Raw genomic sequence first — 113,025 nt, 5'->3', positions numbered from 1 at the left:
TGATCCGCCGCCAGCGCCAGCGCAGACAGCAGGAGCCCGTGCGCCCCGGTCAGGACCTTTTCGTCGCGCGGCAGACCGCGCTCCTCGCGAGCCTGGATCAGGGCCTCGCGGCCTCTGTCCACCTGCTCCTGCACCACCTCCTCGTCGAGCTCGAAGCGCTCGGCCAGTTGCGTGATGGAATCGCCTCCACGCGGCAGGTATCCGAGGTCGAACACCGAGGCGCCTTCCATCCCGAAATAGGCCCGCACCAGTTCCGGGTTCTCGTGATCCGCCAGCGCCGCGTCGAGATCCTCCTCCGGCCACAGGTATGCGCCGCCCTCGCGCCCCTGCTCGTCGATAGCCGAAAGACTGGCGGCGAACCCACGAAAGCCATCGGGACCGACGTCGGCCTGTTCGCCCAGGTCATCCTCGCGCAGGGCCATGTCGCGCTTCACGAAATCGAGATTCTCCAGGCCGATATCGATCCAGTCGTCACGATCGAAATGCGTACCCGCCTTGAGGTAAAGCCAGGCCAGCTGGGCCTGGTCCTCCAGCATCACCTCGAAATGTGGCTCGTCCCAGTCCGGCGACTCGGAATAACGAAAGAACCCGCCACCCAGTACGTCACGCAATCCGGACCCGCCCATCTCGTCCAGGGTGATCTCGAGAAACTCCGGGACCCAGTTCGGCGCCTTGCCGGCCTGCTCGGCTTCGAGCATCGCGCGCAGCCACGGCGAGTGCGGAAACTTGGTTGAACTCCCGAACCCACCCTGGAGGTCATCGGCCTCGCGTTCCATCGCGTTCCAGAGGACCTGCGGCAGACGCGCCGCCCGGCTGTCGGACATGGGCTCTTCGCCCTTGCGCAGCTGCTCGGAGAGCTCGTCACTGCCGCGTCGGGCGAGATCCAGAAGCCGGTCATAGTCGGCCTCGAGGCGGTCGGCAATGCCATCCAGGAACTCCGCGAACTGATCACGCGGGGCATACACCACACCGGTCAGCGCGTACCCCTCGGGCGTGACCACCACGTTCAGGGGCCAGCCAGTCGCCCCGGCGGTGGCGCGCTGAAACTCGAGCAGATAGGTATCGAGCGCACCGTTCACCTCGCGATCGACCTTGACCGGGATGAAATGCTCGTTCAGGCGCTCGGCGATGCCTTCGTCCTGGAAGCTCTCCTCCTGCATGACGTGGCAGTAATAGCAGGAGTAATACCCACTCGAGATCAATAACGGGCGCTGTTCCTCGCGGGCTTTCTCCAGCAGCGCAGGATCCCAGGCACGCCACTTTACCGGGTCGTCGACATGCAATCTGAGGTACGGGGAAATACTTTCTGCCATTTCGGGATTGGCCTGCACCGGCATGGCCACAGCCCAGGACAGGGCTGTAATCACGGCCAGCATAGAACCTCCCCGAATGACCGGATGTCGCGCTCTGTGTCCGTCCTGCGGCATTGTTCGCCTCCGTATGGGATCCTTTGCCCTATTAGGGGACTAAACCCCGTTCGGGTTCATTCCAACAGAACCCCCCATGAAGGCCTGGTGGCCAATCGCGGGGGGAGCGGTCGAGGCCGGGGTTGACGGCAACCATCAGTACGGCCGATGCTCGGCCCGAATACGCAGTACATGATCCGTACAGATGCTGTACAATTAACCTATGGCCAGCGCGACACAATTGGGCACATCCGAACAGGAAGGTCTTTATCCCATCCGCCACGTGTGCGCGGAGACCGGGATCAATGACGTCACTCTGCGCGCCTGGGAGCGTCGCTACGGGCTGATTCGCCCGATGCGCACCCCCAAGGGTCATCGGCTATACAGCGCAGACGACATTGCCCGCATCAAGCGCATCCTGGAGCTGCTCGATCAGGGGATTCCGGTCTCCCAGGTCCATCGTGTCCTGGCCAGCGAAAGCGCAACGGTGGAACCGCCCCCCTCGTCGCATACCCAATCCGAAGCATCCGCCAGCCGCAATCGCACGGGCACCAGCAAACCCGGTATCGCCCCTCACACGCTCGACCCACTGGCCGAGGCGCTCTATTCCTCTGCCGCGGAACTGGACACGGCTCAGCTGGAGAGGACCTACGCGCGCCTGGTTATGCGCCACGGCTGGAACGGCGTGCATGAAAGCGCCTTTCTCGAGGTCTATCGGCGCCTGCGGGAAGAATCGCGGCACTCGCCCGAAGGCGAGGTTCGCCTGGCGGTTTTCGCGGCCTGGGCCACCGCGGCCTTTGCCGATCAGCTGCGCGCAGCGATCCGGGCCTGCGAAGGTCCCGCCATTCCTTGCCTGGTCCTGGGCGGCGGGCACCAGCAGGTTGGCGGCATGCTCCTGCAACTGGCCTGCGCCCGGCGAGGCCTCAAAACACTGCCCCTGTTTGACGCGACCAGCCCCGAGGCCCTTGAGGCGCTGGTGAAACGCCAGTCCGCGCCTGCCGTGATAATCCACGGCTCCTCGCAGCTGATGCGCTCCCCCGAACTGCCGCGCATCGAGGCTATCCTGAATCGCCCCGGGCCTCGCTGCTATCTGGCGGGTTCCGCGGCGCTCGAACTCTCCCAGGTGAATCACCAGCGCGAAATCGAAGTGTTGCCCGGCGCGCCGCTCGAAGCGGCCGAACTCCTCAGCCGACAACTGCCTCACTGAGCCGGTCCACCACGGCTCGTGGACTCCGGCCAACCTCCGAGCGCGAACGACCACCCGACGAAATTGCTGGTGGTACTCGGCGACCAGCTCGCCCAGCCGCACCCCGTGCAGGAAACCCTGCACCCCTCCCGCGACGCCCTTTGGATGGCCGAGGTGCCGGGCGAATCGCTGCATGTCCCGTCGCACGCCGCCCGTACCGTAATGTTTCTCTCGGCGATGCGCCACTTCGCCCGGCGCCAGCGCGAGGACGGATGGGCGCTGCACTACCATGCCCTGGGCGACCACGGGCATCACACGCTCGAGTCCGCCCTGGAGGCCGATCTGCGCCGCCTGCGTCCGCGCGAAGTTCAGGTCCTGCAACCCGGCGAAGTTCGCGTACAGCGCGAGCTGGAGACGGCCTGCCGCAGAGCCGGGGTCACGCTCACCATCCTGCCCGACCCGCTGTTCCTGGTATCGCTCGAGGCATTTTCCGAGTGGGCCGGGACCCGCAAGCAACTGCGCATGGAGTATTTCTACCGCGACCAGCGCCGCCGTCTTGATGTGCTGATGGATGACGGCGAGCCCGCCGGCGGCCAGTGGAACTTCGACGCCGAGAACCGGGGGCATTTCGGCCGCGAAGGTCCCGGCCTACTGCCCGCACCGAGACGCTTCCCGCCCGACGCCGTCACGCGCGAGGTCATCCAGATCGTCGCCGAGCAGTTGCCCGACCTCCCCGGCCGCTGCGAGGACTTCGACTGGCCAGTCACACCCGCGCATGCGCGCGAGGCGCTGGACGATTTCATCGCCCACCGGCTGCCACACTTCGGTCAGTACCAGGACGCGATGTGGAGCAGCGAGCCCTGGCTGTACCACGCCCGCCTGTCCGCCGCCCTGAATCTGCACCTGCTCAGCCCGCGCGAGGTGATCGCTGCAGCGGAGGACGCCTGGCGCCGTGGCCATGCCCCGCTGGCCGCAGTGGAAGGCTTTGTCCGCCAGATCCTGGGCTGGCGCGAATACGTGCGCGGCCTGTATTTCCATTTCGGCGAGCGCTGGCACGATTGGAACGCGCTCGAAGCCGGGGAACCCCTGCCGGCGCTGTACTGGGATGCCGACACCGAGATGCGCTGCCTGCGCGAAGCCGTCGGACAGACCCTGCGTCTTGGCTATGCCCACCATATCCAGCGCCTGATGGTCACCGGCCTGTTCGCGCAGCTGCTGGGGGTACAACCGACCGCCATTCACGGGTGGTATCTGGGCATCTACGTCGATGCGGTGGAATGGGTGGAGATGCCGAACGTAATCGGCATGTCGCAATACGCCGATGACGGCCGCATGGCCTCCAAGCCCTATGTCGCCACCGGGCGCTACATCCAGCGCATGAGCAACTACTGCACACAGTGTCGCTACCGCCCGACCGAGGCGCTCGGCGACGACGCCTGCCCGTTCACAACCCTCTACTGGGACTTCCTCGATCGCCACCGCGAACGCTTCGCGAATCATCCGCGCACCGCGCTGCAGTGGAAGCACATCGAGAAGATGGACACCGAACGCCTTCAGGCCATTCGCACACAGGCCGCCGCGATCCGCGAACGGCTGCAGCAGGGGGAGCGACTCTGATGCCCGGACCCACCCTCGTCTGGCTGCGCCAGGACCTGCGCCTGGCCGACCAGCCCGCACTGCAAGCCGCCGCCGAACGTGGCGGGCCCGTGATCCCGGTCTTCATTCATGCCCCGGACGAGGACCTGCAGTGGGCCCCCGGGGCCGCCTCCAACTGGTGGCTGCACCACAGCCTGCAGTCGCTCAACGAGGCGCTGAACAAGGCCGGCAGCCCTCTGGTCGTTCGCGCCGGCCCGAGCCTCGACACCCTGCGCGAGCTGGTCGTCGAGACGGGCGCCGAGGCCGTGTACTGGAACCGCGTATACGAACCGGCCCGCGTCCTGCGCGATCAGGGGATCAAGGCCGGGCTGCGTGCCGACGGCCTGGAGGTTCGCAGCTTCAACGCGGCCTTGCTGATCGAGCCCTGGGACGTCGAGACCGGCCAGGGCGGCCCGTACAGGGTCTTCACCCCGTTCTGGCGCGCCTGCCTGCAGCGCGGGATTGAACAGGACCCGCTCCCCGCCCCTTCTCGCCTGCCGGGGCCCGAAAAACCACCGGCCTCCCTGACGCTCGACGACTTGGCACTGCTGCCCCGAATCGACTGGGCCGCCGGCCTGCGCGCCACCTGGGCACCCGGCGAACGCGGCGCCCAGGCACGCCTGGAGCGGTTCCTCGGGCAGTCGATCACAGGCTATGCCGACAGCCGCGACCGCCCCGACCAGGACGGCACCTCCGGGCTGTCACCGCATCTGCATTTTGGCGAGGTTTCGCCGCGGCAAGTGTTGCGCGCCCTGCGCGATGCCGACATCAGCCTGGAGCACAAGGGGCCCGAGTCTTTCGTGCGCGAACTCGGCTGGCGCGACTTTGCGCACCATGTGCTCTATCACTTCCCGCACACGCCGGAACAGCCCCTGAACCCGCGCTTCGAGGATTTCCCGTGGCGCGAATCGGAGGCCGACCTCGCCGCCTGGCAACAGGGCCGCACCGGAATCCCGATCGTGGACGCGGCGATGCGCCAGCTGTGGGAAACCGGCTGGATGCACAACCGCCTGCGCATGGTCGTAGGATCCTTCCTGACCAAGAACCTGCGCCTGCACTGGGTGCACGGCGCCCGCTGGTTCTGGGACACCCTGGTCGACGCCGATCTTGCCTCCAACACTCTGGGCTGGCAGTGGGCCGGTGGCTGCGGCGCCGATGCCGCACCGTATTTCCGGATCTTCAACCCACAACGCCAGGGGGAACAATACGACCCGGACGGCCGATTCGTGCGACGCTTTTTGCCGGTGCTCAAGAAGACCGAAACACGGTATATTCACGCCCCGGGCGCCGGCGGCACCCTGGGCTATCCCGACCCGATCGTCGACCTGAAAGCCAGCCGCCAGGCCGCATTGGAGGCCTTCGAGGCCATCAAGAACACATCAACCAGTCAAACCAAGTCATCCAGCAAGGCCCAGACATGACCTTTTCCGAACGCAACCTGAACTACCCCAAAGGCGTTAGCTACAACTTCAGCCGCCACGACAAGACGACCCCGGTACGCGTGACCCACGAGGGCAAGCAATACGTCGGGCAGGTCCTGAATTCGAAAGCCCCGTACCGCATCCGAGTGACCGAGGAGATCGTCGGGCCCGGCACTGCACGCTTCATCCCGGTGCGCGAGATCCAGGTGCAAAACCTCGAGGGTGTCGAGTACCTGCACAAGGGCTACCACGGGCACTAAATCGCCCGCGCGGGGGCCATCCAACCGCCCCCCCGAAGCAGGCTGGGCATGGGAACTCGTGTGCACACGGGTCCCCATGCCCTAAACTCGAGGCATAGTCACCGCAGAAACCGGCTCTGGGTCGGCAAGGAGCTCGCCATGAAATACCGGCTGATCGGCATGATCGGAACTGTCCTGCTGGCCTTCCTGCTCACGGGTCCGGTGGCGGCGGAAAAGCCCTCCGACGAGCGTGCACTCGCAGGCATCGAACACGGCCAGATCCTCTGGGACATCACCATTGGCGATCCCGAACGCCTGATTGCCCGGCTGAGCGTTATCGAGGAGACCCACGAGGACATGGTGCGCCAGGGTCTGGAACCGAACATGGTGTTCGCGTTTCGCGGTGGTGCCGCCGCGCTGATTGCACGCGACACCGACCACCTGGAGATCGAGGACGTATCGGCGGTACGCCACATCCATGACCGCCTGGCCGACATCCAGGAGCTGGATGGTGTCCACATGGAGGCCTGCTACATCGCCACCCGTCGCTTCGATCTCGGCCAGGACGACCTGATCCCGGGCGTCAATCTGGTGGGCAACACCTTCCTGTCCATCATGGGCTACGAGCAGCAGGGATACACCACTATCCGGATCGACTGACCCAGCACCTCAAATCCCGGTACAATCCGGGTGATTTCGTCTCGCGGCCAGACAGCGCGGGCAAGACACGCAATAACCACCCGGGCACCGGCAACAGCGGCGACGACGCCCGTTGGCATGCGCCCGGCGTTTGCGACAGGGGGGATGGTTGGCTCATCTGGAGATCACGACCTTCGGCACAGTCGGCGTGCGGGTCGAGGGCCGTGATGTGCCCGCCCTGTCCGGCACCAAGCTGGGGCTGTTGCTGACCTACCTGGCGGCCGAATGCCCACGGCGCGTGCCACGCCAGGAACTGGCGCACCTGTTCTGGCCCGAGCTGGACAGCGACAGCGCACGTGTCAACCTGCGCCAGGGGCTATTTCAACTGCGGCGGCAACTGCCGGATCCGCCCGCCGCCCTGCTCGAGGCCACACCGCGCTACGTCCACTTCCAGCTTCAGCCCGGCACCGAGATCGATTTCCTCGCCCTGCACCGCCTGCGGGCCGACCGCAGCCACCTGAGCTGCAACGAACTGGCCGCACAAACTCTCGCGAGTATCCGCCACTACCATGGCCCCTTTCTTGATCCCGTGCGCGCACTCCAGGATCTCCCCGAGCTCGCCGCCTGGGCACAGACACAGCGCGACCACTACTGGTCCCAGCTGCTCCTCCTGATCGAGGAAAATCTCGACGATCTCTGCCACTCCGCAGACGCCGAAGCCCTGCTCACCGAACTCCAGCGACTGCTGGCGATGGAGCCCCATGAAGAGGCCCTGCACCGCCTGGTCATGCTGACCTTGGCCGGCATGGGTAACCGCGAGCGGGCGCTGGAACACTTTGGCCGCCTGGAGCGCCAGGCGGTCGATGGCCCTGGCCACCTGCTGGTGCGAACCCGCGACGAAATCCTGGCCCCAACACCAAAGACACCGGCAACGGTGTCTTCTACTGCCACACCCGAAACAGCCTCTCTGCGTGCCGAGCGCCGCCGGGTCACCGTTGTGGCCTGCCTGGTCCAGGCGGACGCCGAGCTTGACGTCGAGCTGCAGAATGAACGCATGCAACACACCCTGGAGCAACTGGACCTGGTCCTGTTGAACCATCGGGGGCATGTGGTTCGGGCCCCTGGCAGCGGCCTCCTCGCCTATTTTGGCTATCCTGCAGGTCGCGAGCAGGCGACCGTCGATGCCGTCCACGCCGCCTGGCAAGTCCTGCAAACAGCCCCGAGCGACTGCGAGCTGCGCATAAGCGTCGATACCGACCTCATCGTAACCGGGGTCGACCCGGACACCCCCGACCCCGCTGGCCTGCTCAGCCAGCGCGCACAGGCTCTGGCACGTTCGACCGACACGGGGACGCTCGTGGTCTCGCCATCCGTGCACCAGCGCGTCTCGGGGTATTTTCTGTTCAGCCCTCACGCAGGCACGGGAGTACTCGAAGGAAGCCAGCGCGTCACCGGCGACCCCGGCCCCCTGGATCGCGTCGATGCCCAGCACGCCCGAGGTGGCCTCACTCCTCTGGCAGGACGCACAGAGGAGCTTGAGCGCCTGCACATGATCTGGCGCCAGACACTCGAACATCACAAACCACACTATGTACTGATTCAGGGTGAAGCCGGCCTGGGCAAGAGCCGTCTCGCACGACACCTCGACGAGCGCATCCGCGGCCAGGCGCGCTCGCGCTTCCTGCTGAAGTGCCGCGAGGACCGCGCGCGGCACTTGTTGACGCCCGTGCGTCAAGCGTTCGCCACCTGGCTTGGGCTCGGCAGCATGAATGCCAGCCGCCAGCGCCGACTGGCACGTGCCCTCGGCACCGCTCGGTCACTCGATGCGGACATCGCCGACGCCCTGGCGCACTGGCTCACACACCCGGACAGCAACGGCCTCGAAGCACTGGCCGCGCAGGGTCTCGACCGGGATCACATCATTGACGTCCTCGTCGAACTCGCCCGGCGCCGAGCCCAACGAGGCCCCATCCTGCTGATCTGCGACGACCTGCACTGGATGGATTCCGGCACGGCCGAATTCCTCCGACGCCTGTATCAGCGCCTGCATGACCGCCCGTTGCTGACCCTGCTCACGGCCCGCATGAGTTTTCGCTCCAACTGGCGCGATATCCCGCTCGAGCACCTGCGACTGCACGCCCTGCCCGACCAGGCTGCACATGAACTCATCGAGCGCTGCGACACCCAGCATCGCCTGACGACACACCTGCGCGAACAACTCATCGAGCGCGGCGAGGGCGTCCCGCTTTTTCTCGAGGAGCTGACGCGCTACACCCTCGAAGCGGCGCGCACCGGGACCCTGCCCGACACCTTGCCGCCCGGACTGGCTAATCTGCTGGTGGCACGTCTGGAACAAACCGGGACCGCGCGTGACCTGGCCCACGCCGCGGCCGTAATCGGACGCGATTTTGATACGCGCATCCTGAGTCACCTCCTGGAGCAGCCGGCCGACGTGATCCGCCGCCAGCTCAGCCGCCTCACCGGCCGCGGATTCATCGAGCCGGTCGGCGTCCTGGACGGTGTGCGCTACCGGTTCCGTCACGCGCTGTTTCAGCAGGCCACCTACGAATCCATGCTGGTGGCCGAACGAACGCGTCTTCACGGCCGCCTGGCCGATCTCCTGCGTGACGATGGAGGCACAAGCAGTATCGACTGGGGCCAGGTGGCCAGCCATCTCTATCACGCCGGGCGTGTGGAGGAGGCGGTGCCCGCCTGGCTCGAGGCGGGAGAGGCGGCGTTCGCCCGGGGCATGCTGCTGGAGGCCTCGCACTACTTCGAAGACGCGCTCAGCTGCCTCGATCGCGAGCTGGGTGAGCGGGAACCGTCGGAAGAACGCGATGCGCAGACCCAGCGAGCCCTGGGCGGACTGGGTGCCTCAAACCTCGCCTTGCTGGGATACGGCTCGCGCACAGTGCACGCGATCTTTGAGCGTACGCTGGGCATCACCGCGCCCCAGCGAGACGCGGTGCAGTACTTCCGTGTGCTCTGGGGACTTTGGCACGGTGCCGGATCCTGGCATGGCTTTGATGAAGCCCACCGCCTGGCCAACGACATGGAACAGGTCGCAGAGCAGTCGAACGACCGCCTGCTACGGATCGCCGCTCACTATGTACAAGGCAACACGCACTTCTGGAGTGGCCAGCTGCCGCTGGCGCTGGAACACCAGACCCAGGCGCTCGCCCTGTACCGCGAAGACGACCACCCACACCTGGTCGCGCGCCACACCGAAAACCCTGCGATCAGCTCACGCGGCTTCATGGCCTGGACGCTCCTCTTCTTCGGCAACCACGCTCGCGCGTGGGATGAAATGGATGCGGCCTGCGCCGAGGCCACAGCGCTGGAACACCGCCCCACCGAGGCCTTTGTCTACGCCTTCCGGGCAGCGCTTGGCTTCTTCGCCGACGACCCTGACGAAGCCCTGACCTCCGCCCGCCGCGCGCTCGCGATTGCCGAGGACTATGACTATCCCCTCTGGCGGGCCTCAGGCCTGGCACTACAGCACTGGGCTCTCGCGCGCCAGGGCGACCCCTCGGCTGTGGCTCCACTCCGGGAACAGGCAGATGCATTGCGCCACATCATGGATGGCGTCAGCACCATCTTTCAGCTCTTCCTGCTCGACGCCCTGCATGCAACCGGCGCCAAGCCCTCGGAACGCCTGCAGATCGCCACCGATACACTGACCAACTGCCTGAAACGAGGGGATCACGGCTTCGAACCCGCCATCCGGCGACTGCGGGCGCATGCGCTACTGGAACGCAGCGACGGCACCGACAACGAGGGCTGGCAGGAGCTGGAGCGGGCACGACGTCTGGCCCACGACCACGGCAACCCGAATATCGAACGATTAACCCTGCTCGACTATGCCCGCTTTGCTCGCGATGACGTCTGGCGCCAGTGGAGCGAACGCGAACTCCTGCGCATCAACCACTGCATCATCCCCCGACGACACCCATCCGAGCAGGCGCTGCAGCAAAACCCGCAGCTCGCCTGAACCGGTCCCGCGCCAGCACGGGTACCGGCGCGCACAAAAGAAAAGGCCCGAACCTTTCGATTCGGGCCTTCTCGGAATAATGGCGTCCCCACGGGGATTCGAACCCCGGTCGCCGCCGTGAAAGGGCGGTGTCCTAGGCCTCTAGACGATGGGGACGCAGAGGCAACGTCTTGTTGCTAGTTTGGCGGGCCCTGGGGCCGGCCGCTTCTGTGACCTCCGGCGGTCTCACGATAAATGATCGTGGTTACAACACCGGTAAACACCAGAAGAAATCCGATCGGAACCGCCGCAATCAGGGGCTTGGACCAGGTTTGCTCCCCGGTGAACATCAGCCCGAAACCGCCGAACAGCCCAACCACTGCAATCACCAGACCCACCCAGATGGATATAACCCCAAAACGATGCATCGGTGAACTCGCTTACACCCGAATTTGGTGGAGCCAGGCGGGATCGAACCGCCGACCTCCTGCATGCCATGCAGGCGCTCTCCCAGCTGAGCTATGGCCCCGTGTCAGGCGAGCGCGTACTGTAGCCAGCACCCCCTGGAGTGTCAACCCGCTTCCGCCGAAATTTTCTTCAGCGCCCGCTCGATCCGAGCCAGTGATCGCTCACGCCCAATCAGCACCAGGGTGTCGTCGATCGGCGGCGATACTGTGCCGCCGGTCAGGGCCACACGCAGCGGCTGCGCGACCTTGCCCAGCTTGAGATCCAGCCGCTCGCCGGTGTGCACCACGACCTCGTGCAGAGGCTCCTTCTCCCAGGCTCCCAGCGCACTGAAACCGTCATGCAGCGTCTGCAGCACCGGGAGTGCTTCGGCGGTGAGCTGCTTGCGCGCGGCCTTCTCGTCGTAGTCCTCGAACTCGCGGTAGAAGTACACGCTGTTCTCGGCCATCTCGCGAAGGGTACGCGCCCGCTCGCGCTGAGCGATCACCACGTCGCGCATCGCCGGGCCGCTGGACGGATCGATACCCAACTGACCCAGGTGCCAGCCGAACTCCAACGCCACATGGTCCGGGTCCAGGGTCTTGATGTAGTGCTGGTTGAGCCAGAGGAGCTTGTCCGGGTTGATCGCCGAGGCGGACTGGTTGACGTCCTCGATATCGAACAGGCGCACCAGTTCGTCCACCGAGAAGATCTCCTGGTCGCCGTGGGCCCAGCCCAGGCGCACCAGATAATTCAGCAGGGCCTCCGGCAGATAGCCCTCGTCGCGGTACTGCATCACCGAGACCGCCCCGTGGCGCTTGGACAGCTTGGCACCGTCCGGGCCCATGATCATCGGCAGGTGGCCGTAGCGCGGCGGTTCCACGTCCAGCGCCTTCAGGATGTTGATCTGGCGCGGGGTGTTGTTCAAGTGGTCATCGCCACGGACCACATGGGTGATCCCCATATCCATGTCGTCGACCACCACCGTCAGGTTGTAGGTTGGCGAGCCGTCGGAGCGGGCGATGATCAAGTCGTCCAGCTCGCTGTTCTGGAACGCGACCTTGCCGCGCACCATGTCGTCGACGATGGTTACCCCCTCGTCCGGCGTGCGAAAACGGATTACCGGCTCCACGCCCTCGCGCGGCTCGGTGCGCGCGCGGCAGCGACCGTCGTAGCGCGGCTTTTCCTTGCGCGCCTTCTGCTCCTCGCGCATCGCATCCAACTCTTCCTTCGTGCAGTAGCAGCGATAGGCGTGACCTGCGGCCATCAGCTGGTCGATTACCTCCTTGTACCGATCAAAACGCTCCGTCTGATAGAACGGCCCGTGATCGTAAGTCAGCCCCAGCCAGTTCATCCCCTCAAGGATCGCGTTGACCGATTCCGCATTGCTGCGCTCCAGATCGGTGTCTTCGATGCGCAGCACGAACTCGCCACCGTGGTGACGCGCATACAGCCAGGAGAACAGCGCGGTGCGGGCACCGCCAATATGGAGATAGCCGGTCGGACTGGGGGCAAAACGGGTACGAAAAGTCATGCGAAGCACTCGTTCCTGAGGAAGGTGGAATTTGAAGGCGCCTAGGGTAGCAGAACGCCGCGGGGCTGCCGCAGGGACCGCGGTCTATACTGGAGTTGGGACCACACGGATGCCCGAACGCGGGCCAAAGGAGCCTTCATGAATCCCACGCTCACCCGACTTTCCACGTTACTGGCACTGACCGGCGGCCTGGCGCTGGCCGGGAATGCCATGGCGACCGACCGCATTGCGCCACCGGACGGGGCCGAGGTTTATTTCATCAGTCCACAGGATGGCGAAACGCTCGAAAGTCCAGTGCGTGTCCAGATGGGCCTGCGCGGCATGGGTGTCGCGCCGGCCGGCGTGGAGATGGACAACACCGGCCACCACCACCTGCTGGTGAACAAGCCACTCGACGAGGTGGACCTGGATGCCTCGCTGCCCTTCTCCGACCACAAGCGTCATTTCGGTGGTGGACAGACCGAGGGCGAGCTGGAACTGGAACCCGGCGAGTACACCCTGCAGTTGCTGTTCATGGACTACCGCCACATTAGCTTCGACCCACCGGTTGTGTCCGAAAAGATCACTATCACGGTCGAATAAACGCACCCACGAAAAAGCCCCCTCCGTCTCCGGAGGGGGCTTGTAACACCCGATCCCGGTGCGGCCAGTTACGGCAGCGCGGGGATATCGAAGCGCGGCATCTCGCCGGTCAGTGCGTGCATGAAGGCCTCGATGTCCGCGACCTCGTCATCGCTGAACTCCATGCCCAGCATCTCCTGCCCCATGATGCGGATCGCCTCGTCCAGCGTCGCGGTCTCGCCGTTGTTCATGTAGGGGTAGGTCAGCGCCACATTGCGCAGCGTCGGGGTCTTGAACGCGAACTTGTCGGCCTCATCGCCCGTGACCAGATAGCGGCCCTTGTCTTCCGAGCCCGGCACCTGGATGCGATGGAAGTTGCTGTCGGTCAACGCCGGTCCGCTGTGGCAGGCCACGCAGCCGTTATCGGCGAACAGCTTCATCCCGCGCATCTGCTGCTCGCTCATCGCACCCTCGTCCCCGACCAGCCAGCGATCCAGCGGCGAATTCGGGGTGTTCAGCGTGCGCTGGAACGTCGCCAGGGCCTTGGCCACGTGGTCGGTATTGATCACGTTGTCGCCGTCATAATCGGGATAGGCGGCCTCGAACTTCTCCTGGTACTCGTTGAACTCCTCCAGGCGCGCGATCGCCTCCTCCAGCGGCATCGCCATCTCGATCGCGTCCTGGATCGGGCCCAGGGCCTGGCCTTCCAGATCGTCCTCGCGGCCATCCCAGAACTGGGCCGTGAAGAAGCCGGAATTCAGCACGGTCGGGGTATTGCGCTCGCCAACCTGGCCGTCATGGCCCACCGCGCGCGGGATGCGGTCCGCCCAGCCCAGCGCCGGGTTGTGGCAGGTGGCGCAGGAGATCACGCCGGAGCTGGAGATGCGCGGCTCGAAGAACAGCATCTTGCCCAGCTCGATCTTCTCCTTGGTCATCGAGTTGTCCGCCGGGATCGGCGGCAGCGCCGGCAGCGGCTCGAACACGTCGCGGTACTCGGAATAGTCGGTATCGGCCACGGCCGGGGCTGCGGCCCCGAACGCGACGGCTGCACAAGCCGCCAGCGCCGTCATGCGGAATCCGGAAAGCGTTTTCATACAGGTCTCCCTTGAGTAACAGATGAGTAACAGACATCTGAGAAGCGGATATCGGCGCGAACCGAAATAGACTCGGTCCAAACCACTTAAAACCCACCCTACAGACGCGGAAACCTGGTCGCGATCAAAATCCGCCCCGGAGATGATCTGCATCAATTATCAGCCTCCAGGGGAGCCGGGTTCGCCCCCACTACACCGTTTCCCGGGATACCCGGACAAACTTGACCCCCCCTTTTCCCTCCATTACGGTTCGCCCCACTCTAGGTGCCCCGGCGCTCAGCCGCCGGGGATAATCGGGAAGCCGGTGCGCGAATCGACATTCGCAAGGCCGGCACTGCCCCCGCAACGGTAGGCGGAGACGGGCGGATCCAATGCCACTGCGGCGCATCCCCGGGATGCCCGCGGGAAGGCGATCCGCCCTGGATGCATCGCGCATCCACTTCGCGAGTCCGGAGACCGGCCTGGACGACACCCGACGCCGCGGTGGGCGGCCGAGCGGGCCAGTCCGGCGTGCTCGCATCGCCCGGCCTCCCCTGCTCCCTGTCCAGCTTCCGGCGTCGTTTCATCCACGGCGTGCGGGGTCGCGCGTCCAAGGGAGCAACCCAACAATGAACCATACCCATCTCCGACCGGGACAGCATGCCGTCCCGGCCCTGGCCACCCTGTGCCTGATGACGGCCGCGGGCATCGCGCCGGCACAAGCCGGCTTCGAATTCGGCGACGCGGAAGACGGCCTGCAGGTCACCCTGGATCCGCTGATCCAGGGCCGCTACAGCTACGAACGAGACCCGGATGGCTCCAGCAGCGAATTCGACTTCCGTCGTGCCTGGCTGGACACCTCGGGCACCCTGTTCCACCCCGATCTGAGCTTCCGCCTGCAGCCGGATTTCAGCAGCGGCGAGCTGTCCATGCGCGACATCTGGTTGCAGTACGCACTGGGTGAACACCTGGGCCTGCGGGCTGGCCAGTTTACGGTCCCCTTCGGCCTGTCGCGGGATATCGGCGGACCCAACCGCCTGTTCACCGAACTGAGCATCGCCGGCAACCAGTTCGAGGTTCCGGCCGGCCGCGACACCGGTATCGCCCTGCTGGGCGGCGCCGGCGACAACCGGGCATGGGCCATCGGCGTGTTTGACGGTCGCGGACGTCTGGATCAGCGCGACGATCGCCCCTCCACATCCGGCCACCTGTTCAGCGCGCGCGGCGCGTGGGCCCCGGTCGGCGCAGTCCCACGTGACAACACCACGTTAGGCCAGGCCGTGGAGCGCACCGTCGCCCTGGGCGCCGGCGTACAGGCCGCCAGCCGCAACCACCTGCGCGACTGGAGCCGCGGCATCGAAGACACGGTGGCCAACCAACGCGCCGACTGGATCACCGCCACCGCCGACGCGGTGGTCAAGTTCGCCCATACCTCGCTGTCGCTGGCGGCCTTCCGCCGCGATGTCTCCCCCGACCGCACCGCGAGCTACCACGACCTGGGGGCCGAACTGGAACTGGCGCAGTCGCTGCCGGTGGAGGGACTGGAGTTCGCCGCGCGCCACGCCGTATTGCGCCACGACGCAGGCGACGATCTTGGCACTGACGAGCGCTGGCAGCGTGAATGGGGTGCCGGCCTCAACTGGTATCACCGTGGCCAGCGGCACAAGACCCAACTGATGTGGCTGGACCGCGACACCGACACCTCGGACTGGGAGCTGCACCTGCAGCACCAGTTCCGCTTCTGAGAAATGACCGGGAGAATCGACATGAACTGGATGCAACCGATCCACCACCCGTTGAGAACCACCCTCTTTGCGATCCTGTTGCTGGCTGCCACCGGCAGCCCGGCCACCGCGGAGGTCACTGTCACAATGCCGGGCCCCTGGGGCGACTATGACGAGACCCTGGACGATCCGGCCAAAGTGGATGCGACCGAGGCCTTCCAGCGCTTCCGTCAGCAGAGCATGCAGGGCACCTCGGCCACCTACCGCAGCATCGAGCAGATCCTGCGTTATGACGCACCATTCGCCGAACGTCTGCCCGGTCTGGCCGAGGAACTGGCGCGCCGCGCCGACGACATCGAAACCTGGTTCGCACGCGAGACACCGGCGCGGGACGGCGAACCCGGGGCCCTGCCCGCGGCCTGGGAGGACCCGGAGTTCTCCGAGTACAAGGCAGCCTACCGCGAGGCCGCCGAACGACTGCAGCGCAAGGTGGAGTCGGCCGACGACCTGGAGAACGAAGACTTCCAGCTTCGCGCCACCGAGGCCCTGAACGGCGTGCGCCACCATTGTCTGGCCTGCCACGACAACTACCGCCGCCGCTAAACCGGCCGGGAACCAAGGGGCCGCCGCATGGCGGCCCCTTGCCGTGACCCTGATCGGGAAGAAACCGCCTTCGCCTGCAAGCAGACTCCTACAGGTTCCTGGCGATGTGGGAGCCTGCTTGCAGGCGAAAAGCCCCGTGTCCCACAACACCCACCGGCGTTATCCCTGCCTGCGGAAGATCAGGGGCGCCACCGCTTAGTCCCCGTCCATGCCGCGGTAACGGCGCACATGCGCCGGGTCGTACAGCGCGCTGTCGCGGAAATCGCCCGGGTCCAGCGCCGGGCCCACCAGGATCAGCGCCGAGCGCCGTGTGGTCAGGGCCTGCGCCCGTTCCGCGATATTCCCCAGCGTACCGCGCACCACGCTCTCGTCCGGCCAGCTGGCGCGAAACACGATCGCCACCGGGCAGTCGCAGCCATAGTGCGGCCGCAGGTCCTCGACCACGGTCTCGATATTGTGCAGCGACAGGTGGATCGCGAGGGTCGCCCCGGTGGCGGCAAAGCTCGCCAGCCGTTCGCGCTCCGGCATGGAGGACGCCCGTCCCGGCGTGCGCGTCAGCACCACCGACTGCGCCACCTCCGGCACCGTCAGTTCCCGCCCCAGGGTCGCGGCGGCGGCGGAGAATGCCGGCACGCCGGGCGTGATGCTGTAATCGATCCCGGCCGCCTCCAGCCGACGGATCTGCTCGCCCAGCGCGCTGTAGACCGAAAGATCGCCGGAGTGCAGGCGCGCCACGTCCTGGCCCGCCGCGTGGGCGCGTTCGATCTCCTCCATGATTGCGTCCAGCGTCAGCGGCGCGGTGTTGACCACGCGCGCCCCCTCCGGGGCATGCTCCAGCACCGCCTCCGGCACCAGCGAACCGGCATACAGGCATACCGGGCAGGCCGCGATACGATCGCGCCCGCGCAAAGTCAGCAGATCGGCCGCACCCGGCCCCGCTCCGACAAAATGAACCGTCATCAAAACTCCTCGAAATTCCCGTCTGTCCCGTTCACCGTCCGCACGGCCACCGCGCAGCTCGCCCGTGCCGAGAGCCGCCGCGGCAGCAGCAGGCGCGCCCCGTCGCCGGCCACCGCCAGCGCCGCCGCCTCCGCCACCGAACCGACCCCGGCGACGGCACGCGAGCGCGCCGAGTCCGTGGACAAGGCAGCGTCGCGCGCGGCCAGCGCGGCCGCCGACGCGAACACCGGCTCCAGCTCCAGGTCGCGCGCGGCCGTCCACAGCACCGGGCTGTCGCCCTTGTGCCCCGGGGCCGCCAGCTGCCGGATCTCGATCGCCTCGCCGCCCCCCGCCCGCAACACGGCGTGCGCCTCGGCCAGCACCTCGCGGACCAATGCCTCCAGCTCGCCGGCCGTGCAGGCCGAGGCGAAGCCGACCCCGGGGGTCACCCGGACACGCGCCCCGCTCGGCGTTTCCCTCAGCTCCGGCGCAGCGACCACAGGGTCACCGGCCGCAGCGGCTTCCAGCCGGCCATGCCGCCCAGCGGCTCCGCGCGGCTGACGTTGATCCGCGTGAGCTCGCCGCCGTGGCGCTCGTGCGCCGCCGCCAGCACCGCGTCCCCTTCCACGGTCACGCTGCTGGCGACCAGCCGCCCGCCCGGGCGCAGTTGGCCGATGCAGTGCTCCACCAGCCCCGGCGTGGTCAGCCCGCCACCGATGAAGATCGCATCGGGTGGCGGCAGGTCTCCCAGTGCCCCCGGCGCCCGCCCGTGGATGCACCGCAGCGTCGGCACCCCCAGCGTGCTCGCGTTGCGCGCGATGCGTTCCAGGCGCTCCGCGCGCGGCTCGATGGCCACGGCGGTGTTGGCCGGATCCGCCAGCATCCACTCGATGCCGATGGCACCGGAGCCCGCGCCCACGTCCCACAGCCGCTCGCCGCGTCCGGGCGCCAGCAGGGCCAGCGCCACCGCCCGCACCTCGCGCTTGGTGATCTGTCCGTCCTGCTCGAACTGCGCCTCCGGCCGGCCGGCACTGGCCGCCAGCACCTGCGCCGCCGGATCGGCCCGGCACTCCAGCGCCACGGTGTTCAGCGCCTCGATCGCGACCTCCGGCCAGGCCCCGGCGCGCTCGCGGACCGCCGCCTCGCGGTCCGCACCCAGGGACTGCAGTACGGTCAGGGTGGAATCGCCGAAGCCGAGCCCGGTCAGCCAGTGCGCCAGTTCCGCCGGGGTATCCCCGTCGCGGCTCAGGATCAGCAGCCGCGCGCCGTCATGCAGCCAGGGCCGCAGCGCCTCCATCGGCCGGCCGTGCACCGACAGGCAGCGGGTCTGCTGCAGCGGCCAGCCCATGCGCGCGGCGGCCAGACTGAACGCCGAGGGCGCCGGCCAGACGCAGGTCTGCGCGGCCGGAAAACGCCGCATCAGGGTCGCGCCCACCCCGAACCAGAAGGGGTCGCCGCTGGCGAGCACGCACAGCGGCTGCCCGGCGCGCGCCTCGATCCAGTCCAGCGCGGTCTCCAGCGGCGACGGCCACACCAGGCGCTCCTGCCCCGGCCGCTCCGGCAGCATCTCCAGATGCCGTGCGCCGCCGATCACCGTCGCCGCCGTGTCCAGCGCCATGCGGGCATCCGGGGCCAGCCCGGCGAGCCCCTCCGCGCCCACGCCGACGATATTCAGCCATGGCGCTCGCTCCTCGTTCGTGGCTAGACTGGTCATCCTCATGAGCTCCCGTTCATCTCCTGACTCCAGCCCCCGGGCGGCGCGCCCGCGGCAGATCCTGCTGCTGGGCGGCACCACCGAGGCCGCGGCGCTGGAACCGCTGCTGGACGGCCACCCGCGGCTGCACGCCACCGTGTCGCTGGCCGGACGCACGCGCAGGCCCGCGCCCTCGCGACTGCCGCGGCGCACCGGCGGGTTCGGCGGCGCCGAGGGCCTTGCCGCCTGGCTGCACGAACACGCGGTCGACGCCCTGGTGGACGCGACCCACCCGTTCGCGCGGCAGATCTCGGCCAATGCCGTCGCCGCCACGCGCCAGACCGGCATCCCGCTGGCCCGCCTGACCCGACCGTCGTGGGAGGCCGGACCGGAGGACCGCTGGATCCGCGTGCCCGACCTCGCAGCCGCCGCCCGCGCCCTTCCGGAACTCGGCCGACGCGTGCTGCTGACCACCGGCCGCCAGCACCTGGAGGCCTTCGAGGCCGCGCCCGAACTGGACTACGTGATCCGCACCATCGACCCGCCCGAACCGCCGCCGGCGCTGCCGCGGGTCACCTGGCTGCGGGCCCGCGGCCCGTTCAGCCTGGCCGACGAGCACCGGCTGCTGGAGACCCACGCTATCGACGTGCTGGTGACCAAGGACAGCGGTGGCGATGCCACAGCCGCCAAGCTGCAGGCCGCGCGCGAACGCGGCATCCCGGTGGTAATGGTGGACCGGCCGCCGGACGCCCCCGGGGTGCCCCGCTTCCACGCCCCGCAGGCGGCCCTGGAGTGGCTGGAAGACCTCGCGCGCTTTCACCGCGACTCCGCGGACTCGACATAACGCGGGGTGTACACGTGGCGCCGGCCGGAGGGGCGCTCCAGCACCCGGGTGGAGGCGGCGCCAACGATCACCAGCGTGCTCATGTTCGCCATCGTCGGGTCCACCTCGCCGAGAGTGGAGATCTGCACGTCTTCGCGTTCGCCGCGTCCCACCGCGGTGGCCAGCATGACCAGGGTGTCCGGACCCTGGGCCTCGCGCACGATGCCCAGGGCCTCCCCAAGCTGCCATGGTCGCGCGCGCGAGATCGGGTTATAGAACGCCATGGCGAAGTCGGCCTCGGCCGCCAGCCGCACCCGGCGCTGGATCAGCGACCAGGGCTTGAGGTTGTCCGACAGCGAAATCACGCAGAAATCGTTGCCCAGCGGCGCACCCAGCCGCGCGGCGGCGGCCTGCATAGCCGAGACCCCGGGAGTCACGTCCACCTCGACTCCCGCCCAGCGTTGTGCCTGCGCCCCTTCCAGCGCCTCGAAGATCGCCGCCGCCATGGCGAATACACCCGGGTCGCCCCCCGAGACCACGACCACGTCCCGCCCCTCCGCGGCCATGTCCAAGGCGTGCATCGCACGCGCCAGTTCCTCGCGGTTATCCGAGGCGTGAACACGGTGATGAGGGCCCGCAATCCGCTCCAGGTACGGCCCGTACCCCACCAGATCGGTGGCCGCTTCGAGACGGGCAGCGACCTCCGGTGTGATCCATTCCGGCCCCGCCGGACCCACCCCGACCACACTCAACCGACCGACCACCGGACCGCCACCCCCGCTCATCGCCGAACCCCGCGCCCGGGGATCACGATCATCGAGAAATAGGGCACCCGCTCCGGGATCTCGGACACTGGCAGGACCCGCTCCTCGGCGGTGCTGGCGCGTTCCACGTACCAGGCGCGCTCACTCAGCCCCAGCTCCTGAAGGACACCGACCACCGCATCGCGATGGGTTCCGACCTTCATGATGACCGCCGCATCGGTCCCCTGCAGGGCCTGGCGCAGATCGTCGATCGGCATCGTGCCCGGGATCACCGTCAGCAGGTCATCGCGCATGGTCAGCGGCGTCGACAACTGCGCAGCCGAGGCCATCATCGAGGTCACGCCAGGGACCACGTGGGTGGGAAACCGGTCCTTCAGCCGCAGGTATACGTGCATGAAGGAGCCGTAGAAGAACGGGTCGCCCTCGTTCAGCACCACGACCGAGCGCCCGGCTTCCAGTTCGGCCGCCAGCTGCTCGGCACAGGCGTCGAAGAACTGTTCGATCCGGCGGCGGTATTCCTCGGAGCCGTGCGGAATCTCGTTGGTCACCGGGTACTCCAGCGGCATCTCGCACTGGCCGGTACCCAGGTGGGCATCCACGATCGCACGCGCCTGACCGCGCCCGCCACGGCGGCAGAAGTAGGCCACTACCGGACTCTGTGCGATCAGACGCGCGGCCTTCAACGTCAGCAGCTCGGGATCGCCAGGCCCGGTGCCGACTCCATACAGGCAGCCCGCCTCCGGGGATCCATTCACAGGGGGAGAAGTCGTCATATCCGGTCACTCGCAAAGGCATTGATGGCCGCCGCGGCCATGGCGCTGCCACCGCGGCGTCCGAAGATGGTCAGGTACTCGAGGTACAGCGGGCTGGCGGCCAGCGCCTCCTTGCTCTCCACCGCACCGACAAAGCCCACCGGGATACCGAGTACCGCGGCCGGACGTGGCGCGCCCTGGTGCAGCATCTCCAGCAGGTGAAAAAGGGCCGTGGGTGCATTCCCGATCGCCACGACCGCACCCTCCAGATGCGGTCGCCACCATTCCAGGGCAGCCGCCGATCGCGTGGTACCCAGGCGTTCGGCGGCCGCCGCCACACCCTCCTCCCGCAGGCTGCAGATCACCGGGTTGTCCGCCGGTAGCCGGGTCCGAGTGATCCCGTGCGCCACCATGTTGCTGTCGCACAGGATCGGCGCGCCGGCGGCCAGCGCATCAGTGGCCGCCCGGGCCACGCCGGCCGAAAACCCGACGTCCCGTGGCAGGTCGGTCATGCCGCAGGCGTGGATCATGCGCACCACCGCGGGCAACAGCTCCTGCGGAAAGCGGTCCAGTTCCGCCTCGGATCGGATAATCGCAAACGACTCCCGATAGATGGCCGCCCCGTCGCGGATATAGTCGGGTACGGCCCCGGCCGTATCGCTCTGCGTCATGCTGGATCTCCGTTGTTCATCATCGCGTTCATACGTCTCGTCAGCGCTGTTCCCTCCAACCGTTGCAGGGCCTCGAGCCCCGACTCATGCCGGCCACCCTCTTCGCGGGCGATGGCATCGAGGGCTGCCAGGGCCGGCTCGACCTGCCCCGGCGCCAGCCTCGTCAGCACGGTCTCCCATCGCGCGGGGGCGCGTTGCAGCGAGAGCTCATAGCGGCCTTCCCACGCCGTGAGCAGGACCTGCGCATTCGCGGGACGCCCACAGTGCTTGTCGCAGCCACTCACATGCACTTGCCCGCCCCCCGCAAGCAACCCGCAGGCAGCGACCCCGGCCCTCTCGGCATCCGCCCGCGTGGCGGTACTGCCCGCGGAGCAACCCGTCTGCCCGATACAGGCACTCACCGCCAGGCGTGGGTCGTCCGGATCGGTCACGCCACCCCACTCGGCGACACGGTCCGGCCCCACAGGAGGTACCCCGGTCAGAAGCAGGCTGCGCCACGGTGTCAGGCGCAGGCGTCCGTCGTGCGCCCGAATATGCTCGGCCAGCCCCTGCAGCGCCTCGGCGCGCAGGGCACCGAACGGAAACGCGATCCCGAAGGCGCGCCCGTTCAGGCACGTCCCCATCCCGGCATCCGCGTATTCGGGGATCCGCGCCGCGACCCAGTCCCCGCCCGGGAGCACCCGCTCCAGCCCGGGCGGCGTCAACGCCTCCGGGCCCCATCGGGCTACGGCACCCGCGAGCCGTCCCGGCGGATCCACATCGCCCTCGCGCAACGCAACGAAGCGTTCGAACACCGCGAGGGCGACGTCCACCACATTCTCCGCGCGTGTCCAGCCCAGCACCGTGGCCGTGCGACTGGACGCCCCCAAGGCCACTCGGAACCACACCCCTCCCAGCGCCGTACAGGCCTCCAGTCGCAAATCCGCCGGCACCCCATCCAGCGGCAAACCGCCACCCGCCTCCACCACCACCCCCACCTTCGGGGGCAATGCCCTCAGGCGCGGGTGCTCCCCCAGTGCTCGCACGAGATCCCGCGCGACCGGCTGCACATCCATGGCCGCCTCCGGGTCGATATCCGTCACCGGGGCCGCCAGGACATTGCGCACCGCTTCCGCCGCAGGATCGCGATCTGCCAACCCCGCCCCCTCCAGCTCGGCGCGCGCCGGCTCCAGGCCCGCCGCGTCCAAACCACGCAGCTGCAGATTGCCGCGGCTGGTCAGCTCGAGGACACCGGACCCAAAACGCCGCGCCACCTCCGCAATGGTCTCCGCCTGCCCCGCATCCAGCCCCCCGATCGGGTGACGCACCCGCATCAACAGACCGTCCCCGGTGGCCATCGGCGCGGCCACCCCCGGACAGGCCCGGCGCACCCGCGAATGATCGGCACTCATCGCTGCACCCCGCCCCCACTCATGTCCGGATCCGCACGCCGCGGGCGACCAGGGCCCAGGCCAGCACGCCAACGACGAGGGTTGCCCCTGCGAGGACCCAGAAGGTCGCGGCCCAGGCAAAGGAGCCGGTCCCCAGCAGGCCGTAGCGAAAGCCCTCGATCATGTAATAAAGCGGGTTGAGTACGGCCAGGGACTGCCAGGGCTCGGGCATCCGTTCTACCGGGTAGAACAGGCCGCCCAGGTAGATCAGCGGGGTCAGCACGAACGTGGCCACCACGGAGGTATGGTCGAAGCTGCGCGCATACAGGCCGTTCAGGAGCCCGGCCAGGGCGAACAGCAAGGCGCTGACCAGCGCGATCCCCAGCGTGGCCGCCAGGTGGTGCAACTGGAGATTGGTAAACGGAATCGCGACCAGCGCGACCAGCGCCCCGGCCAGCAGGCCCCGGATGACACCACCGGTGGCGAAGCCGGCCACAATCAGCCAGGCGGGCAGCGGCGCGACCAGCAGCTCCTCGATATGTCGCTGCAGCCGCGCCCCGTAGAACGCCAGTGTCACATTGCTGTAGGCATTGGTGGCCACCGCCAGGATGATCAGGCCGGGCAGGATAAAATCAGCGTAATCGACCCCCCGCATGGTGCCGAGCTCGCGCCCGATCAGGTGACCGAAGATCACCAGGAACAGGACCGTCGTCACCACTGATGGCAGGAGGTTCTGCACCCAGGCGCGCAGGAAACGCCGCACCTGTTTGACCACCATCCCGCGATAGGCAAATCCGTACGCCGCGAGCCTCATGTCTCCCTCCCCGGCGGGGCGGCAGCGCGTTCCGCGATGCGCTGCAGGAACAGCGACTCGAGCCGGTTGCGCTTGTTGCGGACTCCCGCGACACGCACCCCGCTTGCGCCCAGGCGGTCGAACAGGTCATTCACCTCCATGCCCTGCGGCAGGTCGACCTCCAGGGTCCAGCGATCATTCAAACGAATCGCCAAACCGTCCAGCGCCGGGGCCGCGTCCAGCGGCATGCTCAGTTCCAGCACCAGGGTCTGCACGTTCAGCCCGTGCAGCAGTTCGCCCGTATCACCGCGCGCGACGATCTCGCCTTGATCGAGGATCGCCAGGGTGTCGCACAGGGTCTCTGCCTCCTCCAGGTAGTGGGTGGTCAGCAGGATCGTCACGCCGTCCGCGTTCAAGCCACGCAACAGCTCCCAGGTGGCATGGCGCCCCTCCAGGTCCACCCCCGCCGTCGGCTCGTCCAGGAGCAGGACGCGGGGGCGGTGCACCAGGGCCCTGGCAATCATCAGCCGCCGCTTCATGCCACCCGACAGGCCCCAGGCCGACTGTTCGCGCCGGTCCAGCAACCCCGCCTGTTCCAGCACCTCGCCGGTTCGCTCGCGCGCCCGCCTTGGGGACAGCCCGTAGTAAGCCGCCTGGGCCTCGACGATCTCGCCCACCGGTTCGAAGCTGTTGAAGTTGACCTCCTGCGGTACCACGCCCATGCACGCCTTCGCCGCAACCGCCTGCGTGGCCACGTCGTACCCGCAGACGCGGATCGAGCCCCGATCCGCCCGCACCAGCGTGGTCAACAACCCCACCAGAGTGGTCTTGCCAGCCCCGTTCGGCCCCAGCAGGCCGAAAAAGCTGCCCGCCGGCACCTCCAGATCCACGTTCGCCAGCCCAACCCGGCCACCGGCGTAGCGCTTGGCCACCGACTGCAGGGCAATCGCGGCGGCCGTCATGGCGCGAGCCCCCCGGCACCATCGGCAAACCCGACGATGCGTCCGGCCCGATCCACCGCGCAGACCTCCAGCGCCGTGGTCTCCGGCAGCATCCCGCGCGCCCGCCGCCAGGCGCGCGCACTGATACGGTCGGCCAGCTCCACACCCTGCTCCAGGCAATCCGCAAGCGCCTGGGCGCTGGTATTGGCCGCGCGGATGCGCGCGACCAGTGCCTGGCTGCCTCCCAGATCCGCCGCCTCCTCCGCCAGCGCGTCGAGATCGATGCGTGACTTGCGGCTGTGGGCATCCAGGTGCCCGGCCGCGAATTTGCTGAGCTTGCCGAACCCCGCGGCCAGCACCACCGCGGGCAGGGGGTGACGCCTCAGATACTTCAGTGCCGCCCCGAACAGATCCCCCATCTCGATCAGCGCCATGTCGTCCAGACCGTACTGTTCACGCATCGCGGCCTCGCTGGTACCCCCGGTGCAGCAGGCCACGCGCGGACAACCGTTGGCGCGGGCCACGTCTATGGCCTGATGGATGGATGCGATATAGGCGGCGCAGGAGAATGGCCGGACGATGCCGGTCGTGCCCAGGATCGAGAGCCCCCCGAGGATCCCCAGGCGAGCGTTCATGGTCCGCCCGGCAATGCGCTCGCCACCGTCCACGCCAACCGTAACCCTGAAGCCCCCGCTGTACCCGGCGGCTGCAGCGAATGTCTCCAGATGCCCCTGGATCATGCGTCGTGGGACCGGATTAATGGCGGCCTCGCCCGGCTCCAGCACCAGGCCCGGGCGTGTAACCGTCCCGACCCCGGCACCCGCCACGAACTCGACACCGGGCGCACCGCACAGGTTTATCTCCACCCAAACTCGGGCCCCGTGGGTGGCATCCGGGTCGTCGCCGGCATCCTTGATGACCCCGGCAACCGCGCCACCCGGAGTGGGTTCGAGGTCGTTCAGTGCCAGGCTGACCACCTGCCCCTTCGGCAGGACGACCTCCACCGTCTCGAGCCGCCACCCCTCCAGCAGCCACCGTGCGCCGGCAACGGCGGCGGCGGTCGCACACACACCAGTGGTCAGCCCCGTGCGCAGACGCCCGCTGGTCTCGGGCGTCTCCGAGCGCATGGCGCCCGCCGAGCTGTTCTGCTCAGCCGGTTTCATGCGCTCCCGGGACGGACTCGGCACCCTGCATGGCGATCGTCTCGCGCAGACGCACGACCTCGCCCACGATCAGCAGCGCCGGCGACTGGATATCCAGATCCGCCACCCGCGCGGGGAGATCGGCCAGAACGCCTTCGATGACACGCTGGCCCGGTCGCGTCCCCTGTTCAACCAGCGCGGCCGGCATCGCGCCATCCGCACCCGCCGCCATCATCTCGCCGCAGACCTCGGCCAGGGTATGCAGCCCCATGTAGACAACCAGGGTCTGCTGCGGATGCACTAGCGAGGCCCAGTCCAGATCGGTCTCGCCGGCACGCCGGTGGGCGGTAACAAACTGGCAGCGATAGGCATGATCGCGATGGGTCAGCGGGATTCCTGCATAGGCCGCACAACCACCCGCCGCGGTAATCCCCGGCACGATGCGCACGGGCACCCCGGCAGCGGCAATCGCGGCAGCCTCCTCGCCACCCCGCCCGTAGACAAACGGATCGCCGCCCTTCAGGCGCACCACGTAGTGCCCCTCCCGGGCCAGTGCAACCATGCGATCGTTCAGATCCCCCTGATCGCAGCTGTGCCGTGAGCGGGCCTTGCCCACATACAGGCGTTTCGCCTCCGGGTTGGCCAGATCGAGGATCGCCTCCGGGATCAGGCGGTCGTGCAGCAGGACATCGGCGTGCTGCATCGCTGCGGCGGCGTCCAGTGTCAGCAGGCCCGGATCGCCCGGCCCTGCCCCGACCAGATCCACGCAACCGGGCTTTCGCTCGCCGCACAACGGGAGGCGGGCCCCGGCGCGCGCCCCGGGGTCGATCCGCGTCACATTGTCCCGCGGTCGATCACTCATGCTCGAAACAGCTGGGCCGTGGCCTCCGGGTTGGAGGGGAACCAGGCATGCAGATAGGTCGCGGTCAGGCGGCCGTCGCGATAGATCGCCTCGCCCTGCGACCCCGTCCCGCGCGCGCGCCAGCAATGGCCATAGGGCTCGAGCCCGACCTCGGAGTGGGTGTGATGGAAGGTGTGCCCGCGCAGCTCGCCCTCCGGCAGCGGGGCCGCCTGAAGACCCAGACCCTGCAGGCGGTCCGCCAGCTGGGCCTTGCCCGGCACCAGCCCGGCCATAGCCGCAGCATGGCCCTCGCGGTCGGCCAGTTCGTCCAGCAGGTAGAGAAAGCCCCCGCACTCCGCCAGGATGGGGCGGCCCGCCGCATGATGGACCTCCAGGTCCGACTTCAGGGCAGCATTGGCGGACAGCTGATCCAGATACAACTCGGGGTAGCCACCCGGCAGCCAGACGGCATCGGCCTCTGGCAAACCGTCCCCCGCAAGCGGGGAAAAGAACCGCAGTTCGGCGCCCATCTTCTCCAGCAGGCGCAGGTTGGCCGGATACATGAAAGCAAAAGCCGCATCCCGCGCGATCGCAATGCGCACGCCGGACAGCGCCGCCTCGGTCGGCGCAATTGTTTCCGGATCAAAGCGCACCGGCTCCGGGAGCCCTGTCACCCCAGCCTCTTCAATCGCGGCCGCTGCCGCCTCCAGCCGCGCATCCAGATCGGCGATCTCGCCGGCCTGCACCAGCCCCAGATGACGGTCCGGGACACTCAGCGTCTCGTTACGCTGCACGGCACCAAAGAAGCGGATTGCCTCCGGGGTGCAATCCTCCAGCATCCGCGCATGGCCGGGACTGCCCACCCGGTTGGCAATCACGCCGGCAAACGACAGGCCCGGACGGTAGGTCGACAAGCCATGCACCAGCGCCCCGAAGGTCTGGCCCATGCCGCTGGCATCCACCATGGCCAGGATCGGCAAGCCGAAGGCCTGGGCCAGATCCGCACCGGACGGATCCCCGTCAAACAGCCCCATCGAGCCCTCCACCAGGATCAGATCGGACTCCTGGGCCGCCTCGTACAGCATCGCTCGACAGGCTTCTTCCCCGACCATCCACAGATGCAAGGCGTCGACCGGATGCCCGGAGGCCTGTTCCAGGATCATCGGGTCGAGGAAGTCGGGGCCGGTCTTGAACACGCGCACGCGCAAACCCTGGTTGCGGTGGTAACGGGCGATGGCGGCGGTGATCGTGGTCTTGCCCTGGCCCGAGGCCGGGGCCGCCACGAACGCGGCGGGGCAGCTCACACTCACAGCTCGATCCCCTTCTGCGCCTTGATGCCGGCCTGGAAGGCGTGCTTGACCACACCGATCTCGCTGACCGTGTCGGCGGCCTCGATCAGCGCCTTGGGCGCGGCGCGACCAGTGGTGATCACGTGTTGCATCGGCGGCCGATTGGCGAGATCCGCGAGCACCTCGTCCACATCCAGGTACTGATATTTCAGCGCGATGTGCAGCTCGTCGAGCAGCACCAGGTCGACGTTCGGGTCGCGCAGCATGTCGCGGGCATGCGCCCAGGCCTCGCGGGCCGCCGCCACGTCCTTCTCGCGGTCCTGGGTCTCCCAGGTGTAGCCCTCGCCCATCACGTGGTACTGCACGTTGTCCTGCCCCCGGAAAAAGGCTTCCTCGCCGGTGGCGAACTGACCCTTGATGAACTGCACGATGCCGACCTGCATGCCGTGCCCCAGGGCGCGCGCGACCATGCCGAAGCCGGAGGAGCTCTTGCCCTTGCCGTTTCCGGTCAGGATCAGGAACACGCCCTTTTCTTCCTGGGCCTCGGCAATCTTGCGATCCACAATCTCCTTCTTGCGCGCCATGCGCTGGGCGTGGCGTTCGGCGCGTGCGGCTTCGGTGTCGTCGCTCATGTTCTGGTGACTCCTTGATTTGTTTGTATAGGCACGTACGGACGGCCCCGAGATATAGCTATTCGCCGATCAGGATCATCCGGCCGGTCTCCGGATCGCGGTAGACCTGCCCCATGGATTCGAAGCCCGAGCCGGCCTCGCCGGCACCCTCGGGCGGGTCCGGGATCTCACGCCCGGGCTCGATCTCGGCGCCGCCGCTGGCCGGTTCCAGGCCGCTCCCCGAGGCGGCCATCACCACCATCAGGCCGACGGCGAACACCAGCATGATGTCGGCCAGGTTGGCCAGTGGCCCCATCGGCTCTTCGTCAGGGGCATCGAAGCGGCTGGCGCGGTAGTGCGGGACCCTCATGCCGCTGCCTCCAGGCGCTCCATCGCGGCGTCATACCAGCGCCGCCGGAGGCGTCCGAGCAGGAAACCGAGGATGCCAACCAGCAGCCCCAGCACCGTGGTGTTGAACGCCACCGTAACGGCCTGAGCGAGGATTTCCAGTTCGCCCCGGCCCATCGCGGCCAGCCCCGGCCCCAGCGGGATCAGCGTACCCATCAGCCCGAGCATCGGACCGATGCGTGCCAGCAGATCCGCGCGGTCAATGCGGCGCCGTGCGCGGTAGGCCAGGCGCTCGGCATCGCCGGTGGCCTCCAGCCGGCGCACCCCGCCGGAGCGTTCGCCCAGTGCGAGCCCAAGCTCCCAGACGGCGACCGCCACCAGCACCAGCAGGCCGACAATCACCGGCTCCAGCAGCCAGCGCACTACGGTGTCCATCAGTTCCATCGTGATCGAGAACGGCATTCGCGTTTACCTCACTAACCTTTGTTCGGCGCTTCCCACGTTCGTGCGTAGGAGGCCAGCCCCCTGGCCGATGGGGTCTATCCGGCGGCGCATCGGCCAGGGGGCTGGCCTCCTACAGGAGATACCCAAGCGGCGGCTATCGGCGGCGGCCTGCGGCAATACCGCCGATCAGCAACAGGAACAGCGCGGCGGCGACCAGCCAGGGAAGCCAGGGCATGCCGGCCGCCTCGTCGCCGGTCTCCTGGCCACTCTCGGCCTCGGCCGCTTCCGGCAGCTCCTGCATCTCCCGGGCGTCCGGGTCCTCCAGCGGCTGGATCTCGGTGACACGACTGGGGTCGGCCTCCGCCTGTGCGCGATCGATCTGCGCGGACGCGCGCACGGCCGCGAAGGCCTCGCGCAGTTCGGGGTCCTCCAGGCGTTCGGCCACCTCGTCCAGCATCGGGTGGTCGGGGCGCGTGTGCCCGCTGCCCGGCAGGCCATGTTCCGCCACCAGTTCGGCAAAGCGTTCGGACAGGGCGTCCAGTACCTCGGGCTCGGCCTCCCAGAACCCGCGACTGGCAGCCACCAGATGCACGGCCTGCAGGTGGGTCTTCACATGCACGTTGTGGCCGTCGGCGAGAAATTCGTCCACGCCCAGTCCGTGCCGGTCCTGCAGGTAGATGTCGTGCACCTCGTCCCAGACCCAGGAGCGCACGATCTCGGGGTTGGTGGCCTGCCAGCCCCAAAGGTTGTCGACGAAGTCGCGGGCCATGGTGCGGGCCCCGGCATAACCGTGATCCATCAGCGGCTCGATCCACTGCGGGTTCAGGTTCTGCCCCTGCAGCTCGCGCATCAGCGCGCGCCCCAGCGTCTCCACCTGCGGGTTGTCCGGGTCGGCATGCTGCAGCACGCGGTTGTCCGGCACCTCGCCGCGCAGGCTTTCCACGGCAGTGGACAGCCCACCCTGGAAATCGAAGCCGTCGTCGTTGTCCAGCAGCCCGTACAGGTGCGAGGCGCGGCCCAGATAGGTGCGCCCGACCCCGGCCACGCGCGACTCGAACGCATCATGTGCCGCATCGCCGGATGCCGTCGTGCCGTAGGCATGCCCCATGCGGCGCAGGTAGGCCGCGCCCAGTTCGGCGCGATCCTCCCAGGCGCCGGAACGGTCCGCCAGGCGGTTGACCCCGGCGCCGTACGCCCCCGGTGCGGTGCCGAACACGCGCAACGCGGCCTGCTCCCCGGCGGCGGCACCGTCCAGTCCGGCCGCACGCAAGGCCTCGGTGTCCTCCACCCACTGCGCGGCGACATCATTACGCGCCAACGACTCGCCGCCGGGATCGCGCAGATCCTCCGCCAGCGGAGCCAGGGCTGCTTCCAGTGCCTCTTCCAGTTCCGGGTGCTCCTCGAGGATGGTCTCCGAGGCGCCATCCAGCGCCAGCCGCGCGGCCCGGTCCAGCCACACGAGCTGGTCCTCGTAGAGGTCGCGGAACAGCCCGGAGGTGGTAAACAGGGCATCCCGACGACGGTCGCGCCCGGCCTCGTCGAGATCCATGCGCTCCAGGCCCTCGACGATCCCGCGACTGTTCCAGGCCGGCCGGATTCCAAGCATGTCCATGCCGAAGGCGATCATCACCCCCTCGTCACGCACGGTGTCGGAGGCCCAGAGGATGATGGCCTCGCTGCCATCCGCCTCCGGATCACCGTGCTCGCGGGCATCCGCGGCGAGTTCCTGACCGATGCCCCAGGCGATTCGTGTTGGCACCAGGTCCGCCGACAGGGCATGGAAGTTTGTCCCGGTGGGCAGTACATCCGGCGTGCGGATCGGATCGTTGCCCTGCCCCGGCGGTACGAACCGACCCTCCAGGGCGGCTAGCAGATGGGCGCGTTCGCTGGCGGGCGAACCCCGCAGCCTGGCGTCCCAGTCGTCACCGGCCTCGCCGTCACCGACCATCGACTCGAGCATGGTGTCGACGGCCTCGTCCGACCAGTCGCGACCGAACACATGCAGCCCCAGCGGCATCTGCTCCTCCTGCATGTCGGTCAGGTAGTGACCGATCTCGTGCACGAGCAGTTCTTCGTCCATCTCCGCCAGGGGCGTGTCACCGTGATCGTGGTCGTGCCCGTGGTCGTGCCCGTGGTCGTGCCCGTGGTCGTGCCCGTGGTCGTGGTCGTGGTCGTGGTCGTGGTCGTGCCAACGATCATCGTCTTGGCCATGGTCGTGGTCATGGCCGTCATCGTGCTCATGCCCGTCGGAGTGGTCATCGTGGTGCCCATCCCCGTCGTCGTGGCCGTGATGGTGATGGCCCCGCGCCAGTTCGCGTTCGATGGTCTCGGTCAGGCCCAGCTCGTCGATGCGCTCGCGCAGGGTCTGGGCGGCGCGCGAGCGGGTGGCCGCATCGGGCTGGGCGGCGGCCTCGTAGGTCTCTACCAGCTGGCGCAGTTCCAGCAGGCTGTCGTAGAGCTCGGTGGCCGCCAGTGGCGGGGTCAGGTGGCTGATCATCACGCCCATCGAGCGGCGCTTGGCTTGGATGCCTTCGCCGACGCCATCGACGATGTAGGGATAGATGATCGGCAGGTCGCCGCCGAGGATCTCGGGGTAGTCGTCTGGGGCCAGCCCCGCGCGGCGGCGCGGCAGAAACTCGCGGGTGGAATGACGGCCGACGTAGACCAGCGCATCCGCCTCGAAGTGCTCGCGAATCCAGTGATAGAAACCGGCGTACTGGTGAGTCGGCGGGAAGGTCGTGTTCGCATGCAGCAAACGCTCGCTGACCTCCCACCCGCGCGGCGGCTGCGGGCCGATGAACACGTTGCCGAACTCGATGCCCGGGAAGAGCATCTCGCCGTTGCGCGTCATGGCCTCGCCCGGTGGCTCGCCCCATCCGGTCAGACCCGGGATGCCGGTACGCACCAGGGCCTTGCGCAGCTGTTCGGTGGTTTCGTGTTCGTCTTCACCGGCCAGCGTGGCCTCCCAGGCGGCCTCGTACTGGGCGAGCAGGTCCAGAGCCCGCTCCTGGGCGTCGTGCGGGTAGCTCTCGAGCATATGCCGCAAGTCGCCGACGCCGCTTTCCAACGCGGCTTCCGCCAGTTCGTGCTTGTCCGCGTCCCGGGCCGCCTCCAGGCGTGCCTGCAGGTAGCCGATCGGTCCGTCGACCAGCTCTGCCTGCACCGCGGCGGGCAAGCCGTCGAAATATGCCTGGTACTGATCGCGGTCCAGCGAGGCGACCCGGCCGGCGATCGCGTCCAGCGCATCCGCCTGTTCCGGCAGATTCACCGCACGGTCCTGGATCATGTCCAGCAGGGCCTCGGCATCCTCCGGCACCTCGTCCCCGAGGTCATACCCGGCGGCCTCCAGCCGTTGCAGGATCTCCAGCAGTGATTCCGGGACATCCAGCTTGTCGGCGCCAATGTTCTGGCGACCGGGCGGATGGTTGTAGTACACGACCGCGACCCGCTTGTCTGTGTTGTCCAGCTGGCGCAGCCGGTTCCAGCGCTGCATCCGGTCGGCCAGGGCCTCCACCCGCTCGCCCACCGGTTCGGGCAGCGCCAATCGCACGCCAGTGCGTTCGTCCTGCGTGGGCTCGCCCGCGGTCGCCAGCACCATCGGCTGACTGGCGCCCTGCAATTCCGGCATGGCCACGTGATAGTGGACCTTGTCCCAGGGGATGCCCTCGTGCGAGAGCCGCCACTCGGTCTCGCTCACGTCCGCCAGACGAATCCCCTTGACCACAGGGACATCCAGCTCGGCGAAGGCCTCGGCCACCACCTCGCGGTTGCCACCGCCGCCCACTACGAAGTCCTGCAGGCTGACGATCCCGCTCAGCTCGGCGGGTGCCGCCGATGTGGCGAGGTTCTCGACTGCCTCGCGGCTGGCCCCACCCCAGCGCGCGAGGACCGCGAAGCACTGGGTATCCCGGGCCTCCAGCGCCTCGCAGGTCGCATCCAGAAGCTCGCGGTCACCGGGACGGTCACCGGTATCCAGGTCCAGCACGGCCACGGCCGGCCTGGCATCCAGGCCAAGATCCCCCGGGTCGGCCACCGACTGGCCATCCCGGTAATAGCGGATGGTCTCGCGCGGATCCGGTTCCGGCACGTCAATCGAGTGCCCGCCCCGAGCGGCCAGCCAGCGCATCAGACCCTCCATGTTCTCCGGTGTGCGGCCCTGATAGAACGCACGTCCGGTTAGCCAGTCGGCCTGGTTTGAGAAGCGCTCCTGCTGCCGGGCCAGGTGCTCGCGCGGATCCTCGCCCGCTTCAGGGTTCTCGGTCAGTTCGGTCCGGGCCTCCTCGTCCAGCTCCTCCAGCACCGCCTGGCCGTCGATGCGGGACAGCGCGGTCAGGCGCCGTTCGCTGTTGATTGCAAGGATCGGCGCTGACTCGGCCGGTGCCTCTTCGCGCAGCAGACGTTCGAGACGACCGGCCTGGTCCCCGAACACCGCTGCCACGAGCACCGCGTCGGCATCGCGCCACAACGCCCGGATTGACGAGTCCGACTTGTCCGCCAGCTGCTCAGGCGTGCGCAGCACCACCTCGGCATCCGGCACGGCCTCCAGGAATCGATGCGCACCGGCGGCCACCTCGGGGGCCGAGCGCTCGGAGACGATGCCGACGATCTGGGGCCCTGCCCATACGGGCGTGCTCCACAGGCCGACGATCAGCAGGACCAGGCTGCTTTTCCAGAAGGACATGCGATCAACCTCGAAGAAAATTCGATGGGGCGACGCCACCGGTGCAATGGTGGCGTCGCCAATCCGTTATACGCAGGAAGGTGCCGTGGAAACGGCACCCGAAAACCAGCAACGGCAGATGCAATCAGCCGCGTTTGTTGGCCGGCTGCCAGAGGACTTCCGCGCCGTTCTCGTGACGTGCAAGCACACGGCAGAGCACGAACAGAAGATCCGACAGGCGGTTGATGTAGGCCAGTGAACTCGGCCGCAGCGCCTCATGGTGATTCACCGCCACCAGACGACGTTCCGCACGGCGGCATACCGTACGGGCGATATGGCAGTCGGCCGTGGCCGGGCCACCGCCCGGCAGGATGAACTCCTCGAGCGGCGGCAGATCGGCGTTGAAGCTTTCTAGCTCGACATCGAGCCGCTCGACAGAGGCATCCGGTAGCGCCTGATGCCCCGGCACCGCCAGCTCCGCCCCCAGGTCGAACAGCTCGTGCTGAACCAGGGCCAGCACGCGCCGAACCTCTTCCGGGAGATCGTGGACCAGTACCCGGCCCACGACACTGTTCAGCTCGTCCACGTCACCAAACGCCTCGACGCGGTGGCTGTCCTTATCTACCCGCGAGCCATCCCCCAGGCCAGTCCGGCCTTCGTCACCCGTGCGGGTCGCAATCTTTGACAGTCGATTACCCATGCATCACCTCTGCTGGTAGCGCAGCTTGACGAAAGCGGCCCGACCCGGCTGGTTGTACCCTCCGGCGGTCTCGTAGTCCTTGTCGAACACGTTATTGACCGTCGCCTGAATCTGCCATTCCGGCGCAATCTGATAGCTCGCACGCAGATTGAGCAGGCCGTAGCCGGAAAGGCGCTCGTCGTTATTGGCGTCGTTATACGAACGGCTCTTCGCAATCACCGACCCGCCCATTGAGAAACGCTGAAACTTCCGATCGAGATCCATACGGGCCGTAATGGGAGAGCGTCTCTGCAACTCGTTTCCCGTTTCCCGGTCTCGGGCATCCAGTAGGGTCAGTGAAGCGCCTGAAAGCCATTGGCCAAATTCGTATCGGCCATCCACTTCGACTCCCCGAATTCGTGCTTCCTCAACGTTTTCCGGTGGAGCGAACCCTGCAATCAAGTTTTCAACTCGTGTCTCGAAAGCGCTCAAATCAAGATATCCGGATCCCGCCGAATAACGGGCCCCTATTTCGAAAGTTTCAGATTCCTCTGGATCAAGGTCAGGGTTGCCGCGGAAAAACCCGATGTCAGGATGGTAAAGTTCGTTAAACGTTGGGGCCTTGAATGCTGTCCCGTAAGAAGCCCGCAGTCGCCATGCTTCCGCGACCTGGAATCCCCAGGCGACTTGACCGGTAGTTTTACTACCGAACTGTTCATTGTCGTCGTATCGTAACGAACCCTCCAAAGTATGCCGGCCTAGATCGGCTTGGAGAACCCCAAACCCACCAATGTTGTAGCGGCTGGTCTCCTCATATTCGTCCGTACCGAATCCCTCTCTTAGCCCAGGATCATCGACCTGAATACGGTCCTCACGGGCGTCAACGCCTGCCGTGAGGAACAGCTGGTCCGACAGGACGATTTCGTTCAACCAGTCGATCGAATCACGCTTCGTGTCATAACGCGATGTGAATTCCCCATCCACATAGCGATCATTTTCATCACGTGCATGTGCAACACTCAGCTCAGTATCCCAACGGTTATTCACCGGGATGCGGAACCCCGCACGGAGGGCTGCATGGACAAAGTCGGTGTAGTCATCTCCCTCCGTACTGTCAAACTCTGACTCCCCTTCCGAGTACAGTACGTTGCCGAAAACCTCAATCCCATTGTCTAGTCGATGGGTCACCTTGGTCGCAAGCGAGGTGTTGTCGTAGCCGTCACGGTCATCGTCTCCAACGTCATCCTGCACATTGATGCCGTCGGTCTCGAAATGGCTGAGCGAGAAGCTGTAGTTCGTGTTCTCGGTTCCGCCGGCGACGCCCACACCCGTTTCCCAGGTGTTGAAGCTGCCGCCCCCGACAAACGCGTTGACCCTGGGCGGCCCCTTCTGGCCCTCGCGGGTAAAGACCTGCACCACGCCGCCAATGGCGTCGGAGCCGTAGATGCTGGTACGCGGTCCGCGCACCACTTCGACGCGCTCGATCTCCTCCGGTGGCAGGAACTGCCAGCTTGCCCCGCCACTGGTGGCCGACCCCATGCGCACGCCGTCGATCAGGAGCAGGGTGTGGTCGGAACTCGTGCCACGCGTATAGACCGAAGTAGTCTTGCCAAACGCACTGTTCTGGGAGGTCTCGATCCCGGCGCGGCCCTCCAGCAGGTCGGTGAACTGCTGCGGCTGCAGGCGCTCGATCTCTTCGCGATCGATGACGGTGACCGAGGACAGGGTCTCGTCGACCGTCTGCGCGACGCGCGCGGCCGTGACCTGGACCACGTCGAGGGTGTGCGCTTCGGAATCGGCGTCCGGCGTCTCGGCGAGGACCGGGGTGGTGGCCAGCAGGATGGCCGTGGAAAGTGCTGTGCGTTTCATGTCGTCCGTGTCTCCCGGCGAGCCGCCCGCACGCCGTAAATTCGTCGGGACCACGCAGGCAGGGGGGAGAGAGACACGAGGGGGACCGGGCACAGCCGCTATGCGACCAGGCCCGATCATCCGCCTCGCATGCCCGCCGCATGCCGCGCGATCATTCCCTGGCCGGTCTCCGGGCTGACGAGCGTTCCGGTGCGGCGCCTTCCCGAACGATTCCGTTCAGTGGCGTGTGCCGCGACCATCAGAGGCCGTCATGGCCTCTCGCTCGATTACCGTTGCGGGGGCAGCGTCGGATTCGTCCGCAGGCATCCAGATACCTGTAGCGGGCTCACCGAACTTCCCGTTTAACCCCTCGGCGAGACACGCCGAGGGGCACCAGAAAACGCACGAAAGCCTACACAGTTGGTCAAGAAATTACCAGACCCGGGAAATGCGCGGCGTCAGGATCGCTGGGCCTCGGCCTGCACATAACGTGCGCCGCTCTTGAGCAACCGCCCCCAGGACTTGTCCTGCAGCATGGCGTCAAATTCCGGCGACCGTTCGGCACGCAAAGCCACCGGCGCCGCCTGCGCGCCCTCCTCCACCGGATGGGCGGCCAGCATCTCCAGGCGGTCGGGATTGGCGCCATATTGCCGTACCAGGAAATCACGCATGGAGTCGGACAGCGGCAGATGGTAGATGCGCGTCAGACGCAGGGCCAGCCATTCCGCCATACGGCTGAGATCCTGACGCACCATACGCACCATCGCCGAACCCAACCCCGCCTTGGCATCCGCACTCATGCCGACGTACAGGCCTCCGAGATAGGCGGCGGGATTCGCATAGATCGCGCGCTGGATACTCGGGTTGGTCAGGTCGACCAGAGGCTCCAGAATCAGTGCGAGCTGGATGCCGATGCGCTTGGCGGTGTCCGCATCCAGTGGGTGCCCACCAAAGTAGAACAGGTCGCCCTCGCGCCGGATGCCGAGCTCGGACAGGTACTCACAGAACCGGTCGGCCAGGCGCAGCTTCTGGTCGTCCGCCAGCTCGATCACCTCCTCGCTCACGCGGATACCGCGCGCACTGCGCTTGAACCAGCTCTGCTGCCCCTTTCTCTCGACCTGCTGTCGTCGCAGCGCCTCCCAGCGCTCGACCGCGGCGGTATAGCGACTCTGCGCCTGCATGAGCTGGTCCCGCGCCGCGCGCAGGTCTTCGACATGACGCAGCGCCCGCCCCAGCAGGCGGCCTTCCGGCGAATTCACAGCGGGGCGGGACTGTTCCAGTTGCGAAAGTGCATCCAGCACCTCGCGCCCGATACCCAGAGTCGGCGAACGCAGGACCTGCGGATCCAGGCCACTGGCCGGGCTTTGCGCCAGCAACATCGCGAGCGAGCGCAGGCGACTGATCACACCCGCCTGAGCGACGCGGAAACGGTTGCCCTGATACTCCAGCCGATCCAGCGCATGCCCCAACCGCCAACCACCCGACCATTCGAAACTCAGCCGCCGGATCTGCCGCCCGTTGACCATCTCGAAGGCCAGTACAAACATGGCCTGCGTATCATCCAGTGTGCAGCGCGACAGGTCATCCGAGTCCGCCGCTGAAAACAGGCGGTCCAGAAATTGATCGATCCGCCGGACGCCATCCTCACGGGTTGGCGCGACGCCCTGAAGCCGGTCGCGCAGCGGATCCGCCAGTTCGGAGGCATCGTGGTGCAGTTTTTCCAGCGCGGCCAGACGAGCATCCGCAGTGGCATCCACCAGATCCGCGACGCGCGAGCGCAGCCCCAGCCGACGGTAGATCTCGATCTGCTCGGCCGCTGCTGCGAGGCTGGTATCGCCGGTCATCTCGCGCACCGCGACCGCGACGCCTTCCGGCGAGATATCCACCTCATGAAGCAGAACCTCGGCGGCCTTGCGTCGCCGCATGTCCGGCGCCATCTCGGCCATCGCCAGGTCGCGGGTCACGAACAGCAGGTCCGGCAAAAAGTCGATCGTATTGCGCAGCTGATCGCGTGAGCGCTCCTGCCGCTTGCCCCGCGTGGCATCGGCAATAAACCGCGCCAGCAGGCCAATCACCCCGAACAGCAGCGTGTAGACGGCAAAAAAGATGAAATTCTGGGCCGGGGCGGCGTGGCCAAAGCCCAGGAAATAGCCCCCCTGCATCGCGAGGAAGGTCACCGGGCCGGCCGCCCACAGCAGCTGCAGCATGTTGAGCGACCAGGGCACCTTGCGCGCGGTCGCCGCGACCTCGGTGATCCGGCTGCGTCCGGCCGCCTCGATCAGCACATGGTCCTGGCTCGGACTGGCGGCCTGGGGGGCCTCCTGCCGCTGTTGCCGCTTGCGAAACCTGCCAAACACGCGTCGTCCCTGCCCCCTCAGCGTTTCCGTGAAGTGTAGGGAAAACAGACCGGTTGCGGGTGCCCGGTCAGGAAAAAATGTTCAGGGAGCCAGGAAGTAGTCCGCAATCCCTACGCAGCACTGCGACCCCGGACTGCCGCCTCCCCCGGCGGCGTCGAAACCACCTTGGGCGCCTCGTCGGCATACAGATAGTCGCGGGTGAGCGGCACGGCATCCTGCTGTTTGGCCACCTGGATGTGGAACACCACCTGGCGCCACCAGCGGAAGGTCGCCTCGCAACTGGCCAGATAGAACTCCCACATGCGGCAGAAGCGCTCGTCGAAGTGGCCCACTGCCTCGGCACGGATGTTCTGGAACCGCCGATACCACTCGGCGAGCGTCTCCGCATAGTGCAGCCGCCAGAACTCGATATCGGTGGTATGCAGCGGGGTCGGCTCCAACGCCTCCATCACCTCGGACAGTGCCGGGGTATAACCGCCAGGGAAGATGTACTTGCTCAGCCAGGGGTTGGTGGTCCCCGGAGGCCCCTGGCGGCCAATCGTGTGCAGGACGGCCACGCCATCGTCCTTGAGCAGGTCGTTCACCCGCTGGAAGAACGTGCCGTAATTGGGCACGCCGACATGCTCAAACATGCCGACACTGACGATCCGGTCGTACTGGTCGTCGTGTTCGCGGTAGTCCTGATAGAAAAAGCGCACGCGATCGTCCAGCCCGCGGCGCTTCGCCTCGGCCTGGGCCACTCGCAGCTGCTCCCGGGACAGGGTGATTCCGTCCACCTGGACATCGGCGTTCTCGGCCAGGTGAAAGGCCAGCCCACCCCAGCCGCAGCCGATATCCAGCACCCGCTGACCGGGCTCCAGCACCAGCTTCTTGCGCAGCATCGCGCACTTGGCCTGCTGGGCCTCCTCCAGGGTCATGTCCGGGCGCTCGAAATAGGCACAGCTGTAGAACATGCCTTCGTCGAGAAAACGGCGGAACAGCCACTCGTCCACGTCGTAATGATGGGAGATGTTCTGGTAGCTGCGCGCGATACGGTTGCCCTGCTCGAGGACCGCGCGAAACATGCACACCAGCGGGTGCACACGACGCTGGAATCTGGGCGCGAAGTTGCGCATGGCCACATCCAGAAACACCCGGATGCCCTCGGGACCCGGCGACCAGAGCCCGTCCATATAGGTTTCGCCCAGCTGAAACCCGGGATCTCGCGCGATGCGCTTGAGGGCCGCCCGATCATGGACCTGCAGCGTGATCTCGGGTGCCCCCTGCCCGAAACGGCGCTCGCTCCCGTCCGGCTCGCGCAGGATCAGCGTGCCGTGGTGCATGTATTCGTTCAGCATCCGTTCGATCATTGCGTCCCTTCCCATGCGAATCGCCTGCTATATTAAACAGAGTCTAGATATCGCACTCGCTCCGCCGCAAGCCTCTGAATTGGCTGATCCCTGCCACTCCAAAAGGTTCCACACTCACAATACCGGAATTCCTCATACGGGCAACCTCTATACGGGGGCCTCACACACCTTCCCTCACGGGGGCCTCACACACCTTCCCTCACCGATGGCAAAACCGCTAACCTGAGCACATGACACTGCGCCCGACCCAAGCCTGCGAACACTGCACCCTGCGCCAGCTCTGTCTGCCGATGGGGCTGCCACAAAACGAACTCTGGCAACTCGACGAGATCGTGCAGCAACGCCGTCCGATCGAAAAGGGGGCCTTGCTGTTCGGCATGGGCGAGCGCTTCGACACCCTGTTTGCCGTACGCACCGGGGCGTTGAAGACCGTTCTGATCGGCGACGACGGTACCGAGCAAATCACCGGCTTCGCCCTCGCAGGCGATCTGCTGGGGCTGGATGCGATCCACTCCAGAAAACATCCGGTCAGCGCGGTCGCCCTCGAATCCACCAGTGTCTGCGCAGTCCCGTACACCCATGTGGACGACCTCGCCGGCAGGCTTCCGACATTCCGCCAGCACATGATGAACGTGATGAGCCAGGGGCTGGCTCAGGACGAAAGCCTGCATGCCCTGCTCGGGCAGCGCACGGCGGAGCAGCGCCTGGCCACATTCCTCGTCACCCTGTCGGAGCGGCATCGTGCACGGGGCCTGTCCACCGAGCGCTTCTACCTCCCGATGTCGCGCGCCGACATCGCGAACCACCTGGGGCTGACTCAGGAGACCATCAGCCGCCTGTTCACACAGCTGCGCAACCAGGGGGTAATCAACCTGCACACCCGGGATCTCGAGATCCTCGAGCCGACGACCCTGCGCAGCACCGCCGGCGTGACCTTTACGCCCGCCGCCAGTAGTGCCTGAGGCCGCCCGGCCACACGACTTCGACTGCTTCTGGGATTTCGCCCTGCGGATATGGGCCTGCGCCCCCGCACGGAAACGCCTGCTGAACTGGCAGGACGCCCATGAGGTCGATGCCATCCTCGCCCTGTTCGCCCTGTGGTACCCACGGCGAGTACACACACACGACTGGCAGGCGCTGATGCAGGCCGCCGCGCGCTGGCGCGAGCAAACCACCTCGCGCGTGCGCGCCCTGCGCCGCCGTCTCAAGCCCAACAGCCCCGATGAGCGACAACGCCAAGCCCTGTACGACGCCGTGAAAGGGCTGGAGCTGGCTTGCGAGCGCACGGCTGCGATGCGACTGTGTCAGCGCACGCAGGCGCTGGGCAATCCCGCTGCGACCCCCGATCTTGCGCGGCGTTTACACCTGCTGTTTCCCACCCTTCCCATGACCGAGATCCTGGACGGATTACCCGAACTTACACACGTCGGCTGCACATAGCAGAGGTTCGGGCTATCCTCCCGACACATTTTCTACAGGCAAGCGGCATGTCGGACGATCTGCGCAATCAGCTCCTGAAGGCCGGGCTGGTGGACGAAAAACAGGTGCGCAAGGCCAAGAGCCAGAAGCACAAGGCCCAGAAGACACAACCGAAAAAGAAAAAGGGCAAGCCCGCCGACGCCGAGGCTAGCGCCGCTGCGGCTCGTCAAGCCGAGCAGGCCCAACGCTCGCGGGAGAAGAACCAGGAACGGCAGGAAAAGGCCGAACGCCGCGCGCGCCGGGCGCAGATTCGCGAGCTGGTGAACCAGCACCTGGCCCCGATCCCCACTGGCGACGCCGCGATCGACTATCACTTCCAGTTCGACGGGCAGGTCCGCCACCTGCCGGTGACCGAGGACACCCGCAAGCGCCTGGTCGACGGCCGCGCGGCGCTGGCCGGCCTGGAGCTGCACCCGAGCAAGGGGTTCCGCGTAATCCCGCGCGATATAGCGGACAAGATCCGCGAGCGGGATGCCGAATGGCCGCTGGTTATCCCGGCCGAGGAAAGCGGCGGTTCCGAGCCCGATCCCGACGACCCGTACAAGGACTACGTCGTCCCCGACGACCTCATGTGGTAACGCCTCGCTCGGGGCTCACGCCTTGCCGGCATCGCCCCCGGCCTGGGCGGTGGGGAGTTCGGCGAAATGCTCGCGCGCACGGGCAACCAGCTGGGCCGGCAGCCCGTTCTTCTCGGCAATCGTAAGACCAAAGGACACACCCGGCTCGCCAATCAGCAGCCGGTAGGTCGGGGACAGCGTCTCGGCATCGAACTGCATCGAGGCGTTCACGATGCCCGCGTGCTGGGCGGCATAGTCCTTCAGGGGCGCCAGGTGGGTATTCACAATCCCGCGCGTGCCACGCGCACGCAACTCGTCCAGCATCGCCATCGCCAGTGCCGCGCCCTCGTCGGGGTCGGTGCCCGTACCCAGCTCGTCCAGCAGGATCAGGGTCTCCGACCCCGCGTGATCAAGAATCCGCTTCAGAACCTCCACATGGCCGGCAAACGTGGACAGGTGGTGGAACAGGCTTTGATGGTCGCCGACATCGACCATCACCTGATCGAAGCGCCCGATGCGGCAGTCCTGCTCGGCCGGGATATGCAGCCCGCACCAGGCCATGGTGACCAGCAGCCCGAGCGTCTTCAGCGCGACCGTCTTGCCGCCGGTATTCGGCCCGGTGATCAGCAACAGGGGCTGCTCGCCATCCAGCCGGATCGACAGCGGCACCGGCTGCGGCCCGTTGCCCTCGGCGAACTGCAACAACAGCAGCGGGTGGTAGGCCTCGATCAGTTCCACCCCGGCCTCCGCCTCCAACCGCGGGGCATGGGCATTCATCTGTGCGGATAGCTGCGCGGCGGCGGATGCCAGGTCGATCCAGGTCAGTGCGGTCAGCATCAGTTCCAGCGGCTCGCCATACTGGCGCACCACGTCGGTCAGCTCGCGCAGCAGGCGCTGCTGCTCGGTATTGATCTGGCTGTTGACCGTATCCAACTGGTTGTTCAGCGGCACCGCCTCGATCGGCTCGACGATCTGGTCGCGCCCGCCCATCGCGGTGCCGCGACGCACACCCTTGACCGCATTGGCCGCCTCGCCACGCAGCACCATCACCGCGCGTTCCTGGTGCCACTGCACCTTCAGCGCGTCCTCGCCCTTTTGCGCGACATCGGAGGCCGCCAGGCGCTTTTTCACCACCGCCTCGACCTCGTCGCGCAGGCGCCCACGCTGCTCGAAGGCCTCGATCAACGCGGGGCTCGCGTCCTCGCGCAGCGACCCGCCGGGGTTCAGGCACGCCGACAGGCGCTCTTCCAGCCCCTCGGGCGGATACAGCTTGTTCAGGTCCGCCGGATAGATCTCGGGGGTGTCCGCCAGTTGATCCGCCAGCTCGCGGGCCTGACGCATGATTGTCTGGAGGTTGTGCAGGGCCTGCACCGGCAGCGCAGCCCCGGGGTTGGACGCCTGGCGCAGCGCCGCGCGCACGTCCGGCAGTTGCCCCAGACGCGGCAGGGTCCCGGCATCCAGACGCTGGCGCGCAACGGTCACCGCGGTCTGCAGTGCGCGCGCCGCATCCAGATTCGGTGCCGGCTCCAGCCCGCGCGCGGCATCCGCGCCGTAGGGCGTCGCGGTCAGGCGCTCCAGCAGACGCTGGATCGCGGGGAATTCGAGGGCCTTCAGATCAACCTGCATGACATACCCTTGTGCATGAATTCTCTACCATGGCCGGAGCTCGGGACCCTGTGGGAGCGTGCTTGCACGCGAAGCTCCTGCCAAAGCCGGATGCAGGCAGGGGCTTCGCCGGCAAGCCGGCTCCCACAAGGGGGGAGACCAGGCTTCGGCTCACTCCTCGGCCTTCTTGAACATCCCGAGGTAGGCCTTCTTCTCCAGCAGCGGTTCGCGCATCACCGCCAGCATGTCGTCCAGGTGTTCCGGCGTGCTCATACCAACCAGGGAGGTGCCCAAGCCCGGCGTGGAGCGGTTGAACTGCATCGCGCGCTGCGCCGGATTGGGCAGGTTCGCCAGCTGCTGTTCGACCACCTCCACCGACTGCTGGGCGAGGTGTCCCTTCAGCATGGAGTGGGAGGCGAACATGTACACCTCCAGCTGGTGCGCGGCCTGCAACGGGCTGGCCACATTGCCCTGCCCGGTCGCGGTGTTGAAGCGGGTAAAGCCTTCCAGCATCACCTGGTTGAACGGGAGCATCCCGATCTTGAAGTGGTGCCGGGCGTGGTCGTCGCCGGTCACGGTCTGGGCCGCACGTTCGGCCAGCCCCTGCATGGAGGTCAGCGACTGAAACACGGCGGCATCGGTCTCCTCGCGGAAGCCCTCGAACGTGGAGATCCCGTAGGCGCGGATCTTCTTTTCCCGCGCCGCCCGCTCCAGCATCTGGAACACTGGCTCCAGCTTGCGGTTGGTCGCCTCCTTGCCAATCTCGTGGATATGGACCTCGGGCTGATCAATGACGAAGGCATCCAGCGTCTCGACCCCCATCAGCGAGCGCGACAGCTCCATCTGATAGTGGATGTACTCTGGCGTCAGCAGGTGCGCGCCCTTGGCGAGATCGTCCCGGGTACCCATGCCCTGGGACTCGATCTCCCGCTGGAACCAGGCATCCATGTCGTCCGGCGGCCCGCCGCGCAGCGTCATGAATCCGCCCTTGGAGATCAGGAACATCGCCTCGCGCGGGACCCCAGCCTCCAGGGCCGTACGCACGCCTGCCCCAACGGCCGCCAGCGAACGACCATAGCGGTAGTGGGCACCGGTGTCGACGACATTGATGCCTTCGGTCAGCCCGCGGGCGACGATGGCGGAGATCGCGGCATCCACCTCGGCTGTGGCGGCGCCGCCAAAGGTGCCAATGCCCAGGCTGGACAGGCGCATCTTGGCGCGCGAGAACTCGCTGTAGTGGCCCTCGGCGGCCTTGCCCTCGGCGATGTAGTGCTCCGCATACCGGCGCGTCGCCTTGGCGTTGGCGTATCCCGGGATCAGTTTCTGCGGCGATTCCATAGAGCTCCTCTGCACAGTCCGGAGAAGGCCGGTACTCGATCGCGCACCGCCCGCTCGCATCCATCCGGAAAACGCGAATCCTACGTCACCCGAGCGTGATTGCTAAAACCCATCCAAACCGGCGAGTCTCCCAAGCGGCCGGATTCCGTCCTGGGTGGATCGTGCAACCCTGATGTGATCATGGTTGCGCACACCCCCGGGGGATTGGTTCATAATGGTGGCGGACGCGTCGCTGCGGCGTGCGAAAGTGGCCTGGTGGTACCCTTGAGCCTTAATTCTTCACCACGGGACCGAGCACTTCCGTTTCGTTGCGCATGTCCGTCATCGAGCGGAAAGCCTTAAGATTCGGAGGCTTCTCCCACCTGAACCTCTGGTTCAAGGTCGATGGTCACTTCGGCGCCCGCGGGGCGCGTCCACCTCATTATTTTGCGGATCGTATGTCCAGGGACGAGACCTCCTTCACGCCTGACGAACTGCGCCAGCTACGACTGCGCCTGCGCCGCGAGCGCGCCGCGCTGTCCGACGAGCGGCTCGAGATTCATTCCGCCCTGATCTGCGATCACCTGCTGCGCTGGTTCCAGCGCTGGCAACCGCATTGCATCGGTGCCTATCGGGGCCTGCGCGGCGAGGTGGATCTGACCCCCCTGACCGTGTCCCTGGCCCGGCGCGGCACCCGCATCGCCCTGCCGGTGATGGATGCCAAACGCCCCGGGCGCATGCACTTTCACGCCTGGGGGCCAGACGTGCCGCTTTGCCAGAACGGCTTCGGCATTGCCGAGCCCTGCCCCGATGCCCCGCGCATCTGGCGCCGCGAGATGCAGGTGGTCCTGCTGCCGCTGGTCGCCTTCGACCATGCCGGCAACCGCATGGGCATGGGCGCGGGCTATTACGACCGCTACTTCGCCCGTCGCCGCTTCGGCATCCACCGCCCGAAGCTGATCGGCGTGGCCCATGCCCTGCAGGGGGTCGAGGCCCTGCCCAGCCAGCCATGGGACGTCCCGCTGGACGGCGTGGTCACCGAGGACGGCTGGCATGCGCTGCCCCGCCGCGCGCGGCACAATACGCACACCTGACCCACACGCCCGATCCGGCACGAGGAGCCCGCATGGCCTACTGGCTGATGAAATCCGAGCCCGACGAGTTCAGCATCGATGACCTGGAACGCGTGGGCGTGGAGCCCTGGGACGGCATCCGCAACTACCAGGTGCGCAACATGATGCGCGACGAAATGAAGAAGGGTGATCTGGCCTTCTTCTACCACTCCAACGCCAAGCCGCCGGGCATTGTCGGCATCCTGCGCATCGAGAAAGAGGCCTATCCGGACTCCTGCGCCTTCGACCCCGAGGACCCGCACTACGATCCGAAGAGCGACCCGGACAACCCGCGCTGGCTGCGCGTCGACGTCGCCTTCGAGGAAAAGTTCGGCGACATCATCACCCTCGACTGGCTAAAGCAGCAGCCGCAGCTCGAGGACTGCCCGCTGGTCCGCCGCGGCAACCGCCTGTCGGTCATGCCCATCACCCAGGAGCAGTGGGACTTCATCCTGAGCCACGCCCAGCGCGGAAAGTAGCCGCGTGGCCACGCTCTACCACTTCCCGCACGACGCAAAGGCCGACCGCCTGCGCCTGGCCTGTGGCTACAAGGGTGTGGAGCTCGAAACCGTCGCGCTGGACTGGTTCGACGACGAGACCTTCTTCGAGCTGGGCGTGGCCCGCCAGTCGCCGGTCCTGCAGATGGATGACGGTACCCTGGTAACCGACACGCTCACGGCGCTGCGCGACATCGACCACCTGTTCCCGACCGGCGAGCCCCTGGCGGAAGGCGTAATCCCCGAGGATGCCTGGCAGGCCCTGGTCGACTGGCGCGGCAAGGTCGATGTGGTGCTCGATCGGTTGTACGCCCCGCTGGCGCCGGGCTTCCACGGCATCGGCGAGAGCGCCGAGACCCTGGCCGACTACAAGGCCCAGGTGCAGCACCGCTTCGGCCTGTCGCTGGAAGAACTCGCCAACGACCGCTACGACGGCTACAACCAGCTCGCGAAACTGAGCCGCCTGCCGGAACTGGCGAAGCACCTGGCGGCCAGTCGCTTCTATCTCGGCCACCCTTCCATCGCCGACTGCGTAATCGCCGCCGACCTCTACCCCCTGCAAATGCACGACGGCATCAACCTGCCCGTCGACATGCTCTACTACCTGCGCCGCGTCGAAGAAACCTTCAGCACCCGCCTCGACAGCCAGTGGCTCGCCCGCTGAAGGCCCTGTGGGAGCGGCCTCGGCCGCGAACACGAAACCTGATTTCACCACCGGCGCATCTGCAGGCACCGGCGAACCCCACAAAGGCCGGCAAGACGCACTGACCGACCTGATTCGCAACGCTGTTCGACCAACCGCCTACTCGTAGGATGCGTTGAGCGCAGCGAAACGCATCAGGGGTCGGACAAGGCGTGGGGAATGGCGCGTTTCGCTACGCTCAACGGCACCCTACGCCGTTTGGAAAAGGCCCTGCATTCGTGCGCAAGCACGCTCCACCGGACACACCACGTCGTAGCGTCCGTGTCGGACCTGCGACGATACACTCAGCCGAAGCGGTAGTGCTTGCGGATGTCGCGGTGGATCTCCCAGGTGCAGTCCATGCCCTCGGGGAAGGTCACCAGGTCGCCCTCACCGACCGTCACCGGCTCGCCACCACCGTCCGGGGTGACCGTCACCTGCCCCTCCAGGATGTAGCAGACCTCGCGCTCGTCGTAGTGCCAGGGGAAGGTCGAGACCTCCTTTTCCCAGACCGGCCAGTCGAATACGCCGAGGCGTTCCAGATGGTCCTGCTCCGGCCGATGGATCACTTCGATGGACATGACGGTCTCCTCTGTCTGGGGGAAATGGCAAGCCTAACGGGACCGCGACCGGGCGCCAAAAGTATCGGAGCGAAACAGGCCCCTCTCGCCCGGGTAAAGCCGGCGAACGAGCAACAATACGAAAGCGATCAGGCCCAGCGCGGCCGGTAGATACTCCAGCCAAATGCCCAGCTCCCAGGCGATGTAGGCGGTCACCAGGGTCCAGAGGAAGGGAATGATTGCCAGGATCAGCGACGGGCGCGGCTGGGCCACCAGCAGGATGCCGAGGGTGAACAGCATGGTGGGTCCCGGCGCGACACCCACGTACTGGGCCTGGGCCCAGGACACCCCCAGGAGCAGGACCTCCAGCAGGGCATGGCCGACCATGGCATAGGCCATCACCACGATCGCGACAAGGCCGGCCGCACCACCCGGCCAGCCAAAGCCGTGGCGCCCCAGCAGCGTGAGGGCGAACAGGAGCATCAAGCCTTGCGCGACGAACACGCCCGCCAGCCGGCCCGCCCAGAAATGGAATTCGGCAAGCACACCCCCGATGAACACGACCCCGATCCAGACCCACATCACAGCGAGCAGCAGGCCCACGACGCGTCCGGCCCCGCGCCCGCCTACAAGGGCCAGCGCCAGTGTGACGAGCACCATCAGGGCCGCGACCCCGTGCAGCGGCCAGATGGCGCGATTGTATTGCCCGAAGATCGACAGCAGGGTTTCGGCAGCAAACGGCAGCATCCGCACTCCCGGTAAACTTTAGAGACTTAAAGTGCTTCGACGTATTCGATCATGCGCTGGCGCATGTCGTCATTCGGCATCGGGCCGTAGAGGGCTCCCATATTCTCCCGCATGTGCTCCACGACCGAGGTCGCCGGGATCGCACAGGTGACATCGGGGTGCGAGACGATGAACTTGAGCAGAAGTTGCGGCCAGTTCTCGCAGTCGATCTCCCCCGTCCAATCGGGCAGTGGTTCGCTCTCGAAGCGCTTGATCAGCTCCTTGCGGCGGAACGGGCGATTGGCGATGACCGCCACCTCGCGTTCTCGGGCCAGCGGCAGCAGGCGTTCCTCCGCCTCGCGGTCGAGGATGTTGTAGGTCAGCTGTACGAAGTCCAGGTCCTCGCGTTCCAGGATGCGCTCCAGCTGGTTGTGGCGGCGCCCGTGGGAGGTGGTCACCCCGATATAGCGGATCTCGCCCGCCTCGCGCTTCTCGCGCATCGTCTCCAGATGCGCCTCCCAGTTCTGCAGGTTGTGCACCTGCTGCACATCCAGGGTATCCACGCCCCACAGGTCCAGCGACTTCGCATGCTGGTTGCGCCCGGTGCCGGTGCTACCTGTCCAGATCTTGGTCGCCGAAATCAGCCCTTCGGGGTGGCCCAGCTCCTGCAGGCAGTGCCCCACTACCGCCTCCGCGCGCCCGTACATCGGCGAGGAGTCGATCATGCCGCCGCCGCGCCGGAAGAAGGTATCGACAATCTCGGTGCGCAGCGCGAGGGCATCCGGGTCATCCGCGACGTTGAAGGTGATCCAGGTGCCCATGCCGATCACGGGGATCTCCTCGCCCGAGGAGGGAATCGCCTTCCTGTTCGGTTCGCGTCCCTCGCCGGCCGCGCCTGCGAGCGGCCAGCCGGTACCGGCGGCAATGGCCGAACCGGCCATCCACTGCAGAAACGACCGGCGCGAACGCTGATTCGGGACTCTCGCCATGCGACGGCTATCCTTCGGAACCTTACCCACGTGGTCCCGCCGAACGCGCCAGAAGTTCCGGCACGGGAGTATTTTGGCCTGCCAGAACGAAAACGGCCCCGGGCAGATGCCGCGGGGCCGGGACAGGCGGACGGGCCGCCCGGGGCTTCACATCCGCCTAGATAAACAGACAGATGTCCGACTCGCCGGCGAACTCGAAGAACGCGGCGGCGCCGGCATACTCGATGCCGTCAATGAACTCGCTGGTGTCCATATCGAACAGATCCACCGTCATCTGGCAGGCGATCATGCGCACCTCGGCCTCCTGACACAGTTCCCGCAAATCCTCGAGATCGGAGACGCCTTTCGCCTTCATCTTCTTTTTCATCATCGTCGTCATCATGCGCTGCATGCCCGGCAGCCCCTGGAGCATGACCGGCATGGGCATAGGCATGGGCATCCCCGGGTTACCCAGCGACGTGACCTGCAAATCCATCTTCTTGCGCAGCAGCTGCAGCCCGTAAAAGGTGAAGAACACTTCGACTTCATAGCCGAGCGCGGCAGCGGTCGAGGCCAGAATGAACGGGGGATAGCCCCAGTCCAGACTGCCCTTGGTCGCAATGATGGCCAATTTCTTGGTATCGCTCATTCACTCCTCCTTGGTGGTGGAGGATGGTCCGCCACAGCCCCCTGCGCGTAACCCCACCCCCCTGTGGATCGGGGCCGCCCCGTGCGACCCCAATATTTCGATCTAGTGCGGGCTGGCTATTTCGAGGCCAGGCGCGCCTTGCGCCAGTCCCGGATCAATGCACACCCCGCACATACCCCGAGCGCTGCCAAACTGCCCCAGACCGAGATCGGGACCAGAATCATGGCCAGCGCGAAGAGCATCCAGGCGACAACCGTCATGGTGATACTCCGTCATGGCCCTCGCCCCCCGACGAGGAAACCATGCATCGCGGACTAAACAAGGAAACGCCGCTCGGCGTCCTCCTGACTAACGCGCTTCGGGGCGCTCCGCGGTCAGGTCCCCTGGCGTCTCGGCGGCCGCTGACTGATGTACAGCATCACCGGTCGACTCCGATACAGTATCCGATTGTGCCTGTTCTGCCGAGCGATGCACATCGGCAGCCGAGGCTCGGCCCCCCGTACGCGATACGGGCCGGGCATCGACGAACTGGTTGTTCAGGCGCTGGATATAGGCCTCGGCGCGATCGCGCAACGCATGCAGGCGGCCGATCTTGCGCCGTCCCAGGCCCAGCGGTGCGCGACGCAGCATCCAGCGCCACGGGCGCGTGTTCTTTTCGAAAGCCGCCCGCCAGTTACCGGCGGCCGACTCGGTCGGCAGCGTGCGCGCGATGCGCCGGGCGATCCAGCGGCGGTTAAAGAAGTGGAGCCCGGCCAGCACAAGGACCAATACAACAATGCCGGTCGACGTCCAGATCGGGTGCTCGCCCATCGACGCCCAGGCCGAACCGTCCATCCAGGGCCCGAATCCGCCCGCCGTGTTGTACCCGATCACACCCAGGATCACGGCAATCACCGCAAACATGGCGGCATCGAACTGAAACACCCGCCGCCGCCACCGCTCCAGTGCCCTTCGCAGTGCAGGCAACGCATCCATTTCGATGGATTCGGCGATCGCCTGCAGCGAGCCGAGGATACGATACGAGCGTGACGAGCTGATTTCCTGGATCTTCTCGTGGATCTCCGCGCGATCACGCTGCGACTTTTCCTCGTAGCGTTCGCGCACCTGCTCGTCGCCGATCTCGACCCCGGCGCTCTCGTTGAACATGCAGTAGAAACGGCCAGTGGCATTCCCCTGGCGAACGACCGCACGTTGCCAGGCGGAGACGACCTCCTCCAGGTTGTCCTCGCGCCAGGTGGTATCGATCTGGTTGAGCACGAACACCAGCTTGTTGAAGTCGTTGCGCTCGGCAACCCGATTAACCAGGTGCTCCAGCGTATCGCGCATCGCGCCCGGCTCCGGGTGCCGCGCATCGAAGAAGACAACCACCAGGTCCGACAGATCGATGATGTGGTCGGTCAGTTGCAGGATCGTCGCACGCTGCTCGTCGGCGTCGAACCCGGGCGAGTCGATCAGGATACGCCCGCGCAGGCGCTCGGAGTTGGCCGTCTTCATCGCCAGGAAATGGTCCACCGTACGGCCACCACCATCGGTGATGCGCTCGATCTCGTCGGACACGCGGTAGAACGGGAAGCGCGGATCGCCGTCCAGCGCCAGCCCCGGAAGCTCCTGCACCCGCTCGCTGCCGCCGTAGCTGATGACCGTGAATTTGTCGTCCACCGCCTGCGAACCACTGCGCTGCACGGTGGTGCCGACGTACTCGTTGATGAACGTCGACTTGCCCGACGAGAACGTGCCCAGCACCGCGATCATCGGCCACCAGGAGATCGTAAAGGCGTAAGAATCCTCCTGAGGATTCAACAGTCCCGAGGCGTAGCCGACTCGATCCAGATCACGGAAGGGGTCGACAACCCCTTTGAGGACTGGATTTTCTTCGGCGAGGCGATCGCTCAGCAGCTTGAGCTGCTTGCGCACGCGGCGACCAGGACGATTAAACATGGGGACTCCGTTGCGGCGGCGGCCACCCGGCAGACACAGCTACTCCGTGCCCGGACGCCTCCGCGATGTGAATTGGCTCCATTCATCATACCCATTGCGCCCACGCCTGTGTGGTCCGCGGTATGGGTTACGACCCCGGGAAACGCTGGCGATCCAGCGTTTCCCTCACAAAGGTTCGAAAACGCCGAAGAAACGCTTACTGGCTCACGTTCTTCTATCGATACTCATCCAGGTGCGCCGCACCCTCCTCATGATGACGGTCGTAAACCGGGGCGAGGCGCTCGATCATACGCTGCCGCTCGCTCTCGGGCAGCACCTTGAGGGCACCTTCCCAGGCATCCATCGCGGCCCCGAAATCGCGCATGGCAAACAACGCGTTGCCGAGCTCGCCATACAGATCCGCACGTTGCACCGAATCCTTAGGCAGCGCCTCCAGCCCCTCGCGCAGTACCGCTACCGCCGCGCGCGGTCCCGCACGCCAGTAGGCATCACGCCCAGCCTGCAGAGCCGCCTGGGCAGACTGCGCGGCACGCTCGGCGTCCACCTCGACCGCTGCATCACCTTCGAACGCGGGCTCGCGCTCGGTAGCCAGGTCGGCAGCCGCCTCATCCTCCGCGTCCTCCTGAACGTACGGCTGATCATGCGCAGCCCCGGTCATGGGATCGGGGTCCCCCTCGTCATCGAGTTCACGGGCCGGGCCAGGGCGAACATCGTCCTCCGTGGCTTCATCCTTCGCGGCTGCCTCGTCCTGCGCATCGGCATCGTCGGCGGGCACTGCGTCGGCCTGCTCGGCGGTCTCGTCCTCGGGGACCGCCTCGGCGCTCGGGGCCAGCACGTCACGTGCCGACCAGGCGATGAACCAGAGCACGATCACGATCACGATGAAGTAGCGGTTGATAAAGCTGCGCGGCTTGTCTGCGTTATCCATGCGTCACCTTTCGATTTACCTTCCAGTTCAATCCTACATCCTCTGTAGCGGCCGGTCCGCACCGCGCGTTATTCGCCCGGAACGGTCAATCGTTCATCTCCGGGGTCAGGTCAGTGTCGTCGTCAAAGGACGGTTCATCACCCATACCACCCTCGGTAGGGGGAGGATCGCCGGGGCCATCCCCGCTGGCCCCACCCGGGGGCTCGGCATCACGAGGGGGCATGCCCTGACCACCCGGCGGCTGGCCCTGGGGCGGTTGCCCTTGCGGAGGCTGGCCCTGAGGTGGCTGACCCTGCGGAGGCTGGCCCTGAGGCGGTTGCCCTTGGGGCGGCTGGCCCTGCGGCCCTTGTCCTGGCGGCGCGCCCTGCGGGTCACGACCTTGGGGATCACGCGCGCCCGGGGGCTCGCCCGGCTCGACATCGCGCTGCTGCGGGTCTCGTTGCTGCGGCGGCTCGCCCTGCCCCGGCATTCCGCCTCGGTCCTGCCCAGGCGGCGGTGCACCGCCCGGGGTACCGCCCGGAGGCGCTCCACCCGGGGGACCCCCTGGCTCGCCACCCGGAGGGGCACCGCCAGCCGGGCCACCCGGGTCGCCACCCGAACCACCACCAGGTGCCTGGGCTTGATCCAGACCGTGGCCCCGCTCGCTCTCAAAGGCGGGGCGCTCACCCAGACCGGTAGGCCCGGAGTAAGGCGCAAGGCCAGAGTTGTCGCCAGGTGCGTACTGCGCGGAAACGGCGAAGGGGACGGCCATCAGGGCGCCAAAGACCCCGGCCTTGAGAAGACTGCGTGACTGGCTCATGACGAAACCTCCGTCGGAGCTGACTATGTGAATTCGGGGCTGGACGAACGCCCGGCCCCCGTAGGTCGCGCCAGGGTTCAGGATCCGTTGGCGTCGTCTTGCTGCTCTTGCATGGCCTCGCGGTGACGGCGCATTTCCTCGCGATAGACCTCGCGCGCGCGCTCCGCAGCCTGGCGGTGTGCTTCGCGCATTTTTTCGTGCTCGGCCTGGCGTTCGCGCATGTGCTCGCGCATCGCCTCGCGGTCCTCGGGATCGAAGTCCGGGTCAAAGTCGCGCATGCGCTCCTTCCCGCCGGGGCCATACGGCATGCCGTACTGCATCGGCCCGCCGTGATAGGGACCGTGATGTGGCCGCTGGCCGTAACCGGGACCATAGCCGTACCCGTAGCCATAGCCGTAACCAGGCCCGTAGCCATGCCCGGAACCATGGGGGCCCGAACCCATGGGCCCGTACATCATGCCTCTATGGCCAGCCCCCCGGGGGCCTTGACCATACGGCCCCGGGACCGCCTCTCGATGCATCATGCCCGGCCCGCCAGGATGTCCACCCTGACCGTGCATTCCCGGGTAGCCATAGGGACCGGGGATAGTGGGCGCGTGCATGGCACCCGGCCTGTCAGACGCGGAATCTGCATCCTGGGCCAGCGCCGGCCCCGCCAGTAGCAGGCCGGCAACGCATGCAAAACCCCAAAAAAAGTGTTGTGGTCGTTTCATGTTTTGGGCTCCTTCTCCAGGCGCCGCCAGATTCAACCGCCATGCGGGATTCCGGCGAACTGCACGTTCTCCTCAAGGCGTGTGACAACACAATCGCCGCAGTTACTCCCGCCAATTACACGAGGGCAGATCAGTGTTTCCCTAACACCAGCATATCGCAGTGCCCAACGCTCAGATGCACCCGCCCGTCCGCGATATCCCTGACTCGGGAACGCGCCCAGTCCTGGAACAATGGACGACCCTGCGGCTCCATCTCGGCCGCCGCCTCCGCCCAGCCTCCGATCAGGGCAGCCGCAAGCGCCGCCTGGCCCTGCCCCAGCTGCCAGTCACTGGTCTCGGTGATCACGCGAAGGCCGTTGGCGGTCAAGGCTCGAGCACAATAAGCCGCAGCCTCGGGCCCCAGGGCCGGGCCAAAGCCCTTGTCCGTGCGCTGATGGCGATTCACCGCATTACGCACGCGCTCGTCGGCCGCATGCGGGTGACTCCACTCGATACGCCCATCGTAGCTGAGCGCGAACAGCGCCGGGACCGGCCATTCGGTCAGCGTGATCACCAGGCGGTCGAGCCAGCTCGCCGAGACCAGATCCAGCAGGGCGGACGCCGTCACCAAACCTGCATCCGGCGGGACCGGGGGTGGGGCACCCGAGAAATCGAGCACCTGCGGGGTGACGGTAACGGCCCCGTCCGGCGCTGAGATCGTCGCCAGCAAGTCGGCGTCGTGATCCACCAGGGTCCAGTTCTGCGGCCCGGTCAGGCGCGGTGCCAGATAGCGCAGGTTGGAACCGGCCCCGCTACCTAGATCCAAGACCTGCAGGGGTGTCTTGCACCCCGCAAGCGCGTCGTTTAAGGGCCCGAGCAGGGATTCCGGCCGGGCCGCATGATCCGCCGGTTCGCGCAGAGCCAGCCAGTCTCCGGCAAAGCGCTCGGCCATCTCAGGCCACCTCCAGCCACAGAGCCAGACGACGGGCACCCTCCGTCCAGCCCGGTAGAGACTCGGCATGCGCGCGACCCGCGCGGCCCATGCCCCGACGCTGTTCGGCGTCGCACAGCAGACTCCCCAGTGCCCGGCGCAAGGCCTCCACGTCCCCGGGCGGCACCAGCAGGCCCGCAGTCTCCGGCACGGTCTGGGGGATGGCGCCCCCCGTGGTCCCAACGACCGGCAGGCCGCGCATCATTGCCTCGGTAAAGGCCATGCCGAAACCCTCGTAGGCGCTCGGCAGCACGAAGATCGAGGCCTGGTCATAGAGCTCCGCCAAGCCCTCGTGTGTCAGCACTCCCGGGGCCGAGATTCGCGCATCCAGACCACTCTCGGCAATGGCAGCACGCACAGCGGCCGTGTAGTCCGGATCGCGATCCATGGCACCAGCCAGCTCGGCCCGCCAGGACCGATCGCGCAGGCCGGACAGCGCGCGCACCAGCTCGAGCTGTCCCTTGCGGGGCACCCAGGCGGCCACGCACAACAGCACCGGCACCTCATCCTCCGGGCCACGGGCCAGCGGCGCCGGTTCCACGCCAGGCGGGATACTGCAAAGGCGTTCGGACGGCACACCCCAGTCGGCCACCTGCGCCCGCGTGTAGTCACTGGTCACGACCACCCGCGAGGCGAGGGCCACGGCCGCACGTTCCGACTCGAGGAGTTCCTGGGAGCGCGCAGACGCAAGCCCCACCTCCAGGCCCAGCGGGTGATGCATCAGGTAGACGAGCCGCAGGCGCCCTGCGTGACGCCGCAAGGTGGCGGGATGCGCACCCGCGGCCAGTCCGTCGACCAGCACCCGCATGCCATCCGGAAAGCTCGCCAGGGCCTCTTCGAGGGCCCGTTCCGCGCGCGCATCAGGCCCGGGGAACTCGCCCTCCAGCTCGCGCAGCTCGACCCGCCAGCCCTGCTCGCGCAGCCCGGCGATCATGCGCGCGTCGTAGCGGTACCCGCCCGTGGGCTGGTCCAGTGCCCCCGGGACCACGAAACCAAGCTCGGGCATATCTCAGGGAGCGCCCTCGTAGCTCGCCCAGGCCACATGGGACTCGTGTAGCGTCACCGCGACGGCGTCCAGTCCCCGGGCCGACTCACCGAGTTCCCCCTGGGCGATGGCCTGCGCCACGCGCTGGTGGATCGCATGAGCGAGAAATTCGGTGGTCGTGTTCTGACCACGGAAGTCTTCACGATCGTCGAGGTTCTGGTAATTGAGCTCGGCCAGGATGGCCCGCAGGACCTCGCTTGCCCGGCCGATATCCACCACCAGCCCATCGGCATCCAGTGCCACGCGGCGGAAGGTCACGTCCACCACATAGGTGGCGCCGTGCAGGTTCTGCGCCGGACCAAACGTGTCGCCGGAGAAACTATGGGCGATCATGAAGTGGTCACGGACATTCAGGCTGTACATGCGGTTTCCTTGCGCGTTTGGGTGAGCAGGATCAGTAGCGAATTCGGTGGCACAGCGTACGGTCCGCCTCTGGCCCTGTCACCCGCTGCATCACGGCCGGGAGATTGGCAAACGCATCCTCACCGGTAATCAGGCCGTCCAGTGCCGGGTCATCAAGCAGTGCGAGTGCGAGCGCCAGCCGGCGACGGTAATCCCAGCGCGACGACCGCTCGGGCGGGATGCGCCCGACCTGCGAGCTGCGCAAGGTCAAGCGACGCGCGTGAAAGCCCTCCCCCAGCGGCAGATCCACGCCTGCGTCACCGTACCAGCTCATCTCCACCACCCGCGCCTCGACACCCGCCAAGCTCAGCGCCTGGCGCAGGCCAGCCGGGTTTCCACTGGCATGCACCACGAGGTCCAGGTCCTGCAAGGAGGCGGCCTGCTCCGGGGTCAGAAGGGCCAGGCCCAGTGCGGCACAGATGTCTTCGCGCGCAGGGTTGGGGTCGATCACGGAGACCTCGGTTCCGGGAATCCTTCGCAACAACCAGGCGGCGAGCAGGCCCACCACACCCGCGCCGATCACGGCGATGCGATCCCCGGGGCCGGCGGCGCTGTCCCAGACCGCGTTGATCGCCGTCTCCATGTTGGCCGCCAGCACGGCACGCTCGGCCGGGACGCCCGCCGGCACCGGCACTACAGCCTGGGTCGGAACAACATAGTCGGACTGGTGCGGGTGCAGGCAGAACACCATCTGCCCCGCCCCGGGGCCCTCGACGACGTCGCCGACACTGATATAGCCGTACTTGACCGGCGCCGGGAATTCGCCCGCCTGAAAAGGCGCGCGCATCGCGGCGTACTGGCTGGGGGGGACGCGGCCATGAAACACCAGAGACTCGGTCCCGCGGCTGATCGCGGAATAGTGGCTGCGCACCCGCACCTCGTCGACACCGGGTGCCTCCAGGGGCTCATCACGCAGCTCGCCCTGGCCCGGCCCGGTGACCCAGAAGGCGGTGGCAGAGGGAGCGCTCATGGAGCGGTTCGATCATCGTCAAACATAGGGCCAGTGTGGTCGATGGTCGTGATTCCCGGCAACTCGCGGGCGTTTCCACCGTGTTTCCCCGAGGCGACTACACTCGAGCCATGGATTCCACGCTGAGCTCCAACCGCTGGCCGGAACGCGCGCGCACGGGCCTGCGCACCTGGGCGCGGGACTGGGCGCTGGCCGGCGCGGGCGGGCTCGTACTCTCCGCACTGCTGGGCTGGCAGATCGGTGCCGTGGCCGCCCTGCTGGTCGCACACGCAGGGATCTGGATCCTGCTGGGGCTGATGCTGGTCCTGAACACTCCGCAGGGCGGTCTGACCGATGCGCACCGCGGACCCGGCCCGGCCAACCGTGTAACGCTGGCCCGTGCTGCCATCGCCACGCCCCTGGGGGCGCTCGTCCTGACCTCGGGCGCGGTCCCCGGCACCACTGTCATGCTGTGGATCCTGGGCCTGGCCGGAGCGGCCCTGATCCTGGACGGCGTGGATGGTGCCGTTGCCCGCCGCACAAACAGTCGCACGGCCTTCGGCGCCCGCTTTGACATGGAACTGGACGCGGCCATCATCCTCGTCCTCTCGATTCTGGTCTGGTGGATGACCGCGGTCGGGGCCTGGGTCGTGCTGATCGGTGCCATGCGCTATCTGTTCCTGGGTGCGCAGCGCATCTGGCCCTGGCTGGGCGCGGACCTGCCCCCGAGCCGGCGGCGCCAGACGGTCTGCGTACTACAGACCGGCGTACTCCTGGTCGCCCTGCTCCCGAGCCTGCCCCCGATGGCGGCGATCGCCGTCGCCCTGGCGGGGCTTGCGGCCCTGACCAGCTCGTTCGCCACCGACATCCACTGGCTACACCGTCATCGTCCCGGAGGTTCGACATGATCCACGCCCGCACCCCACGCTCCCTGCTCCTGGCCGGTCTGCTGGCCCTGGCCCTCCCCGTTTCCGCGCTGGCCCAGGCCGATCGCTGGGAGATCGACCCGGAACACTTCGCGGTCGGCTTTCTGGTGGATCACGCCGGCTACGCCAAGGTTCTGGGCATGTTTCTGGAGGCCGAGGGCGAATTCACCTTCGATCCGCAGACGCGGGAGCTGCGCGAAGGGTATTTCGTCGTGCAGACCGACAGCGTGTTCACCAACCACGAGGAACGCGACGACCACCTGCGCAGCGACGACTTCCTGAACGTCGCGGAATACCCGGAGATGCGCTTCACCGCGACCCAGTACGAGCCCACCGGCGACGACACCGGACGCCTGACCGGCGACCTGGAGCTGCTGGGCGAGACCCACCCGGTGACCCTGGACGTCACGATCAACAAGGTCGGTCGCTATCCGTTTCCGCTCGGTGGGGTGTTCGGACGGCCCTACGTGCTGGGCGCCTCGATGCGCGGCAGCTTCGACCGCTCGGACTTCGGCATGACCTATGGCCTGACGCGCGACATCGTGGGTGACGAGATCGAACTGATCATCGAATTCGAGGCCCAGCGCCAGTAAGCCCGGCGCCGGGAATCAGGTGGCCGCCGCTGCGGCCCCCTCGCTTTTCAACAGGTCGCGCAGCGTACGCCCGTCCAGGCGGTCACGGCGTGCGGTCTCCAGTTCCTCCAGCGTGGCCTCGACTGCCGGGTCGCCCTGCAAACGGCGCAGGGCGCGGGCATCTGCATCCTGGCGCAGGGCCTCCAGGATCTCGTCCACCCGGATCCGCTCGAGATCACGGCCCGGCACATAACAGGTGGCATCGGTGCCGGCCCGCACCAGCAGGCCCGCCGACTCGAGCGCCTGCGCGACCTCGCCCAGGGCATTGCCCGGCACTGACAGGTCATGCGCCACATGGTCCAGTGTTGGCGGCGAGCGGCCGTCGAGGAAACGCTGACCCACCTGCTGCATCAGATGCAGGCCCATGCGTTCACGCGCCGCGCCGGACAGGCGCAGGCGCAGGCCGCGCACCGTCATGTACTCGGGGTGCTGTACGTAGAAGGCCACATTGGCCCCGATCAGCAGGATCAGCCAGGCCAGATAGATCCAGATCAGCAACAGGATCATGATCGCGAAGCCCGAATAGATCGCGTCATAGCGAGTGGAACCGGCCACCATGGTCGCGAACCCCCAGCCCACGCTCTGCCACAGCAAGCCGGCCACAACAGCCCCAACCAGGGCCGGGAACAACCGTACTCGAGTGTTTGGCACAAACACGTAGATGAAAGTGAACGCGGCCATGATCAATAGATACGGAACCATGCGCGAGGCGCCAGTGATCAGCGTGCCGAACGGCTCGATCCCGGCCAGAGTCTGCATGGCCGTGGTGGACATCACCGTCGCGGTGATACCCAGGGCGGAGACCACCAGGAGCGGACCAATCAGGATCACCGACAGGTAGTTGGAGAAGCGCTGGGCGAAGTTGCGACTGTTCTCGACCCGCCAGATGGTGTTGAACGCCAGTTCAATCTTCTGCACCAGCGCGATCACGGTGTAGACGAGGAACAGCAGACCGACAAAACCGAGGACGCCGACCCGCATGTTGTCGACGAATTCGATCACGTTGTTCGCGATCTCGACCCCCTGCTCCCCCAGCGGCTCGAGAAACCCGAGCACCACCGGCTCGACTGCGTTGTGCGCGCCGAAGGCCTTGAGTACGGAGAACGACAACGCGATCAGCGGGACGATGGACAGCAGCGTGGTATAGACCAGACTCATCGCGCGCAGCGTGAGCTGGCCTTCCTTGGCCTCGTGCACGATCGCGCCCGCACCCCGCACGATCCCGAGCAGCAGGGCCTTCCAGCGCGGGAGCCGCGTCAGGTCGGTATCCTGCACCAGCGATACCAGACGCTGGCGCTGGGCCTCGATGCGTTCGGCCAGCGTCAGCGCCGGCACGAACCACTCCCTGTGCCTGGCAGGCTCATGAGCGGGCTATTTTTGCTGCCACTGGCCGTTGCGGTCCTGGTACCAGTAACCGGAGGGCGCCTCTTCCACCCAGACCCGGGCGAAGGTCTCGCGAATCCGGTCTTCCCAGTCCGGGCGGTCGTTCGCGCGCGCGATCTCGCGGTAAAGCGAGTCGCGGTCCGAGTTTTCCTCGCTCACCAGCCGCTGCACGGTACTGCGATCGCGCAGCGGAACCTCGGACAAATCACGGATCACCACATCGGCGTTGCGCCCAAAGCCGATTGCCCCGCTGCGAAAATGCGGCGCGAGCTGCGGCGCCCGCTCGCGCATGGAGGCGCGGATACGGTTGATCCCGGGGGTCTGGATCTGCAGGTCGGGGCTCTGCGCGGAGGCCGGGCTCACCAGTCGATCCAGCACCCAGGCCAGCACCGGCAGGTTGGCGTTTGCCGGGTTGTTGCGCGGCATCAGCATCGCACCGGGCTCGGCTTCAGACGACGCTTCCGGCTCCCGGGTACCCTCCTCGACCTGCAGCGCGTCGCGCACGATCGCGCGCGCCGCCTCCTCGGCCGCGGCCGTCGGGAAATAGATATTGATGGTCACGCAGCCCGCCATCAGAGCGAACACCAGCGCCAATCCCGGAACACTCCATAAAGCCTTCATGCCGTACTTCCCTTGTCGAGGCGGTTCAACCCGCATGATGCCCAATCTACACCAACACCCTGAACGGTAACCAAACGCCAAGCCGCTTATTGCACCACCGGGCCATCTCCGGCCTGGATGGTCGCCAGGCGGTTGATTAGTTCGGGCCAGTCGACCCGGCGGTTGTAGCCAATCACCTGAATCTGCGGGATGCCCCCGCCCTGCACCAGCACGAAGCCGCTATCCGGACGGTCGGCCACGCCGGAGGCGGTGCAGACCTCGCCACGCAACTCGCAGCGAAACCCGAGACGGCGGTAGCTGAAGTTCTCGAACACCCGCAGGAAGACCGACGAAGCCGCGGCCTGCAGCCCTCCGCCCAGCTCGGTGATGTTCTCCACCGCCCGCTGGCTGATCCGTCGGCGCCCGCGATCACGCTCCGGCGTCATCAACTCCAGATCCATGCGCACCGGCGACCAGTCCACCATCACCAGATCGCGCACATGCCCGGAGATACGGCCCTGGACGCGACCGAAGTCGAACGCCTGCGTCAACGGATCCAGATCCAGCCGCTGGATCTCGGCCGACAGGCCCAGCTCCGGGGCATAGCCCAGCAGGTCGTGGATATACACATCGCGCAACACCACCTCGCCGTTGAACACCTGGACCAGCAAACGGCCATCGACGTTCAGATCCCCCCGCTCGTAGCGCACCCGGGGGATCATGCCGGCCAACCGCCCGGAGAATCGCGGCCAGCCCAGCACCTCGGTCAGTGGCTCCAGACTGATCGCGCGGATACCACCCTCGAAACGCACATCCGGTCCTGCGTCGGTCTGGCGCAACTCGAAGGCCCCGACCCGCAACCCGCCATCGAAGATCGGGATCTCGGTTTCGGCCAGCAGCTCCATGCCGGCTGGCAGGGCCCGGACCTGCGCCTCGAACGCATCGAACGGCAGCCCATACAGATGCGCGGCATCCAACGCGAAGGTCCCGGGGCTGCCCGCCTCGTCCGCCGACCAGTCAAGTGCCCCGCGCGCACCGGCCAGGCCGAAACGCCCCCGCCGGTCGCTGGCATCCAGTTCCGCCCACTCGAGATCCGCGCGCCGGGGCTGCGAGCCCGCCAGCTCCACATGCCCTGCGATCTGCCCCCCGGTGGCCAGATCGCCGAGTACCGTCCCGGCCAGCCAGGGCGCCAACAAGGAATCGTAGACTGGGGCGAGCGCATGGACCCGCCCGTGAAATACGCCATCCAGCCCCGCCTCCGGATCGTAGGCCACCGCCTCGCCGCGAGCCTCCAGCGCAGCGCCGTAGCGCAGACCCAGGACATCCATCCGGAACGTCAGGGGCCCGGGGTCTCCCTCCAACCCATTGAGGGAAATCTCCACCGGCCCCTCGTCGTCCAGGTCCACAAACCACGGGTCGATGTAGATCACGCCACCCTCCAGGGCGAGATCCAGGTCCCAGCGCGTGCCGTCCCCGGACAACTGCGCCTGGCCGCGCAGTTCCTCGCCGGCCTGCAGGCCCAGCGGATCGCTGAACGCAACATCTTCCAACCCCAGACGTGCGGTGAGCCGGCCATCCGGACGCAACCGCAGATCGAGGTCCGCCCGTCCCCCGTCGACGGCGACGGGGAGTTCCAGAGGCAAGCGGTCGAATGCGGCCAGCGCCTGGAGATCCAATCCTCGCAACCGGGCATCGACATCCCAGCCGCGTTCGGGGGCGAAATCCGCGCGCAGGCTCCCGCGCCCGCCGAACCAACCGGGCCAGTCCCCAGCCAGTCGGAGATCGCCGCTGTCGCGGCCCCAGGCCAGCGACAGGGGGTGCCCGTCCAGTCGCAGGTCGCCCGAGCGTCCCCACAGACGCGCGTCGTCACAGACCACCTCGCGCCGGGTCAGGCGCAGCTCGGTACATTCCACCCGCGCGGCCGTCAGGGTGCCCACCGGCTCCGGCAGCTCGATGCGCTCGGCACGCAGCTCGAGGCTCAGGCGCCCGTCACGCCAGCCAATGCGGGGGCTCAGCCCCTCGGCGCTTAGGGCCTCGTGCATCAGCGATTCGATGTTCAGATCGGCCCCAAAAGACACATCGGACTCGGCCAGCACTGGAAACGGCATCGCCACGATGCCGCCCGCGCAAAGCCCCGCCAGTATCCAGCGCACCGGACGGGGCACGGGCCTCAGTCTCCCGAACTGCCGCGCTGACGCTCGCGCAGGGGCAACGCCGCCCGCGCCAGCCACTCGCGCAGGGCAAAGCGCGAGGTCTCGATAGACTCGGTCGTGGGCAGGAAGTCCCGCAGGCTACGCGGGTCACCGGTGGCACCGCGGAAACCGGCGGGCGCCGGGTAGGCGTCGAACCCGGCGCGCTCGAAACACTCCAGGGCCCGCGGCAGATGCATCGCCTGGGTCACCACCAGCACGGTATCCACGCCCTGCCCCTGCAAGCGCTGGCGTGTATGCGTGGCATTCTCGCAGGTGTTGCGCGAGGTGTTCTCGAGCCAGCGTGCCGAGACACCGAGATCCTGTTGCAGGGTCGCGGCCATCAGTTCGGCCTCCGAACGCCGCCCGGGCAGGGCCCTCGGTACCCCGCCCGAGACCACAATGGGGAGATCGGTGGCACGATGCAGCCGCGCGCCCTCGCGCACACGCTCGTGGGTGCGGGGGTTCAGGGCGTCGTGTCCGGCGTCCTCCGCGCGCCCCACCCAGCGGCCACCGCCCAGGATGACGATCGCATCCGCCCGCCCGGTCGCCAGTACGCTGTCGCGCACCTCGCGCTCGAGGGTATCCGCCAGGGGCTGTGCCACGACCTGCAGGCTGGGCAGCACCAGCGCCAGCAGCCCCAGCGCCAGGAGCGGCCGGCCACCACGCCAGTCGGCCCGCCACAACAGCACGCCCAGCACCGTCAGGGCGATACCCAGCCCCGGCGGCAACAACAGGTGTTCCGCAATGGTTTGCAGGGACGCGAGCATGGGCGGTCCCGGGGGGCTTACTTCTTGCCCGGGGAGTAGAGGTAGTGGGCGTAGGTCGCCACGTCCTCCGAGACACGGCGGATCAGGTGATCCAGGCTGATGATCGCGAACTCCAGCAGGTTCACCGCGATATACGGGTTCTCCACACGCAGGCGGTCGTACATCGAGCGCGACAGGCGCAGCAGCCGCGTCTTGTCGCTCAGCGCACGCATGCGCACGCCGCGCGGCACCCGGTCAAAGAACGACATCGACCCGGCCAGCTCGCCGGTTTGCATGCGGCCCACCTCGATCTCCTGGCTGCCGTCGTCGTGATACAACGCGGCCGTCCCGCTCACCACGAAAAACAGCGACTCGCCCACCTCGCCGATATCCGCGATCACCTGCTTGTGGTGGGTCTCCACCACCTCCAGGTATTCGAGCAAGACTTCCACCTCCGCAGGCGTCAGGGACGCGGAGATCGGGTGCTTGGAGAGGAATTCGGTCAGCAGTTCCTTGGACATGAGGGGCTTCCTTCTAACGGGTCCGCAGTAGCAGTGGGAGTCATTTAGAGTATAACGAACACGCCGTCGGCACAGGCGACGGGAATTACCAAGGAGGCCTGCGTTGATCGACATTGATGCCCTGCGCCGACATCTGCCGCGCCGCCTGCGCGAGGGCCGGGCTGTTCTGCTCGCGGCCGGGGCCAAGCCACCGGACAGCCCACCGGGGCTGGAACAGATCACCGTGGAGGACTTTCTCGAACACCCGCCCGAATCCCGCGTGCCACTGGTCCTGCTGCTGGACACCCTCAGCGCGCTGGATAGGCCGACCGGCCAGAACCTGCTCGGCGGGCTGCGGGATCGCTGGGCGGACGAGGTGCTGATCCTGCATCGGCTGGACGATGAACGCTGGGGGCTGAACGAGTTTCTTGCGCTGGGCTTTCGCCGGGACCCGGACGCCGAATCCGCCGCGCCGGATCATGCGGTCTACCGCACCAGCCTGTATGACTACAAGCTGACGCCCGACTGGCTGAATGCCCGCTTCTGGGCCAACCCGGGCATGTGGGACAAGGCGCGCTGGTAGGCGCGCGGCGGGTGCCTAATCCTTCTCGGGATTCAGCCGCGGGTGGGTCTCTTCCCCCCACAGCAGTACCAGCGCACCGGACAGGAACATGGCGATGGCCACGAACCAGAAGCCCCAGGTGACTGAACCGCCGATGTGGGCAACGATCCCAAGGGCCAGTGCACCGATGCCATAGCCCAGGTCCCGCCAGAAGCGGTAAGTACCGATCGCCGAGCCGCGCCAGTTCGGATGGGCAATATCGGCGACCGCCGCGCTCAGGTTGGGATACAGAAGCGCCATCCCAAGGCCGGTTACGGCCGCCGCGAACGACCACCAGACGACCCCCTCGCCGAGCAGCGTCAGGGCCACGCCAGCACCGCAAATCCACATACCCCAAACGATGGGCTGCAACCGCCCCACATGGTCGGAGAGCTTGCCAGTGGCGAACTGCGAGCCACCCCAGACAAAGCCGTAGATCCCCACGACCCAGCCGATCGCGGCCAGGCTCAGCCCCTGCTGATACAGGAACACCGGATAGAACACCCAGACCAGGGCATCGACGAACTTCTCCACCAGGCCCGCCTGGCTGAACGCGGCCATGCGCCGGTCACGCCAGGACATCAGCGTGAACACCTCCCAGGTGGTCGGCGTATCGGCGATCGATTTGGGATAGCGCGGTTGTGGCCCGGTGGATTGCCCGGCCGCATGCCGGGCCCCCTCGGCCTTGGCCCAGTCCAGGGTCTCGCGCACCCACAGTGCAGTCATCAGGACCGCGATCGCGATCACGACTATGCCGAACACGAACACCCCCATGCGCGGCCCGAGGGCAGCGGCCATATAGCCGGTCACGATCCCGGCCACGGCCACCCCGACATAGCCGGAGAACTCGTTCATGCCCATCGTGAAGCCGCGTTCGTCGCCCCGGGTGATGTCCATCTTCGCGGTCTGGGTCATCGACCAGGCGAGCCCCTGATTCACGCCTAACAGGACGGTCGCGGCCACAATCCAGCTCCAGGATGGCGCGTAGAGGATCATGAACGGGATCGGGATGGCCGCCATCCAGCCGAGCATCAGAACGGTCTTGCGCCCCATGCGTTCGGACAGCCGCCCGGCAACGAAATTGAGCACGCCCTTGACCACGCCGAACGCGACGACGAACGCGGTCAGCAGCATGAACGAGCCCTCGGCCACGCCGAACTCGTCCTCGGCCAGCGCCGGGATGACGGTGCGCATCATCCCGATCGTCAGGCCCACGAAGAAGACCTGGATCAGTTGCTGCCCAAACTGCCCGAGGTTCTCGCGAATCCCGTGGGTCAGGTGTTCATAGGCCTGGGCGGCCCTGGATGGATCGCTCATCAGAGTTCCTTGTCTTGCGCCACTCAGGCCGCGATATTGGCGGCTACATAGGCGTCCATGCCCGCCGGTCGCGGGGGGATATCACTCGTCAGGAAGTCGACGAACGCATCGCGATCGCTGAATGCGAGCCCCGGATTAAAGCGTTTCTCGAAACCCAGGGTGGAGGACGGCTTGCCCGACAGGCCCGCGCCGCAGGCGCTTCCAGCGTAATGGCCCGGATAGATCTCGAGCTCATCCGGCAGCCCCAGCAGCCGCTGATGCAGGCTGTCGTAGAGCCGCCCGGCCATCTCGCGCTCCTGCCCGGCCAGATCGGGTCGCCCGACGCTCCCGATAAACAGCGTGTCCCCCGTCAGCACGAACCAGGGCTGCCCGCCGCGACGTTTGTCGGTCACCAGCAGACACACGCTGTCCTCCGTATGGCCCGGCGTGTGGAGGACCTCTACTTCGACATTACCGGCCTCGATCCGGTCGCCATCGCGCAGGGGATGAAAATCAAACTCGACCACCTCGCGATCCGATTCATGAAGGCAGTACTTCGCGCTGGTGCGCTCTGCAAGATCACGACCACCGGAATAGTGATCGGCATGGACATGGGTATCGATCACGTGCGTGATCTCGACGCCAATCTGGCGTGCCTGCTCCAGGAACCACTCCTGGTCACCCTCGACGACGTCCACAGCAATCGCCTTGCCGAGCGACCCGCATCCAAACAGATACGACAATGAAGATTCTGTAGTCGGTAACTGACGGAAAAACATGAGACACCTCCTGGATCATCCATGATGACGGCCAGAGATCGCCGAGAATGGGGAATCGAGTGGTTCCGTTCCGGGAACCTCGCCCCACAATCGAACGGAATCCACCTGACACAGCATTCATTCTAACGTTCGTTAGAACGTAACCTAGTCCGCGGCCGAAGGGATGTCAAATACGTGCTGGCGTATGCGGATGGGGCTCCACCGCAGCACACGGACGAACGTCCGATTGCACATAGCCCACAGGCCTCCGCTGGAGGCGCTGTTGTGGGAGTAAACGAACTGGCGGGCGGTCCGCCAGCCGAGGTGGGCTCAGCGGTCTGAGAGACCCGGGGAAAGACTGATCAGTGTTTCCCTTGTTCCAGGGGCAGACCCTGATGGCGCCATTCGGCGACACCGTGGTCCAACCGGACGGCGCGGAAGCCGTGCTCGCCCAGGATCGCGACCGCATCGCGCGCCATCAGGCAGTACGGTCCCCGGCAATAGGCAACGACCGGGACATCCGGCGCCAATTCGTCCAGACGCTGCTTCAACTCGCGCAGCGGGATGGAGCGGGCGTGCGGCAGATGCGCGGTGGCGTACTCGGTGTCCGGGCGAACGTCCAGCACGATCAACTCACCCATGCGTGCCTGCTCCAGCAACTCCTGGCCACCTAGCGGCACCATGTCGCCGGCACTGGCCGCCATGTCGCGCACAGCGCCCTGCAACTCCAGCAAGCGGCTCTCGGCCAGCTCGCGCAGCACGACCCAGAAATCGGCCACACGTGGGTCTGCCAGCCGGTAGAAGATACGCCGTCCATCGCGCCGGGACTCCACCAGGCAGGCCTGGCGGAGGTCCTTCAGGTGGGCACTGGCCAGCTTGACGCTGATCTGGGCATCCGCCGCGAGCTGATCGACGCTCTTCTCCCCCTGCACCAGGATCTCGATCAGTTCCAGCCGCTTCGGGCTGGACGCCGCCTTGCCGATCCGGGCGACCTGGTCATAGAGCAAATCTTTCAGTTCGCGATCAGACATGAACGCATTCCTGATGGGGAAGTCGGCAAGGTAGACCGCCCTGCCCTGACGCGCAAGGCCTGAACAGGAACGCGGGTTTGTTGCACCGAATTTTTTCTTGACTAGATTACTCAGGAACTATTCATCAGCAGTTGGTAACAAACTAACCAACAAGCCGTGCCCCAACCGAGGGGTACCCGTTCCCGAAAGGAGGACAACCATGAGCCAGCTGATCCACAACTTCCCGGCCGACGGCGTCGTCACCATCAACCGCGTGATCCTGAAGCCGGAGTACAGCATCGACGACCTGCAGGAGCGCGTCGCCATGCTGTGCGAGAACGTAAAGACCTATCACTCGGACACCGGCTTCGTCGGCGGCTTTGTCGCGCTGAATTCCGGCGCCGTCTCCAACGAGGGCTCGACCATCGGCCAGGCCGTGGAGAGCCCGATGAAGGACAAGGAGGCGCTGATCATCACCTTCTGGCGCAGCTTCGAAGAACACGAAGCCTCGCATCGCAGCGAGACCTTCCAGCCGCTGTTCCAGGAGGTCCTGGAGCTGTGCGAAAACGGTAACGAAGAGATTGCCTACGAAATGCTCTGGTCTGGCGCGGCCTATTCGCCGGAAGAGGCCAAGGCCGCTCGCGAGGCGAAGGAAACCCATCAGGCGGCCTGAACCTGCACTGATGGCTGAGTGACCTCCAGTCGTATTTCTCTCCTGCGACTGTGCCCATTGCCGGGACCTTGCGTCCCGGCTTTTTTATGGCTGACCGACCACGATGCCAGCCAGGTCGGACTTAGCGTCGGGGTTCGTCGTCCGAGGAGGACTCGTTCATCTCCGGGGGCGAGGCAAGGGTGTGGGTCTTGTTGTCGTAGCGACCCTTGAGTTCGTCGGAGCGTGTGTGTTCCCACAACGGCACCCCGACAAAATACCCTGCACGGCCGATCGCATGCGCGGCCACCGGGGCCGTCAGCAGCAGAAAACCAATCACTGCCACGGCGCGGGTGGTCACGCCCCCGTCGCCGAAATAGACGGCGACCCCCACCATCATCAGGCCGGCCCCAAGCACACCCGCCTTGGTGGTGGCGTGCAGGCGCATCGGCAAATCCGGCATGCGGACAAGCCCCAGCGCGGCCACCACCATGAACGCGGCCCCGGACACCAGGAACAACGCCGTCAGTAGCTCAATCATCTTCGCGGTGCCCCCCTTTCTCGAGATAGCGGGCAAATCCGACCGCGGCGAGGAAGGCGGTCAGAGCCAGCACCATCGCCACGTCGATAAACGGGGTCCGGCCACTGGAGATCACGTACACCGCGATAAAGCCAATGGTCAGGGACGCGATCAGTTCCAGCGCCACCACGCGATCGGGCAGCGTCGGCCCGAGATAGAGACGCCAGAACCCCAGCACCAGGGAGATGCTGAGCAGTACATTGGCCACGATGATGGCGATTTCGAACATCTGTGTCCCCCGCGCCTAGCGCAGGACCTCCAGGGCCCGGTGTTCCAGATACTTGATCGACCGAATCACCGCATCGCGGTCTTCCAGGTACATTACATGGATGTAGAGCACCTTCCGGTCGGTCGAGACGTCCAGGCTCAGGGTGCCCGGGGTCAGCGAGATCAGGTTCGCGACGATCGTGATCTCGCCATCGGTCTGCGCATCCAGCGGAAAGGCAATCACGCCCGGCACCATGTGGTGCGTCGGCGTCATCACATCGTAGGCGACCTTCAGGTTCGACAGGAACAGCTCCCACAGGAAGAACCCAATGAAGGCGATGAACTTGGGCACCCGTCGCGCGTAGCTCGCGAAGGCCGGCTTGTCACGCAGCGCGAACGCCAGCAGGACATAGCCGAGGAAGAACCCGATCAGCAGATTGCCCCCTGTGAAGTTCCCGGTCAGGAACACCCAGATCAGGGCCAGCGCGATATTCCAGGTCAGCGCGATCATTGCCGTGATTCTCCCAGCACGGCCTCAATATACTGCGACGGATCCAGGAGCTGCTCGGCGGACATCGCCGCCATCTGGTAGATCGGCTCGCCGTACAGGCCAATGGCCACGGTCATCAGCGCCAGCATGATCACCGGCACCCACATCCAGATCATCGGGCCCGAACTGACATCACGGAGCTCGCCCTCGACGCCCTCCGGCTGCGCCTTCCAGAACACCTCGGCCCAGATCTTGATCATCGAATACAACGTCAGCAGACCCACCAGCAGAGCCACGCCTACCGCCCAGTAGGCCTCGGCCTCGATGCCAGCGCGGATGATGATGAACTTGGCGAAGAACCCGGACAGTGGCGGCAGACCCGCCAGTGACAGCGCCGGGATCAAGAACAGCACGCCCAGCATCGGGTTCGTCCGGTAGACCCCGCCCATCAGTTTGAGCTCATGGGTCCCCTTCATCACGAAGGTGATCCCGCTGATCAGGAACAGATTCGCCTTCACGATGATGTGGTGCATGATGTAGAACACCCCACCGACCAGTGCCAGCGGTGTGAACAGTGCCAGACCCATGATCATGTAACCGATCTGGCTGATGATGTGGAACGACAGAATGCGCCGGAACTCGTAGTGGGCGGCCGCCCCAAGCACGCCGGTCAGCATCGTGGCCGCGGCCACCCACAGGAGGATCTCGTGGGTGTAGTCCACATCCTGGTTGAAGATCAGTGTGAACACGCGGTACAGCGCGTACACCCCAACCTTGGTCAGCAGGCCCGCGAACAGCGCGGAGACCGCGACCTTCGGCGTGTGATAAGAGGCCGGCAGCCAGAAGAAGAACGGGAACGCCGCCGCCTTCACCCCGAACGCGACCAGATACAGCATCGCGATCACGGTGATCAGCCCGGTGTCCTCCACCGTGGAGAGCTTGTCGCCGATATCCGCCATGTTCAGCGTGCCGGTCAGGCCGTAGGTCAGGCCGATCGCAGTCAGGAAGATCATCGACGACAGCAGGTTCAGGGTGACGTACTTGATCGCCCCTTCCATCTGCGAGCGCTCGCCACCCAGGATCAGCAGCGCAAACGACGCGACCAGCATCACCTCGAACCAGACATAGAGGTTGAAGATGTCGCCGGTCAGGAACGCGCCGTTCACGCCCGCCAGCAGCAGATGCAGCAACGGGTAGTAGCCGAACTTCTCCGACATCTTGCCGATGCCCGAGAGCGAATAGATCGCGGTCGCAAAGCCGATGATGCCAGTCAGCACCACCATGATCGCCGCCAGCATGTCGGAGACCAGCACGATCCCGAACGGCGCCGGCCAGGAGCCCATCTCCATCACGACATGGCCGTTCTCCCAGGTCTCCAACAGCAGCCAGACGGTGGCCGCCAGCATGGCGCCGGTGCCGAGCACGCCCAGCGCACGCTGCGCGAAATGCGAGCGCCAGAACATCACCGACAGCGCGCCGGCGAGCAGCGGGATGATGACCGGAAGGGCAACGGACATATTCATCGATCCGTGTCCTTCATCTGGTCCAGATCATCGACCTTCACCACCTCGTAGGCGCGATGTATCAACACTACGGCGAATGCCAGTACGCCGAAGCCGATCACGATCGCGGTCAGCACCACGGCTTGCGCCAACGGATCGGCCGACAGCCCTTCAGGAACCGTGGCACCCGGCGGGATCAGCGGCGGCGCGCCCGGCAGCATGCCGGCCAGCGTAAAGATCAGCAGGTTGGCCGCGTTCGACAGCAGCACCAGGCCGATCACCAGCTTGACGATCGAGCGCCGGAGCATCATGTAGATGGCCGCGGCGTACATACCGCCGACCACGAAGGCCATGACGACTTCCATCAGTCTTCTGCCTCCGCCAGGTTGAGCATGATCGTCAGCACCGACCCGATCACGACGAGATAGACGCCGATATCGAAGATCAGCACGGTAGAGAGCTTGATCTCGCCAAAGACCGGGGCCGTGAATTCCCACCACTGGGCCGTGAAGAACGCCTGCCCCAGGAAGGCCGCGGGCAGTGCGCTCACGACCGCCAGCACCATGCCGGCACCCAGCAGGTCGCGCGGGTCCACGCGCAGCACCTTGCGCGCGGAGCGGATGTCCATGGAAAACAGGTACAACACGATCGCCGCCGCCGCGACCAGGCCACCGATAAACCCGCCACCCGGCTCGTCGTGGCCGCGCAGCAGCAGGAACACGGAGAACAGCAGCAGCAGCGGCAGCAGAAAGTGCCCGGCCGTGCGCAGGATCAGCGAGTGCATGTTCATCGGCGGTGGTCCTCCGCACGGAAGCGAATCATCGCGTACACCCCGATCGCGGCCAGGGCCAGCACGAAGATCTCGCCCAGCGTATCCAGTGCCCGGAAGTCCACCAGCACCACGTTCACGATGTTACGGCCATAGCCCGAGGGCTCCGACTCCTCGATGAAGTACTGCGAGATCGAGTCGAACAGGCGCGCATCCATTGTGCTCAGCATCAGCAGCGTGATCATGCCGCCGGTGACCAGCGCGATACCGGCATCGCGCAGCCGCAGCGCGGTAGACGACAGATTCAGGAAACCCGGCAGGCGGAACAGCACCAGCACCAGCAGGATTACCGTCAGGGTCTCAACCAGCACCTGGGTGATCCCCACATCGGCCGCGCTGTACAGCACGTACACCAGGGCGACCGTAAAGCCCAGAGAGCCCAGCGCTGCCACGGCGCCCAGACGCGAGCGCGTCAGCACCGCGAACAGCATCGACGCCACCAGGATGGCGATAATGGCCATCTCGTGGATCTGCAGGCGCTCGAAGTGCGCCGTGCCGACACTCACGTTGAACAGCTGCGCGGTCACTCCGACCAGGCCCGCGGTCATCGCCACGATCACGATCACGTAATAGCGCAGATAGCCGTTCTGCAGGACCCGGGTCTGCCATTCGGAGATCCAGACCAGGCCATCCATCATCTTGAAGTAGCCCTTCTCCGGGCCGTATTCAGCGGCCCGATCGACCCAGTCCAGGGCCCGACGCGCCTGCTCCCAGCGCCAGTAGAGCAGACCACCCGCGACCAGGCTGAACGCGGAGATCGCCAGCGGCCAGTTAATGCCGTGCCACAGCGCCAGGTAACCATCCACCGGCGCGCCCTGCACGCTCGCCGCCGCGGCGTTGACCAGCCCGTCGTCCGCCAGCCCCGGCCCAAGGCCAAAGATCAGTCCCAGGCTCGCCAGCACGACCGGGCCGGCCAGCATCGCCGGCGGTGCCTCGTGGTGCGGGGTCTTGGGTGTTTCCACCCGAGCCCCGAACCACGGCCGGATGCCGACGATCGCGGCGACCGCCACCCCGAGGATCGCGGTCAGTACCGCCAGCAGCGTCAGGATACCCACCAGACCCGGTGCCTCGAGCACCGACTCCAGCATCAGCTCCTTGGCAACAAAGCCGAACAGCGGAATAACCCCACCCAGCGACAACGCTGCAAGAATCGCGGAGGCGGCCGTGATCGGCAGCGCGGTGCGCAGCCCCCCGGTTTGCAGGAAGTCCTTGGCCCCGGCCTCGTGGTCGAGGATGCCGGCGACCATGAACAGCGCGCCCTTGTACAGAGAATGCGCCAGCAGGAAGGCCATCGCGGCCATCAGCGCGGTCTCGGTGCCGATACCAATCAGCATGGTCAGCGTGCCCAGCGCCATCACGGTGGAATAGGCCAGGACCTGCTTCACGCCCGTGCTGCGGAAGGCCAGGAAGACGCCCGTGAACATGGTGATCGCGCCGAACAGCGCGAGCGTGGTGAACCAGATATCGGTGCCACCCAGCGAAGGATTCAGGCGCGCCATCAGGTACACCCCGGCCTTCACCATGGTGGCGGAGTGCAGATAGGCGGAGACCGGCGTCGGCGCGGCCATCGCGCGCGGCAGCCAGAAGTGGAACGGGACCTGGGCCGACTTGGTAAAGGCCCCGATCAGTATCAGAATCAGTAAAGGCAGGTACAGCGCGTGTTCGCGGACGACATCGCCGTTGGCCAGGATCTCGGAGAGCTCGTAGGAGCCGCCGGCCATCGCCAGCATGATGATCCCGGCGAGCAGCGCCAGGCCGCCACCGACCGTGACAATCAGGCCCTGCAGTGCGTACTTCCGGGCGTCCGCGTTCTCGTGGTTATAGCCGATCAGCAGATAGGACGTGATGCTGGTCAGCTCCCAGAACACGAACATCGCAATGAGGTTGTCCGCCAGCACCAGCCCCAGCATGGAGCCCATGAAGGCCAGGATAATCACGTAGAAGCGCCCGAGGTCGCGGTGCCCCTCGAGATAGCGCCCGGCATAGGTGACGATAAAGAACCCGATACCCGAGATCAGCAGCGCGAACAGCAGCGACAGGCCGTCCACCAGGAACGACAGGTGGATATCCAGCCCCGGCAGCCAGGGCCAGCTGAGCACGATGGACTCGCCGGCGGAGACCGCAGGGAGGAAACTCAGGAAATAGAGGAACAGCGCGGCCGGGAGGAGCCCCAGCACCCAGCCGCTGGCGCGACCGGTGACACGATGGACCGCGGGTGCGATCGCGGCCACCAGGAATGTTGACAGAATTGCGTAGAGCATCCGGCCAGCTGAGTCCTTTTGCGTCGGGCGTTATCCGCGTGACCCCGTACGACCTGCCCGGAATCACGCTCCTGGAGTTGCGTCCGCCACCAAGGACCACCGGCGACGGCTTCAAAACAGCTGCGAAAGCCTAATGGCTCGATCGCCGGCACGCAAGAAACGCGTATGGGGGCACGTTTCGGCGCGCGTCCCCGGGCAACCCCGGAGACGGAAGGGGGGATCAGTACCAGTCGCTGCGGCGGCGGCGCAATGGGATGCGCGTCAGGATAATGCCAAGAATCAGGCTGCCAACCGTCACCGCCGCACCCGTCATGAACCACCGCCGCTGGCTGTCGGCCTGCATCACCTCCACCTGGCGGCGATACTCGTCCGCGGAATCACGGGCCTCTACCAGCTCGCTTTCCAGGCGCCGGTTTTCGCGCTGGATCTCCTGCGGCCGTTCCGCGACGTCGCGCAGCTCCTCGAGCTCGGACTCCATGTCCGCCACCTGCGTCTCCAGGCCATCGCGCTCGGCTTCGAGTTCGCGGCGGGTATCCAGCAGTTCGGCAATCCGGCCTTCCTGGTCGTCCGCACCCGAGCGAATCTCGGCCAGCTCGGCCTCGACCTCTTCCAGGCGCTCACGGGAATGCGGCTCGTCCTGCAGGTAACGGGTCAGGATCCAGGCCTCGGTGCCGCTGGGCAGGCGAATACGGGTATGGCCATCGCCGCTCTCCTCGAGCACCGTGACCTCCTGACCCGAGCGCACTGAACTGATAATGCGGCTGTTCGGCCCGGTGCCATTCCGCACCCCGACCTCCAGCTCGTCGCTGACGAAACGCGTGGTCTCGGCCATCACTGCCGTCGCGGTCAAGCCGCCCAGGATCAGAATCCCGGATACCGTAAGTCCGCGCATCACCCGCTGCATCTGCATGCCCATGTCCTGCCTCTCGCCTGGTTGCCTGATCCGACCATGGAGTCAACGTCGCCTGCATGGCCGGGGGCGCATTCTACAGTGGCATTCGTGGCTCGCGGCAACGCACCGCCTGCGGGGTGATCCGCGTCACATTCCGGCATCCGCATCCCGGGCCGACGTCGAACGGTCCGCGAGCCGTTCGCGCACCGCGCGCGCCGGGAATGTGACCAGCTCGAACAGGGCCGGCAGCAGCCTGCGCAGCTGCAATGCAATCACGGCAAGCAGGTGCAGCACACCCGTCAGCAGCGCCAGCAGGATGCCGAGCAGCCCTCCGACCAGCACCCGTATCGCCTGCAGGAGGGAGACCAGCCACAGCGGCGCAAGCGCCACCACCAGCGGCACCACCAGCCCGACCGCCGCACCAACCATCTGCTCGGTCCAGTACAGCGTGGGCGGTGGCGCGACCTCCCCGGCCATCAGGGTCTCCAGCAAATCGTTGCGATAGCGGACCCACTCCAGGTGATAACCGGCCAGGCCCGACAGCACCACCACGGCGGCCAGCACCAGCAATGCCGTGACCACCAGGCCCATTCGGGCCCAGTTGTCGCGCTCCATCACCGCCTGCGGCAGCAGCCGGACCGCCCCGCGGCTCTCGGCCAGCAGCCACCCGCTTACCAGCGCAATCCCCAGCAGCAGCGCAATGATCCGATCCGAGAGCGTCCCGGGCCCCGCGTCCTCGGCACCCGGGAACTGCCCGTCAAACGGCGGCCCGAAGAGCTGGTGGTACACCGTGACCGCCAGCACCGTCAGCGCAAGCCCCAGCAGGCCCAGCAAACCCTGGCTGACGGCCTGGATATACGAAGGCATCTGATGGCGGATCGAAGGCTCGGTCTGCTCGCAGCGCGTCAGGGCGTGGTCCAGGCGGCCCCCCTGACGCTGCAGGTCGCCCAGACGCCTTTGCAGACCCTCCAGACGGCCGACCAGCTGATCCACCGGGCTCTCCAGCCGCCGCCGGGCGGCCAGCATGCCCTGCGCCAGCTGCCGGTGTTCCTCCATGCCCAGCCGCGCGATACGCAGGATCGTCTCCTGGAGATCCTGCGCGAGACGCTGACTCTGCGGGGTATCACTGACGGGGGTGCTGGCCAGTGCCTCGAGACGGCTTACCCAGGCGGGTTCCTCGAGCAGGCGGGTCTCGTCCCGTTCGTAGGCCTCGCGCAGGGCGCGCAAGGTTTCAGTGGACTCCTGGCGAAGCTGCGGCATCTGCGCCAGGTCATGCCCCACCAGGTGGGCATACCGACGTTCCAGGGCCTCCACCGCCCCGTGGATACGATCGGCCTCCAGCCGTGCCAGATACCGGCGATGCCAACCGGTCACGGCATCCCGCACATGTACGAGATGCCGGCGCAGCGCACATACCAGGTGGACCAGCCCGCCCGTGATCGCAAGCAGCACCGTGCGCACCGGATTCCGCGCCCAGTCCAGCAGCACGATGGCGACCACGATCGCCAGAGTCACCATCAGGATTGTGATCGCCACGCCACCCCCTCGTCGGTCCTGCCTGTCGCCCGGACACGCCGGGCCCCACACCTACCCTGCTTGCAACCGGCACTCACCTGTCGCCGGTTCTCCCCGCCGCGATTATGGCCGATCCAACCATCCGGTGCGCGCCCCCCTGGCTCAAGTTTGCGACAAGCGCGCCGATAGGGAGGGTAAATCTCCGGAGAATCCCAATGCTGCAGACCGACCTGCTTCCCATCGCCGGCCCAGAACGCATGGAACAACCCGGCTGGCTGGATGCCGGCTTCACCGCCGGCTGGCTGCCCGCGTTCCGTCATCGAGGTACGGGCGAGGTGCATGCCAGCCACCTGGAAGATGGTCGACTGGCCTGCACGCACATCCTAGACACCCTGCCCGCGTCCTGGATCGCCGAGCGCGACGCCGAGGGCCGCCCCGGTGCCCTGGTGGCCGACATCCAGGCCGGCTACCTGCGCGGGTCGCGCTTCTACACCCTGGCCGAGCTGCTGCGCTACCCGTCCGACGCCTGATTCTTGCGTCTCTGGCGCCGCCCGGCGGCCAGCGCCCTCGGCCGGCACAATTGCTTTTAGGCGCGGGTTTCGGTCCAATACCGGGCTTTTCCCCGAGCGGCGCCCCCATGCAGAAAAATCAGTACGATCGCGACGAACTCCTGGCCTGCGGCTACGGCGACATGTTTGGCCCGGGCAACGCCCAGTTGCCGGTCCCCAACATGCTGATGATGGATCGCGTCCTGGAGATCAACAGCGATGGCGGCGAACATGGCAAGGGCCAGATGATCGCCGAGCTGGATATCAATCCAGACCTGTGGTTCTTCGCCTGTCACTTCCCTGGTGATCCCGTAATGCCCGGCTGCCTGGGGCTGGACGCGATGTGGCAGCTGGTCGGCTTTTATCTGGCCTGGCTGGGCAACCCCGGCCGCGGCCGCGCCCTGGGTGTGGGCGAAGTGAAGTTCACCGGTCAGGTCCTGCCCACCGCGAAGAAGGTCACCTACCGCATCGACATGAAGCGGGTGATCTCGCGCAAGCTGGTGCTCGGCATTGGCGACGGCATCGTCGAGGTCGATGGCCGGCCGATCTACGAGGCCCATGACCTGCGTGTGGGCCTGTTTACCTCCACCGAAAACTTCTGACCTGACCGGCAAGCCTGCTCCGGCAGGGCACTAGTCCGTCGCCAGCGGCGCGGGCGTGGCGTCCGGGTAGAAGCGGTGGCCCTGGCGCAAGCAGTAGCGCAGCCACTTGAACAGAAAGCGGTTATGCCGCCAGCGGCAGCCCAGCCCCGGGTGCCCCGCGATCGTGTCGATCACCAGGTCCTCGCCGCTGCGCCGGCAGTGACGCCCCAGCACCTCGGCCTGCCGCGCATCGTGGAACAGGCGCACCCGGGCATCCGGCTGCAGGCGCGGTTCATCGCGCCCGGCAAAGGCATAGGTCAGTCGCAGCGTGGTCGTGTACCGCGTGCGCTCCAGCACCTCCAGATGCAGATCCAGCGCCCCCTCGACCCGCGAGACCGAGTGCACCGGCTGACAGTGCAACTCGGGGCACAGACGCCGTATGGACAGGTAGTTCTCCTCGTACATCTCCATCAGCGCCGCGAAGGTCACCGGGCGCGGCTCGAGGTGGGCGGGGGTGCGGGTATCCAGCAACATGCCGCGCAGTCTAACAGCCCCCGGGCAACCACAGGCCAATGTACCCGCAAGGAATAATGTCCGGTTCTGCACGATCGACTTTCCGCCTCGATACAAGCCGAATCCATCGCTTCCGAGGCGCGCGGCACGCAGCGGGTGTCGAAAACCATGCGCAAACCCTTCGCCCGGCACGGGACACCCCGAGCCCTTTTTGGTACCGTCAAACCAGAAGAGAATCCCCGGCGTGCAACCCAAAAGGACTCACGACTTCATGGATATCAGTGTCGTCACGACCCGGCCATTCAACGACCAGAAGCCCGGCACCTCGGGCCTGCGCAAGCGGGTACGGCAGTTCCGGCAGCCTCACTATCTGGAAAACTTCATCCAGAGCATCTTCGAGGCACACCCGAGCCTGTGCGAAGGGGAGCTAATCCTCGGCGGGGATGGCCGCTTCCACAACCGCGAGGCGATCCAGACCATCCTGCGCATGGCCGCGGCCAACGACGTCAAGAAGGTCGCGATCGGCTATGCCGGACTCCTGTCGACCCCGGCCGCCAGCCACCTGATCCGCTCGCGCGGTGCCACCGGCGCCATCATCCTCTCGGCCTCCCATAACGCCGGAGGGCCGGAGGGAGACTTCGGTGTCAAGCTGAACACGGCCAACGGCGGGCCCGCACCGCCCGGCGTCACCGATGCCATCTTCGAGCACAGCAAGTCGCTCACCCATTACCGCATCGCCAGCGGCACGCCGCACGTCGATATCGATCATCTGCACACCACCCATCTCGGCGAGATGTCGATCGAGGTCGTCGACCCCGTGGGTGCCTACGCCGACCACATGGAGACACTGTTCGACCTCGAACGCATCGGCGAACTGCTGCGCTCGGACTTTTTCCGCATGCGCTTCGACGCGATGCATGCGGTCACGGGACCCTACGCCGAGGAAATCCTGATCAACCGCCTGGGCGCCCCCGCCGAAACCCTGCTGCGTGCGGAACCACTGGCCGATTTCGGCGGACGCCACCCGGACCCGAACCTGGCCCATACCCGCGAGCTGTGCGAGGCCCTGTACGGGCGCAACCCGCCGGACTTTGGCGCGGCCTCCGACGGCGACGGCGACCGCAATCTGATCCTGGGCCCGAATTTCTTCGTCACGCCGTCCGACAGCCTGGCCATCATGGCGGCCAACGCCCACCTGATCCCCGCGTTCTCCGACGGGCTGAAGGGTGTGGCGCGCAGCATGCCGACTAGCCAGGCGGTGGACGTGGTCGCCGAGGCGCTCGGCATCCCCTGCTTCGAGACACCCACCGGCTGGAAATTCTTCGGCAACCTGCTGGACGACGGCCGCATCCGCCTGTGCGGCGAGGAGAGCTTTGGCACCAGCTCCGATCATGTGCGCGAGAAGGATGGCCTGTGGGCCGTGCTGTTCTGGCTGAACCTGCTGGCCGCCCGCCGCCAGTCGGTGGAAGAGATCGTGCGCGATCACTGGCGCGACTACGGTCGCCACTACTACACGCGGCATGACTACGAAGGGCTGGACACCGCCCGCGCCGAACAGGTGATGGCGCGCATCGGCGAACAGCTCTCGAGCCTCCCGGGGCAGTCGCTCGCCGGCATGCGTGTCACGGAGGCGGACGACTTCGCCTACCGCGACCCGGTGGATGGCAGCGTGACCGAGCACCAGGGCCTGCGGGTCCTGTTCGAGGGCGGCGCGCGCATCGTGTTCCGCCTCTCCGGGACTGGCACTGAAGGAGCGACCCTGCGCATCTACATCGAGCAGTACGAGACCCACCCGGAGCACCTGGACCGCGAGCCGCAGGAGCTGCTGCGTCCGCTGATCGAGGCTGCCGTGCGGCTGGGTGACCTGCCGGGCCTGACCGGGCGCGACCAACCCGATGTGATTACCTGACCCGACCTTCAGTCCACCGCTGATGGACATCGTCGCCACCCGGCAGCGCTGGACGCATGGCTATGCGTTCGTGCTGGCCGCCACCGCCTCGGCGGTCGGGCTCGGCAACATCTGGAAGTTTCCCTACATCCTCGGCCAGAACGGCGGCGGCGCCTTTCTGGCCGTGTACCTGCTGACCATTGCCCTGATCGGCATCCCGATCATGATGGCCGAGGTCATGATCGGACGGCGCGGGCGCCGTTCTCCGGGGTACGCGGCACTGGCCGTCGCCCGCGAGGCGCGCGTCCGCGACGCCTGGCAGATGGTTGGCTGGGTCGGGATCATCGCCCTGTTCGTGATCATGACCTTCTACGCCGTGGTCACCGGCTGGGTCTTCTCCTATGTGCCACGGGCCGCCAGCGGGGCCTTCGCCGGGGTAGACGCGCCCGAGGTCATCGCGATCTTCGAAGGCGTTCAGACATCGCTTCCGGGGATGCTGCTGTGGACTACACTGGTCCTTGCGGCGACCTTCGCGATTGTGGCCCTGGGGCTACGCAACGGGCTGGAACGCGGTGTAGCACTGGTGATGCCGCTGCTGTTCGGGCTGCTGCTGGCCGCCATGGTTGGCGGTCTCTGGGTCGGCGACGCCGAAACCGCTCTGGACTTCATGTTCCGCCCGGACTTCTCCGCCCTCGACCGACACAGCCTGCTGATCGCGGTCGGGCACGCGTTCTTTACCATGACCCTGGCAGCCGGCGTGCTGATGATGTTTGGCGCCTATCTTCCCAGGAAAACCTCCATCGCCGGCACGGCCATCGGGGTTGCGATCGCCGACACCGTGATCGCACTGATCGCAGGGGTCGCGATCTTCCCGGTGGTCTTTGGCTATGGCCTCGATCCCGCCGCCGGGCCCGGCCTGATGTTCGAGGCCCTGCCGCTGGCCCTGTCCGCGATCCCGGCGGGGGTCCTGCTCACGACGCTGTTCTTCGCGGCGCTAAGCCTCGCGGCCTTCAGCACCATGATCGCGAACGTCCAGGTATTCGTGCACCTGCTGCACGAACACTTTGGCATCTCCTGCCTGAAGGCTGCCCTGGGCAGCGCGCTGGGCATCTGGGCTTTCAGCCTGATCACCATGTTCTCGTTTACCGGGGCCGGCTGGGCCCAGATCGACCTGGTCGTGCTGGGGCGCGAGTTGCCGACGCTCTACCACCTGCTGGAACACACGGCCATCAACATCCTGCTGCCGGTCAGCGGCCTGCTGATCGCACTGTTTGCCGGCTGGATCCTGCCGGTGAGGATCACACGCGACGAGCTGGGGCGGCCACCACTAGCCTTTCATATCTGGCGTCTGATCCTGCGCTATATCGCGCCGATCGTCCTGCTGACCCTGTTCTGGCAGAACTCGGTGATCGTCAACCACCTGCCATTGACCTAAACGACCACGTCCCGGCACCCCGCGCGGAACCCTGATTACGGAGCCGCCCTTGGAACCACCGCCACCCCGAGCACCGGGGCCACCGGATGGGGGACCGCCATCGGACTGCTCGGCCTGGCTGAGGGTGTTCCCCTTTGCCGTTACCGGCGTTCCTTGTCACGACCACCTCACGGACGCGGACGCAGACCACAAAAGGCCCCGTTAGAATGCGCGGATGAATGGCGAGTGGATGATCACCTTCGAGATCGCGGCGACGCTGTTTGCCGGGCTCGGCCTGTTCTTCGTCGGCATACGCCTGATCAGCGAGCACCTGCGCCAGCTCGCGGACCAGCGCCTGCGGGCACTGGTCGGGCGCGCCACGGGCTCCAACCGGGCGGCCGCGTTCCTCGGCCTGGTCGGCGGGGCGATTACACAAAGCATCCACGCGGTCATCTTTGTGCTGATCTCGCTGGTCACCGCCGGCGTACTCGACGCCCGCCGTGCCCAGCCGGTGATCAACTACGCCAACCTGGGCACCTCGCTGCTGGTCCTGATCGCCGCGCTAGACCTGACCCTGATGGTCTTCATCCTGGTCGGCGTTACGGGGCTGCTGTTCTACTTCGACCGCGACCAGTCCGCACGCCTGCGCCACCTGATCCGAGCCATGCTCGGCATTGGCCTGCTGTTCCTCGGGCTGATGTTCATCAAGGAAGGCGCCAAACCGCTCAGCGAGCTGACCTGGATGACCGGCCTGATGTCGCTGTCGGCGCAGTCCTTGCTGATCGCATTCGCCACCGGCCTGGTGTTTGCGGTGATCGCGCATTCGGCCTCCAGTATCACCATCGTGACGATGGCCCTGGCCGCCAGCGGCGTGATCGATCTCGAATACGGCCTGATGGTCGTCTACGGGGCGAGCTTCGGCACCGGTGTGTCGACCCTGATCCTCGCCGCCTCGCACAAGGGACTGGGCCGCCAGCTGGCGCTTTATCAGTTCATCCTGAAGGGACTGGGTCTGATCCTCCTGCTGCCGCTGTTCTGGATCGAGTTCTACGGCGGCGTCCCGCTGATCGCCTCGGGCCTGGAAGCGCTCGCGATCGGCATCAGCCTGCAGATCGCGCTGGCCTACATCCTCTACCAGGTCGTCTGCGACCTGGCGATGCACCCGGTGCACGGCCCCGTCGCGCGCTTCCTGGAGCGCACCGCACCGCCAACCGAGGAAGAGGCCCTGGGCAAGCCGAATTTCATCTACGCCGGGGCACAGAACGACGCCGGGTCCGCGCTGGTGCTGGTGGAAAAGGAACAGTTGCGCCTGCTCAAGCGACTGCCCGACTACCTCGAAAGCGTGCGCGATGACAGCGACGGTGCCCACCACGAGCGCCTGGCCCTGCACCGCGGCAACCTGCAGGTCACCGAGGCAATCGAGCAATTTCTCGACGAGATCCTTTCCGGTGCCCTGAGCGGGGCCACCCTCGATCATGCGATCGTGCTGAAGAACCGCAATCAGCTGCTGCTGCAGCTGGAAGATACGCTGAACGACCTCGCCACGGAGATCGAGCGCTCGCTCAATGCCGACGCCTCCGCCGAAGCCCGCGCCCTGACCCACAACCTGGTCGAGACCCTGCACATGATGCTGCTGACGCTGACCGACGCGGCGCGCAGCGGGGATGCCGACGACATCGCCCTGCTGCAGTCCCTGACCCATGATCGCTCAGAGCTGATGGATTCCATCCGTCGCCGCCTACTCGCCTCCAGTGATCTCGACGGCAGCGTACGCGAAGCGGTGTTCGGCGCGACTAGCCTGTTCGAGCGGGGCATCTGGATACTGCGGCGCTATGCGCTGCTGCTAACGCCGCCGGAGGGGGCCTCCTACGAGGCTGACCCCGCCACCGCCCCCACCAAGTCTTAACGCTATATTCCTGATCACACGGCGAAGCTCGTTGCCACGGTGTGGCTGGGCCTGGTTCGGCATCCGGTGTTTACGGTGGCTTCGTCTTGCCGCCTGCCAGGCGCTGTTTCGGCAGCGCGCCCCGAGGTACTTCTTTGCTCGTGCAAAGAAGTACCCAAGAAACACGCCCGGGATTCGCCCGGGAACCTTGCTCCGGCCGCGCCAGGCCGGCGGCGCTGAAACTCGCTACGCCTTCGGCTTCGCTCAGACAGTCAGCGCCTTCTCCCGGCCTGTCACGCCCTCCACAAGGGGCTCATATCGGGAGGGCAGGTCAAAACAGGCGGTGTTCCAGCATCAGAGGTGAGCCCTGAGCTGTAGGGTGCGTTGAGCGCAGCGAAACGCACCATGCCAACGTCGGGGCAACCCTGATGCGATTCGCTGCGCTCATCAGCATCCTACCCCTGGCGCCCGCTGGCGGGCGCGGCACGCCAAGGCCGAAGGCCGCGCGTGCCGAAGATGTCCGAAGACCTAGCCTCCATCCATAAGCTCGAGCGCCAGGGCAGCCGTTGTCTTGACCTTCACCCCCGTTGTAGTCACGCCGAGTGGAGAGGGTTTTCGCGGGAAGAAAGGCGCTGACTGTCTGAGCGAAGCCGAAGGCGTAGCGAGTTTCAGCGCCGCCCGCGAAAACCCTCGGAGCGAGGGAAACCCCGGCCCGCATAGCGGGCCGGGGTCGCGGCAGTCGGGCGTGTTTCTTGGTTACTTCTTTGCACGAGCAAAGAAGTAACTCGGGGTGCGCTGGCGAAACAGCGCTTGGCAGGCGGCAAGACGAAGCCACCGTAAAACCGGGTGCCGAACCAGGGCCAGCCTCAAACAGGTGAGTGTCAGGCGAGGACCGACGCGAGGCGGTCCAGTGCTTCGCGCAGGCGTGACTCGCGCTGGGTGTAGGCGATGCGCAGGTAGCGCTGGCCTGCGCTAGGGCTGAAGTCCGTGCCGGGCGTCAGCGCCACGCCTGCCTCGTCGAGGATGCGTGCACAAAGTGCCTCGGAGTCACCCCCGTGTGCCGTGCAGTCGGCATAGATGTAGAACGCCCCATCGGGACGGGCCTGGACCTCGAGGCCCAGCGCCGGCAGGGCCTCGAGCAGCACGTCACGCCGCGTCTGCAGTTCGCGCACCTGGCGTTGCAGGATCTCCTCGGTCTCGGGCGCGAAGGCCTCGACCGCGGCCGTCTGCGCCATGCTGGCCGGGGCCACGAACAGGTTCTGGGCAATCCTGCGAACCGGGTCGATCCACGGCTGCGGGACCACCATCCACCCCAGGCGCCAGCCGGTCATCGCGAAGTACTTGGAAAAGCTGTTGATTACGATGACATCGGGATGGAAGGCCGCGGCACTGCGCTGCGGCTCATCGAACAGGATCTGGCCGTAGATCTCGTCCACGATCACCAGGCCGCCCCGCGCCCGCACAACATCCACGATGGCCGCGAGACGATCGGCGGACAGCCGGGTACCGGTGGGATTCGCCGGCGAGCCGAGCAGGATGGCCCGGGTTCGCTCGCCCCAGGCCTGCGCCACCGCCTCGGCCGTCGGCTGGAAGGCGTGCTCGGCCGCCACCGGCAGCCCGACCGGCACCGCGCCGCGCGCGGCGACAAACTGACGGTTGCAGGCATAGCCGGGGTCCGGGAGCAGCACTTCCTCGCCGGGATTCACTCCAGCGGCCAGCGCCAGCAGGATCGCGGCTGAGGCCCCCGCCGTGATCACGATGCGTTCGGGGTCGACGTCGGCCTGATGGCGCCGCCGGTAATCGGCCGCGATCGCCTCGCGCAGTTCGCGGGTGCCATGCGCGGGGGTATAGCGTGTATCCCCGGCCGCCAGCGCAAGCTCCCCGGCGCGCAGCACCGCGGGGGGCGTGGGAAAGTCCGGTTCACCCACCTCCAGGTGGATGATATCGCGCCCGGCACGCTCGGCCGCCTGGGCGCGCGCCAGGATATCCATCACCCGGAAGGGCTCGACCGCTCGGCCGAACGCGGACAGCGCAGGGGCACTCGGCCCCTCCAGTGATGCCCGGCTCGGATCAGCGGCGGACATGGCGCATCATGCGCTTTCGTTTGCGCTGCTGGCGCGGCGTGAGGGTATTGCGGCGACCGGCATACGGGTTGCGGCCCGAGCGAAACTCCATGCGCAGCGGTGTACCCACCAGCCCCAGATGCTTGCGGAAGAAGTTCTCCAGGAAGCGCTTGTAGCTGCCCGGCAGGGCATCGGTCTGGTTGCCATGGATCACGATGACCGGGGGATTCTGCCCGCCCTGATGGGCGTAGCGCAGCTTGATGCGGCGACCGCTGACCAGCGGTGGAGCATGCTCGGCGACGGCACTCTCCAGCAAGCGGGTCAGCTCGGGGGTCGAGACCTTGGCGAACGCACTGGCATGGGCCTCCTGCACATCTTCGAGCAGGTGCCCCACATTGGTGCCATGCAGGGCGGAGATCAGCCGCAGCCGGGCAAAATTGACGAAGCCGAGGCGCCGATCCAGGTCGTCGCGCACGCGCTCGCGTTCCTCCGGCGCCATGCCGTCCCACTTGTTCACCGCGAGCACCAGCGCGCGACCGGAGTCGATCACCAGGCCCAGCAGGTGAGCATCCTGCTCCGAAAGCCCGGCCTGGGCATCCATCACCAGGATCACGACATGCGCGGCCTCGATCGCCTGCAGCGTCTTGATCACGCTGAACTTCTCGATGACCTCGTGTACACGCGCCCGGCGCCGCACCCCCGCCGTATCGATCAGGGTGTAATCCTGCCCATCGCGCGAGAACGGGACAAAGATGGAATCACGAGTGGTACCGGCGACATCCGTGGCCACCACGCGCTCGTCGCCGAGGATGCGATTGACCAGCGTGGATTTGCCGACATTCGGGCGCCCGACAATGGCCACGCGCATGCCCGGCCAGTCGTCCAGCGCGGCCTGCTGCGAGGCCTCGTCCAGTCCGTCCTCCGCGGCCTCCTCCGCTGCACCCTCGGCTGCTTCGGCCTCGCGCCGCTCGGCGGCCACGGCCCGCCGGACCTTCTGCATCAGGCCCTTGATGCCACGACCATGGGCTGCGGCAATCGACGTGATCTCGCCCATGCCCAGGGTATAGAACTCGGCGCTCACGGCGTCGGCATCCAGGCCGTCGGTCTTGTTCACCACGACCCGGGCCTTGACCCCGGCCGAACGCAACTGGTCGGCGATCGCCTGGTCCTGCGGCGTCAGGCCATCGCGCGCATCCACCAGGAACAGGACATGGTCCGCCTCCGCGACGGCCCGCTGGGTCTGCTCGGCCATCGCCCGGTCCATCTCGGCACCCTCGCCCGACAGACCACCGGTATCCACCACCAGGTAGGGGAAGTCGCCCACCTTGCCGATGCCGTACTGGCGATCGCGGGTCAGGCCGGCGACATCGGCCACCAGCGCATCACGCGAGCGCGTGAGCTGATTGAACAGGGTCGACTTGCCGACATTGGGTCGGCCGACCAGGGCAATGACAGGGATCATCAGGCAACGCTACCGCAACAGCTGGATCCGGGGGTACGTGCCAGCGACGCTCATTCCCCGGAGTCCAGACGCGGATTGACCGCGGTGAGCCGACCGTTGTCGGTCACCACGTAGAGGATGTCGTCCACCAGCACAGGGCGGCTCACGACCGCGCCGGAGCTCGCCCGCAGACGGGCCACGATGCGGCCGTCCTCGAGGTGGAACCAGTGCAGGTAGCCTTCGTAGTCGCCGACGATGGCGTAATCACCGACCACAACCGGGGCCGTGACGCCGCGCAGGCGCAGCTGCTCGCTCTGCCAGAGATCGGCGCCATTGCGCGGATCCAGCCCCCACAGGTGGCTCTCGGCATCGGTGACCGCGAGGACGTTCGCCTCGTTCGTCACATCCCCACCCTGATAGGACGAGAAGTCGCGGGCCCAGAAGATTTCGCCGGAATTCAGGTCGATGGCGGCCAGACGCCCCTGATAGCCGGATGCGATCGCCGCACCCTGATAGATCGGCATGTAACCGTCGACATCGACCATGCGCTCCACCTCCGAGCGGCCGGTCGGGATGCCGAGCGTCGTCTCCCACAGTACGTTGCCGCGCTCCCGCCCGAGCATTACCACACGCCCGTTATCGAAGCCGGTAAGTACGCGCCCGGCCGTCATCTGGGGCCGATGCGCACCGCGCAGGCTCAGCGAGGGCGTGGTCCGCAGCGCGGTCCACTGCGTGGCGCCGGAGGCCGCATCCAGGGCATGCACGCGACCATCGTTGGTGCGCGCAATCACAACACCCGAGGCGACGTCCGAAATCGCCACGACCTCGCTGGACAGACGCGAGCGCCAACGCTCGCCATCACCCTGCAGATCCACCGCGATAGCCTCGCCATCCAGAGTGCCGACCACCGCGATCTCGTCGCCCACACCAACACCCGCCGACACCCGGGCGTCGTCCAGGCGTACGCGCCAGCGCTGGCTCCCGGTTTCCGGATTCAGCCCGGAGACGCGGCCATCGGCATCGACCATCACCAGCATGTCGTCGACCACCCCCGGATAGACCTGCCAGAGGAAGCGCTCACCGCCGCTCCCGACCGAGCGCGACCACAGCTGCTCCGGCTGCGCCTCCGCCTCGAATTCGGGCAGATCGGCCGGGGGCTCCGTGGTATCGCGTTGCCACAGGCCACAGGCACTCAGCGACAGCATGAGCGCACCGGCAATCAGCAGGCGCACGGCGGTCTTCGTCGGGGCAGACACGGACATGGGAGGTCAGTTCCTTTAGGCCGAGAGCTCTTCGTACTTCAGGCTCAGGTATTCGGGTGTATGGCCATGGTCAAGCGCTTCGCGATAGCGCTCGCGGGCCAGGTCGCGATCCCCGCGCGCCCGCGCGAGGTCGCCTTCCAGTTCCAGGCGCAGGCCGCGAAACGCATCGCGGCGCACGTCGCCAAGGGCCGATTCGGCATCGTCATACTGCTCCGCCAGAATCATCTGCCGCGCCATGCGCAGGGTGAGCAGTTCGCGGTAACCCCGATCCGGCGCAGCATCACGCGCCGAGCGCAAGGCCTCTATGGCCGCCTCGTGGTCGCCCTCGGAGACCGCCAGGTCTGCGCGGAAGATCCAGGCCAGCGAGCGATACGGCGTACCCCGGCCCTGCTCGATCAGCTGGTCGGCCAGCTCCATCGCACGGGCGTTGTTGCCGGTCTGCGCCGCGCCCTGCATAGCGATATACATGTCGGAGGCGCCGGCCGCGCGCTCGTCCTGGTGGCCACTCCACCAGTTCCAGCCGATCAGGCCGCCAATGCCCAGCACCAGACCGGCAATGATGGCGATGGCATTATCCGACCACCATTGTTTGATGCGTTCGGCTTTTTCTTCGTCGGTGAGGTAGCTCATCGTCCTCTTGATCCTTCGGTTGCGGTACGCGCCTTGACGTTCGTCAGGCGGCGGACGCGTGCAGGGCCTGTTCCAGATGGCGCGCGAGTTCCTCGCGCGGTACGGCAGTTTGTTCGGCTCCGGGCGATCTTAACGGCTTCACCGTCACGGTGCCCGCGGCGTGTTCGTCAGTTCCGAGCACCAGGGCAAAATGGGCGCCCAGCCGATCCGCCCGTTTCATCTGCGACTTGAAGCTGCCGCCCCCGCAGTGCTGGACCAACCGCAGCCCGGGCAGTTCGCTGCGCAGCCGCTCGGCCAGCTCCAGCGCGGGCCCCACCAGCTCGTCACCGCCCACGACCAGGTAGGCATCCGGCCCCGGCGGCTGCGGTGCATCTTCCCGGGCCTCCAGCAGCGCGACCAGGCGCTCCAGCCCCATGGCCATGCCAATGGCCGGGGTGCCACGCCCCCCCAGCTGTTCCACCAGGCCGTCATAGCGCCCGCCGGCGCAGACCGTGCCTTGCGCCCCGAGGTCGTCGGTAATCCACTCGAACACGGTGTGCGTATAGTAGTCCAGACCGCGCACCAGCCGCGGGTTATGGACGTACTCGATACCCAATGCATCCAGGTGCGCGCACAGGCTGTCGAAATGCGTGCGCGACTCGGCATCCAGGTGATCCATCAGGCTCGGCGCGTTCGCCACCACGGCGCGCGTCTCCGGGTGCTTGCTGTCGAGGATGCGCATGGGGTTGTCGTGCAGCCGCCGCAGCGCCTCCTCGTCCAGCGAATCCCGATGCTGCTCAAAGTAGGCGATCAGCTGGTCCCGGTACTGGGCGCGGCTTGCCGGCGTCCCCAGCGTGTTCAGCTCGAGGCGCACATTTTCCAGGCCCAGCAGCTTCCAGAGCCGGGCGGTCATGGCAATCATCTCGGCGTCCACATCCGGGCCCTGCAGCCCGAACACCTCGACACCCACCTGGTGAAACTGCCGGTAGCGACCCTTTTGCGGGCGCTCGTGCCGGAACATCGGGCCCAAATACCAAAGGCGCTGAACCTGGTTGTGCAGCAGGCCGTGCTGGATCCCGGCGCGCACGCAGGAAGCGGTGCCCTCGGGCCGCAGGCTCAGGCTGTCGCCATTGCGGTCCTCGAAGGTATACATCTCCTTTTCGACGATGTCCGTGACATCACCGATCGAGCGCTTGAAGAGCTCCGTCGCCTCGACCACCGGCATCCGGATCTCCTGATAGCCATAGCCATCCAGAAGGCCGCGCAGGCCGTCTTCCAGGTGCTGCCAGACGTGGATCGACTCGGGCAGGATGTCGTGCATCCCGCGAATGGATTTGATCGCTTTCATGTTGCCTTTGTGGACTCGGGACCGGCCTGCCCAGGGCGCGTAGCCGGCGTCGAAAGATCAGGGTTCGAGGTCGAAGCGTGCGGTGCGGTCTCCCCGGACATGGGGCTCGAAGTCAAAGGGCTCGCCATCCAGGGTCAGTTCGACGCCCCGGGCATTCCCCAGGACCACACGCCCGGGAAGCGTGAGTTCCAGTTCCTCACGGTCGCCGCTGCTCAGCACACCGGTAAACACGACCTCGTCGTCCGCATTGCGAATCTCAAGCCAGGAAGTCTCGCTGACCTCCAGCACCAGTCGGTACAGGCCGTCGCGATCGGCCTCTCCACCATTCGGTGCGGCCGCATCCTCGTCCTGGTCCTGGGCCACGGCGGCACCACCGGTCAGTAACGTCATTTCCGACACCGGGCCGGACGTCGAGGATTCGGCCGCCTCTTCAGTGGAGGTCTCGTCGGTCGCCGTGTCCTCTGCGGGCACCGGCTCGGCCAGCGTGTCCATCGCGGGTTCCGGGTCCTGTTCTGCACCAGCCTCACTGACCTCGGGATCCGTCTCCGCAGCCCTCGGCGCCTCGGGCTCGGGTTCCGCTTCCTCGATCAACGACGGCGGCGCACTCAATTCATCATCCGGCGCGCGGGCGGCGGCATCCTCGGACGGGACACTGCGATCGTCTTCCAGCCATCCCAGAGACGGGAATGACGGCGTACCGCCGCCGCGCTCTGACCACGCGTAAACCCCCAGACCCAGTAGCGCCAGCAGGAGCAGAAAGGTCAGCCAGTACGGCGCACTGGAACGCCGCCGCCTCTTGCTCCGGGCCGAGGCCGTAGCCACCGCCCGCAGCTCCGGCTCGGTCAGGCCATGGCCCTCGAAGGCGCGCAGCCAGGGATCGGCGTTCACCCCCAACTCGCGCGCACAGGCCCGCAGATAGCCCCGTACATAGGCCGGGGCCATGTGGTCAAACCGGTTCGCCTCCAGGTCTTCCAGCGTCCCGCGACCGAGGTGGATCCGGTGTGCCAGCGTGGCGGTATCCAGACCGGCGGCCTCGCGCGCGCGGCGCAGGCTATTGCCGGGCTCGCCCTCCCCACCCTCGGGATCGGGAGGCGGGGGCTGATCCCGAGTCGTCAGCCCACTTGCAGCGGGAAACTCCGGGGCCGCATGGGGGTCATCGTCCGTGGTTCGTAACGGTTCCATCTCGGAAACGGAATCGTCGACTTCCTCGACCCGGCCCAGACCCGGCTCCTTGTCATCACGCGGCTCAGCCACCATTGCGCTCCATGTCTTCCAGGCGGACCAGCTCCATGCTGTCCGGGTACTGACGCCGCAGGCGTTCCGCGCAGTCGTTCGCCGCACGCCGGTTCCCGAGCGCCAGTTCCGCCCGATAGCAGAGGAACAGCGTCTCGGAACTTTCCACACCCAGCCCTTCCAGGCGTTGCAGGAATGCCCTTGTCTGCATCGGGCGGTCGTCTTCGTAGGTCAGGCTTGCCATTTCCAGGAGGGCACGCGGGTACTGCGGGTTGATCCGCAGCGCCTCGCGCAGCTTCTCCTCGGCGCGTTCCGTCTGCCCGGCATCGGCGAAGCACACCCCGGAGTTCATCAACGCAATCTCGCGCTGGTCGTAATCGGGATTGTCGATCGCCTTGGCAAACAGCTCCTGCGCCTCGTCAAAGGCCTCGCGCCGGCACAACAGGGCCCCAAGGCTGGTCTGCACGTAGGGGTTGCCATCGTCTCGGCGCAGTGCCCGGCGGTAGTGCTCTTCCGCGCGCTCATGCGCACCCCGGCGTTCGTAGACATTGGCCATGCCCAGATTGGCGAGCGGATGGTTCGGATCGAACTCCAGCGCCCGCTTCAGATTGCGCTCGGCCTGGTCGACCTCCCCCTCGCGCAGATAACCGATACCCAGCTCGGCGTTGACCTCCGCGGCCTCTGCGCGTTCTCCGGTTACCTCGCGCTCGGCCATCGCCGCGCATCCTCCGAGGGCCAGCCCCAGCAGTACCACGACGGCCGGGCGCCCCCAGCGAAGCCCCATCAAGAGGCCCTCCGCGGGCGCTCAGGCAGTTCGGCGTGCAGACGAATCATGCGCATCCCCCGGTTGGTACGGTCTTCCACCTGCCCCACCAGCTGTCCGCAGGCAGCATCGATGTCATCGCCACGCGTGCGTCGCACCGTGGTGACATAACCCGCCTTCTGCAGCTGACGCTCGAAACGCTCGATATCCGCTTCCGCAGGACGGTCGAAAGGCGCACCGGGAAACGGATTGAACGGGATCAGATTGATCTTGCCGGGGATGCCCCGCAGCACGCCGGCCAGCTGATTGGCATGTTCGGGGCGGTCATTCACGCCGGCCAGCAGCACGTATTCGAAGGTCACGCCACTGTGCGCGCCCGTCGCCTCGACATAGCGCCGGCAGCTCTCCATCAGGCGCGCGATCGGGTACTTGCGATTGATCGGGACCAGGCGGTCGCGCAGCTCGTCGTTCGGGGCATGCAGGCTGACCGCCAGGGCGACATCGGTGTCCTCGCTGAGGCGGTCCAGCGCCGGCACCAGCCCGGAGGTCGACAGCGTCACCCGCCGACGGCTGAGGCCATAGGCGTTGTCGTCGGTCATCAACTGACAGGCCGCCACAACGGCATCGTAGTTGGCCAGGGGCTCACCCATGCCCATCAACACCACATTGCTCACCGCGCGTTGGCGGCCCTCCGGTGCCGGCAGGCGCTGCATCGCCAGCCAGACCTGGCCGATGATCTCGGCGGCCGTCAGGTTGCGGTTGAAGCCCTGCTGAGCGGTCGAACAGAAGGTACAGTCCAGCGCGCAGCCGACCTGCGAAGAGATGCACAGGGTGCCGCGTCCGGATTCGGGAATGAAGACGGTCTCGATCGCGTTGCCATCCGCCAGACGCAGCACCCATTTCACGGTGCCGTCACCGGAGGCCTTCTCCAGCGCGATCTCGGGCAGGGCGATCTCGGTTTCGCGCGCCAAGCGCTCGCGCAGATTGCGCGAAACATCCGTCATCGCGTCAAAGTCGGTGACCCCGCGCTGATGCATCCACTTGACGAGCTGAGTGGCACGAAAACGCGGCTCACCCCACTGCGCCAGCAGCTCGGTGAGCTGACTGCGGCTGTAACCCAGCAGATTCAGAGGTGTAGAGGTTTCCGCTGCCATGCTCGCGACCAGTTAAAAACACCCCCTAGTGTACTGCGCAAGGGGGATGCCTGCCTACGGGGCCCGGCGGGACCCGCGAGGGCCCCCGTAGCAGGGAGAAAAGGCGCCGCCGCGACGGGGACCGCGCCCTTTCCCGACCGGCGCTTAGCGGGTGCGCGGACAGACGCCGTCGTTGCCGAAGAAGAACTCGATCTCGCGCGCGGCGGTTTCCGCGGCGTCCGAGCCGTGGACGGCGTTCTCGTCGATCGAGGTCGCGAAGTCCGCACGGATCGTGCCCGGGGCCGCGTCCTTCGGGTTGGTCGCACCCATGATTTCACGGTTTTTGGCGATCGCGCCCTCGCCCTCGAGGACCTGCACCATCACCGGACCGGAGATCATGAACTCCACCAGATCGTTGAAAAACGGGCGCTCCTTGTGCACATCGTAGAAGCCCTCGGCCTGCTCGCGGCTCAGCTGCATCATGCGCGCGGCTACGACTTGCAGGCCGGCTTTTTCGAAACGGCTGTAGATTTCGCCGATCACATTCTTGGAAACGGCATCCGGCTTGATAATGGACAGGGTACGTTCTGCGGCCATGTTGGCTCTCCTGAGTAAGGTTGAATAAACGGGGGCTATCCTGCGTCGCAAACGCGAGAACCCGCCAGACGGCGGGCTCCAGGCAGGAACAGCGTGCGGCGCGTAGTGTAGGCAAACTCGCGCCCGCATGCACGCGGGCCGAGCCGCCAGCATCAGGCGTGCGCGGGCTTGCGGAACTCCACCTGCTTCCAATATCCGAACAGGCTGGCGGGGGCCACCATCGCCGGTTCCTGACCGGTCACGCTCACGAAGTCCTCGAACTCCATGTCCGGTCGGAAGCCGACCGCGCGCGACAACGGGCGCAGACAGCGCTCGAACCCGCGCAGCAGCCACTGCCTAGACGCGAAGTGGTTGATCACCAGGATCTGCCCGCCCGGACGGCAAACGCGCCACATCTCGGCAAACAGCCGATCCGGGTTGGGCACCACGGTGGCGACATACATCGCGACCACCGCATCAAAGCTGCTGTCGGCGAACGCAAGCTGCTCGGCGTCCATCTCGCACAGGCCGGAGACCGCGGGGAGCCCACCATTCAGGCGGCCCCGTGCGACATCCAGCATCTCGCGCGAGACGTCGATCCCGACGATCTCGCAGTCGTCCGGATAGTCCGGCAGCGAGAGTCCGGTGCCCACACCCACCTCGAGTATGCGCTTGCCGGACAGCGGCGCCAGGGTCTCCTGGGCGCGTTCGCGACCGGTTGCGAACACCCGCCCGAAGGTGGCGTCGTAGTGGCGGGCGTAGCGCTTGTAGCTCTTGCGGATACTGACCAGATCCATGCCGTTACGTCCCGAATACCGATGGCCGGGCACCCAAGGGTGCCCGTTGCGTGACGGAGCCCAGATCAGGCCTCGGACTCGACCGCTTTCATGCTCAGGCGGATGCGCCCCTGCTTGTCTACTTCCAGCACCTTCACAGTGACCGAGTCGCCCTCGGACAGGAAGTCCGCCACGTTTTCCACCCGCTCGTCGGAGATCTGCGAGATGTGCACCAGGCCATCACGGCCCGGCAGGATGGAGACGAACGCCCCAAAGTCCATGATCTTCGCGACCTTGCCGGTGTATTGACGGCCGACCTCGATGTCGGCGGTCAGCTCCTCGATACGGCGCTTGGCCTCGAGGCCGGCGGCCTGGTCAGTGGAGGCAACCTTGACCGTGCCATCGTCCTGGATGTCGATCGTCGCACCGGTCTCCTCGGTCAGGGCACGGATCGTGGCCCCGCCCTTGCCGATCACGTCGCGGATCTTGTCCGGGTTGATCTTCATGGTGATGAAGCGCGGCGCGTGGGACGACATCTCCTCGCGGTGGCTCGGCAGCACCTCGTTCATGCAGCCAAGGATGTGCATCCGGCCCTCGCGCGCCTGCGCCAGCGCCTGCTCCATGATCTCGCGGGTAATCCCGTCGATCTTGATGTCCATCTGCAGCGCGGTCACACCATTGGTGGTACCGGCCACCTTGAAGTCCATGTCGCCGAGGTGATCCTCGTCGCCCAGGATGTCCGACAGCACGGCGAAACGCTCGCCTTCCTTGATCAGGCCCATTGCGATCCCCGCGACCGGAGCCTTCAGCGGCACGCCCGCATCCATCAGCGCGAGCGAGGTCCCGCAGACGGATGCCATGGAGCTGGACCCATTGGACTCGGTGATCTCGGAGACCACGCGCACCACATAGGGGAACTCTTCGGCCTTCGGCATCACGGCCGCCACGCCACGCTTGGCCAGGCGCCCGTGCCCGATCTCGCGGCGCTTGGGCGAGCCAACGAAACCGGTCTCGCCGGTGCAATAGGGCGGGAAGTTGTAGTGCAGCATGAAGCGGTCACGGCGCTCGCCCTCGATCGCATCGATCACCTGGGCGTCGCGATCCGTGCCCAGCGTGGCCACGACCAGCGCCTGAGTCTCGCCGCGGGTAAACACCGCCGAGCCGTGCGTACGCGGAAGCACGCTGGTCTGGACGCCGATCGGGCGTACGGTCTTGTTGTCGCGTCCGTCGATACGCGGATTGCCATCCAGAATGCGGTCGCGCACCAGGCGGTACTCGAGATCGTGGAATGCCGTCTTCACCTCTTCCGCGCTCGGCCCGGACTCGTCTTCACTGGCGATCGCGTCGACGGCCTGGCTGCGCAGCTCGCTAATGCGCTGGGTACGCGCCTGCTTCTCGGCGATCTGATAGGCCTCGACGAGGTCGTTGCCCACGGCCTCCTTGACGCGGTCTTCCAGCGACGCCTCGGACGGCGGTGCCTGCCAGTCCCAAGCCGGCTTCCCGGCCTCAGCCGCCAGTTCCTTGATCGCCTGGATCGCGGCCTGCATCTGCTCGTGGCCGAACATCACCGCGCCCAGCATCGCCTCCTCGGAGAGCTCGCTGGCCTCCGATTCGACCATCAACACGGCATGCTCCGTGCCCGCCACGACCAGGTCGAGATCGGAGTCTTCCAGGGCGCTGTAGGTCGGGTTCAGCAGGTACTCACCGGCACGATAGCCGACGCGCGCGGCCCCGATCGGGCCCGCGAACGGGACACCGGACAGCGCCAGCGCGGCGGAGGCGCCCAGCAGGGCGGGGATATCGGGATCGACTTCGGGGTTGATCGACATGACCGTGGCCACGATCTGGGTCTCGTTCTTGAAACCCTCGGGGAACAGCGGGCGGATCGGACGATCAATCAGGCGCGAGGTCAGCGTTTCCTTTTCGTTCGGACGCCCTTCGCGCTTGAAGAAACCACCCGGGATCTTGCCGGCGGCGTAGGTCCGTTCCTGATAATTCACGGTCAGCGGGAAGAAGTCGCGACCTGGCTCGGCCTCCTTGCGCGCGACGGCGGTCACCAGGACCACGGTCTCGGCCATGTTGACGAGGACGGCGCCACTGGCCTGGCGGGCGATGTCACCGGTCTCGAAGGTGACGGTATGGTTTCCGTACTGGAACGACTTCTTGTGTGCCACGTTATATCCCGTTTCCCGTAATGCGTGCATCGGTCTTGCTTGCGATGGGCCGACCAGCACCCCTGCGCGGCCGCCCCTGAAACTGAACGGGCCCGCACCAGTGGCGCGGGCCCGTTGTGCCTGCCTTAGCGGCGCAGGCCAAGCTCCTGAACCAGGGCCTGATAGCGGTCCTGGTCATTGCGCTTGAGATAGGTCAGCAGCTTGCGCCGCTGGCTGACCATCTTCAGCAGCCCGCGACGCGAGTGGTGGTCCTGCTTGTGCTTTTCAAAATGCCCCATCAGATGCTGGATGCGGGCCGTGAGCAGCGCGACCTGGACTTCCGGCGAACCGGTGTCGTTGGCATCGCGCTTGTGCTTCTCGACGATGGCCGATTTTTCTTCGGTAGTGAGCGACATGAAAACCTGACTCCTGAGATTACTTGACCGTTAATCGACCAGTGGCGCTGGCGATAGGCGCGCAATGTTAGCACGACGTACCGGCCTTGAATAGAAAGAACCGCGGCGTCGTCAGGACGCCGCGACAAACAGGCGGCGGGGCCGCACCCGGCCGTCCGGTTCGCGCGACCCCACCGCCAGAAAGCCGCCCTCGGCGTCATACACCCGCACCAGCGGCCAGCCAGTTTCGGCCTCGGCCGGCGCGCCTTCTGCACCCGGGGTCTGGGACTCGATCGCCTCGGCACCCGCTGCGTGGCCATGGCGCATGGCCGCGCTGGCCTGTGCATTGAGGGAAACCGAGGGCCAGTGCCCTAGCGCCGTTTCCGGGGCCTGCAGCATGGCCTCGATCGCGGCCGCACCACCCGCTTCGAATGCGGCCTCCACCTGCTCCATCGTTACCATCGCGGCGGCCTCGAATGGGCCGTGCCCGATGCGCCGCAGGCTGTCGACCGCCGCCCCGCAACCCAGCGCATGCCCGATGTCGGCCACGAGAGAGCGCACATAGGTGCCCTTGCTGCAGCGCACATCGATGCGCAGCCGCTCAGGCGAGATGACTTCGATCGACAGGGCATGGATCTGCACGGGCCGCGGGGGACGCTCCACCTCCACGCCCCTGCGCGCCAGCTCATAGAGCCGCTTGCCATCGTGCTTGAGGGCCGAGACCATCGGAGGCACCTGCTCCTGCGCCCCGCTGAACCGCCGCTCCAGCACCCGCAGCTGCTCCGGCTCGACGGCCGGCACCGGCGCCTCGCGGATGACCGCGCCATCGAGATCCGCACTATCGGTCTCGACCCCCAGCTGCGCCTCCGCGATGTAGTGCTTGTCGGCGTCCAGCAGCCAGCCCGAGACCTTGGTCGCCTGACCGAAACACAACGGCAAAAGGCCGGTCGCACGCGGGTCCAACGCCCCGGTATGACCGGCCTTCTTGGCCTGCAACAGGTACTTCACGCGCCCCAGGATCTGGGTAGAACTCGGCCCGCGGGGCTTGTCCAGCAGCAGAATACCGTCGACCTCGCGACGTGCGCGCGGCATCAAGGAAACCGGCCGGGATCAGGCCTCGCGGCCCGGGTCCTTCGGGTCCTCGGACCCACCATTGTCACCGCTGTCGCCCCCATCCAAATCGGCATGATGCGCGCGATCCTCGGCCAGGGCCTGATCGATCAGAGAGGACATACGAGCCCCGCGCTCCGGCGTGTCGTCGTAGACAAACCGCAACTGGGGCACGCTACGCAGCCGCATCCGCTGACCGAGCGCACGGCGCAGGAATCCTGCCGCGTGATTCAGTCCCTGCTGTGCCTCGCGGCCTTTCTCCTCGCCACCCAGCTGGGTAAAGAACACTTTGGCATGGGCGAGATCCCGCGAGACCTCGACATCCGCCAGCGTAATCATCCCCACGCGCGGGTCCTTGACCTCCAGACGGATCAGTTCCGCCAGCTCGCGCTGGATCTGGTCACCGACCCGATCGGAACGATGGAAGTCGCGATTCCCGGGCATCAGAGGCTCCGAGCCACCTCGACGCGCTGGAAGACCTCGATCTGGTCACCGGCCTTCACGTCGTTGTAGTTCTTCACCGCGATACCGCACTCGGTACCGGCCTTGACCTCGTTCACGTCATCCTTGAAGCGACGCAGGCTCTCGAGTTCGCCTTCGTAGATCACCACGTTGTCGCGCAGCACGCGGATCGGGTTGCCCCGCTTGACCGCACCCTCGACCACGAGACAGCCGGCGACCTGGCCAAAGCCGGAGGCCTTGAACACATCGCGCACCTCGGCGAGGCCCACGACCTCTTCGCGGATCTCGGCCGACAGCAGACCCGACAGCGCCTGCTTCACGTCGTCGATCGCCTCGTAGATCACCGAGTAATAACGCACGTCGATCTCGTTCTCGGCGGCCAGGCGCTTGGCGCCCGCATCGGCACGCACGTTGAACGCGATCACGATCGCTTCGGAGGCCATCGCCAGGTTGAGGTCGGACTCGGAGATCCCGCCGACACCGGCGGAGACCACCTTCACGCGCACCTCGTCGGTGGACAGCTTGATCAGCGACTCTCGCAGGGCCTCGGCCGAGCCCTGAACATCCGCCTTGATCAGGATGTTCACGGTCGCGATCTCGCCTTCCTGCATCTGGTTGAAGATGTTCTCCAGCTTGGCTGCCTGCTGCGCGGCCAGCTTGCGTTCGCGCTGTTTGGCGTCGCGGTGCTCGGCGACCTCGCGGGCGGTCTTGTCGTCCGCAACCACCAGAACCTCGTCCCCGGCCTCCGGCACACCGGACAGACCCAGGACCTCGACCGGCATGGACGGACCGATCTCCTTCACCGACTTTCCGGTGTCGTCGAACATTGCCCGCACGCGACCGTATTCCTTGCCCGAGAGCAGGATATCGCCATGCTTCAGCTTGCCGGACTGGACCAGGATGGTCGCCACCGGGCCACGCCCCTTGTCCAGGCGCGACTCGATCACCACGCCCCGCGCAGGGCCCTCGGCCGGGGCCTTCAGTTCCATCACCTCGGCCTGCAGGCCCAGGGCCTCCAGCAGCTGGTCGATGCCCTCGCCGGTATGCGCCGAGACGTTGATGAACTGCGTATCGCCACCCCAGGCCTCGGGGATCACTTCGTGCTGGGCGAGATCGTTCATCACGCGCTCGGGTTCGGCCTCCGGCTTGTCGATCTTGTTGACCGCGACCACGATCGGGACGCCCGCCGCCTTCGCGTGCTGGATCGCCTCGAGCGTCTGCGGCATTACGCCGTCATCCGCTGCCACTACCAGGATCACGATGTCGGTGGATTGCGCGCCACGGGCACGCATCGCGGTAAACGCGGCATGCCCCGGGGTATCCAGGAAGGTCACGCCGTCGTGGCCATTGTCCACGTGGTAGGCACCGATGTGCTGGGTAATACCCCCAGCCTCGCCCGAGGCGACCTTCTCCTTCCGGATGTAGTCCAGCAAAGACGTCTTGCCGTGGTCGACGTGACCCATCACGGTGACGACCGGCGGGCGCGCCTTGGCCTCCGCCGTCTGCTCCAGACCGGTGTCGATCTCGTCCTCGACCGAGGTCTCCTTCGCCGCGACCGGCGTGTGGCCCATCTCCTCGACCACCAGCATCGCAGTGTCCTGGTCAATGGACTGGTTGATGGTCGCCATCACGCCCATACCCATCAGGGCCTTGATCAGCTGTGGCGCCTTGATCGCCATCGCCTGGGCCAGTTCGGAGACCGTGATCGTCTCCGGCACCTCGACCTCGCGGACAACCGGCGCGGTCGGCTTGGCAAAACCATGCTTGCTCGCAACGGCCTGCGCGGCGGCGGACTGCGCCTTGCGGCCCTCGCCCTTCTTGCGCCGACCACGACGATCCCCAGCGACATGCAGCTCTTTGCGGTCGTCCTTGCGCGTCTTGCGACCCTTGCCGGCGCCGGCCGCGGTCTTGCCGGCTTCGGCCTCGGCGGTGGCCTGACGCTGGGCCGCCTCGCGCTCGAGGCGTGCCTGTTCTTCTTTCTCGCGCTTGGCCTCCTGAGCCTCCAGTTCCTTCTGGCGGCGCTTCTGGCGTTCGCCACGCTCGACCTCTTCCTGCTTGCGCGCCTCCAGCGCCTTGCGCTGGGCATCGCGTTCGGCCTCGACCTGCAAGGCAAGCTGTTCGGTCCGGCTCAGCGGGCGCTTCGGCTTAGCCGGGGTCGGCTCGGGTTCGGGTTCGGGTTCGGGCTCAGCCTCGGGTTCCGGTGCTTCGGCCTCTTCGCTGGCCTCAGCCTCAACCGGTTCTTCCGCAGCAGCCTCGACTTCAGGGGCGGCGGGCTCCTCGACCTCGACTTCCTCCGGCTTGGGCTCCTCGGCCACCGGCTCAGCCGGGACTTCCTTCGGAGTCGGGGTCGGTTCGGCGGTCGGCTCCGGGGTCGGCACAGCTTCGACCTCGACCGGGGCTTCGGTCGGGGCCTCGACGGGCTCCTCGGCTGGCTTGCGCTTGATCGTGCGCTTCTTTCGCACCTCAACATTGACCGTCTTGGAGCGTCCGGGCCCGGAGCTCACCTTCAGGGTCTGGGCCTGGGCGCGCCGTTTGAGCGTCACGCGGCCACCCTCACTCTCCCCGTGCGACTGCCGGAGGTGATCGAGCAGCTTGCGCTTCTCGGCATCGGTGATGGCCGCTTCCGGGCCATCCACCTCGACGCCCGCCTCCTTGAGCTGCTCCATGAGGCGGTCTACCGGCTTCCCAACCGATTCCGCGAATTGCTGCACTGTCATTTGCGCCATGGCGCCTTACCTCCATTCCATATTCTTTTCAGGCCAGCCGACGGCCTGTCACACGGGCTTCGCGATTCTTCGTCCGGGGTTATTCCCCGGTTTCAAACCACGGGGCGCGCGCCGTCATAATCAGCTCGGACGCCTCTTCCGTGCTCAATCCGGTCATTTCGACCACGTCGTCGGCTGCCTGCTCCGCGAGGTCCTCCATGGTGCAGACACCATGCGAGGCCAGCTTGTTGGCCACGCCCTGGGTCATGCCGTCCATGTTCAGCAGGTCCTCCGCGGGCTGGTAGTTCTCGCCGCCCGCGATCGCTCGGGTCAGCAGGGCGTCGCTGGCGCGGCTGCGCAGCTCGCCCACGATGTCCTCGTCGAACTCCTCGATCGCCAGCAGTTCGGCCTCGTCGACATACGCCACCTCGTCCAGCGTGCTGAAGCCCTCCTGCACCAGGATGCCGGCCACTTCCTCATCCACATCCAGCGCCTCCATAAAGAAGGTCACTAGCTGCTGGGCCTCGGCCTCGCTCTTCTCGGCCGCCTGCTCCTCGGTCATTACGTTCAGCTCCCAGCCAGTCAGCTGGGAGGCCAGGCGGATATTCTGTCCGCCACGGCCGATGGCCAGGGAGAGTTTGTCTTCTTCGACCGCAATGTCCATCGACTGCTTGTCCTCGTCCACCACGATCGACAGGACCTCGGCCGGGGACATCGCGTTGATCACGAACTGAGCCGGATTCTCGTCCCAGACGATGATGTCGATGCGCTCGCCGGCCAACTCGTTGGACACCGACTGCACACGCGAACCGCGCATGCCGACGCAGGCGCCAACCGGATCCAGACGCGGGTCGTTGGAGCGCACGGCGATCTTCGCACGCTGGCCCGGGTCACGCGCCGCGCCCATGATGTCGATGATCTCCTGCCCAACCTCCGGCACCTCAAGCTTGAACAGCTCGATCAGGAACTCCGGCGCGCTCCGGCTCAGGATCAACTGCGGCCCGCGCGCGTCGGGACGGATCTCCTTGAGATAGCCGCGCAGGCGGTCATTGGTGCGCACGGTCTCGCGCGGAATCATGTGTTCGCGCGGGATCAGGGCCTCGGCGTTGTTGCCGAGATCGACGTAAGTGCCGTTGCGGTCGGTGCGCTTGACGATACCCATTACCAGCGTACCCACGCGGTCCTGGTACTCCTCGACCACCTTGGCGCGCTCGGCCTCGCGCACCTTTTGCACGATCACCTGCTTCGCGGTCTGCGCGGCGATACGGCCGAAATCCACGGCCTCCACCGGCTCCTCGATCACGTCACCGACCTGCGCATCGGGGTTCTTCTGCTGCGCATACGAAAGGAGGATCTGGTACTCCGGTGATTCGAACTCGGGGTCCTCGTCATCGACCACGGTCCACCGACGGAACGCGTCGTAGTCACCTTCCTCACGGTCGATGCTCACGCGCACGTCCATTTTGCCACCGTGATACTTGCGGGTCGCCATGGCCAATGCCGATTCCAGGGCATCGAAAATAATGTCTTTGTCGACACCCTTCTCGTTCGCCACGGCATCCGCGACCAGCAGGATCTCCTTGTTCATCTCTTGTCTCTCCGCACCTCGGCGGTTACCCGCCGATTCAACAAAAACCGCGCGCCGGTCTACAGCTGTTCCAGGACCCGCGCATTGTGGATAGCGTTCAACGGCAGTTCGTAGCCCGTGCCGTCGACCTCGACTTCGATCATTTCCTCGTCCACGCCGATCAGCGTGCCGCGGTAATTCCGCCGCCCGTGCTCCGGCCAACTCAACCGCACCTTCACCGGGTGTCCGATATATCCCCGGTACTGGTCGGGCGTGAACAGCGGCCGCTCGATACCCGGACTGGAGACCTCCAGGGTGTAGTTGCCGCGCAGCGCCTGCTCGACCTCGAGCACGGCACCGGCCTGGTCGCTCACCAGCGCGCAGTCATCCACCGTGACCCCTTCGGGGCTGTCGATGTAGATGCGCAGCATCACGGGCTTGGAACCGGGGTGGTACTCCAATCCCCAGAACACAAACCCCTGCCCCTCGACCACCGGGGCCAGCAGCGCCTTCAGTTGTTCGGGCTTTTCCGCCACCTGACTCCACTCGGAACGATTCACGAACCGGCCCTTTCCTGGGCCCGGAAACAAAAAAAGGGCGATAAACGCCCCTCGAACACCTCAGCGATGAGCGCAGCCAGTCAGACTGACTGCTTGGCGCGCGGGAGCGCAGCCCGGCAAGACCGCCACAACGGACCTGCCTAACAAAAAGGCCCCATATGGGGCCTCTCTGAAAAATGGTAGCGGGGGCAGGATTTGAACCTGCGACCTTCGGGTTATGAGCCCGACGAGCTGCCAGACTGCTCCACCCCGCATCCGAGACGCGAAACTATAACAAAGCGGGTTGGGGGCTGCAAGGAAAAGAGCGAGATTTTTCCTGATTCCAAGCCCCCTCGCACCCGGCCGTACCCCTTACCGCGAACGGTGCGCGCGAGTCCGCAGATGCTGCCGGAGATCGTAGCGCCAGATGTACCCGGGCAGCGCGAACACCGCGAACAACGACAGGGTGATCACGTAGAACTCCCAACCCTGCGTGTGGATGCCTCCAGTCGCCTGAAACTCCAGGCCCTTGCCGATCAGTCCCACCAGCAGATAAAGCCCGACCCATTCGAAGATACGGGTCCAGGGGCCCTTCACACCACTGGCCGGCAGGACCATCAGGCCGATGCGTTCGGTCAGCCAGGGCAGGTTTGCCGAAATAAAGGCAACGACGACAAAACCCCAGACCAGAACTTCAAATGGAATCCACTGTGTCACGACTTAGCCCATGATTGCGTAGTGGGTGACAGACAACAGCAGCCCCGGAAAAATTCCAAGAAGCAGTACCGCCAATCCGTTAATGCTGAGCGCGGTGGCCAGCGCCCCCGAGGGCTGCACCGGCTCTTGCGCGTCCTCGCGGGGGTCGTCGAAGAACATCATCTTGACCACGCGCAGGTAGTAGAAGGCCCCAATGATCGAGAAGATCACGGCGACAATCGCCAGCCAGACCAGATCCGCGCCCACCGCGGCCTGGATCACCGCCAGCTTGGCGTAGAAGCCGACTGTCGGCGGCACCCCGGCCATCGAAAACAGCAGCAGCAGCATGATGAACGCGAACCACGGGTTGCGCTTGGCCAGGCCCTTGAAGTCATCGATCTGGTCCGCCTCATAGCCCTTGCGCGACAGGAACACGATCATGCCGAAGCCACCGGCCGCGGTGATCGCATAGACGATCACATAGAACATCGCCGAGGCGTAGCCGCTGTCAGTCCCGGCCAGGATGCCCATGAACACGAAGCCGACATGGGCGATGGTCGAGTAGGCCAGCATGCGCTTGATGCTGGTCTGGGCGATCGCGATCACGTTGCCCACCGCCAGCGACAGCACGGCCAGGATCACGAACATGCCCTGCCAGTCGGCATGCATCGGGCCCATGCCCTCCACCAGCAGGCGCATCAGGAAGGCGAACGCGGCGATCTTCGGCGCCGTGGCGATGAACAGCGTCACCGCGGTCGGGGCGCCGTCGTAGACATCCGGCACCCACATGTGGAACGGCACCGCCCCCAGCTTGAACGCGATCGCGACCACCAGGAACACCAGACCGAAGACCAGCGGGATGTTTAGGCTCTCGTCCGCCGCCGTCAGCTCAGCGGCAATGACCGCGATATCCAGCGAGCCGGTCATGCCGTAGATCATCGACATGCCGTAAAGCAGCAGACCGGAGGCCAGCGCGCCCAGCACGAAGTACTTCATCGCCGCCTCGGTCGCGCGGGTGTTGTCGCGCCAGAACGCGACCAGTGCATAGGACGACAGCGACAGCAGCTCCAGCCCCAGGTACAGCGTCAGCAGGTTGTGCCCGGAGATCATGATCATCATCCCGAGCACCGCGAACAGGCCCAGGATGTAGAACTCGCCCTTGTGGATCCCGCGCTCCATCAGGTACGGACGCGCATACAGGAACACCAGGAAGCTGGTCACGTAGACCGCGACTTTCAGGACGTCCGCCATCGGGTCCTTCACGAAGGTATCCGAGAAGGTCAGCACCGTCTCCGGACCCATCATCCACAGGGTCAGGCCGGCAGCCGCGACCAGGGTCGCCTGCACCAGGCCGTAGGTGATGTCGCGCCGCGAATCCGGCAGGAACGCGTCGATCACCAGGATCAGGCACGCCATCCCGAGCACGAACATCTCGGGCACGGCGGGGAGGAAGTTGGGGATCTCGAAAGTCATGTCAGGCGTCCGTTCAGAGCTTCGAGTGCGCGATATGCGCCACGAGGTGGTCGATGGTCGCGTTCATCACATCCAGCAGCGGCGCCGGCCACACACCCAGCAGCAGGGTGAAGAAGGCCAGCACGCCCATCAGGAAGAACTCGCGGCGGTTCATGTCGGAGAGACCGGCCACGTTGTCGTTGGCCACCGCGCCAAAGATCACGCGCTTGACCAGCCACAGGGTATAGCCGGCGGCCAGGATCAGCGTGGTCGCAGCGAGGAAGGCAATCCAGAAGTCCGCCTTGAACGCGGCCAGGATGACCATGAACTCGCCCACGAACCCGGACGTACCCGGCAGGCCGGTATTGGCCATCGCGAACAGCACGAAGAACGCGGCGAACCAGGGCATGGTGTTCACCACACCGCCGTAGTCCGAGATCTGTCGGCTGTGCAGACGGTCGTACAGAACGCCCACCGCGAGGAACATCGCCGCGGAGATAAAGCCGTGCGAGATCATCTGCACCATGCCGCCGGCAATACCCAGCGAGGCCCCTTCCCAGTCACCGGTGTTGCGGTAGATGTAGAAGGCGAGGAAGAAGCCCAGGGTCACAAAGCCCATGTGCGCGATCGACGAATAGGCGATCAGCTTCTTCATGTCGCTCTGAATCAGCGCCACCAGGCCAATGTAGACGATCGCGATCAGCGACAGCACGATCATCAGCGTATCCAGCACCGCCGAGGCATCCGGCGTGATCGGCAACGAGAAGCGCAGGAAGCCGTAGCCCCCGATCTTCAACATGATCGCCGCCAGGATCACCGAGCCGCCGGTGGGCGCCTCCACGTGCGCATCCGGCAGCCAGGTATGCACCGGGAACATCGGGATCTTCACCGCGAACGCCATAAAGAACGCGAGGAAGATCAGTATCTGCGCGGTCATGCCGATCTGCAGGGCATGGAAGTCCTGGATCAGAAAGCTGCCGGACTGGATGTACATCCAGATCAGCGCAACCAGCATGAACACCGAGCCCAGGAAGGTATAGAGGAAGAACTTGATGGTCGCATAGACGCGCCGCGGCCCGCCCCAGATCCCGATCACCAGGAACATCGGGATCAGCATCGCCTCGAAGAACACGTAGAACAACACCGCATCCATCGCCGCGAACATGCCGATCATCAGGCCTTCCATCACCAGCATGGCCGACATGTAGTAGGCGATCCGGTCCTTCACCGACTCCCAGGCCGCAACGATCACGATCACGGTGATCAGCGTGGTCAGCAGAATCAACGGCATGGAGATGCCGTCCACCCCGAGGTGGTAGTTCACGTTGAACGCCGGGATCCACGAGGCCAGTTCCTGGAACTGCATGTCCGCGGTGCCACGCTCGAACGTGAACCACAGCGGCAAACTGGCCACAAAGGTCGCCACGGCCACCGCGAGCCCGAGCCGCCGCGCCACATGGGGCGCGTCGCGCCCGGCGGCAAGCACCAGGAAGCCGCCGAGAATCGGCAGCCAGATCAACAGACTCAAGATAGGCCAGTCAGCAAACATGGTCGTTCCTTGAAACAGCGATGGGCTTCGAGCGCATGGGTGTCGAAGCCGCTCAGATCACGAAGGCGAACATCAGGACCAGCAGGCCGATGATCATCACGAACGCGTAGTGGTAGAGGAAGCCGGACTGCATGTGGCGGATGCGCGCCGAAATCCAGCCGACCGAGCGCGCGGTACCATTGACCAGCAGCCCGTCGATGATCAGCGCATCACCGTAGCGCCACAGCGCACGCCCCAGGCGGACGCTGCCGCCGGCGAAGAACCAGTCATTGAAGCGGTCGAAGCCGTACTTGTCCTCGAGGATGCGCACGCCCAGCTTCAGCCGTTCGGCGATCACGCCCGGCAGCTCGGGCCGCTTCATGTACAGGTACCAGGCCGTGCCCAGACCCGCCATCGCGAGCCAGAACGCGGGCAGCATCAGCCCATGCAGCACAAAGCCGATCACGCCGGTGTAGGTCTCGCCCTTGGTCGCCAGCACGTCCTGCTCCGGCAGCACGAACAGGCTGTCGGCAAAGAAGTCGCCGAACAGCATCGGGCCGATGAAGTAGCCGGCCACCACCGACGGGATCGCCAGCAGGACCAGCGGCAGAGTGACTACCCACGGCGATTCCTTCGGCTGCAGCGGGCCGTGGTGATGATCATCGCCGTGTTCGTCGTCGTGGTCATCGCCATGGTCGGGCATGTACTTGTGCGCCTGGTCATAGCGCTCCTCGCCATGGAACACCATGAAGAACATGCGGAAGGTGTACAACGCGGTCACGAACACCCCGGCCAGCACCAGCCAGTAGGCAAACGTCGCCCCCGGGATCTGCGAGTAGCCGACCGCCTCGATGATCGCGTCCTTGGAGAAGAACCCGGAGAAGAACGGGAACCCGATCAGCGCCAGCGAGCCGATCAGCGCGGTCACGTAGGTGATCGGCATGTGCCGGCGCAGCCCACCCATCGCGCGCATGTCCTGCAGGTGGTGCATCGCGATGATCACCGAGCCCGCGGCCAGGAACAGCAGCGCCTTGAAGAAGGCATGCGTCATCAGGTGGAACAGGCCGGCGGCGTAGGCGGAGGCGCCCAGCGCCACGGTCATGTAGCCCAGCTGCGACAGCGTCGAATACGCCACCACCCGCTTGATGTCGTTCTGGACGAGCCCGATCAGGCCCATGAAGAACGCGGTGATCGCCCCGATGATCAGGATGAACGACAGCGCCGGGACGGAGAACTCGTACAGCGGCGACATGCGCGCCACCATGAAAATACCCGCGGTCACCATGGTCGCCGCGTGGATCAGCGCGGAGATCGGGGTCGGGCCTTCCATCGAGTCCGGCAGCCAGACATGCAGCGGCACCTGGGCGGATTTACCCATCGCACCGATGAACAGGAAGATCAGCGCCAGATCCAGCAGGCCGAAGGTCCAGCCCGGCCAGATGGTGATGGTCGCCTCGCTCATCGACTGACCTTCGGCGAACACATCGGCGTAGTTCAGGCTGCCGGTGTAGAACACCAGCGCGGCGATCCCGATCAGGAACCCGAAGTCCCCCACCCGGTTGACGATGAACGCCTTCATGTTCGCGTAGATCGCGGTCGGCCGCTTGTACCAGAAGCCGATCAGCAGGTAGGAGACCAGGCCCACGGCCTCCCAGCCAAAGAACAGCTGCATGAAGTTGTTCGCCATCACCAGCATCAGCATCGAGAAGGTGAACAGCGAGATGTAGGCGAAGAAGCGCTGGTAGCCCGGATCGTCCTTCATGTAGCCGATGGTGTAGATGTGCACCATCAGCGAGACGAAGGTGACGACCAGCATCATCATCGCGGTCAGGTTGTCGACCAGGAACCCGACCTCGAACTGGATGCCGTCGGAGACCATCCAGGTGTAGACGGTTTCGTTGTAGACCCCGGCGTCACCGAACACATGGGCCCAGAAGACCACCACCGACAGGATGAACGAGATCGACACCCCGAGGATGGTGACGCTGTGCGCCCCGGTGCGGCCGATCTGACGCCCGAACAGGCCGGCGATGATCGCGCCGAACAGCGGCGCCAGGACGATAAGTAGATAGATCGTATCCATGGCCCGTTATCCCTTCATTGCGTCCAGGTCCTGGACGTTGATGGTTCCGCGATTCCGGAACAGCAACACCAGGATGGCGAGGCCGATGGCCGCCTCGGCCGCGGCGACGGTCAGGATGAAGAACACGAACACCTGGCCCGCGAGGTCCTGCAGGAAGAACGAGAAGGCAATGAAATTGATGTTCACCGCGAGCAGCATCAGCTCGATGCACATCAACAGAACGATCACGTTTTTCCGGTTCAGGAAGATCCCGGCCACACTGATCGAAAACAACAGCGCGGCCAGCACCAGGTAGTGCTCTAGCGTAATCATGTTCTAGCCCTGAGTTCTTTCGGGGGCGGCATCCGCCCCCGGTGTCCGGGTCCCGACCTCTGGCCGGAATGCCTTGTTACTCGGATTGCCTATTTCGACGAGTCGTCCTGCTGTCCATCCGCATCGCTGCTCTGGGCAGCACGACGCGGGGACTTCTTCTTCTCGGAGGCCATGGAGACCATGCGGACCCGACCCTCGCGGGAGACCGCCATCTGCTGGCCTGGATCGATCGACTTGTTGTCCGGACGCTTGCGCATGGTCAGCGAGATCGCCGCGATGATCGCCACCAGCAGGATCACCGCCGCAATCTCGAACGGATAGACGTATTCGGTGTAGAGGATCGCGCCCAGGGCCTCGGTGTTGGCGTATTCCGGCCCTGCGCGCTCCGGCACATCCATCGTGATGTAGCGGGTAATCACGGCCACCAGCACGGTGGCCATCGCGACCGCGACCACGATGCCCACCGGCAGGTATTCGGTGAAGCCCTCGCGCAGCTTGGCGAGGTTGATGTCGAGCATCATCACCACGAACAGGAACAGCACCATCACCGCGCCAACGTAGACGAGCACCAGCACGATGCCGAGGAACTCCGCCTCCGCCAGCAGCCAGATCGCGGCCGCGGCGACAAAGCACAGCACCAGGAACAGGGCCGCGTGCACCGGGTTGCGCACACTGATCATCGCCAGTGCGCCGCCCAGCAGGATCGCGCCGAAGAGATAGAAAAGGATCAACTCGAAGGTCATGGGGCGGTCCCTGCGTTACCGGTACGGGGCGTCGATCGCACGGGCCTCGGCGATCTCTTTCTCGAAGCGGTCACCAATGGCCAGGAGCTTGTCCTTGGTCATGATCTGCTCGCCCCGGTTCTCGAAGTGGTACTCGAAGATGTGCGTCTCGACGATGGAATCCACCGGACAGGCCTCTTCGCAGAAGCCGCAGAAGATGCACTTGAACAGGTCGATGTCGTAGCGCGTCGTGCGGCGCGTGCCGTCCGCGCGCTCCTCGGAGTCGATCGTAATCGCCAGCGCCGGGCAGACCGCCTCGCACAGTTTGCAGGCAATGCAGCGCTCCTCGCCGTTCGGGTAGCGGCGCAGCGCATGCAGCCCGCGGAAACGCGGCGACATTGGGGTCTTCTCGTCCGGGTACTGCACGGTGAACTTGCGGCTCAGCAGGTAACGCCCGGTCAGGCGCAACCCCAGCAGCAGTTCAAAGAACAGAAAACTCTTCAGGTATCGGCGGAACGCTTTCATCACGAACTCCTCAGGCGAACCACGGGCCGACGTTGAACGCGACCAGCACGCCCTCGACAAACAGCCAGAGGATGGTCACCGGGATCAGCACCTTCCAACCAAGACGCATGATCTGGTCATAGCGATAGCGCGGGAAAGTGGCACGGAACCACAAGAAGGCGAACAGGAACACCGCCGTCTTGAACAAGAACCAGTGGATGCCATGATCCAGCAGCGCACCGATGACCGGCAGGTCAAAGGCCGCTTGCGGCAGGATGCCCTGGAAGGGCGACAGCCAGCCGCCGAGGAACAGGATCGCGGTCAGGGCCGAGATCAGGATCATGTTCGCGTATTCGGCCAGGAAGAACACGGCGAACGCCATGCCCGAGTACTCGACGTGGAAACCCGCGACGATCTCGGATTCGCCCTCGGCCACGTCGAACGGCGCGCGGTTGGTCTCGGCAATCCCGGAGATGAAATACACAAAGAACAGCGGCAGCAGCGGCAGCAGGAACCAGTGGTACATGCTGCCCGACTGCGCCTCGATGAT

General features: G+C 66.3%; 107 protein-coding genes, 3 tRNA genes, 1 other RNA gene and 2 riboswitches (2 of these 113 only partly in view). Of the genes, 27 read left to right on the top strand and 84 right to left on the bottom strand.

The window, feature by feature from the left end; genetic code table 11:
• Window positions 1–1,376 carry the 5' portion of a thioredoxin domain-containing protein gene (locus F468_RS0105085; RefSeq protein ID WP_018994710.1) on the bottom strand. The gene continues 481 nt to the left of window position 1, outside the view, so the window shows 1,376 of its 1,857 coding nt (coding positions 1–1,376); the start codon lies at window positions 1,374–1,376; its stop codon lies beyond the left edge, outside the window.
• A gap of 253 nt (window positions 1,377–1,629) precedes the next feature.
• Between F468_RS0105085 and F468_RS0105080 the strand changes: the two genes are divergently transcribed.
• From F468_RS0105080 to F468_RS0105055, 6 genes are all read left to right on the top strand, one after another.
• Complete coding sequence (locus F468_RS0105080) at window positions 1,630–2,613, top strand: MerR family transcriptional regulator (protein WP_038038618.1); 984 nt, start codon at window positions 1,630–1,632, stop codon at window positions 2,611–2,613.
• Window positions 2,614–2,676: 63 nt separating this feature from the next.
• The gene (locus F468_RS0105075) at window positions 2,677–4,209 is read left to right on the top strand and encodes a cryptochrome/photolyase family protein (RefSeq protein WP_018138737.1); all 1,533 of its coding nucleotides are present in this window, start codon (window positions 2,677–2,679) and stop codon (window positions 4,207–4,209) included.
• Window positions 4,209–5,648 (top strand): deoxyribodipyrimidine photo-lyase, encoded by a 1,440-nt coding sequence (locus tag F468_RS0105070; protein ID WP_018994709.1) that lies wholly within the window; start codon window positions 4,209–4,211, stop codon window positions 5,646–5,648. Before F468_RS0105075 ends, F468_RS0105070 begins: the two co-directional genes overlap by 1 nt.
• Window positions 5,645–5,908 (top strand): hypothetical protein, encoded by a 264-nt coding sequence (locus tag F468_RS0105065; RefSeq protein WP_018138735.1) that lies wholly within the window; start codon window positions 5,645–5,647, stop codon window positions 5,906–5,908. Before F468_RS0105070 ends, F468_RS0105065 begins: the two co-directional genes overlap by 4 nt.
• 138 nt (window positions 5,909–6,046) lie before the next feature.
• Window positions 6,047–6,547: a hypothetical protein gene (locus F468_RS0105060; RefSeq protein ID WP_018138734.1), complete on the top strand. Its 501-nt coding sequence runs from the start codon at window positions 6,047–6,049 to the stop codon at window positions 6,545–6,547.
• A gap of 148 nt (window positions 6,548–6,695) precedes the next feature.
• The gene (locus tag F468_RS0105055; protein WP_018994708.1) at window positions 6,696–10,517 is read left to right on the top strand and encodes an AAA family ATPase; all 3,822 of its coding nucleotides are present in this window, start codon (window positions 6,696–6,698) and stop codon (window positions 10,515–10,517) included.
• An 80-nt stretch (window positions 10,518–10,597) separates the two neighbouring features.
• On the opposite strand, the gene F468_RS0105050 is transcribed toward F468_RS0105055, so the two are convergent.
• From F468_RS0105050 to gltX, 4 genes are all read right to left on the bottom strand, one after another.
• Window positions 10,598–10,673: transfer RNA gene (locus F468_RS0105050), tRNA-Glu, on the bottom strand.
• 20 nt (window positions 10,674–10,693) lie between these two features.
• On the bottom strand, window positions 10,694–10,924 hold the full coding sequence (locus tag F468_RS0105045; RefSeq protein WP_012982227.1) for a hypothetical protein: 231 nt from the start codon (window positions 10,922–10,924) through the stop codon (window positions 10,694–10,696).
• A 25-nt stretch (window positions 10,925–10,949) separates the two neighbouring features.
• Window positions 10,950–11,025: transfer RNA gene (locus F468_RS0105040), tRNA-Ala, on the bottom strand.
• Window positions 11,026–11,067: 42 nt separating this feature from the next.
• Entirely contained in the window at window positions 11,068–12,474 is a 1,407-nt protein-coding gene (gene gltX, locus F468_RS0105035) for a glutamate--tRNA ligase (protein ID WP_018138732.1), read from the bottom strand.
• Window positions 12,475–12,612: 138 nt separating this feature from the next.
• On the opposite strand from gltX, the gene F468_RS0105030 reads away from it, so the two are divergent.
• Window positions 12,613–13,056, top strand: a complete 444-nt coding sequence (locus F468_RS0105030) for a DUF4399 domain-containing protein (RefSeq protein WP_018138731.1) — start codon at window positions 12,613–12,615, stop codon at window positions 13,054–13,056.
• A gap of 68 nt (window positions 13,057–13,124) precedes the next feature.
• Here the strand turns inward: F468_RS0105030 and F468_RS0105025 are convergent, their stop codons facing one another.
• Entirely contained in the window at window positions 13,125–14,105 is a 981-nt protein-coding gene (locus tag F468_RS0105025; protein ID WP_018138730.1) for a cytochrome-c peroxidase, read from the bottom strand.
• A 269-nt stretch (window positions 14,106–14,374) separates the two neighbouring features.
• Window positions 14,375–14,609: riboswitch (cobalamin riboswitch) on the top strand.
• Between the two features lie 128 nt (window positions 14,610–14,737).
• Here F468_RS0105025 and F468_RS0105020 point away from each other — a divergent pair.
• Together F468_RS0105020 and F468_RS0105015 are read left to right on the top strand one after the other, a co-directional pair.
• Complete coding sequence (locus F468_RS0105020; protein ID WP_012982223.1) at window positions 14,738–15,853, top strand: porin; 1,116 nt, start codon at window positions 14,738–14,740, stop codon at window positions 15,851–15,853.
• Window positions 15,854–15,874: 21 nt separating this feature from the next.
• Complete coding sequence (locus F468_RS0105015) at window positions 15,875–16,435, top strand: cytochrome c (protein ID WP_012982222.1); 561 nt, start codon at window positions 15,875–15,877, stop codon at window positions 16,433–16,435.
• A 195-nt stretch (window positions 16,436–16,630) separates the two neighbouring features.
• On the opposite strand, the gene cobM is transcribed toward F468_RS0105015, so the two are convergent.
• From cobM to F468_RS0105000, 3 genes are read right to left on the bottom strand one after another with little or no spacing between them, the layout of a single operon-like run.
• The gene (cobM, locus tag F468_RS0105010) at window positions 16,631–17,395 is read right to left on the bottom strand and encodes a precorrin-4 C(11)-methyltransferase (protein ID WP_018138728.1); all 765 of its coding nucleotides are present in this window, start codon (window positions 17,393–17,395) and stop codon (window positions 16,631–16,633) included.
• Entirely contained in the window at window positions 17,395–17,823 is a 429-nt protein-coding gene (locus F468_RS0105005; protein ID WP_018138727.1) for a cobalamin biosynthesis protein, read from the bottom strand. Before F468_RS0105005 ends, cobM begins: the two co-directional genes overlap by 1 nt.
• A 29-nt stretch (window positions 17,824–17,852) precedes the next feature.
• Window positions 17,853–19,088 carry a bifunctional cobalt-precorrin-7 (C(5))-methyltransferase/cobalt-precorrin-6B (C(15))-methyltransferase gene (locus tag F468_RS0105000; RefSeq protein WP_018138726.1) on the bottom strand — a complete coding sequence of 412 codons (1,236 nt, stop codon included), beginning with the start codon at window positions 19,086–19,088 and terminating at the stop codon, window positions 17,853–17,855.
• Window positions 19,089–19,092: 4 nt separating this feature from the next.
• On the opposite strand from F468_RS0105000, the gene F468_RS0104995 reads away from it, so the two are divergent.
• The gene (locus F468_RS0104995; protein WP_018994707.1) at window positions 19,093–19,911 is read left to right on the top strand and encodes a cobalt-precorrin-6A reductase; all 819 of its coding nucleotides are present in this window, start codon (window positions 19,093–19,095) and stop codon (window positions 19,909–19,911) included.
• Here F468_RS0104995 and cobJ read toward each other — a convergent pair.
• The 17 genes from cobJ to F468_RS0104910 all read right to left on the bottom strand — a co-directional run bounded on the left by cobJ (window position 19,884) and on the right by F468_RS0104910 (window position 40,749).
• Window positions 19,884–20,675: a precorrin-3B C(17)-methyltransferase gene (cobJ, locus tag F468_RS0104990; RefSeq protein ID WP_018994706.1), complete on the bottom strand. Its 792-nt coding sequence runs from the start codon at window positions 20,673–20,675 to the stop codon at window positions 19,884–19,886. The two genes, F468_RS0104995 and cobJ, sit on opposite strands and share 28 nt — an antisense overlap.
• Entirely contained in the window at window positions 20,672–21,427 is a 756-nt protein-coding gene (locus tag F468_RS0104985) for a precorrin-2 C(20)-methyltransferase (RefSeq protein WP_038048920.1), read from the bottom strand. The genes cobJ and F468_RS0104985 overlap by 4 nt, the downstream gene beginning before the upstream one ends.
• Window positions 21,424–22,077 carry a precorrin-8X methylmutase gene (locus tag F468_RS0104980; protein WP_018994704.1) on the bottom strand — a complete coding sequence of 218 codons (654 nt, stop codon included), beginning with the start codon at window positions 22,075–22,077 and terminating at the stop codon, window positions 21,424–21,426. Before F468_RS0104980 ends, F468_RS0104985 begins: the two co-directional genes overlap by 4 nt.
• Window positions 22,074–23,468, bottom strand: a complete 1,395-nt coding sequence (gene cobG / locus F468_RS0104975; protein ID WP_018994703.1) for a precorrin-3B synthase — start codon at window positions 23,466–23,468, stop codon at window positions 22,074–22,076. Before cobG ends, F468_RS0104980 begins: the two co-directional genes overlap by 4 nt.
• A 19-nt stretch (window positions 23,469–23,487) precedes the next feature.
• Window positions 23,488–24,261, bottom strand: a complete 774-nt coding sequence (locus F468_RS0104970; protein WP_081616962.1) for an ABC transporter permease — start codon at window positions 24,259–24,261, stop codon at window positions 23,488–23,490.
• Window positions 24,258–25,202, bottom strand: coding sequence for an ABC transporter ATP-binding protein (locus F468_RS0104965; RefSeq protein ID WP_018138720.1), 945 nt, complete (start codon window positions 25,200–25,202; stop codon window positions 24,258–24,260). The genes F468_RS0104970 and F468_RS0104965 overlap by 4 nt, the downstream gene beginning before the upstream one ends.
• The gene (locus F468_RS0104960; RefSeq protein WP_026296496.1) at window positions 25,199–26,308 is read right to left on the bottom strand and encodes a cobalt-precorrin-5B (C(1))-methyltransferase; all 1,110 of its coding nucleotides are present in this window, start codon (window positions 26,306–26,308) and stop codon (window positions 25,199–25,201) included. The genes F468_RS0104965 and F468_RS0104960 overlap by 4 nt, the downstream gene beginning before the upstream one ends.
• A 22-nt stretch (window positions 26,309–26,330) precedes the next feature.
• Window positions 26,331–27,185, bottom strand: coding sequence for a uroporphyrinogen-III C-methyltransferase (gene cobA, locus F468_RS0104955; protein ID WP_018994700.1), 855 nt, complete (start codon window positions 27,183–27,185; stop codon window positions 26,331–26,333).
• The gene (locus tag F468_RS0104950) at window positions 27,182–28,474 is read right to left on the bottom strand and encodes a cobyrinate a,c-diamide synthase (RefSeq protein WP_018994699.1); all 1,293 of its coding nucleotides are present in this window, start codon (window positions 28,472–28,474) and stop codon (window positions 27,182–27,184) included. The genes cobA and F468_RS0104950 overlap by 4 nt, the downstream gene beginning before the upstream one ends.
• A complete protein-coding gene (gene cobO / locus F468_RS0104945; RefSeq protein WP_018993653.1) occupies window positions 28,471–29,085 on the bottom strand; it encodes a cob(I)yrinic acid a,c-diamide adenosyltransferase in 615 nt (204 codons plus the stop codon). Before cobO ends, F468_RS0104950 begins: the two co-directional genes overlap by 4 nt.
• Window positions 29,086–29,143: 58 nt before the next feature.
• Window positions 29,144–29,434 (bottom strand): DUF2149 domain-containing protein, encoded by a 291-nt coding sequence (locus F468_RS0104940; protein ID WP_018138715.1) that lies wholly within the window; start codon window positions 29,432–29,434, stop codon window positions 29,144–29,146.
• Entirely contained in the window at window positions 29,431–29,874 is a 444-nt protein-coding gene (locus F468_RS0104935; protein ID WP_018174775.1) for a MotA/TolQ/ExbB proton channel family protein, read from the bottom strand. Before F468_RS0104935 ends, F468_RS0104940 begins: the two co-directional genes overlap by 4 nt.
• A 136-nt stretch (window positions 29,875–30,010) precedes the next feature.
• Window positions 30,011–34,537, bottom strand: a complete 4,527-nt coding sequence (locus F468_RS0104930; protein WP_018994698.1) for a cobaltochelatase subunit CobN — start codon at window positions 34,535–34,537, stop codon at window positions 30,011–30,013.
• Between the two features lie 124 nt (window positions 34,538–34,661).
• Window positions 34,662–35,216, bottom strand: coding sequence for a cob(I)yrinic acid a,c-diamide adenosyltransferase (locus tag F468_RS0104925; protein ID WP_018174773.1), 555 nt, complete (start codon window positions 35,214–35,216; stop codon window positions 34,662–34,664).
• Between the two features lie 3 nt (window positions 35,217–35,219).
• A complete protein-coding gene (locus F468_RS0104920) occupies window positions 35,220–37,064 on the bottom strand; it encodes a TonB-dependent receptor domain-containing protein (protein WP_018138711.1) in 1,845 nt (614 codons plus the stop codon).
• A gap of 142 nt (window positions 37,065–37,206) precedes the next feature.
• Window positions 37,207–37,456: riboswitch (cobalamin riboswitch) on the bottom strand.
• A gap of 45 nt (window positions 37,457–37,501) precedes the next feature.
• Complete coding sequence (locus tag F468_RS0104915; protein WP_018648992.1) at window positions 37,502–39,400, bottom strand: hypothetical protein; 1,899 nt, start codon at window positions 39,398–39,400, stop codon at window positions 37,502–37,504.
• Window positions 39,401–39,510: 110 nt separating this feature from the next.
• Window positions 39,511–40,749, bottom strand: a complete 1,239-nt coding sequence (locus F468_RS0104910) for a cyclopropane-fatty-acyl-phospholipid synthase family protein (RefSeq protein WP_018138709.1) — start codon at window positions 40,747–40,749, stop codon at window positions 39,511–39,513.
• A 230-nt stretch (window positions 40,750–40,979) separates the two neighbouring features.
• On the opposite strand from F468_RS0104910, the gene fnr reads away from it, so the two are divergent.
• Genes fnr through F468_RS0104895 form a run of 3 tightly spaced genes read left to right on the top strand, consistent with a single transcriptional unit; the run spans window position 40,980 to window position 42,806 of the window.
• Window positions 40,980–41,711, top strand: a complete 732-nt coding sequence (gene fnr, locus F468_RS0104905) for a fumarate/nitrate reduction transcriptional regulator Fnr (RefSeq protein ID WP_018138708.1) — start codon at window positions 40,980–40,982, stop codon at window positions 41,709–41,711.
• Window positions 41,704–42,189 carry a TIGR02444 family protein gene (locus tag F468_RS0104900; protein WP_018648993.1) on the top strand — a complete coding sequence of 162 codons (486 nt, stop codon included), beginning with the start codon at window positions 41,704–41,706 and terminating at the stop codon, window positions 42,187–42,189. The genes fnr and F468_RS0104900 overlap by 8 nt, the downstream gene beginning before the upstream one ends.
• Window positions 42,190–42,236: 47 nt before the next feature.
• The gene (locus F468_RS0104895) at window positions 42,237–42,806 is read left to right on the top strand and encodes a DUF2058 domain-containing protein (RefSeq protein WP_018138706.1); all 570 of its coding nucleotides are present in this window, start codon (window positions 42,237–42,239) and stop codon (window positions 42,804–42,806) included.
• Window positions 42,807–42,821: 15 nt separating this feature from the next.
• Here the strand turns inward: F468_RS0104895 and F468_RS0104890 are convergent, their stop codons facing one another.
• Together F468_RS0104890 and F468_RS0104885 are read right to left on the bottom strand one after the other, a co-directional pair.
• Window positions 42,822–44,411: a DNA mismatch repair protein MutS gene (locus F468_RS0104890; protein ID WP_018994696.1), complete on the bottom strand. Its 1,590-nt coding sequence runs from the start codon at window positions 44,409–44,411 to the stop codon at window positions 42,822–42,824.
• Window positions 44,412–44,561: 150 nt separating this feature from the next.
• Window positions 44,562–45,728 (bottom strand): aldo/keto reductase, encoded by a 1,167-nt coding sequence (locus F468_RS0104885; RefSeq protein ID WP_018138704.1) that lies wholly within the window; start codon window positions 45,726–45,728, stop codon window positions 44,562–44,564.
• 226 nt (window positions 45,729–45,954) lie between these two features.
• Between F468_RS0104885 and ssrS the strand changes: the two genes are divergently transcribed.
• The 4 genes from ssrS to F468_RS0104870 all read left to right on the top strand — a co-directional run bounded on the left by ssrS (window position 45,955) and on the right by F468_RS0104870 (window position 47,980).
• A non-coding RNA gene (gene ssrS, locus F468_RS14110) (6S RNA) lies at window positions 45,955–46,140 on the top strand.
• 25 nt (window positions 46,141–46,165) lie between these two features.
• The gene (locus tag F468_RS0104880; protein WP_038038657.1) at window positions 46,166–46,801 is read left to right on the top strand and encodes a 5-formyltetrahydrofolate cyclo-ligase; all 636 of its coding nucleotides are present in this window, start codon (window positions 46,166–46,168) and stop codon (window positions 46,799–46,801) included.
• Between the two features lie 32 nt (window positions 46,802–46,833).
• On the top strand, window positions 46,834–47,298 hold the full coding sequence (locus F468_RS0104875) for an EVE domain-containing protein (protein WP_018876953.1): 465 nt from the start codon (window positions 46,834–46,836) through the stop codon (window positions 47,296–47,298).
• Between the two features lie 4 nt (window positions 47,299–47,302).
• Window positions 47,303–47,980, top strand: coding sequence for a glutathione S-transferase family protein (locus F468_RS0104870; protein WP_018138701.1), 678 nt, complete (start codon window positions 47,303–47,305; stop codon window positions 47,978–47,980).
• A gap of 323 nt (window positions 47,981–48,303) precedes the next feature.
• On the opposite strand, the gene F468_RS0104865 is transcribed toward F468_RS0104870, so the two are convergent.
• From F468_RS0104865 to F468_RS0104835, 7 genes are all read right to left on the bottom strand, one after another.
• The gene (locus tag F468_RS0104865) at window positions 48,304–48,579 is read right to left on the bottom strand and encodes a cupin domain-containing protein (RefSeq protein WP_018138700.1); all 276 of its coding nucleotides are present in this window, start codon (window positions 48,577–48,579) and stop codon (window positions 48,304–48,306) included.
• Window positions 48,580–48,612: 33 nt separating this feature from the next.
• Entirely contained in the window at window positions 48,613–49,305 is a 693-nt protein-coding gene (locus F468_RS0104860) for a DUF6064 family protein (RefSeq protein WP_018994695.1), read from the bottom strand.
• A 26-nt stretch (window positions 49,306–49,331) separates the two neighbouring features.
• On the bottom strand, window positions 49,332–50,225 hold the full coding sequence (locus tag F468_RS0104855; protein WP_026296495.1) for an aldo/keto reductase: 894 nt from the start codon (window positions 50,223–50,225) through the stop codon (window positions 49,332–49,334).
• A 205-nt stretch (window positions 50,226–50,430) separates the two neighbouring features.
• Complete coding sequence (locus F468_RS0104850; RefSeq protein WP_018138697.1) at window positions 50,431–50,901, bottom strand: DsrE/DsrF/DrsH-like family protein; 471 nt, start codon at window positions 50,899–50,901, stop codon at window positions 50,431–50,433.
• A gap of 116 nt (window positions 50,902–51,017) precedes the next feature.
• A complete protein-coding gene (locus tag F468_RS14560; protein WP_018138696.1) occupies window positions 51,018–51,161 on the bottom strand; it encodes a hypothetical protein in 144 nt (47 codons plus the stop codon).
• 88 nt (window positions 51,162–51,249) lie between these two features.
• Window positions 51,250–52,839, bottom strand: coding sequence for a dynamin family protein (locus F468_RS0104840; protein ID WP_018138695.1), 1,590 nt, complete (start codon window positions 52,837–52,839; stop codon window positions 51,250–51,252).
• A 214-nt stretch (window positions 52,840–53,053) separates the two neighbouring features.
• Window positions 53,054–53,767, bottom strand: coding sequence for a hypothetical protein (locus F468_RS0104835; RefSeq protein ID WP_018138694.1), 714 nt, complete (start codon window positions 53,765–53,767; stop codon window positions 53,054–53,056).
• Here F468_RS0104835 and F468_RS14765 point away from each other — a divergent pair.
• A complete protein-coding gene (locus F468_RS14765) occupies window positions 53,766–54,557 on the top strand; it encodes a hypothetical protein (protein ID WP_018994693.1) in 792 nt (263 codons plus the stop codon). The genes F468_RS0104835 and F468_RS14765 overlap by 2 nt on opposite strands.
• A gap of 86 nt (window positions 54,558–54,643) precedes the next feature.
• Here F468_RS14765 and F468_RS0104825 read toward each other — a convergent pair whose 3' ends face one another.
• The 5 genes from F468_RS0104825 to F468_RS0104805 all read right to left on the bottom strand — a co-directional run bounded on the left by F468_RS0104825 (window position 54,644) and on the right by F468_RS0104805 (window position 58,666).
• Complete coding sequence (locus F468_RS0104825) at window positions 54,644–54,886, bottom strand: hypothetical protein (RefSeq protein ID WP_017925927.1); 243 nt, start codon at window positions 54,884–54,886, stop codon at window positions 54,644–54,646.
• Window positions 54,887–55,409: 523 nt separating this feature from the next.
• Entirely contained in the window at window positions 55,410–56,210 is an 801-nt protein-coding gene (locus F468_RS0104820; RefSeq protein WP_018138691.1) for a hypothetical protein, read from the bottom strand.
• Window position 56,211: 1 nt separating this feature from the next.
• Window positions 56,212–57,255 carry a glycosyltransferase family 4 protein gene (locus tag F468_RS0104815; RefSeq protein WP_018994692.1) on the bottom strand — a complete coding sequence of 348 codons (1,044 nt, stop codon included), beginning with the start codon at window positions 57,253–57,255 and terminating at the stop codon, window positions 56,212–56,214.
• Between the two features lie 3 nt (window positions 57,256–57,258).
• Window positions 57,259–57,657 (bottom strand): 6-carboxytetrahydropterin synthase, encoded by a 399-nt coding sequence (locus F468_RS0104810; RefSeq protein WP_018138689.1) that lies wholly within the window; start codon window positions 57,655–57,657, stop codon window positions 57,259–57,261.
• A 31-nt stretch (window positions 57,658–57,688) separates the two neighbouring features.
• On the bottom strand, window positions 57,689–58,666 hold the full coding sequence (locus F468_RS0104805; RefSeq protein WP_018138688.1) for a zinc-binding alcohol dehydrogenase: 978 nt from the start codon (window positions 58,664–58,666) through the stop codon (window positions 57,689–57,691).
• Window positions 58,667–58,776: 110 nt separating this feature from the next.
• Between F468_RS0104805 and F468_RS0104800 the strand changes: the two genes are divergently transcribed.
• Window positions 58,777–59,553 carry a CDP-alcohol phosphatidyltransferase family protein gene (locus tag F468_RS0104800; RefSeq protein ID WP_018138687.1) on the top strand — a complete coding sequence of 259 codons (777 nt, stop codon included), beginning with the start codon at window positions 58,777–58,779 and terminating at the stop codon, window positions 59,551–59,553.
• Window positions 59,550–60,164: a YceI family protein gene (locus tag F468_RS0104795; protein ID WP_018994691.1), complete on the top strand. Its 615-nt coding sequence runs from the start codon at window positions 59,550–59,552 to the stop codon at window positions 60,162–60,164. Before F468_RS0104800 ends, F468_RS0104795 begins: the two co-directional genes overlap by 4 nt.
• A 15-nt stretch (window positions 60,165–60,179) precedes the next feature.
• On the opposite strand, the gene F468_RS0104790 is transcribed toward F468_RS0104795, so the two are convergent.
• The 5 genes from F468_RS0104790 to F468_RS0104770 all read right to left on the bottom strand — a co-directional run bounded on the left by F468_RS0104790 (window position 60,180) and on the right by F468_RS0104770 (window position 65,645).
• Window positions 60,180–61,538, bottom strand: a complete 1,359-nt coding sequence (locus F468_RS0104790) for a YhjD/YihY/BrkB family envelope integrity protein (protein ID WP_018138685.1) — start codon at window positions 61,536–61,538, stop codon at window positions 60,180–60,182.
• A gap of 36 nt (window positions 61,539–61,574) precedes the next feature.
• Window positions 61,575–62,207, bottom strand: coding sequence for a YdbL family protein (locus tag F468_RS0104785; RefSeq protein ID WP_038048915.1), 633 nt, complete (start codon window positions 62,205–62,207; stop codon window positions 61,575–61,577).
• Window positions 62,208–62,293: 86 nt separating this feature from the next.
• Entirely contained in the window at window positions 62,294–64,294 is a 2,001-nt protein-coding gene (locus F468_RS0104780) for a hypothetical protein (protein WP_018994689.1), read from the bottom strand.
• 62 nt (window positions 64,295–64,356) lie between these two features.
• On the bottom strand, window positions 64,357–65,145 hold the full coding sequence (locus F468_RS0104775) for a YdcF family protein (RefSeq protein WP_018138682.1): 789 nt from the start codon (window positions 65,143–65,145) through the stop codon (window positions 64,357–64,359).
• A gap of 17 nt (window positions 65,146–65,162) precedes the next feature.
• Window positions 65,163–65,645 carry a Crp/Fnr family transcriptional regulator gene (locus F468_RS0104770; protein ID WP_012982173.1) on the bottom strand — a complete coding sequence of 161 codons (483 nt, stop codon included), beginning with the start codon at window positions 65,643–65,645 and terminating at the stop codon, window positions 65,163–65,165.
• Between the two features lie 103 nt (window positions 65,646–65,748).
• Between F468_RS0104770 and F468_RS0104765 the strand changes: the two genes are divergently transcribed.
• The gene (locus F468_RS0104765; protein ID WP_018174757.1) at window positions 65,749–66,207 is read left to right on the top strand and encodes a DUF6231 family protein; all 459 of its coding nucleotides are present in this window, start codon (window positions 65,749–65,751) and stop codon (window positions 66,205–66,207) included.
• 15 nt (window positions 66,208–66,222) lie between these two features.
• Here the strand turns inward: F468_RS0104765 and F468_RS0104760 are convergent, their stop codons facing one another.
• From F468_RS0104760 to F468_RS0104750, 3 genes are all read right to left on the bottom strand, one after another.
• Entirely contained in the window at window positions 66,223–67,542 is a 1,320-nt protein-coding gene (locus tag F468_RS0104760) for an MFS transporter (RefSeq protein ID WP_018174756.1), read from the bottom strand.
• Window positions 67,543–67,565: 23 nt separating this feature from the next.
• The gene (locus F468_RS0104755; protein WP_026278824.1) at window positions 67,566–68,300 is read right to left on the bottom strand and encodes an MBL fold metallo-hydrolase; all 735 of its coding nucleotides are present in this window, start codon (window positions 68,298–68,300) and stop codon (window positions 67,566–67,568) included.
• A gap of 341 nt (window positions 68,301–68,641) precedes the next feature.
• Window positions 68,642–69,310 carry a metalloregulator ArsR/SmtB family transcription factor gene (locus F468_RS0104750; protein WP_018994688.1) on the bottom strand — a complete coding sequence of 223 codons (669 nt, stop codon included), beginning with the start codon at window positions 69,308–69,310 and terminating at the stop codon, window positions 68,642–68,644.
• Between the two features lie 199 nt (window positions 69,311–69,509).
• On the opposite strand from F468_RS0104750, the gene F468_RS0104745 reads away from it, so the two are divergent.
• On the top strand, window positions 69,510–69,962 hold the full coding sequence (locus F468_RS0104745; protein ID WP_017925939.1) for a hypothetical protein: 453 nt from the start codon (window positions 69,510–69,512) through the stop codon (window positions 69,960–69,962).
• A gap of 121 nt (window positions 69,963–70,083) precedes the next feature.
• Here F468_RS0104745 and mnhG read toward each other — a convergent pair whose 3' ends face one another.
• From mnhG to F468_RS0104700, 9 genes are all read right to left on the bottom strand, one after another.
• Window positions 70,084–70,479, bottom strand: coding sequence for a monovalent cation/H(+) antiporter subunit G (gene mnhG, locus F468_RS0104740; protein ID WP_018138678.1), 396 nt, complete (start codon window positions 70,477–70,479; stop codon window positions 70,084–70,086).
• Window positions 70,472–70,747, bottom strand: a complete 276-nt coding sequence (locus F468_RS0104735) for a cation:proton antiporter (protein ID WP_018138677.1) — start codon at window positions 70,745–70,747, stop codon at window positions 70,472–70,474. Before F468_RS0104735 ends, mnhG begins: the two co-directional genes overlap by 8 nt.
• A 15-nt stretch (window positions 70,748–70,762) precedes the next feature.
• Window positions 70,763–71,236, bottom strand: a complete 474-nt coding sequence (locus F468_RS0104730; RefSeq protein WP_012982165.1) for a Na+/H+ antiporter subunit E — start codon at window positions 71,234–71,236, stop codon at window positions 70,763–70,765.
• A complete protein-coding gene (locus F468_RS0104725) occupies window positions 71,233–72,738 on the bottom strand; it encodes a Na+/H+ antiporter subunit D (RefSeq protein WP_018174753.1) in 1,506 nt (501 codons plus the stop codon). Before F468_RS0104725 ends, F468_RS0104730 begins: the two co-directional genes overlap by 4 nt.
• Window positions 72,735–73,082 (bottom strand): Na+/H+ antiporter subunit C, encoded by a 348-nt coding sequence (locus F468_RS0104720; RefSeq protein ID WP_012982163.1) that lies wholly within the window; start codon window positions 73,080–73,082, stop codon window positions 72,735–72,737. Before F468_RS0104720 ends, F468_RS0104725 begins: the two co-directional genes overlap by 4 nt.
• Window positions 73,082–73,507 (bottom strand): Na+/H+ antiporter subunit B, encoded by a 426-nt coding sequence (locus F468_RS0104715; RefSeq protein WP_012982162.1) that lies wholly within the window; start codon window positions 73,505–73,507, stop codon window positions 73,082–73,084. Before F468_RS0104715 ends, F468_RS0104720 begins: the two co-directional genes overlap by 1 nt.
• Window positions 73,504–75,807, bottom strand: a complete 2,304-nt coding sequence (locus tag F468_RS0104710; RefSeq protein ID WP_018994687.1) for a putative monovalent cation/H+ antiporter subunit A — start codon at window positions 75,805–75,807, stop codon at window positions 73,504–73,506. The genes F468_RS0104715 and F468_RS0104710 overlap by 4 nt, the downstream gene beginning before the upstream one ends.
• 220 nt (window positions 75,808–76,027) lie before the next feature.
• The gene (locus F468_RS0104705) at window positions 76,028–76,717 is read right to left on the bottom strand and encodes a TIGR04211 family SH3 domain-containing protein (RefSeq protein WP_018138673.1); all 690 of its coding nucleotides are present in this window, start codon (window positions 76,715–76,717) and stop codon (window positions 76,028–76,030) included.
• A 129-nt stretch (window positions 76,718–76,846) separates the two neighbouring features.
• Window positions 76,847–78,235 (bottom strand): hypothetical protein, encoded by a 1,389-nt coding sequence (locus tag F468_RS0104700; RefSeq protein WP_018174752.1) that lies wholly within the window; start codon window positions 78,233–78,235, stop codon window positions 76,847–76,849.
• Between the two features lie 194 nt (window positions 78,236–78,429).
• Between F468_RS0104700 and F468_RS0104695 the strand changes: the two genes are divergently transcribed.
• Entirely contained in the window at window positions 78,430–78,744 is a 315-nt protein-coding gene (locus F468_RS0104695; RefSeq protein WP_012982158.1) for a hypothetical protein, read from the top strand.
• A gap of 107 nt (window positions 78,745–78,851) precedes the next feature.
• Window positions 78,852–79,364, top strand: a complete 513-nt coding sequence (gene fabA / locus F468_RS0104690) for a 3-hydroxyacyl-[acyl-carrier-protein] dehydratase FabA (protein ID WP_012982157.1) — start codon at window positions 78,852–78,854, stop codon at window positions 79,362–79,364.
• A gap of 30 nt (window positions 79,365–79,394) precedes the next feature.
• Here fabA and F468_RS0104685 read toward each other — a convergent pair whose 3' ends face one another.
• Window positions 79,395–79,877 carry a DUF1249 domain-containing protein gene (locus tag F468_RS0104685; RefSeq protein WP_012982156.1) on the bottom strand — a complete coding sequence of 161 codons (483 nt, stop codon included), beginning with the start codon at window positions 79,875–79,877 and terminating at the stop codon, window positions 79,395–79,397.
• 250 nt (window positions 79,878–80,127) lie between these two features.
• On the opposite strand from F468_RS0104685, the gene F468_RS0104680 reads away from it, so the two are divergent.
• The 3 genes from F468_RS0104680 to F468_RS0104670 all read left to right on the top strand — a co-directional run bounded on the left by F468_RS0104680 (window position 80,128) and on the right by F468_RS0104670 (window position 85,064).
• Window positions 80,128–81,765 carry an alpha-D-glucose phosphate-specific phosphoglucomutase gene (locus F468_RS0104680; protein WP_018174750.1) on the top strand — a complete coding sequence of 546 codons (1,638 nt, stop codon included), beginning with the start codon at window positions 80,128–80,130 and terminating at the stop codon, window positions 81,763–81,765.
• Window positions 81,766–81,787: 22 nt separating this feature from the next.
• Window positions 81,788–83,179, top strand: a complete 1,392-nt coding sequence (locus tag F468_RS0104675; protein WP_018994686.1) for a sodium-dependent transporter — start codon at window positions 81,788–81,790, stop codon at window positions 83,177–83,179.
• Between the two features lie 214 nt (window positions 83,180–83,393).
• The gene (locus tag F468_RS0104670; protein ID WP_018994685.1) at window positions 83,394–85,064 is read left to right on the top strand and encodes a Na/Pi symporter; all 1,671 of its coding nucleotides are present in this window, start codon (window positions 83,394–83,396) and stop codon (window positions 85,062–85,064) included.
• Window positions 85,065–85,924: 860 nt separating this feature from the next.
• Here F468_RS0104670 and F468_RS0104665 read toward each other — a convergent pair.
• The 26 genes from F468_RS0104665 to nuoH form a co-directional block, all read right to left on the bottom strand.
• Window positions 85,925–87,127 carry an aminotransferase class I/II-fold pyridoxal phosphate-dependent enzyme gene (locus tag F468_RS0104665; RefSeq protein WP_018994684.1) on the bottom strand — a complete coding sequence of 401 codons (1,203 nt, stop codon included), beginning with the start codon at window positions 87,125–87,127 and terminating at the stop codon, window positions 85,925–85,927.
• The gene (gene der / locus F468_RS0104660; RefSeq protein ID WP_018994683.1) at window positions 87,114–88,568 is read right to left on the bottom strand and encodes a ribosome biogenesis GTPase Der; all 1,455 of its coding nucleotides are present in this window, start codon (window positions 88,566–88,568) and stop codon (window positions 87,114–87,116) included. Before der ends, F468_RS0104665 begins: the two co-directional genes overlap by 14 nt.
• A 50-nt stretch (window positions 88,569–88,618) precedes the next feature.
• Window positions 88,619–89,809: an outer membrane protein assembly factor BamB gene (bamB, locus tag F468_RS0104655; RefSeq protein WP_018174746.1), complete on the bottom strand. Its 1,191-nt coding sequence runs from the start codon at window positions 89,807–89,809 to the stop codon at window positions 88,619–88,621.
• A gap of 15 nt (window positions 89,810–89,824) precedes the next feature.
• Window positions 89,825–90,439, bottom strand: a complete 615-nt coding sequence (locus F468_RS0104650) for a tetratricopeptide repeat protein (protein ID WP_018138253.1) — start codon at window positions 90,437–90,439, stop codon at window positions 89,825–89,827.
• 43 nt (window positions 90,440–90,482) lie between these two features.
• Window positions 90,483–91,766, bottom strand: a complete 1,284-nt coding sequence (gene hisS, locus F468_RS0104645) for a histidine--tRNA ligase (protein ID WP_018174745.1) — start codon at window positions 91,764–91,766, stop codon at window positions 90,483–90,485.
• Between the two features lie 57 nt (window positions 91,767–91,823).
• The gene (locus F468_RS0104640) at window positions 91,824–93,023 is read right to left on the bottom strand and encodes a RodZ domain-containing protein (RefSeq protein WP_018649003.1); all 1,200 of its coding nucleotides are present in this window, start codon (window positions 93,021–93,023) and stop codon (window positions 91,824–91,826) included.
• Complete coding sequence (pilW, locus tag F468_RS0104635) at window positions 93,013–93,783, bottom strand: type IV pilus biogenesis/stability protein PilW (RefSeq protein ID WP_018138256.1); 771 nt, start codon at window positions 93,781–93,783, stop codon at window positions 93,013–93,015. The genes F468_RS0104640 and pilW overlap by 11 nt, the downstream gene beginning before the upstream one ends.
• The gene (locus tag F468_RS0104630) at window positions 93,783–94,916 is read right to left on the bottom strand and encodes a bifunctional tRNA (adenosine(37)-C2)-methyltransferase TrmG/ribosomal RNA large subunit methyltransferase RlmN (RefSeq protein ID WP_018138257.1); all 1,134 of its coding nucleotides are present in this window, start codon (window positions 94,914–94,916) and stop codon (window positions 93,783–93,785) included. The genes pilW and F468_RS0104630 overlap by 1 nt, the downstream gene beginning before the upstream one ends.
• A gap of 144 nt (window positions 94,917–95,060) precedes the next feature.
• Window positions 95,061–95,492 carry a nucleoside-diphosphate kinase gene (gene ndk, locus F468_RS0104625; protein WP_018138258.1) on the bottom strand — a complete coding sequence of 144 codons (432 nt, stop codon included), beginning with the start codon at window positions 95,490–95,492 and terminating at the stop codon, window positions 95,061–95,063.
• 152 nt (window positions 95,493–95,644) lie between these two features.
• Window positions 95,645–96,268 (bottom strand): class I SAM-dependent methyltransferase, encoded by a 624-nt coding sequence (locus F468_RS0104620; RefSeq protein WP_018649005.1) that lies wholly within the window; start codon window positions 96,266–96,268, stop codon window positions 95,645–95,647.
• A 65-nt stretch (window positions 96,269–96,333) separates the two neighbouring features.
• Window positions 96,334–98,421 (bottom strand): polyribonucleotide nucleotidyltransferase, encoded by a 2,088-nt coding sequence (pnp, locus tag F468_RS0104615; RefSeq protein ID WP_018994682.1) that lies wholly within the window; start codon window positions 98,419–98,421, stop codon window positions 96,334–96,336.
• A gap of 125 nt (window positions 98,422–98,546) precedes the next feature.
• On the bottom strand, window positions 98,547–98,816 hold the full coding sequence (gene rpsO / locus F468_RS0104610) for a 30S ribosomal protein S15 (RefSeq protein WP_012982141.1): 270 nt from the start codon (window positions 98,814–98,816) through the stop codon (window positions 98,547–98,549).
• A 111-nt stretch (window positions 98,817–98,927) separates the two neighbouring features.
• Complete coding sequence (gene truB / locus F468_RS0104605; protein WP_018994681.1) at window positions 98,928–99,887, bottom strand: tRNA pseudouridine(55) synthase TruB; 960 nt, start codon at window positions 99,885–99,887, stop codon at window positions 98,928–98,930.
• 18 nt (window positions 99,888–99,905) lie between these two features.
• Window positions 99,906–100,349, bottom strand: a complete 444-nt coding sequence (rbfA, locus tag F468_RS0104600; RefSeq protein WP_018994680.1) for a 30S ribosome-binding factor RbfA — start codon at window positions 100,347–100,349, stop codon at window positions 99,906–99,908.
• Window positions 100,349–103,093, bottom strand: coding sequence for a translation initiation factor IF-2 (gene infB, locus F468_RS0104595; RefSeq protein ID WP_018174739.1), 2,745 nt, complete (start codon window positions 103,091–103,093; stop codon window positions 100,349–100,351). The genes rbfA and infB overlap by 1 nt, the downstream gene beginning before the upstream one ends.
• 79 nt (window positions 103,094–103,172) lie before the next feature.
• Window positions 103,173–104,660, bottom strand: a complete 1,488-nt coding sequence (nusA, locus tag F468_RS0104590; RefSeq protein ID WP_018174738.1) for a transcription termination factor NusA — start codon at window positions 104,658–104,660, stop codon at window positions 103,173–103,175.
• 59 nt (window positions 104,661–104,719) lie between these two features.
• Window positions 104,720–105,175 carry a ribosome maturation factor RimP gene (rimP, locus tag F468_RS0104585; RefSeq protein WP_026182197.1) on the bottom strand — a complete coding sequence of 152 codons (456 nt, stop codon included), beginning with the start codon at window positions 105,173–105,175 and terminating at the stop codon, window positions 104,720–104,722.
• A gap of 201 nt (window positions 105,176–105,376) precedes the next feature.
• Window positions 105,377–105,453, bottom strand: a tRNA-Met gene (locus F468_RS0104580).
• Between the two features lie 97 nt (window positions 105,454–105,550).
• Complete coding sequence (locus F468_RS0104575; protein ID WP_018138266.1) at window positions 105,551–105,895, bottom strand: DUF2818 family protein; 345 nt, start codon at window positions 105,893–105,895, stop codon at window positions 105,551–105,553.
• Window positions 105,896–105,898: 3 nt separating this feature from the next.
• On the bottom strand, window positions 105,899–107,347 hold the full coding sequence (nuoN, locus tag F468_RS0104570; protein WP_018138267.1) for an NADH-quinone oxidoreductase subunit NuoN: 1,449 nt from the start codon (window positions 107,345–107,347) through the stop codon (window positions 105,899–105,901).
• Window positions 107,348–107,360: 13 nt separating this feature from the next.
• Window positions 107,361–108,875 (bottom strand): NADH-quinone oxidoreductase subunit M, encoded by a 1,515-nt coding sequence (locus F468_RS0104565; protein WP_018174736.1) that lies wholly within the window; start codon window positions 108,873–108,875, stop codon window positions 107,361–107,363.
• 52 nt (window positions 108,876–108,927) lie between these two features.
• On the bottom strand, window positions 108,928–110,937 hold the full coding sequence (nuoL, locus tag F468_RS0104560) for an NADH-quinone oxidoreductase subunit L (protein WP_018138269.1): 2,010 nt from the start codon (window positions 110,935–110,937) through the stop codon (window positions 108,928–108,930).
• 6 nt (window positions 110,938–110,943) lie between these two features.
• Window positions 110,944–111,249, bottom strand: a complete 306-nt coding sequence (gene nuoK / locus F468_RS0104555; protein WP_012982131.1) for an NADH-quinone oxidoreductase subunit NuoK — start codon at window positions 111,247–111,249, stop codon at window positions 110,944–110,946.
• A gap of 89 nt (window positions 111,250–111,338) precedes the next feature.
• Window positions 111,339–111,992 (bottom strand): NADH-quinone oxidoreductase subunit J, encoded by a 654-nt coding sequence (locus tag F468_RS0104550; protein WP_018138270.1) that lies wholly within the window; start codon window positions 111,990–111,992, stop codon window positions 111,339–111,341.
• 15 nt (window positions 111,993–112,007) lie between these two features.
• On the bottom strand, window positions 112,008–112,496 hold the full coding sequence (gene nuoI, locus F468_RS0104545; protein WP_018138271.1) for an NADH-quinone oxidoreductase subunit NuoI: 489 nt from the start codon (window positions 112,494–112,496) through the stop codon (window positions 112,008–112,010).
• A 10-nt stretch (window positions 112,497–112,506) separates the two neighbouring features.
• Window positions 112,507–113,025: the end of an NADH-quinone oxidoreductase subunit NuoH gene (gene nuoH / locus F468_RS0104540; protein ID WP_018138272.1), read on the bottom strand. The gene runs 546 nt beyond the window's last position; the window shows 519 of its 1,065 coding nt (coding positions 547–1,065); the start codon falls outside the window, past its right edge — the gene reads right to left on this strand; it ends in the stop codon at window positions 112,507–112,509.

The sequence above is a fragment of the Thioalkalivibrio sp. ALJ2 genome, assembly GCF_000378325.1.
Classification (GTDB): domain Bacteria; phylum Pseudomonadota; class Gammaproteobacteria; order Ectothiorhodospirales; family Ectothiorhodospiraceae; genus Thioalkalivibrio.
This window is presented reverse-complemented; position numbering and strand designations above follow the sequence as displayed.

What these genes read in the sequence shown, in the direction of transcription:
- F468_RS0105080 (WP_038038618.1), top strand. Translation starts at nt 1,630, where the DNA reads ATGGCCAGCGCGACACAATTGGGCACATCCGAACAGGAAGGTCTTTAT.
- F468_RS0105070 (WP_018994709.1), top strand. Translation starts at nt 4,209, where the DNA reads ATGCCCGGACCCACCCTCGTCTGGCTGCGCCAGGACCTGCGCCTGGCC.
- F468_RS0105065 (WP_018138735.1), top strand. Translation starts at nt 5,645, where the DNA reads ATGACCTTTTCCGAACGCAACCTGAACTACCCCAAAGGCGTTAGCTAC.
- F468_RS0105060 (WP_018138734.1), top strand. Translation starts at nt 6,047, where the DNA reads ATGAAATACCGGCTGATCGGCATGATCGGAACTGTCCTGCTGGCCTTC.
- F468_RS0105045 (WP_012982227.1), bottom strand. Translation starts at nt 10,924, where the DNA reads ATGCATCGTTTTGGGGTTATATCCATCTGGGTGGGTCTGGTGATTGCA.
- gltX (WP_018138732.1), bottom strand. Translation starts at nt 12,474, where the DNA reads ATGACTTTTCGTACCCGTTTTGCCCCCAGTCCGACCGGCTATCTCCAT.
- F468_RS0105030 (WP_018138731.1), top strand. Translation starts at nt 12,613, where the DNA reads ATGAATCCCACGCTCACCCGACTTTCCACGTTACTGGCACTGACCGGC.
- F468_RS0105025 (WP_018138730.1), bottom strand. Translation starts at nt 14,105, where the DNA reads ATGACGGCGCTGGCGGCTTGTGCAGCCGTCGCGTTCGGGGCCGCAGCC.
- F468_RS0105020 (WP_012982223.1), top strand. Translation starts at nt 14,738, where the DNA reads ATGAACCATACCCATCTCCGACCGGGACAGCATGCCGTCCCGGCCCTG.
- F468_RS0105015 (WP_012982222.1), top strand. Translation starts at nt 15,875, where the DNA reads ATGAACTGGATGCAACCGATCCACCACCCGTTGAGAACCACCCTCTTT.
- cobM (WP_018138728.1), bottom strand. Translation starts at nt 17,395, where the DNA reads ATGACGGTTCATTTTGTCGGAGCGGGGCCGGGTGCGGCCGATCTGCTG.
- F468_RS0105000 (WP_018138726.1), bottom strand. Translation starts at nt 19,088, where the DNA reads ATGACCAGTCTAGCCACGAACGAGGAGCGAGCGCCATGGCTGAATATC.
- F468_RS0104995 (WP_018994707.1), top strand. Translation starts at nt 19,093, where the DNA reads ATGAGCTCCCGTTCATCTCCTGACTCCAGCCCCCGGGCGGCGCGCCCG.
- cobJ (WP_018994706.1), bottom strand. Translation starts at nt 20,675, where the DNA reads ATGAGCGGGGGTGGCGGTCCGGTGGTCGGTCGGTTGAGTGTGGTCGGG.
- F468_RS0104985 (WP_038048920.1), bottom strand. Translation starts at nt 21,427, where the DNA reads ATGACGACTTCTCCCCCTGTGAATGGATCCCCGGAGGCGGGCTGCCTG.
- F468_RS0104980 (WP_018994704.1), bottom strand. Translation starts at nt 22,077, where the DNA reads ATGACGCAGAGCGATACGGCCGGGGCCGTACCCGACTATATCCGCGAC.
- cobG (WP_018994703.1), bottom strand. Translation starts at nt 23,468, where the DNA reads ATGAGTGCCGATCATTCGCGGGTGCGCCGGGCCTGTCCGGGGGTGGCC.
- F468_RS0104970 (WP_081616962.1), bottom strand. Translation starts at nt 24,261, where the DNA reads ATGAGGCTCGCGGCGTACGGATTTGCCTATCGCGGGATGGTGGTCAAA.
- F468_RS0104965 (WP_018138720.1), bottom strand. Translation starts at nt 25,202, where the DNA reads ATGACGGCCGCCGCGATTGCCCTGCAGTCGGTGGCCAAGCGCTACGCC.
- F468_RS0104960 (WP_026296496.1), bottom strand. Translation starts at nt 26,308, where the DNA reads ATGCGCTCGGAGACGCCCGAGACCAGCGGGCGTCTGCGCACGGGGCTG.
- cobA (WP_018994700.1), bottom strand. Translation starts at nt 27,185, where the DNA reads ATGAGTGATCGACCGCGGGACAATGTGACGCGGATCGACCCCGGGGCG.
- cobO (WP_018993653.1), bottom strand. Translation starts at nt 29,085, where the DNA reads ATGAGCGACGACACCGAAGCCGCACGCGCCGAACGCCACGCCCAGCGC.
- F468_RS0104940 (WP_018138715.1), bottom strand. Translation starts at nt 29,434, where the DNA reads ATGAGGGTCCCGCACTACCGCGCCAGCCGCTTCGATGCCCCTGACGAA.
- F468_RS0104935 (WP_018174775.1), bottom strand. Translation starts at nt 29,874, where the DNA reads ATGCCGTTCTCGATCACGATGGAACTGATGGACACCGTAGTGCGCTGG.
- F468_RS0104930 (WP_018994698.1), bottom strand. Translation starts at nt 34,537, where the DNA reads ATGTCCTTCTGGAAAAGCAGCCTGGTCCTGCTGATCGTCGGCCTGTGG.
- F468_RS0104925 (WP_018174773.1), bottom strand. Translation starts at nt 35,216, where the DNA reads ATGGGTAATCGACTGTCAAAGATTGCGACCCGCACGGGTGACGAAGGC.
- F468_RS0104920 (WP_018138711.1), bottom strand. Translation starts at nt 37,064, where the DNA reads ATGAAACGCACAGCACTTTCCACGGCCATCCTGCTGGCCACCACCCCG.
- F468_RS0104910 (WP_018138709.1), bottom strand. Translation starts at nt 40,749, where the DNA reads ATGATCGAACGGATGCTGAACGAATACATGCACCACGGCACGCTGATC.
- fnr (WP_018138708.1), top strand. Translation starts at nt 40,980, where the DNA reads ATGACACTGCGCCCGACCCAAGCCTGCGAACACTGCACCCTGCGCCAG.
- F468_RS0104895 (WP_018138706.1), top strand. Translation starts at nt 42,237, where the DNA reads ATGTCGGACGATCTGCGCAATCAGCTCCTGAAGGCCGGGCTGGTGGAC.
- F468_RS0104890 (WP_018994696.1), bottom strand. Translation starts at nt 44,411, where the DNA reads ATGCAGGTTGATCTGAAGGCCCTCGAATTCCCCGCGATCCAGCGTCTG.
- F468_RS0104885 (WP_018138704.1), bottom strand. Translation starts at nt 45,728, where the DNA reads ATGGAATCGCCGCAGAAACTGATCCCGGGATACGCCAACGCCAAGGCG.
- F468_RS0104880 (WP_038038657.1), top strand. Translation starts at nt 46,166, where the DNA reads ATGTCCAGGGACGAGACCTCCTTCACGCCTGACGAACTGCGCCAGCTA.
- F468_RS0104875 (WP_018876953.1), top strand. Translation starts at nt 46,834, where the DNA reads ATGGCCTACTGGCTGATGAAATCCGAGCCCGACGAGTTCAGCATCGAT.
- F468_RS0104865 (WP_018138700.1), bottom strand. Translation starts at nt 48,579, where the DNA reads ATGTCCATCGAAGTGATCCATCGGCCGGAGCAGGACCATCTGGAACGC.
- F468_RS0104860 (WP_018994695.1), bottom strand. Translation starts at nt 49,305, where the DNA reads ATGCTGCCGTTTGCTGCCGAAACCCTGCTGTCGATCTTCGGGCAATAC.
- F468_RS0104855 (WP_026296495.1), bottom strand. Translation starts at nt 50,225, where the DNA reads ATGGCCGGTTCGGCCATTGCCGCCGGTACCGGCTGGCCGCTCGCAGGC.
- F468_RS0104850 (WP_018138697.1), bottom strand. Translation starts at nt 50,901, where the DNA reads ATGAGCGATACCAAGAAATTGGCCATCATTGCGACCAAGGGCAGTCTG.
- F468_RS14560 (WP_018138696.1), bottom strand. Translation starts at nt 51,161, where the DNA reads ATGACGGTTGTCGCCTGGATGCTCTTCGCGCTGGCCATGATTCTGGTC.
- F468_RS0104840 (WP_018138695.1), bottom strand. Translation starts at nt 52,839, where the DNA reads ATGTTTAATCGTCCTGGTCGCCGCGTGCGCAAGCAGCTCAAGCTGCTG.
- F468_RS14765 (WP_018994693.1), top strand. Translation starts at nt 53,766, where the DNA reads ATGCGTCACCTTTCGATTTACCTTCCAGTTCAATCCTACATCCTCTGT.
- F468_RS0104835 (WP_018138694.1), bottom strand. Translation starts at nt 53,767, where the DNA reads ATGGATAACGCAGACAAGCCGCGCAGCTTTATCAACCGCTACTTCATC.
- F468_RS0104825 (WP_017925927.1), bottom strand. Translation starts at nt 54,886, where the DNA reads ATGCAGTACGGCATGCCGTATGGCCCCGGCGGGAAGGAGCGCATGCGC.
- F468_RS0104820 (WP_018138691.1), bottom strand. Translation starts at nt 56,210, where the DNA reads ATGGCCGAGCGCTTTGCCGGAGACTGGCTGGCTCTGCGCGAACCGGCG.
- F468_RS0104815 (WP_018994692.1), bottom strand. Translation starts at nt 57,255, where the DNA reads ATGCCCGAGCTTGGTTTCGTGGTCCCGGGGGCACTGGACCAGCCCACG.
- F468_RS0104810 (WP_018138689.1), bottom strand. Translation starts at nt 57,657, where the DNA reads ATGTACAGCCTGAATGTCCGTGACCACTTCATGATCGCCCATAGTTTC.
- F468_RS0104805 (WP_018138688.1), bottom strand. Translation starts at nt 58,666, where the DNA reads ATGAGCGCTCCCTCTGCCACCGCCTTCTGGGTCACCGGGCCGGGCCAG.
- F468_RS0104800 (WP_018138687.1), top strand. Translation starts at nt 58,777, where the DNA reads ATGGATTCCACGCTGAGCTCCAACCGCTGGCCGGAACGCGCGCGCACG.
- F468_RS0104795 (WP_018994691.1), top strand. Translation starts at nt 59,550, where the DNA reads ATGATCCACGCCCGCACCCCACGCTCCCTGCTCCTGGCCGGTCTGCTG.
- F468_RS0104785 (WP_038048915.1), bottom strand. Translation starts at nt 62,207, where the DNA reads ATGAAGGCTTTATGGAGTGTTCCGGGATTGGCGCTGGTGTTCGCTCTG.
- F468_RS0104780 (WP_018994689.1), bottom strand. Translation starts at nt 64,294, where the DNA reads ATGCCGTTTCCAGTGCTGGCCGAGTCCGATGTGTCTTTTGGGGCCGAT.
- F468_RS0104775 (WP_018138682.1), bottom strand. Translation starts at nt 65,145, where the DNA reads ATGCTCGCGTCCCTGCAAACCATTGCGGAACACCTGTTGTTGCCGCCG.
- F468_RS0104770 (WP_012982173.1), bottom strand. Translation starts at nt 65,645, where the DNA reads ATGTCCAAGGAACTGCTGACCGAATTCCTCTCCAAGCACCCGATCTCC.
- F468_RS0104760 (WP_018174756.1), bottom strand. Translation starts at nt 67,542, where the DNA reads ATGAGCGATCCATCCAGGGCCGCCCAGGCCTATGAACACCTGACCCAC.
- F468_RS0104755 (WP_026278824.1), bottom strand. Translation starts at nt 68,300, where the DNA reads ATGTTTTTCCGTCAGTTACCGACTACAGAATCTTCATTGTCGTATCTG.
- F468_RS0104750 (WP_018994688.1), bottom strand. Translation starts at nt 69,310, where the DNA reads ATGTCTGATCGCGAACTGAAAGATTTGCTCTATGACCAGGTCGCCCGG.
- F468_RS0104745 (WP_017925939.1), top strand. Translation starts at nt 69,510, where the DNA reads ATGAGCCAGCTGATCCACAACTTCCCGGCCGACGGCGTCGTCACCATC.
- mnhG (WP_018138678.1), bottom strand. Translation starts at nt 70,479, where the DNA reads ATGATTGAGCTACTGACGGCGTTGTTCCTGGTGTCCGGGGCCGCGTTC.
- F468_RS0104735 (WP_018138677.1), bottom strand. Translation starts at nt 70,747, where the DNA reads ATGTTCGAAATCGCCATCATCGTGGCCAATGTACTGCTCAGCATCTCC.
- F468_RS0104730 (WP_012982165.1), bottom strand. Translation starts at nt 71,236, where the DNA reads ATGATCGCGCTGACCTGGAATATCGCGCTGGCCCTGATCTGGGTGTTC.
- F468_RS0104725 (WP_018174753.1), bottom strand. Translation starts at nt 72,738, where the DNA reads ATGAATATGTCCGTTGCCCTTCCGGTCATCATCCCGCTGCTCGCCGGC.
- F468_RS0104720 (WP_012982163.1), bottom strand. Translation starts at nt 73,082, where the DNA reads ATGGAAGTCGTCATGGCCTTCGTGGTCGGCGGTATGTACGCCGCGGCC.
- F468_RS0104715 (WP_012982162.1), bottom strand. Translation starts at nt 73,507, where the DNA reads ATGAACATGCACTCGCTGATCCTGCGCACGGCCGGGCACTTTCTGCTG.
- F468_RS0104710 (WP_018994687.1), bottom strand. Translation starts at nt 75,807, where the DNA reads ATGCTCTACGCAATTCTGTCAACATTCCTGGTGGCCGCGATCGCACCC.
- F468_RS0104705 (WP_018138673.1), bottom strand. Translation starts at nt 76,717, where the DNA reads ATGCAGATGCAGCGGGTGATGCGCGGACTTACGGTATCCGGGATTCTG.
- F468_RS0104695 (WP_012982158.1), top strand. Translation starts at nt 78,430, where the DNA reads ATGCTGCAGACCGACCTGCTTCCCATCGCCGGCCCAGAACGCATGGAA.
- fabA (WP_012982157.1), top strand. Translation starts at nt 78,852, where the DNA reads ATGCAGAAAAATCAGTACGATCGCGACGAACTCCTGGCCTGCGGCTAC.
- F468_RS0104685 (WP_012982156.1), bottom strand. Translation starts at nt 79,877, where the DNA reads ATGTTGCTGGATACCCGCACCCCCGCCCACCTCGAGCCGCGCCCGGTG.
- F468_RS0104680 (WP_018174750.1), top strand. Translation starts at nt 80,128, where the DNA reads ATGGATATCAGTGTCGTCACGACCCGGCCATTCAACGACCAGAAGCCC.
- F468_RS0104675 (WP_018994686.1), top strand. Translation starts at nt 81,788, where the DNA reads ATGGACATCGTCGCCACCCGGCAGCGCTGGACGCATGGCTATGCGTTC.
- F468_RS0104670 (WP_018994685.1), top strand. Translation starts at nt 83,394, where the DNA reads ATGAATGGCGAGTGGATGATCACCTTCGAGATCGCGGCGACGCTGTTT.
- F468_RS0104665 (WP_018994684.1), bottom strand. Translation starts at nt 87,127, where the DNA reads ATGTCCGCCGCTGATCCGAGCCGGGCATCACTGGAGGGGCCGAGTGCC.
- der (WP_018994683.1), bottom strand. Translation starts at nt 88,568, where the DNA reads ATGATCCCTGTCATTGCCCTGGTCGGCCGACCCAATGTCGGCAAGTCG.
- bamB (WP_018174746.1), bottom strand. Translation starts at nt 89,809, where the DNA reads ATGTCCGTGTCTGCCCCGACGAAGACCGCCGTGCGCCTGCTGATTGCC.
- F468_RS0104650 (WP_018138253.1), bottom strand. Translation starts at nt 90,439, where the DNA reads ATGAGCTACCTCACCGACGAAGAAAAAGCCGAACGCATCAAACAATGG.
- hisS (WP_018174745.1), bottom strand. Translation starts at nt 91,766, where the DNA reads ATGAAAGCGATCAAATCCATTCGCGGGATGCACGACATCCTGCCCGAG.
- F468_RS0104640 (WP_018649003.1), bottom strand. Translation starts at nt 93,023, where the DNA reads ATGGTGGCTGAGCCGCGTGATGACAAGGAGCCGGGTCTGGGCCGGGTC.
- pilW (WP_018138256.1), bottom strand. Translation starts at nt 93,783, where the DNA reads ATGGGGCTTCGCTGGGGGCGCCCGGCCGTCGTGGTACTGCTGGGGCTG.
- F468_RS0104630 (WP_018138257.1), bottom strand. Translation starts at nt 94,916, where the DNA reads ATGGCAGCGGAAACCTCTACACCTCTGAATCTGCTGGGTTACAGCCGC.
- ndk (WP_018138258.1), bottom strand. Translation starts at nt 95,492, where the DNA reads ATGGCCGCAGAACGTACCCTGTCCATTATCAAGCCGGATGCCGTTTCC.
- F468_RS0104620 (WP_018649005.1), bottom strand. Translation starts at nt 96,268, where the DNA reads ATGGATCTGGTCAGTATCCGCAAGAGCTACAAGCGCTACGCCCGCCAC.
- rpsO (WP_012982141.1), bottom strand. Translation starts at nt 98,816, where the DNA reads ATGTCGCTCACTACCGAAGAAAAATCGGCCATCGTCGAGAAGCACAAG.
- truB (WP_018994681.1), bottom strand. Translation starts at nt 99,887, where the DNA reads ATGCCGCGCGCACGTCGCGAGGTCGACGGTATTCTGCTGCTGGACAAG.
- rbfA (WP_018994680.1), bottom strand. Translation starts at nt 100,349, where the DNA reads ATGCCCGGGAATCGCGACTTCCATCGTTCCGATCGGGTCGGTGACCAG.
- infB (WP_018174739.1), bottom strand. Translation starts at nt 103,093, where the DNA reads ATGGCGCAAATGACAGTGCAGCAATTCGCGGAATCGGTTGGGAAGCCG.
- nusA (WP_018174738.1), bottom strand. Translation starts at nt 104,660, where the DNA reads ATGAACAAGGAGATCCTGCTGGTCGCGGATGCCGTGGCGAACGAGAAG.
- nuoN (WP_018138267.1), bottom strand. Translation starts at nt 107,347, where the DNA reads ATGACTTTCGAGATCCCCAACTTCCTCCCCGCCGTGCCCGAGATGTTC.
- F468_RS0104565 (WP_018174736.1), bottom strand. Translation starts at nt 108,875, where the DNA reads ATGTTTGCTGACTGGCCTATCTTGAGTCTGTTGATCTGGCTGCCGATT.
- nuoL (WP_018138269.1), bottom strand. Translation starts at nt 110,937, where the DNA reads ATGGATACGATCTATCTACTTATCGTCCTGGCGCCGCTGTTCGGCGCG.
- nuoK (WP_012982131.1), bottom strand. Translation starts at nt 111,249, where the DNA reads ATGATTACGCTAGAGCACTACCTGGTGCTGGCCGCGCTGTTGTTTTCG.
- F468_RS0104550 (WP_018138270.1), bottom strand. Translation starts at nt 111,992, where the DNA reads ATGACCTTCGAGTTGATCCTTTTCTATCTCTTCGGCGCGATCCTGCTG.
- nuoI (WP_018138271.1), bottom strand. Translation starts at nt 112,496, where the DNA reads ATGAAAGCGTTCCGCCGATACCTGAAGAGTTTTCTGTTCTTTGAACTG.